General features: G+C 69.3%; 90 protein-coding genes (2 of these 90 only partly in view). 38 read left to right on the forward strand and 52 right to left on the reverse strand.

The features are described from left to right. The 3 genes from C1746_RS04560 to C1746_RS04570 form a co-directional block, all read right to left on the reverse strand. A protein-coding gene (locus C1746_RS04560; RefSeq protein WP_116713489.1) for a cell wall-binding repeat-containing protein crosses the window boundary here: on the reverse strand, positions 1-2,182 show its 5' portion. The gene continues 3,089 nt to the left of window position 1, outside the view; 2,182 of the gene's 5,271 nt are visible here — the first part of the coding sequence; it begins with the start codon at positions 2,180-2,182; its stop codon lies off the left edge, out of view. A 102-nt stretch (positions 2,183-2,284) separates the two neighbouring features. Continuing rightward, on the reverse strand, positions 2,285-3,172 hold the full coding sequence (locus C1746_RS04565) for a LysR family transcriptional regulator (protein WP_116713490.1): 888 nt from the start codon (positions 3,170-3,172) through the stop codon (positions 2,285-2,287). A 3-nt stretch (positions 3,173-3,175) separates the two neighbouring features. Next, the gene (locus C1746_RS04570; RefSeq protein ID WP_162867385.1) at positions 3,176-4,027 is read right to left on the reverse strand and encodes an NAD(P)-dependent oxidoreductase; all 852 of its coding nucleotides are present in this window, start codon (positions 4,025-4,027) and stop codon (positions 3,176-3,178) included. 212 nt (positions 4,028-4,239) lie between these two features. On the opposite strand from C1746_RS04570, the gene C1746_RS04575 reads away from it, so the two are divergent. Next, positions 4,240-4,524 carry a UBP-type zinc finger domain-containing protein gene (locus C1746_RS04575; protein ID WP_116713492.1) on the forward strand — a complete coding sequence of 95 codons (285 nt, stop codon included), beginning with the start codon at positions 4,240-4,242 and terminating at the stop codon, positions 4,522-4,524. 10 nt (positions 4,525-4,534) lie between these two features. Here the strand turns inward: C1746_RS04575 and C1746_RS04580 are convergent, their stop codons facing one another. After that, a complete protein-coding gene (locus tag C1746_RS04580) occupies positions 4,535-5,215 on the reverse strand; it encodes an SDR family NAD(P)-dependent oxidoreductase (RefSeq protein WP_205711713.1) in 681 nt (226 codons plus the stop codon). Positions 5,216-5,289: 74 nt separating this feature from the next. Between C1746_RS04580 and C1746_RS04585 the strand changes: the two genes are divergently transcribed. Then, the gene (locus tag C1746_RS04585; RefSeq protein ID WP_162867386.1) at positions 5,290-6,966 is read left to right on the forward strand and encodes an FAD-dependent oxidoreductase; all 1,677 of its coding nucleotides are present in this window, start codon (positions 5,290-5,292) and stop codon (positions 6,964-6,966) included. Positions 6,967-6,990: 24 nt separating this feature from the next. Here the strand turns inward: C1746_RS04585 and C1746_RS04590 are convergent, their stop codons facing one another. Together C1746_RS04590 and C1746_RS04595 are read right to left on the reverse strand one after the other, a co-directional pair. Beyond that, entirely contained in the window at positions 6,991-8,211 is a 1,221-nt protein-coding gene (locus C1746_RS04590) for an MFS transporter (protein ID WP_162867387.1), read from the reverse strand. 56 nt (positions 8,212-8,267) lie between these two features. Beyond that, complete coding sequence (locus C1746_RS04595; RefSeq protein ID WP_116713496.1) at positions 8,268-9,215, reverse strand: aldo/keto reductase; 948 nt, start codon at positions 9,213-9,215, stop codon at positions 8,268-8,270. Between the two features lie 83 nt (positions 9,216-9,298). Between C1746_RS04595 and C1746_RS04600 the strand changes: the two genes are divergently transcribed. After that, positions 9,299-9,901, forward strand: coding sequence for a TetR/AcrR family transcriptional regulator (locus C1746_RS04600; protein WP_116713497.1), 603 nt, complete (start codon positions 9,299-9,301; stop codon positions 9,899-9,901). Between the two features lie 13 nt (positions 9,902-9,914). Here the strand turns inward: C1746_RS04600 and C1746_RS04605 are convergent, their stop codons facing one another. Next, positions 9,915-10,526 (reverse strand): TetR/AcrR family transcriptional regulator, encoded by a 612-nt coding sequence (locus C1746_RS04605; RefSeq protein WP_116713498.1) that lies wholly within the window; start codon positions 10,524-10,526, stop codon positions 9,915-9,917. An 80-nt stretch (positions 10,527-10,606) separates the two neighbouring features. Between C1746_RS04605 and C1746_RS04610 the strand changes: the two genes are divergently transcribed. The 3 genes from C1746_RS04610 to C1746_RS04620 are packed head-to-tail and all read left to right on the forward strand — an operon-like array spanning position 10,607 to position 11,856. Beyond that, positions 10,607-11,017, forward strand: coding sequence for a DUF6326 family protein (locus C1746_RS04610; RefSeq protein WP_116713499.1), 411 nt, complete (start codon positions 10,607-10,609; stop codon positions 11,015-11,017). A 38-nt stretch (positions 11,018-11,055) separates the two neighbouring features. Continuing rightward, complete coding sequence (locus tag C1746_RS04615; RefSeq protein ID WP_205711714.1) at positions 11,056-11,475, forward strand: YbaN family protein; 420 nt, start codon at positions 11,056-11,058, stop codon at positions 11,473-11,475. Between the two features lie 51 nt (positions 11,476-11,526). Next, entirely contained in the window at positions 11,527-11,856 is a 330-nt protein-coding gene (locus C1746_RS04620) for an MGMT family protein (protein WP_162867388.1), read from the forward strand. Between the two features lie 5 nt (positions 11,857-11,861). Here C1746_RS04620 and C1746_RS04625 read toward each other — a convergent pair whose 3' ends face one another. The 9 genes from C1746_RS04625 to C1746_RS04665 all read right to left on the reverse strand — a co-directional run bounded on the left by C1746_RS04625 (position 11,862) and on the right by C1746_RS04665 (position 19,988). After that, positions 11,862-12,347, reverse strand: a complete 486-nt coding sequence (locus C1746_RS04625; protein ID WP_116715569.1) for a low molecular weight protein-tyrosine-phosphatase — start codon at positions 12,345-12,347, stop codon at positions 11,862-11,864. Positions 12,348-12,414: 67 nt separating this feature from the next. Then, positions 12,415-12,903: a hypothetical protein gene (locus C1746_RS04630; RefSeq protein WP_116713501.1), complete on the reverse strand. Its 489-nt coding sequence runs from the start codon at positions 12,901-12,903 to the stop codon at positions 12,415-12,417. Then, positions 12,900-13,457 carry an RNA polymerase sigma factor gene (locus C1746_RS04635; protein ID WP_116713502.1) on the reverse strand — a complete coding sequence of 186 codons (558 nt, stop codon included), beginning with the start codon at positions 13,455-13,457 and terminating at the stop codon, positions 12,900-12,902. Before C1746_RS04635 ends, C1746_RS04630 begins: the two co-directional genes overlap by 4 nt. Positions 13,458-13,533: 76 nt before the next feature. After that, positions 13,534-15,162 carry a CocE/NonD family hydrolase gene (locus C1746_RS04640; RefSeq protein ID WP_116713503.1) on the reverse strand — a complete coding sequence of 543 codons (1,629 nt, stop codon included), beginning with the start codon at positions 15,160-15,162 and terminating at the stop codon, positions 13,534-13,536. A 7-nt stretch (positions 15,163-15,169) separates the two neighbouring features. After that, a complete protein-coding gene (locus tag C1746_RS04645) occupies positions 15,170-15,964 on the reverse strand; it encodes an endonuclease/exonuclease/phosphatase family protein (protein WP_116713504.1) in 795 nt (264 codons plus the stop codon). Between the two features lie 101 nt (positions 15,965-16,065). After that, positions 16,066-16,893, reverse strand: coding sequence for a Brp/Blh family beta-carotene 15,15'-dioxygenase (locus tag C1746_RS04650; protein WP_162867389.1), 828 nt, complete (start codon positions 16,891-16,893; stop codon positions 16,066-16,068). A gap of 172 nt (positions 16,894-17,065) precedes the next feature. After that, entirely contained in the window at positions 17,066-17,875 is an 810-nt protein-coding gene (locus C1746_RS04655; protein WP_205711715.1) for a bacteriorhodopsin-like, read from the reverse strand. Between the two features lie 215 nt (positions 17,876-18,090). Then, positions 18,091-18,750 carry a response regulator gene (locus C1746_RS04660; RefSeq protein WP_116713506.1) on the reverse strand — a complete coding sequence of 220 codons (660 nt, stop codon included), beginning with the start codon at positions 18,748-18,750 and terminating at the stop codon, positions 18,091-18,093. After that, positions 18,747-19,988, reverse strand: coding sequence for a sensor histidine kinase (locus C1746_RS04665; protein ID WP_116713507.1), 1,242 nt, complete (start codon positions 19,986-19,988; stop codon positions 18,747-18,749). The genes C1746_RS04660 and C1746_RS04665 overlap by 4 nt, the downstream gene beginning before the upstream one ends. Positions 19,989-20,201: 213 nt before the next feature. On the opposite strand from C1746_RS04665, the gene C1746_RS04670 reads away from it, so the two are divergent. Further along, a complete protein-coding gene (locus C1746_RS04670) occupies positions 20,202-22,382 on the forward strand; it encodes an MMPL family transporter (protein ID WP_116713508.1) in 2,181 nt (726 codons plus the stop codon). A gap of 32 nt (positions 22,383-22,414) precedes the next feature. On the opposite strand, the gene C1746_RS04675 is transcribed toward C1746_RS04670, so the two are convergent. The 7 genes from C1746_RS04675 to C1746_RS04705 form a co-directional block, all read right to left on the reverse strand. Beyond that, complete coding sequence (locus C1746_RS04675) at positions 22,415-23,014, reverse strand: NADPH-dependent FMN reductase (protein ID WP_116713509.1); 600 nt, start codon at positions 23,012-23,014, stop codon at positions 22,415-22,417. A gap of 99 nt (positions 23,015-23,113) precedes the next feature. Continuing rightward, on the reverse strand, positions 23,114-23,497 hold the full coding sequence (locus C1746_RS04680; RefSeq protein ID WP_162867390.1) for a hypothetical protein: 384 nt from the start codon (positions 23,495-23,497) through the stop codon (positions 23,114-23,116). Between the two features lie 52 nt (positions 23,498-23,549). Continuing rightward, positions 23,550-24,677, reverse strand: coding sequence for a hypothetical protein (locus tag C1746_RS04685; RefSeq protein ID WP_116713511.1), 1,128 nt, complete (start codon positions 24,675-24,677; stop codon positions 23,550-23,552). 74 nt (positions 24,678-24,751) lie between these two features. Next, entirely contained in the window at positions 24,752-26,665 is a 1,914-nt protein-coding gene (locus tag C1746_RS04690; RefSeq protein WP_116713512.1) for a flavin-containing monooxygenase, read from the reverse strand. After that, entirely contained in the window at positions 26,662-27,285 is a 624-nt protein-coding gene (locus C1746_RS04695; protein ID WP_116713513.1) for a TetR/AcrR family transcriptional regulator, read from the reverse strand. The genes C1746_RS04690 and C1746_RS04695 overlap by 4 nt, the downstream gene beginning before the upstream one ends. Further along, positions 27,278-28,924, reverse strand: coding sequence for a class I adenylate-forming enzyme family protein (locus tag C1746_RS04700; protein WP_116713514.1), 1,647 nt, complete (start codon positions 28,922-28,924; stop codon positions 27,278-27,280). The genes C1746_RS04695 and C1746_RS04700 overlap by 8 nt, the downstream gene beginning before the upstream one ends. 9 nt (positions 28,925-28,933) lie before the next feature. Further along, positions 28,934-29,608: a nitroreductase family protein gene (locus tag C1746_RS04705; RefSeq protein ID WP_116713515.1), complete on the reverse strand. Its 675-nt coding sequence runs from the start codon at positions 29,606-29,608 to the stop codon at positions 28,934-28,936. A gap of 130 nt (positions 29,609-29,738) precedes the next feature. Between C1746_RS04705 and C1746_RS04710 the strand changes: the two genes are divergently transcribed. Then, positions 29,739-32,114 (forward strand): EAL domain-containing protein, encoded by a 2,376-nt coding sequence (locus C1746_RS04710; RefSeq protein ID WP_162867391.1) that lies wholly within the window; start codon positions 29,739-29,741, stop codon positions 32,112-32,114. 15 nt (positions 32,115-32,129) lie between these two features. Here the strand turns inward: C1746_RS04710 and C1746_RS04715 are convergent, their stop codons facing one another. From C1746_RS04715 to C1746_RS04740, 6 genes are all read right to left on the reverse strand, one after another. Then, on the reverse strand, positions 32,130-32,732 hold the full coding sequence (locus C1746_RS04715) for a GTP-binding protein (protein WP_116713517.1): 603 nt from the start codon (positions 32,730-32,732) through the stop codon (positions 32,130-32,132). Then, on the reverse strand, positions 32,713-33,165 hold the full coding sequence (locus tag C1746_RS04720; protein ID WP_116713518.1) for a DUF742 domain-containing protein: 453 nt from the start codon (positions 33,163-33,165) through the stop codon (positions 32,713-32,715). Before C1746_RS04720 ends, C1746_RS04715 begins: the two co-directional genes overlap by 20 nt. Next, positions 33,165-33,614 (reverse strand): roadblock/LC7 domain-containing protein, encoded by a 450-nt coding sequence (locus C1746_RS04725; protein ID WP_116713519.1) that lies wholly within the window; start codon positions 33,612-33,614, stop codon positions 33,165-33,167. Before C1746_RS04725 ends, C1746_RS04720 begins: the two co-directional genes overlap by 1 nt. Beyond that, positions 33,611-36,490: a sensor histidine kinase gene (locus C1746_RS04730; protein WP_116713520.1), complete on the reverse strand. Its 2,880-nt coding sequence runs from the start codon at positions 36,488-36,490 to the stop codon at positions 33,611-33,613. Before C1746_RS04730 ends, C1746_RS04725 begins: the two co-directional genes overlap by 4 nt. A 33-nt stretch (positions 36,491-36,523) precedes the next feature. Next, on the reverse strand, positions 36,524-37,291 hold the full coding sequence (locus C1746_RS04735; protein ID WP_162867392.1) for an MHYT domain-containing protein: 768 nt from the start codon (positions 37,289-37,291) through the stop codon (positions 36,524-36,526). A gap of 147 nt (positions 37,292-37,438) precedes the next feature. Continuing rightward, positions 37,439-37,828: a hypothetical protein gene (locus tag C1746_RS04740; protein ID WP_162867393.1), complete on the reverse strand. Its 390-nt coding sequence runs from the start codon at positions 37,826-37,828 to the stop codon at positions 37,439-37,441. Between the two features lie 135 nt (positions 37,829-37,963). On the opposite strand from C1746_RS04740, the gene C1746_RS04745 reads away from it, so the two are divergent. Further along, positions 37,964-40,318 (forward strand): sensor domain-containing phosphodiesterase, encoded by a 2,355-nt coding sequence (locus tag C1746_RS04745; RefSeq protein ID WP_162867394.1) that lies wholly within the window; start codon positions 37,964-37,966, stop codon positions 40,316-40,318. Between the two features lie 26 nt (positions 40,319-40,344). On the opposite strand, the gene C1746_RS04750 is transcribed toward C1746_RS04745, so the two are convergent. Beyond that, the gene (locus tag C1746_RS04750) at positions 40,345-41,670 is read right to left on the reverse strand and encodes an MFS transporter (RefSeq protein ID WP_162867395.1); all 1,326 of its coding nucleotides are present in this window, start codon (positions 41,668-41,670) and stop codon (positions 40,345-40,347) included. A gap of 166 nt (positions 41,671-41,836) precedes the next feature. Between C1746_RS04750 and C1746_RS04755 the strand changes: the two genes are divergently transcribed. Genes C1746_RS04755 through C1746_RS04775 form a run of 5 tightly spaced genes read left to right on the forward strand, consistent with a single transcriptional unit; the run spans position 41,837 to position 47,573 of the window. Then, positions 41,837-42,562 carry a PIG-L deacetylase family protein gene (locus C1746_RS04755; protein ID WP_116715571.1) on the forward strand — a complete coding sequence of 242 codons (726 nt, stop codon included), beginning with the start codon at positions 41,837-41,839 and terminating at the stop codon, positions 42,560-42,562. After that, positions 42,559-44,202, forward strand: a complete 1,644-nt coding sequence (locus C1746_RS04760) for a Gfo/Idh/MocA family protein (RefSeq protein ID WP_116713525.1) — start codon at positions 42,559-42,561, stop codon at positions 44,200-44,202. The genes C1746_RS04755 and C1746_RS04760 overlap by 4 nt, the downstream gene beginning before the upstream one ends. Positions 44,203-44,252: 50 nt before the next feature. After that, positions 44,253-45,233 carry a Gfo/Idh/MocA family protein gene (locus C1746_RS04765; protein ID WP_116713526.1) on the forward strand — a complete coding sequence of 327 codons (981 nt, stop codon included), beginning with the start codon at positions 44,253-44,255 and terminating at the stop codon, positions 45,231-45,233. 36 nt (positions 45,234-45,269) lie between these two features. After that, positions 45,270-45,935 carry a GNAT family N-acetyltransferase gene (locus tag C1746_RS04770; protein WP_116713527.1) on the forward strand — a complete coding sequence of 222 codons (666 nt, stop codon included), beginning with the start codon at positions 45,270-45,272 and terminating at the stop codon, positions 45,933-45,935. Positions 45,936-45,971: 36 nt separating this feature from the next. Beyond that, a complete protein-coding gene (locus C1746_RS04775; protein ID WP_116713528.1) occupies positions 45,972-47,573 on the forward strand; it encodes an N-6 DNA methylase in 1,602 nt (533 codons plus the stop codon). On the opposite strand, the gene C1746_RS04780 is transcribed toward C1746_RS04775, so the two are convergent. After that, a complete protein-coding gene (locus C1746_RS04780) occupies positions 47,570-49,912 on the reverse strand; it encodes a bifunctional diguanylate cyclase/phosphodiesterase (RefSeq protein WP_162867396.1) in 2,343 nt (780 codons plus the stop codon). The genes C1746_RS04775 and C1746_RS04780 overlap by 4 nt on opposite strands. A 145-nt stretch (positions 49,913-50,057) precedes the next feature. Here C1746_RS04780 and C1746_RS04785 point away from each other — a divergent pair, with 145 nt between their 5' ends. The 7 genes from C1746_RS04785 to C1746_RS22425 all read left to right on the forward strand — a co-directional run bounded on the left by C1746_RS04785 (position 50,058) and on the right by C1746_RS22425 (position 60,129). After that, the gene (locus tag C1746_RS04785) at positions 50,058-51,767 is read left to right on the forward strand and encodes an ATP-binding protein (protein WP_116715572.1); all 1,710 of its coding nucleotides are present in this window, start codon (positions 50,058-50,060) and stop codon (positions 51,765-51,767) included. A gap of 40 nt (positions 51,768-51,807) precedes the next feature. Beyond that, positions 51,808-52,020: a hypervirulence associated TUDOR domain-containing protein gene (locus C1746_RS04790; RefSeq protein WP_116713530.1), complete on the forward strand. Its 213-nt coding sequence runs from the start codon at positions 51,808-51,810 to the stop codon at positions 52,018-52,020. Between the two features lie 82 nt (positions 52,021-52,102). Beyond that, positions 52,103-53,329, forward strand: a complete 1,227-nt coding sequence (locus C1746_RS04795) for an exonuclease SbcCD subunit D (RefSeq protein WP_116713531.1) — start codon at positions 52,103-52,105, stop codon at positions 53,327-53,329. After that, positions 53,316-55,727 carry an AAA family ATPase gene (locus tag C1746_RS04800; protein WP_116713532.1) on the forward strand — a complete coding sequence of 804 codons (2,412 nt, stop codon included), beginning with the start codon at positions 53,316-53,318 and terminating at the stop codon, positions 55,725-55,727. Before C1746_RS04795 ends, C1746_RS04800 begins: the two co-directional genes overlap by 14 nt. Before the next feature lie 2 nt (positions 55,728-55,729). Next, complete coding sequence (locus C1746_RS04805; protein WP_116713533.1) at positions 55,730-56,740, forward strand: hypothetical protein; 1,011 nt, start codon at positions 55,730-55,732, stop codon at positions 56,738-56,740. Positions 56,741-56,776: 36 nt separating this feature from the next. Next, a complete protein-coding gene (locus tag C1746_RS04810; RefSeq protein ID WP_116713534.1) occupies positions 56,777-59,482 on the forward strand; it encodes an ATP-dependent helicase in 2,706 nt (901 codons plus the stop codon). 161 nt (positions 59,483-59,643) lie between these two features. After that, entirely contained in the window at positions 59,644-60,129 is a 486-nt protein-coding gene (locus C1746_RS22425; protein ID WP_205711716.1) for a PspC domain-containing protein, read from the forward strand. Positions 60,130-60,199: 70 nt separating this feature from the next. Here C1746_RS22425 and C1746_RS04820 read toward each other — a convergent pair whose 3' ends face one another. Further along, a complete protein-coding gene (locus C1746_RS04820; protein ID WP_162867397.1) occupies positions 60,200-61,810 on the reverse strand; it encodes a DEAD/DEAH box helicase in 1,611 nt (536 codons plus the stop codon). A 101-nt stretch (positions 61,811-61,911) separates the two neighbouring features. Here C1746_RS04820 and C1746_RS04825 point away from each other — a divergent pair, with 101 nt between their 5' ends. Next, on the forward strand, positions 61,912-63,507 hold the full coding sequence (locus tag C1746_RS04825) for a GGDEF domain-containing protein (protein WP_162867398.1): 1,596 nt from the start codon (positions 61,912-61,914) through the stop codon (positions 63,505-63,507). Here C1746_RS04825 and C1746_RS04830 read toward each other — a convergent pair. Beyond that, entirely contained in the window at positions 63,499-63,927 is a 429-nt protein-coding gene (locus tag C1746_RS04830) for an SRPBCC domain-containing protein (RefSeq protein ID WP_116713537.1), read from the reverse strand. The two genes, C1746_RS04825 and C1746_RS04830, sit on opposite strands and share 9 nt — an antisense overlap. Positions 63,928-63,929: 2 nt before the next feature. Then, positions 63,930-64,349, reverse strand: coding sequence for a DUF6855 family protein (locus tag C1746_RS04835; RefSeq protein WP_116713538.1), 420 nt, complete (start codon positions 64,347-64,349; stop codon positions 63,930-63,932). Between the two features lie 60 nt (positions 64,350-64,409). Between C1746_RS04835 and C1746_RS04840 the strand changes: the two genes are divergently transcribed. Beyond that, a complete protein-coding gene (locus C1746_RS04840; RefSeq protein ID WP_116713539.1) occupies positions 64,410-65,108 on the forward strand; it encodes a helix-turn-helix transcriptional regulator in 699 nt (232 codons plus the stop codon). A 16-nt stretch (positions 65,109-65,124) separates the two neighbouring features. Here C1746_RS04840 and C1746_RS04845 read toward each other — a convergent pair whose 3' ends face one another. After that, positions 65,125-65,772 (reverse strand): DUF4191 domain-containing protein, encoded by a 648-nt coding sequence (locus C1746_RS04845; protein WP_116713540.1) that lies wholly within the window; start codon positions 65,770-65,772, stop codon positions 65,125-65,127. 77 nt (positions 65,773-65,849) lie between these two features. Between C1746_RS04845 and C1746_RS04850 the strand changes: the two genes are divergently transcribed. Together C1746_RS04850 and C1746_RS04860 are read left to right on the forward strand one after the other, a co-directional pair. After that, positions 65,850-66,416 carry a DM13 domain-containing protein gene (locus C1746_RS04850; protein ID WP_116713541.1) on the forward strand — a complete coding sequence of 189 codons (567 nt, stop codon included), beginning with the start codon at positions 65,850-65,852 and terminating at the stop codon, positions 66,414-66,416. Positions 66,417-66,525: 109 nt separating this feature from the next. Next, on the forward strand, positions 66,526-67,815 hold the full coding sequence (locus C1746_RS04860) for a hypothetical protein (protein WP_162867399.1): 1,290 nt from the start codon (positions 66,526-66,528) through the stop codon (positions 67,813-67,815). 20 nt (positions 67,816-67,835) lie between these two features. Here C1746_RS04860 and C1746_RS04865 read toward each other — a convergent pair whose 3' ends face one another. Both C1746_RS04865 and C1746_RS04870 read right to left on the reverse strand, forming a co-directional pair. Beyond that, entirely contained in the window at positions 67,836-69,626 is a 1,791-nt protein-coding gene (locus tag C1746_RS04865; protein WP_116713544.1) for an ABC transporter ATP-binding protein, read from the reverse strand. 76 nt (positions 69,627-69,702) lie between these two features. Beyond that, the gene (locus C1746_RS04870) at positions 69,703-70,461 is read right to left on the reverse strand and encodes a glycerophosphodiester phosphodiesterase (RefSeq protein WP_162867400.1); all 759 of its coding nucleotides are present in this window, start codon (positions 70,459-70,461) and stop codon (positions 69,703-69,705) included. Between the two features lie 107 nt (positions 70,462-70,568). On the opposite strand from C1746_RS04870, the gene C1746_RS04875 reads away from it, so the two are divergent. Together C1746_RS04875 and C1746_RS04880 are read left to right on the forward strand one after the other, a co-directional pair. Then, entirely contained in the window at positions 70,569-72,569 is a 2,001-nt protein-coding gene (locus tag C1746_RS04875) for a cell wall-binding repeat-containing protein (RefSeq protein ID WP_116713546.1), read from the forward strand. 191 nt (positions 72,570-72,760) lie between these two features. Further along, on the forward strand, positions 72,761-75,634 hold the full coding sequence (locus C1746_RS04880; protein WP_116713547.1) for a cell wall-binding repeat-containing protein: 2,874 nt from the start codon (positions 72,761-72,763) through the stop codon (positions 75,632-75,634). A 248-nt stretch (positions 75,635-75,882) separates the two neighbouring features. On the opposite strand, the gene C1746_RS04885 is transcribed toward C1746_RS04880, so the two are convergent. The 5 genes from C1746_RS04885 to C1746_RS04905 form a co-directional block, all read right to left on the reverse strand. Next, positions 75,883-76,383: a MarR family winged helix-turn-helix transcriptional regulator gene (locus C1746_RS04885; protein WP_116713548.1), complete on the reverse strand. Its 501-nt coding sequence runs from the start codon at positions 76,381-76,383 to the stop codon at positions 75,883-75,885. 39 nt (positions 76,384-76,422) lie between these two features. After that, a complete protein-coding gene (locus C1746_RS04890; RefSeq protein WP_162867401.1) occupies positions 76,423-77,799 on the reverse strand; it encodes a DUF2254 domain-containing protein in 1,377 nt (458 codons plus the stop codon). 26 nt (positions 77,800-77,825) lie between these two features. After that, a complete protein-coding gene (locus tag C1746_RS04895) occupies positions 77,826-79,187 on the reverse strand; it encodes a gamma-glutamyltransferase (protein WP_116713550.1) in 1,362 nt (453 codons plus the stop codon). Between the two features lie 3 nt (positions 79,188-79,190). Then, positions 79,191-80,207: an alpha/beta fold hydrolase gene (locus C1746_RS04900; protein ID WP_116713551.1), complete on the reverse strand. Its 1,017-nt coding sequence runs from the start codon at positions 80,205-80,207 to the stop codon at positions 79,191-79,193. 92 nt (positions 80,208-80,299) lie between these two features. Next, complete coding sequence (locus tag C1746_RS04905; protein ID WP_116713552.1) at positions 80,300-80,542, reverse strand: antitoxin; 243 nt, start codon at positions 80,540-80,542, stop codon at positions 80,300-80,302. A 198-nt stretch (positions 80,543-80,740) separates the two neighbouring features. On the opposite strand from C1746_RS04905, the gene C1746_RS04910 reads away from it, so the two are divergent. Further along, positions 80,741-83,197: an ATP-binding protein gene (locus C1746_RS04910; RefSeq protein ID WP_116713553.1), complete on the forward strand. Its 2,457-nt coding sequence runs from the start codon at positions 80,741-80,743 to the stop codon at positions 83,195-83,197. Between the two features lie 89 nt (positions 83,198-83,286). Here C1746_RS04910 and C1746_RS04915 read toward each other — a convergent pair whose 3' ends face one another. Together C1746_RS04915 and C1746_RS04920 are read right to left on the reverse strand one after the other, a co-directional pair. Next, on the reverse strand, positions 83,287-85,848 hold the full coding sequence (locus C1746_RS04915) for an RNA 2'-phosphotransferase (RefSeq protein WP_162867402.1): 2,562 nt from the start codon (positions 85,846-85,848) through the stop codon (positions 83,287-83,289). A 547-nt stretch (positions 85,849-86,395) separates the two neighbouring features. After that, complete coding sequence (locus tag C1746_RS04920) at positions 86,396-87,430, reverse strand: AI-2E family transporter (RefSeq protein WP_162867403.1); 1,035 nt, start codon at positions 87,428-87,430, stop codon at positions 86,396-86,398. Positions 87,431-87,558: 128 nt separating this feature from the next. Between C1746_RS04920 and recC the strand changes: the two genes are divergently transcribed. From recC to C1746_RS04940, 4 genes are read left to right on the forward strand one after another with little or no spacing between them, the layout of a single operon-like run. Next, complete coding sequence (gene recC, locus C1746_RS04925) at positions 87,559-91,032, forward strand: exodeoxyribonuclease V subunit gamma (RefSeq protein ID WP_162867404.1); 3,474 nt, start codon at positions 87,559-87,561, stop codon at positions 91,030-91,032. Beyond that, positions 90,978-94,646 carry a UvrD-helicase domain-containing protein gene (locus C1746_RS04930; RefSeq protein ID WP_116713557.1) on the forward strand — a complete coding sequence of 1,223 codons (3,669 nt, stop codon included), beginning with the start codon at positions 90,978-90,980 and terminating at the stop codon, positions 94,644-94,646. The genes recC and C1746_RS04930 overlap by 55 nt, the downstream gene beginning before the upstream one ends. Further along, positions 94,639-96,576, forward strand: coding sequence for an exodeoxyribonuclease V subunit alpha (recD, locus tag C1746_RS04935; protein WP_162867405.1), 1,938 nt, complete (start codon positions 94,639-94,641; stop codon positions 96,574-96,576). The genes C1746_RS04930 and recD overlap by 8 nt, the downstream gene beginning before the upstream one ends. 14 nt (positions 96,577-96,590) lie before the next feature. Then, positions 96,591-97,181 (forward strand): orotate phosphoribosyltransferase, encoded by a 591-nt coding sequence (locus C1746_RS04940; RefSeq protein WP_205711717.1) that lies wholly within the window; start codon positions 96,591-96,593, stop codon positions 97,179-97,181. Here C1746_RS04940 and C1746_RS04945 read toward each other — a convergent pair. From C1746_RS04945 to C1746_RS04960, 4 genes are read right to left on the reverse strand one after another with little or no spacing between them, the layout of a single operon-like run. Next, the gene (locus C1746_RS04945) at positions 97,168-97,581 is read right to left on the reverse strand and encodes a hypothetical protein (RefSeq protein WP_116713560.1); all 414 of its coding nucleotides are present in this window, start codon (positions 97,579-97,581) and stop codon (positions 97,168-97,170) included. The two genes, C1746_RS04940 and C1746_RS04945, sit on opposite strands and share 14 nt — an antisense overlap. Beyond that, positions 97,578-98,276 carry a uracil-DNA glycosylase gene (locus C1746_RS04950; RefSeq protein WP_240598846.1) on the reverse strand — a complete coding sequence of 233 codons (699 nt, stop codon included), beginning with the start codon at positions 98,274-98,276 and terminating at the stop codon, positions 97,578-97,580. Before C1746_RS04950 ends, C1746_RS04945 begins: the two co-directional genes overlap by 4 nt. Beyond that, positions 98,273-99,034, reverse strand: coding sequence for a M50 family metallopeptidase (locus C1746_RS04955; RefSeq protein WP_116713562.1), 762 nt, complete (start codon positions 99,032-99,034; stop codon positions 98,273-98,275). The genes C1746_RS04950 and C1746_RS04955 overlap by 4 nt, the downstream gene beginning before the upstream one ends. Then, positions 99,027-99,716, reverse strand: a complete 690-nt coding sequence (locus C1746_RS04960) for a protein phosphatase 2C domain-containing protein (protein WP_162867406.1) — start codon at positions 99,714-99,716, stop codon at positions 99,027-99,029. Before C1746_RS04960 ends, C1746_RS04955 begins: the two co-directional genes overlap by 8 nt. A gap of 92 nt (positions 99,717-99,808) precedes the next feature. On the opposite strand from C1746_RS04960, the gene C1746_RS04965 reads away from it, so the two are divergent. Beyond that, complete coding sequence (locus tag C1746_RS04965; protein WP_116713564.1) at positions 99,809-101,911, forward strand: helicase-associated domain-containing protein; 2,103 nt, start codon at positions 99,809-99,811, stop codon at positions 101,909-101,911. Then, the gene (locus C1746_RS04970; RefSeq protein WP_116713565.1) at positions 101,911-103,587 is read left to right on the forward strand and encodes a DNA repair helicase XPB; all 1,677 of its coding nucleotides are present in this window, start codon (positions 101,911-101,913) and stop codon (positions 103,585-103,587) included. Before C1746_RS04965 ends, C1746_RS04970 begins: the two co-directional genes overlap by 1 nt. A gap of 30 nt (positions 103,588-103,617) precedes the next feature. Here C1746_RS04970 and C1746_RS04975 read toward each other — a convergent pair whose 3' ends face one another. From C1746_RS04975 to C1746_RS04985, 3 genes are read right to left on the reverse strand one after another with little or no spacing between them, the layout of a single operon-like run. Continuing rightward, positions 103,618-104,586 (reverse strand): hypothetical protein, encoded by a 969-nt coding sequence (locus C1746_RS04975; protein WP_162867407.1) that lies wholly within the window; start codon positions 104,584-104,586, stop codon positions 103,618-103,620. Positions 104,587-104,608: 22 nt separating this feature from the next. Further along, entirely contained in the window at positions 104,609-105,796 is a 1,188-nt protein-coding gene (locus C1746_RS04980; RefSeq protein WP_162867408.1) for a hypothetical protein, read from the reverse strand. 21 nt (positions 105,797-105,817) lie between these two features. Continuing rightward, positions 105,818-106,033, reverse strand: a complete 216-nt coding sequence (locus C1746_RS04985; protein WP_116713568.1) for a hypothetical protein — start codon at positions 106,031-106,033, stop codon at positions 105,818-105,820. Positions 106,034-106,332: 299 nt separating this feature from the next. Between C1746_RS04985 and C1746_RS23135 the strand changes: the two genes are divergently transcribed. Continuing rightward, positions 106,333-109,035, forward strand: a complete 2,703-nt coding sequence (locus C1746_RS23135; RefSeq protein ID WP_162867409.1) for a choice-of-anchor P family protein — start codon at positions 106,333-106,335, stop codon at positions 109,033-109,035. A gap of 110 nt (positions 109,036-109,145) precedes the next feature. On the opposite strand, the gene C1746_RS22930 is transcribed toward C1746_RS23135, so the two are convergent. Continuing rightward, positions 109,146-110,336: a transglycosylase family protein gene (locus tag C1746_RS22930; RefSeq protein ID WP_116713570.1), complete on the reverse strand. Its 1,191-nt coding sequence runs from the start codon at positions 110,334-110,336 to the stop codon at positions 109,146-109,148. Between the two features lie 43 nt (positions 110,337-110,379). On the opposite strand from C1746_RS22930, the gene C1746_RS05000 reads away from it, so the two are divergent. The 3 genes from C1746_RS05000 to C1746_RS05010 all read left to right on the forward strand — a co-directional run. Then, the gene (locus C1746_RS05000; RefSeq protein ID WP_116713571.1) at positions 110,380-111,630 is read left to right on the forward strand and encodes an MFS transporter; all 1,251 of its coding nucleotides are present in this window, start codon (positions 110,380-110,382) and stop codon (positions 111,628-111,630) included. A gap of 227 nt (positions 111,631-111,857) precedes the next feature. Next, positions 111,858-114,869 (forward strand): beta-propeller domain-containing protein, encoded by a 3,012-nt coding sequence (locus C1746_RS05005; RefSeq protein WP_116713572.1) that lies wholly within the window; start codon positions 111,858-111,860, stop codon positions 114,867-114,869. 273 nt (positions 114,870-115,142) lie between these two features. After that, positions 115,143-115,343, forward strand: the start of a protein-coding gene (locus tag C1746_RS05010; RefSeq protein WP_162867410.1) for an outer membrane protein assembly factor BamB family protein. 1,449 nt of this gene lie beyond the right edge of the window; only the first 201 of its 1,650 coding nucleotides appear in the window; it begins with the start codon at positions 115,143-115,145; its stop codon lies beyond the right edge, outside the window.

The raw sequence follows: 115,343 nt of genomic DNA on the forward strand, positions 1-115,343 counted from the left end.
CGTCCGCCTCAGGACCGAAGGCCACCGCGTCGATCGGGCAGCCGTCCTCCGTGAGCTGCTCCTCGAGATCAGCGACGAAGGGGGGCGTGTTCTCCGCGCCATCGCTCAAGACGGCGTAGGTGCAGACGTGGTCGTCCTCGCCGCGGTCGGCGATCTCCTGGGACGCGGCCAGCAGGCCGGCGCCGATTGAGGTCTCCCCGCCGGCGTTGACGTCCTGGATGTCTCCCTCGAGCTCAGAACGGTGGGCGTCGTCGATCGGGGCGAGTTGGGTCTCGACCGTGGCGACGGAGTCGAAGGAGACGAAGCCGCCCTGATCGCCTGCCACCAGCTCCATGCTCATCAGCATCCCCGCGTTCTGGGCGGCCTCCAACTTGCCGGCGACGTTGTCCATGCTGCCTGAGGTGTCCATCACGACGACCCGGTCCAGGGTGCGCTCCCAGTACGCCACCGACCTCGAGCTCGTGCTGCTGGCCGTCCCCAGTTCAACGGTGAGGTCGTAGAGGGATCCGGTGTTCGCTCCGGCCCCTTCGCCGGGGGCTTGGAGGAGGAGCCAGTAGTCGTCGCCGGTGTAGGCGCCTGTGACGATGTTCACGGGGATGTCCGGACCGCCGTCCGCCAGATTCAGGTGCACGTCGAAGTCGTCCGGCAGAAGACCGCTGATCGGTGCCCCGTCTGCCGTGACCTCGACTCGGGCGATGAAGCGACGGGGGTCACTGGCGAGACCGGCGAAGGCAGTGGCTGTTGTTGTGGGCAGCGTCACCTCCACCTCGGGCTGCGCGCACCCCCAGTTCGTGGCCGCGACGGTTGCCGCGTCATCGGTGGTGATGACCCCGATCACAGCGTCGGCCCCATCGGTGGGGACTGCGCGGGACCACTCGGTGCCGTCGGCACTCCAGCGTTGGTCGAGTTGGCCGGCGCTCACACGCATCACGCTGAAGGTGGAGTCGAAGGCGGTCTCGAAGTCATAGACCGCGTAATCGCAGGCGCCGTTCGGCTGGATCTCCAGGTACCGCGCAGACCGGTCGGCGAGCAGGTCGATCGTCTGCTCGATCGGTGGGACGGGGCCACGCGTGATGTGGCCGTCGAAGGCCGCGGTGTCGCCCACGTACTCCGGGTCCTCGAAGGTCAGGCGCGGGTCGGCCGGTGTGTAGTCGTGGGCCCAGAGCGCCAGCGTGTAGTCGATGAAGTCCTGCCGGAAGTCCCCACCACGATCGGCGATGACCTGTTCCAGGGCGACCCACTGGTCCTGCTCGTCGGCCAACGTCGTGTAGAAGTCGTCAACGGCCTGCCATCCGGTGGCGGGCTGGGCCTCGCCAGGCGCGGTGTAGGTGTCCATGAACCAGGTCCACCAGCTCATCCCGCGGTAGCTGAGCTGGTCGCCTGGTAGGCGGCGGTAGCCCCCGGGGGCATCGTCGTCGTCAATCGCATTGACCAGCAGCCGGTTCGCGTCGGTGATGAAGCCGAAGGAGTTCTGCACGTCAGAGACGGGGTCCCAACGGTCCTGGGTCGCCCGCGCCAGGCCTTCGCTGGTGAACGCGGTGTGGCCACTGATCCCAGCGAAGCGCTGCACCAGGTGCTGCATCTCGTGGAAGGGCACCGCGCGGTTGTAGGAGAAGGAGTTGGAATCGACCAGGTCGTCATCGAAGTTCATCCGCGTGCCGCTCGGCACCCCGCCGCCCAGAGGGTCTTCGGCGATGAACACCTCCATGGTGGTCTCCCCACCCAGGGCGTCGAAGTCGATCGAGGCGTAGAAGTCCAACGCGATGTCGATCTCGTCCACCAGGTTGGTGACCAAGGTGTTGTCGCCGTTGGCATCATCGATGTCGGCGATGGCGTGTTCGCACCGGTCGGGGATGCCGTCGTCGTCCGAGGGGTCGTCTTCGTCACCGTCCGCCGGTTGGTTCAGCTCACCCGCGGCGGAGTCATCGCCCTGCAGGCACCGATCGAGGTTCACCTGGAGGTCGTCCTCCAGGTAGTACATGACCACCTCGATCGTCTCGCCGTCGACGGTGATGTCCTCGGCGTAGCACTGGTCGAAGTCGATGTCGAGGCTGCGCACCCGCTGGGTGTGGGGGAGTGCCTGGCAGGTGGCGGCCTCCGCTGGCTCCGGCAGCGGCACGGTCACCAACCCCAGTGCCAGAGCCAGGACGGACAGGACGGTGATGGTGCGGTGTGTGGCCATGGCGGGAGCCCCTCAGCTCGAGCGTGGGTGATGGCTTTGCTCTGCGGGTGACAGACGGCGATGGCTGATAAATACAAGTTGGTGACAATTGGCCCTGCGTGATCACGCACCAGCCGGCAGGGCCAGCCGCAGGATCGTCGAAACCGCCGGGTTCGTCGAGTCGGGGTCCCAGGCCAGCGCAATGGTCACCCGCAGACCCGTCGCCAGTTCGCGGGTGGCGAACACCGCCGGATCGAGTGTCTCCGCCACCGACTCGACGACGAACGCGATGCCGATCCCGGCACGCACCAGCCCGAGGATCGTCGGCAGCCCCGTCGCCTCCTGCACGACCTGCAACGTCACACCAGCACGGGCGGCCCCATCGACGAAGAGGTCATAGGTGTCTGGTTCCAGGTCCCGTGGGAACAGCACGACGTCATGGCCGGCCAGCTCGCCCCACCCGATCGCCCCCGTCGGGTCGGCCAGCGCGTGGCCGTCGGGCATGACGACGTGGACCGCCTCGTCCTCCAGATCGTGCAGCGCCAAGCCGTCCGGCTCGGTCGGGGGCCGATGCACGAAGCCGATGTCCTGGGTCCCGTCCCGCAGTGTCTCCACCTGTGGAGCGGTCTTGCGTTCGACCAGCTCCAACGTCACGCCCGGGTGAGTCCGACGCATCCGCCCGACGACGACGGGCACCACGCCGTACAGGGTCGATCCGACGTAGCCGATCCGGAGGTGCCCGGCACTGCCGTCAGCAGCACGGCGGGTGGACTCCACCGCCAGGGCGGCATCCTCGAGGAGCGCACGACAGCGTTCGAGGAAGACCACCCCGGCGGCACTGAGCTCAACTCGGCGAGAGGTACGGTGCAGCAGTTCGGTTCCCAAGTCGGCCTCCAGCCGACGGATCTGCTCGCTCAGCGCCGACTGCGAGACGTGGAGCCGGCGGGCGGCCTCGCCGAAGTGCAACTCTTCGGCGACGGCCACGAACGCCTCCAGCTCTCGGAACTCCACGCCTCACCCTTCGATGGTCTGCAGGTAGCCGACCAGGTCACGATCGCCGGCCTGGTCAGCTGCCATCTTCCACGCCTGCGCCAGCGCGTCCAGGTATGGCCGCTGGCCAGCAGCCTCCGCCAGGTATCCGGCGTCCTTGGCCACCAGGCGGATGGGGAACCGCGGCTCGTCATCCCCGGCGGCCATCCGGGTGATCACGCCCTCCAGCACCGGTGAGGTGAGCGGCAGCCCGCTGAGGAACGACGCAGCATCCTCCAGCGCCACGCCGGTCGACCGCAGGTGCCGCAGCAGCTCGGCTGCCAGGGCGGTCTGTCCGGCCAGCCAGCCGTTGACCATCAGCTTCCGATGGGCCGCGTCCTCGGCACGCCCGACGTGCAGGATCCGGGACGCGCTGGTCTCGAGCACGGCACGGACGCGGTCCAGCACGGCCGCGTCGCCGCCAACCAACTGCACGAGCTCTCCTGCGGTCGCCTGCGGCGTCGAGCCGATGACCGGCGCGACCAACATCGGGCGCGAAGCCTCTGTTGCCGCCTGCGCCAAGGCCGAACTCCAGGTCGGCGACAGCGTCGAGGCGTCGATCGCGACCGCGGCAGGCGACAGCGCCCGCAGCACCGCGTGCTCGCCGGTCCACACCGCCCGTGAGGCAGCGTCGTCGCTGACCATGACGATGACGACCTCGGCGCCGCTGGCTGCGTCGGCAGGAGAAGGTATTGCCGTCGCTCCCACCGCCTCGGCCACGTCGGGCAGCCGCTGCTGGTTGCGCGTCCAGACGCGGACATCGTGGCCAGCCGCGGCTGCGTTGCGTGCCATGATCGTGCCCATCGCGCCGAGGCCGATCACCGCCACGGCGCTCACTGGCTGACCTCGTGGTCTGTTCGAAACGACGTCGTTGGCATGGGGTCTCCGTCCTCGTCGAGCGGTACCCGGGCGGCACCACGTCGTGCATCGCATGGTGAGTACCCGCCAGCGCCGGATCATGTGGCATCCCCGATCGATCGATCGGGGTCGGATCAGCGGTTAGGCTCGGACACCCACACGACACGGCACCTCTGGAGGAGCACGATCGCATGCCATGTTCCCACCTGTCGGACCTGACCCCCGTCGAACCCCGGACGCCGGACGGCTGCGAGGAGTGCCTGGACCAGGGCACCCGGTGGGTCCACCTGCGCCTGTGCCTGGGCTGTGGCCATGTGGGCTGCTGTGACTCCTCTCCCGAGCGGCATGCCACCGCCCACAACGGGGCCACCGAGCACCAGGTCGTGCACTCCTTCGAGCCCGGCGAGACCTGGGCCTGGTGCTACGCCGACGAGGACATGATCCCATCGGTCCCGGCGGCCGTCGTGCGACCCTGACGCGCGCTGGTCACCACTCGATCCGACGCCCGTCCCGGAAGAAGCCGCCGGTCGGCCCGTCGTCGGGGAGGGTTGCCGCCCACACCACTCCCGCCGCACCCTCATCCGGGGAGCGGTCGGCTGCCTGGCCGCCCATGTCGGTCCGCACCCAACCCGGACAGACCGCGTTGACCAGGATCCCCTCTCGCCGGAGCTCGGCCGCCGCCGTTGCCGTCAGCGCGTTGAGCGCCGCCTTGGCCGTCGAGTATCCAGGGGTGCCGGCCCCCATCTCGGAGAGCGCGCCGGAACCGGAGGAGACGTTGACGATCCGGCTCTGGCCCGACGTCCGCAGCAGCGGCGCGCAGGCCTGGATCATCCGCCACGCCCCGAACAGGTTGACCTCGAAGGCGCGGTGGACCCGGTCGAGGTCGGCGCCGACCACGGACTGGTCGGTGTCGTAGTCCACACCGGCGTTGTTGACCAGGACGTCCAGCCGGTCGATGCGGGCCACGGCTGCCTGCACCGAGGTGGTGTCTGACACGTCGACGACGACCGACGTCACGTCGCCCTCGAGCGACCGGACCGCGTCCTTCCCCGCGGCGGCATCGCGCGTGCCCAAGAGGACCCGGTGGCCGGCCGCGGCCAACTGTCGGCACACCGCCAGACCGATTCCTCGGTTGCCGCCGGTGACCAGTGCCGTCATTTCATCCATGGCGGCAGCCTGCCCCGACCACGCCGTTTCCTCACTCGGACCACGGGATGGATGAGATTCGTAGCATGGCGGGCGTGACGAACGACGCCGCATCGACCGACCACATCGGGACGACCACCAGGGCCCCCGAACGAGAATCCATGTTGGGACGGCTTGCCTGGCCAGACCTCTCCGCCGAGATCCAGGAGCTGCTGCACCACGAGGGACAGATCGAGGATCTGGCAGCCGGCGAGGTGGTGTTCGAGGTGGGTGAGAGCGACTTCGACTTCGCGGTGGTGCTGGAGGGCAGCATCCGCATCGTCGACCGGGCTGGCGACCGTGAGGTCAGCCGGATCGGCGCCCCGAACTTCATCGGGGAGCTCGGCATGTTGCTCGGCCAGTCCGCCTTCCTCGCCGGGGTCACCGCCGGACCGACCCGCCTGCTGCGGGTTCCTCGTGATCGCTTCCTCCACCTCCTCACCACCGTGCCGGCATTCGCCGACGTGATCGTCCCGGCGCTGGCAGCCCGGCGACGGCTGCTCTACGAGTGGGGTGAGGGCGGACTCACGCTGGTCGGTCGGGTGAACGACCCGGCCACGACCCGTCTGCTGACCTTCGCCAAGCGGAGCCTGCTGCCGCACACCTTCGTCGACCGGGACGACACCGACGCCCTGGCCCGCGTGGCTGAGCAGTGCGACCTCCCCGATGACGGGACGGCCGCTGTGACGGCCGACTGGCGCGTGCTGGCGAACCCCGAACCACGGGACATCGCCTCCGCCCTCGGGATGGATCTGGTCCGGGAGCACCACGAGAGCTACGACGTCATCGTCGTGGGTGCCGGTCCGGCGGGGCTGGCGGCCGCTGTCTACGGCGCCTCCGAGGGTCTGTGCGTCCTGGCCGTCGATGACACCGCCGTGGGTGGGCAGGCCGCCACCTCGTCGCGGATCGAGAACTACCTCGGGTTCGCCACTGGCGTCAGCGGCAGCGAGCTGGCCTTCCGCGGCCTCATCCAAGCCGTCAAGTTCGGCGCACGCCTGGCGATCCCTCGTCGCGCCGTGTCGCTCGAGCCGTGTGGTGACGGTCATGATCTGACCCTCGACGACGGCCACGTCCTGCACACGGCCGCGGTGGTGTTGGCCAACGGCGTGCAGTACCGGCGTCTGCCGCTGGAGGGACTGTCGGACCTGGAGGGCGCGGGGGTCTACTACGCCGCCACCGACCTGGAGGCGCGCCGGTGTCACGGCAGCACCGCCGTCATCGTGGGCGGCGCCAACTCGGCTGGCCAGGCCGCCATGCACCTGGCTGACTCCGCCGACCACGTCCACCTCGTCGTCCGCGGGGGGTCGTTGGCCTCCTCGATGAGTTCCTACCTCTCCGACCGCGTCACCACCCACCCTCGGATCAGCGTCCACTACCAGACCGAGGTGACGGCCGTCCACGGCGAGGGCCGCTTGCAGGAGGTCACGCTGACCAACAATGCCGACGACACCACCCGCCGGGTCGAGGCCGCCGGACTGTTCCTCATGATCGGCGCCGTCCCGTTCACCGAGTGGCTGGAGGGTCTGGTGGCACTCGACGACAAGGGGTTCGTCCGAACCGGCCACGATGGCGATCCGTACGTCGCGTCCCGCCGCGGGATCTGGGCCGTCGGTGATGTCCGGTCGGGATCGGTGAAGCGAGTCGCCTCGGCCGTGGGGGAGGGGTCGGTCGTCATCGCGGCGGTACACCACCATCTGGAGGCGCGGGAGGAGGCAACGGCGACTCCGGCGTGAGGCCGCCGCCGAACCCGCGCGCGCTCACGCCGCGGGGTCTGGCACCCGGCTGATCGAGGGCATCCACACCGCTCCCGCCACCACCGGCACAGCAGCGATCACCGTTGCAATGCCGGGGGTCAGCGCGTCGCCCAGCGCCCCGTCGATCACCGCTGCGAAGGGCCGAGATCCGAGGAACGCCACACCCCACACGGCCATGACGCGGCCACGGAGCTGATCGGGGACCACCTCCTGCACCCAGGTGGTGATCGTCGTGAGTGCGCAGAGGAAGCCGACGCCGGCGACCAGCATCGCTGTCACCCCGACCCACGCGGCGGGCGCCAGGCCGAACGTGGCCACTGAGAGCCCGAACACCACCAGCCCCCCTCGCGCTGTCCGGTCCGCGCCCACCCGCTGTCGGACCTGCGTCACGCGCGTCCCCATCACCGCGGCGCCGAGACCGAAGGCGCCGACGAAGATCCCGACCAACGCGTCGCCCCCGCCGACCCGTTGAGCGATCGCGGGTGAGAGGGTGTTCAGCGGGTCGCTGGTCCACCCGATGGCCGTGACGACCAGCATGATCCCGACCACTCCAGCGGTGTCCCGCAGGTAGGCGAGGCCCTCGCGGATCGAGCCGTCGCCCTCCGCGGCGGGCATTGCTCGAGGGTCGATCACCCACAGCGCGATCAGCAGCGGCAGGAAGGTGAACGCGTTGACCACGAACCCGGCAGTCGCTCCTCCCAGGAACAGGATGCCGGCAGCGGCCACCGGCCCGATGGACCGGCCCAGGGTGTAGGTCACCGAGTTCAAGGCGATCGCGGGCTCGAGGTCGTCCGGGCGGACGAGCGCCGGCACGAGGGCCTGGCTGGCCGGGATGGCCAGGGCCTGCCCGATCCCGATCACCACCGTCACGCCGATGATGGGCCACGGTCCGGGTAGTCCGTCCAACCCGACCACGACCGTCCAGACCGCCAGCACGGCAGCGGCGACCAGCGACAGCGACTGTCCGGCGAACAGCAGGAGCCGACGGTTGATCCGGTCGCTCAGCGCACCGGCGTAGGGCTGCAGCAGCAGCGAGCCGAGCCAGAGCGCCCCGCTGACCACCCCGGTGAGCGTCGCCGACCCAGTCAGGTTGAACACCGCGGTTGCGGCCGCGATGTTCTGGATCCAGTTCCCCGCGTTGGAGATGAGGTTGCCGGCGAAGTAGGGCCCGAACGTCCGGTCGGTCAGCAGGGCGAGGTTGGACGAGGGTTGGGTGCGGGTCACCGGGCGACGATGCCCACCGCAGCACCGTCCCACCCTCGTGGGCTGCGGCAGACCCCTCAGAACATCGGCGCGATGGACTCCTCGGGGCTGAAGGTCCGGTCCAGCTCAGCCAGCAGGTCCGCGGAGAGATCCAGATCCACCGCGGCGACGTTGTTGTCGAGGTTGGCGACCTTGCGGGTGCCGGCGATGGGGACCAGGTTCGGCCGCTGGTGGAGCAGCCAGGCCAGGGCCAACGTCGCCGGATGGACCCCCTCGCGAGCGGCGATGTCGGTGAACGCGTCAGCCACCTGGGCCACCCGGCTTCCGGCGTCACCGGCGAATCGCGGCATCCATGACCGCATGTCCCCGGCCTCCACGCCCGGCTTGGCGCCGGCCAGGATCCCGTTGGCCAGCGGGCTGTAGGCGACCAGGGCGATGCCCAACTCGTCCAGCAGGTCCAGTCGCCCGTCATCCTCTGGCTCTCGCCACAGCAGGGAGTACTGGTCCTGGGACGCGCTGATCGGGTGCATGGCGTGACACCGACGGATGTCCTCCAGTGCCATGTTCGAGACGCCGAGGTGACGCACGGTGCCGTCCTGGACGAACGTCGCCATCGTCCCGTAGGAGGACTCGACGTCGACATCCGGATCGGGCGCGTGGAGGTAGTACAGGTCGATGTGGTCCACGCCCAGTGCGGTGAGGCTGGCCTCCAGGTCGCGGCGCAGTCCCGCCGGGCTGCCGTCCACCTGGATGTCCGGAGGGTTACCGGTCAGGCCGCCCTTGGTCGCAAGGATCACGCCGTCGCGCCGGCCGTCCAGGGCCCGTCCGATCAGGGCCTCGTTGTGCCCGTCGCCATAGAGCCGAGCCGTGTCGATCAGCGTCACGCCACGCTCGATGGCGGCGTGCAGCGTCCTGATCGAATCGTCGTCATCAACCTGCCCGTAGATGTCGGGTGAGAGCACCATGGCGCCGTACCCGATCGCCGACACCGCGGGTCCGTTCGTCCCCAACGTCCGGTGCTCCATCTGGCTCCCTTCCGACCCTGGAGAACGATCTGTCTCCCTGTGCGAGGGGAACTGTAGGAGACAGATCGGTCTACAGTCAAGGGATGAGCCAGCAGACCGAGCAGCGACCGGTGATCGACCGCCTTCTCGAGGCCGCATCGGGGCTCTTCTACGAGCAGGGCTACGCGGCCACCGGCATCGATCAGATCGTGCAGCGCTCCGGCGTCGCCAAGCGAACGCTGTATCGACACTTCCCATCGAAGGACGACCTGATCGTGGCCTACCTCCGGCGGACCGATGCGGCGTTCACCCGGTGGCTCGACGCCGAGGTCGCCCGGGCGGCAGAGCGGGCGGGGACGCTTACTCCAACCGACGAGCTCCGGCTGCTGCTCGAGCTCATCCAGGTGAAGGCCGTCTCACCGAGCTGCGCTGGCTGCACCTTCCAGGGTGCGGCGGCCGAGTTCCCCGACGCCGCTCATCAGGTCCACGCCGTCGCGAAGCAGCACAAGGATGCGCTTCGGGCGCGGCTGACTGGGCTGGCGGAGCGCGCCGGGCTGGCTGAGCCGGCGCGTCTTGCCGATGAGCTCCTCCTGCTGATCGACGGGGCGTGGGCCGCGGCTCGGATGTATCGCGGCGTGACGGGATCCCCGGCCGCGGTTCTTCGTCACGCTGCCGCCGCGGTCATCGCGGCACACCGGACGCGGTGAGGTCGGCGGCGCCTCAGCCAGGATCGATGGCATCGAGGATCACGCGCAGGCCGCGGTCGAACTCCTGGTCCAGGCTGAAGCGGGTCCGCTCCATTGCGTCCCGCAGCCGGGTGAGGTGCGGGAGTTCGTCGGCGCCCACCTGACCATCGTCGTCTGATTGCTGACGGAGACCGACCTCCTGCAGCACGTGGCCGTAGACGAAGCTGTCCAGCAGCCAGAACGCGTGCGCCGCCTCCTCGATCGAGAACCCGGCGGTGAGGAGGACACCCAGCACCGCGTCCAGGTAGCGAAGGCGGACCGGACCGGTGACGCCACGCTCCTCGAGCAGCCCGAGCGCCCAGGAGTGTCGGCCGAGCACGGTCCGGGCGGAGGCGGCACGGCGCTCCATGGCCTCGCGCCAACCCACCCCTTCGGCGGGCACGTCGATCTGGGCGATGACGTGGTCGAGCATGGCCGAGACCATCGCGTCCTTGTCGGGCACGTGCTTGTACAGCGACATGGCTGTGACGCCCAGCTCGCTGCCCAGTCGACGCATGGTGAGCGCGTCCAGGCCGTGCTGGTCAGCGATCTCGAGGGCGGCCCGGATGACGCGGTCGCGGGTGAGCGGCGGGCGGGTCGGGGCCATGGAATTGCAGAGTTTACTTAGTATCCCTAGGGTGTCAGGATTACTAAGTAAACCTCTCTCGCACCGAATCGAGGCCACTCGTGACCGACACCATCACCGCCGACCGTCCGCTGGACCCGCGCCTGCAGATCGCAGGCCTGTGGACCGCGGTCCTCCTCGTCTTCGCCTTCGTGGACCTGTTCAGCCTCTACCGCCCGGACGTGCGGGCAGAGCTGGCCGAGGGAACGCTGGCCGGGTTCGAGATCGGGGAGCCCTTCTTGCTGTCCGCAACCCTGTACGTGGCCATCCCGAGCGTGATGGTGGCGCTGACCCTGCTGCTGCCCCGGCGCATGAACCGAGGGCTGAACATCGCCCTTGGTGTGATCTACGTCGCGACCATCATCGGGGCGGCCATCGGCGAGATGGCGTACTACCTGGTCGGCAGTGTCATCGAGGTCGTCCTGCTCGCCGTGCTGATCGTGATCGCGTGGCGCTGGCCTCGGCCAGCCTGATCGGTGGTCCCACGCGCGGGGCCACCTACCCTGACGGTGTGACCGAGCCGGACCTCCCCTCCCGCCCGATCCGGTGGTTGTGGCTGCTGGGTGGGCTGGTCTGCGTGGGCATCGGCGGGGTCGGTGTGGTCGTGCCGGGCCTGCCGACCACCATCTTCTTCATCCTGGCGGCGGCCGCGTTCACGCGATCCAGCCCTCGGCTGTACCGCTGGGTGCTCGAGCTGCCGGGCATCGGCCGGCACGTCGCGGACTACCGCAGCGGACTCGGGATGCCACGACGGGCCAAGATCGCGGCCATCACCTGCATCGTGGTGTTCGCCGGTGGCGCCGAGCTCTTCGTCCTGACCCACCCGGTGGCGCGGATCCTGGTGGCCGTCGTCGCCCTGGCCGGGATCGCCTACATCCTGCGGATCCCGACCAAGCTCACCGACGAGCTGTCGGAGACGGCAGCCCGCTAGGTGAACGACGTCGAACCGGTTCGGACCAGCAGGGGACTACCCTTGCGCGTGATGGTGCCCAGACCGCCTCGCCCGCCCGGTGCGCACGACTCGAGGCCGCTCGACACCCCGACCCTCTTCCAGACGAGGGTCATCGCCGTCGTGACGAACCTTCCCGCCGGAGAGGTGATGACCTACGCCGAAGTAGCGGTCGAGGCTGGGCACCCGGGCGCCGGTCAGGCGGTCGCCAACGTCCTGCGTCGCGTCGAGGGCCTGCCCTGGTGGCGGGTCATCCCCTCGACCGGTCGGCTGTACCGCACCCACGCGCCGACCCAGGGACCGTTGCTGCAGTCCGAGGGCGTGGACGTCGGCGAGGACCGCTGGGTGAGGCCCGCAGGCTGAGCTCCTCAGATGGGCCCGATCCGGCCCTCGTCGATCTCGTCCAGCAACTGCTCCACCGAGCGCGTGACCATGTCGAGCACCTCCTCGAACCCGTCGGCCCCGCCGTAGTAGGGGTCCGGCACGTCCCGGTCGGTGCCGGCTTCGGCGTCCCACTCGCGCAGCAGCCGGATGGGGGGTGGATCCTCGACTCCTGCGGCAGCCGCCTGCAGGTCGGCCAGGTTCGCCCGGTCCATCGCCAGGACCAGGTCAAGCCGTCCGAAGTCGTCGGGATCGAACTTCCTCGCCCGCCCGTCCAGCGCGATGCCCCGGTCGGCTGCCGCTTCCGTGGCTCGGCGATCGGGCGGGTTGCCCACGTGGTAGGCACCGGTCCCCGCGCTCTCCACCTCGACGTCCATCTGGTCTCGCTCGGCCAGCAGGTGCCGGGCGACGCCCTCAGCCGTCGGGGAGCGACAGATGTTGCCGAGGCACACGAAGCTGATGCGGGTCGTCATGCCCGCAGCGTACTCAGCGGCCTCAACCCCCTCTCCGGCGGCGACGCCCATGGAATGGTCGGCACGCTCAGGATCTGCGGGCGGCATGCTCGCCGGACTGCAACTGCGAGAGCAGCACCCGTGCTCGACGGTGTGCCATTACGCTCCGACGCAGCAGAAGGATCCCTCCGGTGAGCGCGACCGCACCCAGACAACCGATGGTCACCGCGATCCCGGGCTCGTCCCGAGCGATGGCGATCCAGGTTCCACCGATGACCGCCACGGCGGTGAAGAGCGTTGCCATGCCGCTGCTGACCACCCGGTCCCACAGCAGCAGGGGCACGCGTCGGGTCAGCCGCCACCCGGCGAAGAGGGCCCACGCGAAGCCGGCGGTCGCCACCGAGGTCAAGGCCACCGTGGTGCGAAGCGGTAGCGGCTGCGGCTCGGTCAGCAGCAGCGCCGTGACGAGCGTCCCTTGGACCAGGCCCGCGGCTCCCAGGGCCAGCAGGCCGATCAGCCGAGGACGGGAGAGCTGGGTGGTCAGCAGGCGGTCGACATCAAGTGAGTGTGCGGTCATGAGAGCTCCTCGTGGGTGGCGGTCGTGAACATGCGCGTGCGAGCGCGGGCCAGCCGCGACTTGACCGTGCCGGCTGGGATCTCCAGCTCGTCGGCGATGGCGGTCACGCTGCGGTCCTCCAGGTAGAAGAGGCGAACGACTCGTCGCTCGTGGCGGGGGAGGGTGCGGATGAGCCGGTCGACGGTCTCCCGGCTGGCCAGTGCTGTCGGATGGTCGTCCTCGATCGGGACGTCCTCGACGGTGCCGAGGTCCTCACGGCGTCGCTGGCGGCGACGATGACCGTCCGCGACGCCACGACGAGCGATGGTGAACAGCCATGGCACGAAGCGATCCGGCTGCTGCAGATCGGCCAGATTCCTGAGGACCGCAACCCAGACGTCCTGTGCCACGTCATCGGCGATCTGGTCGGTTGGGAGCCGGCGTCGAAGGTAGGTCCAGACGGGCTCCTGCCACCGCTCGATGAGGCACACCAGCGCGGCTCGCTCGCCCAGTTGAGCGCGGAGGACCAGCACCTGATCCTGGGCGGGTCCATCGTTGGTTCGATCGGTTGTCACGCCGGTTCAGTCGTCACGACCCGTCGGTCAGGTTCCACGAACTCGGCCGACGTTGCCGTCACGTCGGGCAACCGGGTCAGGTCGCGAGTGGCAGGGACAACCGGAGACCGTCGGGGAGCACCATCCTGGTCGGGCCGGCGATCGTCGTCTGGCGGGGATCGGCGACGCCGTGACCCAGGTTGCGATCGTGAGCGGGAAAGGAGCCGCCGGCCACGATCAGGCGCAGCCGGGTTCCCCGATCGAACAGGTGGCACACGGGATGCAGCTCAACCGTCGCCGTCGTGACATCGCCGGCGTCGTGGATGCGCGTGAACCCCTCGCAGATGCTGACGCAGCGAGCATCGGGATCCACCTGTGCCAGGACCACCGACAGGTCGGCGAGCCCCGTGTCAGCCGTGACGGGGACGGTCACCGTCGGGGCACCGGCCAGGAGTGTGGGTCGCTCCACCGGCTCGGAGTCGAAGATCAGCAGGTCCGGCCGCGCCAGGCGACCATCGAGCCGGCGTGCGCCCGGCTCCGCGGTCAGCGTCCGGCCGGCCAGCGTCGGGGTCGGGTCGGTGGGGTCGTACACCAGGGTCGCGCCCGCCGCCGGCTCCGACGCCCCGTCGGTCAGCCGCCCGTGGGCCCCGTACCAGGTGCGCGCGGTCGTCGGTGGTGGCCACGCAGCGGGCGACCACCAGCCCTCGGCGCCGCTGACCCAGACGCGGGTCGGCGGCCCGTCGCCGGGGTCGGCCCCGCGGAGGTGGACGTCGGCATGTCGTCGGGCGAGCCGCATCGACGTCGTCTGCTGCCGGGGGTCCATGTGCCCCCAGGGCCCCACGACCAGGCCCGTCGGCCGCACCGTGGCCTGGGCATCGTGGTCGGGGATCTGGTGGTGGACGAACAGATCCCACCAGCCCGTCGAGTGCACCGTCGGCGGGGCGTGATCCCGATGGCCGCTGTGGTCGGCGCCGGCCCAGTACGGATCCTCAGGGTCTGGATGGTCGGCCCACGCTCGCCACACCGGTGACGACCGTCCCAGGAAGAGCCGGTCCAACTCGAGCACGGGCAGCGTTCGGAGCGCCGCAACGAACGCCTGGTCGGCGCGGCGGGCGTCCAGCAGGATGCGGGCGCGCTCCAGACCGCCGAGCTCCTCCGACACCATGGCGTGCAGCGAGCGGATCCAGCGCATCGAGGTCTCGACGTGCAGGATGCCGCGCGGGTCGGGCAGCCCCAGTCGACTGTGGGTCGCTCCCAGGGCCAGGGCGTCGACCTGGCCCGGCGCTCCTGCGGAGGCCGCCCAGGCCGTGGCGCCGACGTAGCTGATCCCCCACGCCATGAGCCCGCCCGCGAACCACGGCTGGTCGCGCACCCACTCCACGGTTCGCGCCCCGTCGGTGCGCTCGTCGATCGCCGGGATGAACTCGCCCTCCGAGCCGAAGCGGCCGCGAACGTCCTGGACGACGACCGCGTAGCCCAGTGCCGCCAGCCACCGTGCTTGCACGACGACGGGGACGCCCGTGATGCCGGTCATGCCGTACGGCGTCCGGATGAGCACCGCGGGCACCCGCTGGGCGTTGCCGGGCCGGTACACGCGCGTGCCGAGGCGCGCCCCGTCGGGCATCTCAACCCGGTGCTCGTCGTAGGTGACTGTGGTTGCGCGGATCGGGGCGGCCAGCGGTGTGGGGAGGTGGTCGGTCAGCGGCATCACGAGGTCATCGATCACGACGTCATCAGATGTCGAGAATCAGTGCACGGTGATCACTGACCTCGGGGTGGTCGAGGACCTGGAACGCCGCGACGGCAGCCGTATCGGATACCAACAGGTAGTTGGCGTGACGGACCTGCTTGGGATAGTGGGAGGTGCGGGTGTCGGCCGTCCCGACCAGATCGGTCAGGCCGATCTCGGCCAGCACGTCGAAGGTCTCGCTGTCCGGCAGCAGGTTGAAGTCGCCTACGACCACGATCAGGTCGTCGGGCTCCTGGGCCCACACGATCAGGTCGCGCAGCGCCTTGGCCTGTGCACGTCGGGCGGCCGTGTCGCCCTTGCCCTCGGCATCTCGCACGCCGTGCAGATGGGCGATGAGGACCCCTCGGTGGGCATCCCGGTCGATGACTCGGACGGTTTGGGCCAGGCGCGGGCGGTGCGACGCTGGCCAGGTGTCGCGGTGGTCGGTGAAGGCCCCGGTGATCGGCGCGGTGGCCTGACCGACGACCGGCAGGCGGTCGGCGATGAACAGGGCCAGACCGAAGTCCTGACGGTGGATGATCCCGTCCCGGTCGACGGGGCCGGCGTCGTGTGCCACGAAGGACGCCTGGTGGTCGGGCAGCAGGCCACGGATGTCGCCGAACAGGTCGGCGCGCTGGGACTGCGCGTGCTCGCCGTCGTCGTAGGCGACCCAGCCGTCCAGTCCGGGACTCCGCGTGACTTCCTGCACACAGAGCACGTCAGCCCCGCAGGTGGGAAGCCAGGCGGCCAGCGGTTCGAAGAGGGTCCCGCACCAGGCGTTGAGCGAGACGATGCGCATGAGAGACACCGTATCGGCGACCGACCTCGTCGTTGCGAGTTATGTCCTCGTGAGCGGGATCGTTGTGGCCTGGTCGAAGCCCGTGCGTCCTGCTGCTCTGCTCAGCGGCCCCCCGCCTGACGGTGATCGAGGTAGGACACGGCGAGGACGTGTGGGAACGTGACGGCTGCCGTGACCTGGAGCGCCAGCGCCGCGAGGTCGACCGGTGACCAGGATGGGGCAACACGTAGCGCCAATCCGAGCGCCCCGACTGCGATCAGCGTCGGAGGGATGGCATCCCGGACGAATCGCCGGAACGAGGCCGCGGCTCCGTGTTCCAGCCACACAATCCGGTACGGGGGCTCCTCGGTCAGCATGCGTGCGATGTGACGGGGCGCGTGCCACAGACCGAAGTAGACGGCGAAGGCCCAGACCGGCGGAGCCACGACGAAGAGTGCGCCGACCAGCAGCAGGTCCACGACGGCGTGGTAGCGCCGCGCCATCGACTCGACGACCACTGCCGCCGCCAGAACGACTGTCGTGCTCCAACCGACCGTCGCCACGACCGGTGGTTGCAGCAGGAAGACTAAATCCGGACTGAGTTCCGCAGCCAGCGGTCGCAGTTCGGAGGCCCCGAAGACCATGAGGCCAGCAATGGGGATCAGACCCGCCGCGGCGCCATGCAGCCGGGACGGGCGTCGTCGGCCCGCAGAGAGAGAGACCCTGTCAGCAGTCCCGAAGTGCCAAGCCGAGATGAGCAGGAAGGCGGGCCAGACGATGCCGGGGAAGAGGCCCGCGGCGACAAAGACCCCGATGGCCAGGAGGGCGTAGCAGAGCGTGCCGACGCCGATGCCCAGCCACCCGCCAATTCTGCGGGCTAGCAGGACGTGGTCGACGGCCCCGTGCGGGAGCCCCGCGATGAGCGCGACTGAGAGAGGTAGGAGGGACATGCCACCAAGCCAGCCAGCAGCGGCAAACACAATGGCAGCGGCCAGGAGCAGCCGGGTCCAGCGCTGCGTCACTGATTCGCCGGTCCAAGGCAAAGCCGGACCTCCCCCTGCCACAGTGGGCTGCAGGGGGGAGGTGGTTTGGGAGCTCGTCCGCACGAGGACCGTGGTGCGCCTAGGGAGCCGTCACACGGACAGACTCTCCGTCGGTCAAGTCGACCTCGCCCGCTTCGATCAACTCGGCGGTCTTGACCAACGCGATCTGCGCGATGAGCACACCGAACAGCGCCTTGGCGAGTATGTCGGCCAGGGCATAGCCGACCTCGCGTCCGACGAGGAGGCTAGCGGATGCCTCGGATGCGAAGACAGGGAGCAGATAGGCGATCGGATAGACGCCCCAGGTGCCGAGCAAGAGCAGGCGGAGGTTGCGGAACTTCACCCTGACCGCGTCGGACTGGCGTGACAGTGCCGAACCCATCTCGGTCCACAACACGTAGAGCATGTACAGGAAGGGAATGGTTGACAGCGTTCCCCACACCAGGCGCGGGCCAGTCGTCTCGGCGATCTCACCCGGGTACCCCAGCGCAATCATGAGGGCAGCGGCGGGCACCAACTTGATCAGCAGTGAGCGCTTCTCGGCCTTGGCGAGCGCCAGTACGGCAATCGTCTCGATGACCAGGAGCGGAACGGTCAAGAACCAGTCGACGTAGCGGTAGGCGTTGTTGAAGGAATCGCCGGTTGGCTCGGCGACGTCGCCGCTGACGGCGAAGGCACCCTGGAAGGAGCCGTAGATGCGCCAGTAGTGGTAACCGGCAATGGCAAGCACAACCGCTGAGACCAGCAGAGCCGGTTGGAAGCGCCGCGCGACCTGGCTTCGCATGCCGAGGAGGTAGATGAACCCGCCGAGGAAGGCGGCGATCGTCATCGAGAACAGGTTGAGGACCAATTCGTACTGGCCCACGGTTAATGTGACATCTTCAAGCACGACAAACACTCCTTCATTCGGTGCACAGCAAACAAGGCCGGCCTTGAGCCGAATCGGCCTCGCTCACCGATGGGATTGTGTCGATAGGTTCGCCAGATCGATGTCCCCCAACCCGCGGATTCGATCCCACTCTGCTCCCGTCGATGCCAATAGGACTGCGTCTGTGCGCGACTCGGCGGCCCGGGAGACAATCTATGGACGGTCGAGCTGTGGATTCACCGTGCCGGCACACGCCCCGTCTCGTAGGCCCACATCGCGATCTCCACCCGATTGCGGGCCCCCAGCTTCGACATCAGGTTCGCCAGGTGGGTCTTGGTGGTGCTCATCGAGATGTGCAGTCGGTCGGCGATCTCGGCATTGGTCAGGCCCTGCGCCACGGTGAGGATGACCTCCTCCTCCCGCTCGGTCAGCGGGTCCAGTGGCTGGCGCGGATCGGCCGGAGTTGATGCGTCGGCGAAGGCCTCCAGCAGTCGCACGGCGACGCTGGGCGCGATCAGCGCATCACCTCGCGCGGCGGCGTGGACGGCCTGCACCAGCAGATCGGGGCCGGCGTCCTTCAGCAGGAATCCCCGGGCCCCGAGGCGCAGCGCATCGTGGACGTGCTGGTCGGTGTCGAACGTGGTGATGACCACGACGGCCATCGGATCGACGACATCGGGTCCTGCCAGGATTCGAGTGGCCTCGAGCCCATCCAGGCGCGGCATCCGGATGTCGAACAAGCACACGTCTGGGCGCAGCCGGCGAGCCTCGGCCACCGCCTCACGCCCGTCGCCGGCCTGACCGACCACCTCGATGTCGGCTTGAGCGTCCAGGATCATCGCAAGGCCGGTCCGGATCAGGTCCTGGTCGTCGGCGATCAGGACTCGAACCGTCACGGCGCCATCCCGCGCCCCAGCGGCAGCGTCGCCCGAACGCGCCAGCCTGAGGGACCCGATCCGGCGTGGAAGGTCCCGCCGAGGACCGAGGCCCGCTCTGCCATCCCGATCAGGCCGTAGCTCAACTCACCCCGACCGGCGCGGTCCGTCGGCCGGCCTGCCAGGACGGGCGCCCGCTGTGCAGCTGCCCGGCCGTCGTCGACCACGTCGATCTGGACCTGCTGCCGTCCGATCCGCACCGCCACATGGATCGATGTGGCGTCCACCGCGTGCCGCCGCGCGTTGGTGATGGACTCCTGGACGATCCGGTAGATCGCGCTGCCGGTCGACTCAGGCACCGGCTCCGTCGGGCCGGTCACCTGGATGATCACGGGCGGGCCGTGGCCCACCGGGCGTCCCAGGCCCTCGAGGTCGGCCAGACCCGGCGTCGGGCTCCGCTGGGCCGGCACCTGCTGCGGCGTCCCCGCTGCAGCAGTCGGGTCCTGGCCACCTCCGAAGGCGTGGGTGTCGTCGGTCCGCAACGATCCGACGAGGCTGCGCATGGCTCCGAGGGTCCGCGACGCCGCCTCCTCGATCCGCTCGAGCGCACCGACGGCCGCCTCCGGATCTGTCGCTGCAACCGTCTTGCCAGCCTGAGCGGTCACCGCGATCGCGGACACGTGATGAGCAACCGTGTCGTGCAACTCACGCGCGATCCGCTCGCGCTCGAGGGATCTGGCCGACGCCAGCGCCGCCCGCCGCGATCGGTCCTGCAGCCGGACGAGCCATCCGGTCTCGACGATGGCGCCGAGGGCGACGATGCCGCCGACCATGTCGCCCACGGACGAGCCCTCGGCGAGCGAACTGACGCCCCACGAGTACAGCAGCACACCCAGACCGACGGCGGCATCCCGGCCCGAAGCCCACCGCGACAGTGCGTAGGCAACCGTGATCAGCGGAAAGGCCGAGTACATCGAGGCCGGCCCGCCGGTCACCAGCGCAACGACCGCCATCACCGTCGTGACCACGCCGAACGCGTACACGACGGCTGCCAATGGTTGGGATCGCCTGACCAGCAGCGGCCAGACCAACGTGAGGGTGACCACCACCGTGAGCGGTCGCAACGAGAGGTCTTGACGAAGCGCGCCTTCCACGAGCGTGCCGAGGACCAGCACCGCGACCAGGACCCAGTCACGCCAGACACGAACGGGCGCGCCGGGTGCCCGAGGCTCGGCCAGCGCGGCAGCAAGGCGGGACATGAACGCAGCGTACGGACTCCGAGGCGGCTGCGGATCAGCCAGAAGGACGATCTGATGACCGTCACTCCGGCCGAGGTGATTGGGGCCGATCGACGGAGGTGATCGGTGCCGCCATGGACCACCGTCGATGACACCCAGCTCGCCGCTTGCGGCCCCGAGTTGGTCAGAACGCGTGGACACCCGGTGCACGCGACACCCGACAGGAGTTTCGTCATGCGTGTGCTCACCCGAATTGGCCGGTTCTCGGCCTCCCGGCCATGGACCGTGATCGGCATCTGGTTGGTGCTCGCCACCGGCGTCGTGGGTGCCTCAGCGACCGTTGGAGCAGAACTCGAGGACACCATCGAGGTGCCCGGCGTGGACTCCCAAGCGGCGCTGGATCTTCTGGAGGAGACCGGTGCGACGCAAGCCGGCGTCACCGCGCAGGTCGTGGTGGCTGCACCGAACGGGTCCACCATCACCGACGCCGCCAGCCAACAGGAGGTGCAGCGGGTCACGACCGCCGTTGAGGACCTGGACCACGTCGTCGGAACCACGGTCACCATCGCCCCGGCGGGAACGGTCGCGCTGGTCGGCGTGCAGTACGACACGATGGACGCACTGGACGTCTCCGACCTCACCGCCCTCGAAGCTCTCGTGGAGGCACAGGACGCGATGGGTCGGGTGCAGGTCGAAGCCGGCGGCGAGCTCTTCTTCGCCTTCGACGAGGGCGAGACCGGCACCGCAGAACTCATCGGTCTCGGTGCCGCCGTGGTCATCCTGCTGCTCGCGTTCGGGTCGGTCATCGCGATGGGGCTGCCGATCGGGATGGCCGTCTTCGGGCTGGCACTCGGCGTCAGCCTCATGTCGCTGCTGGCCCTGGTCATCGACGTGCCCTCCTTCGCCCCGCAGATGGCCACGATGATCGGACTGGGCGTCGGGATCGACTACGCCCTGTTCCTGGTCACCCGACACCGCGAGCACCTGACGGCCGGCATGTCGGTGGTCGAGGCTGCTTCGAGGGCAGTCGGCACCGCCGGGCAGGCCGTGGTCTTCGCGGGCGGAACGGTCGTCATCGCGATCCTCGGGCTGGCGGTGGCCGGGCTGCCATTCATGACGGCGGCGGCGATCGCCACGTCGGTGATCGTCGGGATCATGGTGCTCGCGTCGGTCACGCTGCTCCCGGCCTTCCTCGGTCTGGCGGGCCACCGCATCGATCGGCTCGCCATCCATCGCCGCGGCGCGGCCCCCCGTGGCGCGTCGGCCGGGTGGGAGCGGTGGGGGCGGCACGTCGCCCGACGTCGCTGGACCTACGCGATCGGTGCCAGCGTGCTGCTCGTTGCCATGGCTGCCCCGCTGCTGGGACTGCGGCTGGGCTTCCCGGACGACGGGACCGCCGCCCCGGACTCGACTCGCCGACAGGCCTACGACCTGATCGCCGAGGGCTTCGGCCCGGGCTTCAACGGGCCGCTGCTCGTGGCGATGGACACGGCCGGGGACGACGGCGTGGTGGCGGCCGTGGCAGCTGCCGTCGCGGCTGACCGTGGGGTCTCGGCGGTGGCGCCGGCCACGATGGATGAGGCGTCCGGAGTCGCGGTCCTGACCGCCATACCGAGCACCGCCCCACAGGACGAGGCAACGGTCGAGACCATCCAGCGGCTCCGGGCCGAGGTCTTCCCCGACATCGTGGCGGGGACCGAGGCCACCATCCACCTCGGTGGGTCAACCGCCAGCTTCGTCGACATGGGCAGCCGGGTCGGGGACCGGCTGCCGGCCTTCGTCGCCGCTGTCGTCGGGCTGTCCCTGGTGGTCCTCGTTGCCGTGTTCCGCTCGATCTGGGTGGCGGTCAAGGCTGCGGTGCTGAACCTGCTGAGCATCGGCGCGGCCTATGGCGTCCTGGTGGCCGTGTTCCAGTGGGGCTGGGGCCTGGAGTTGCTGGGCCTCGAGTCCACCGTCCCGATCGTCGCGTTCATCCCGATGTTCATGTTCGCGGTGCTCTTCGGCCTGTCGATGGACTACGAGGTGTTCCTGCTCTCCCGCGTCCGGGAGGAGTACGTGGTGTCCGGGGACAACGACACCGCCGTGATCCGCGGCCTCGCGGGGACCGCGCGGGTGATCACCTCGGCGGCCCTGATCATGGTGGCCGTGTTCGGCGGCTTTGTGCTGGGGAACGACCCCATCATCAAGATGCTCGGCCTGGGCCTGGCCACGGCCATCGCCGTCGACGCAACGATCGTCCGGGTCGTCCTCGTGCCGGCCACGATGAGTCTGATGGGCGACCGGAACTGGTGGCTGCCCGCCTGGCTGGATCGATTGCTCCCGCACATCGACCTGGACGGCGGGTCGACGACGATGCCGGACCTGAGTGAGCCGACGGCCGATGAGGAGGATCCGCAGCCGGCCACGGTGGGCTGAGGCTGCGACCCGACCAGGGGAACCGAGGGGTGCTACATCCCGAAGTCGTACGCCTCGGACTCCGTGACCCCGCTCTCCCGCACTGGCGCCAGGGCCTTGGTGTACTCGAGCAGGATCGGCAGGGCCCACTCGATCCGATCGCGCAGGTAGGCGTCCGCATCGTTGGACTCGTCGACGTCGTCGTTCAGGACGGTCTTGACCTTGCGGATGATGATCTGCTCGGGGACGAAGCAGATCCGAGTGTTCTTGGAGACTGCCGAGCGGATCTCGGCCAGCGGGTAGGAGCCGCCGTAGGTTGCCGAGACGCCAACCAGCATCGCCGCCTTGTGGGCCATCGTCGTGCCGACGTGGAGGAGCATGTTCTTCAGCCCCGGCGAGGCCATGCCGTGCCACTCGGGCGTCACGATCAGGTAGCCCTCCGCGGCGGCCAGCCTGGTCTTGACGTCAGAGACGAGCTCCTGCTGCGCCTCGTCGGACCACACCTCGCCCATCATCGCGGACAGGCCCAGGTCGTGGATGGTCAGCACGTCGACGTCGCAGTCGAGTGCCCGCAGGCGTGCGGTCAGGTACCGCGCAACCTTCTCGGACTGCGAGCCGGGTCGTTGACTGCCGGCAATGACGGTGATCTTCACGGGGGTGGTCCCTTTGGGGTCGAACGGTCGGACCCTGCACTCATACCCAAGCTCCCGTCGCGCGCCACGGGCCGGGTGACGATGACTGCCGTCCGCTGGTTACGAGAACTGTGCAACGAGCACCAGCCCTGCTGGCACTGCGGCGCCGGCAAGCACCACGGCACACGTCCGGATCACATTCGTGCGTCGAGGTCGGGGACGTCCTGAGACCGCGGTGACGATTGCCGGGCCACCCGCGACGAGCAGCGCGACCGCGGCCAGCAGCAGCACGTCGCCGCCGAGGTCTTCGAAGTCCTGGGTACAGCCGAGGACGACCGCTGGATCGCAGACCTGCTTGAACCGGTTGAACCCGTGGAGCACGACCGCGAAGGCCGCTGTGACGAGGCTGAGCGTCAACCCGCCGAGGAACAGCGCGCCGTGCGCGAGTCGCTGTCCAACCGTCAGGTCGGGTGGCCGGGTCGGAGTGGTCGTGTGGGACGTCATGGAGCCACCGTCCGCGAGCACCCTGGTGGGCGCCTCCGGGATGACCCCCGGATCACCCCTGAGCCGGCTCCGGCGACGGATCGACTTCGGTGGCCGTGATGGGCCCGGGCCAGTCCGGCACCACGGCGACGGAGTGGATGGTGCGATCCGCCACCCCCATCACGATCGCAAGGCCTGGCGTGCCTGCGCCGTCGGTGCCGATGGACAGGACCAGGGCGTCCTCCCCGGCCAGCACGTCGGTGCTCCGCAGCTCCGGACCGTGGCCGGCGACGACGCTCGCCAGCAGCGATGCCGCCTCGCCTCGAGTCATCGTCCGGACCGGCGCCCGACCACCACCCGACCGGCCGTCCTTCACGGTCACCTGGGCGTCGAGCAGCGACTCGAGTGCGTCCCACCGACCACGGCGCGCCGCCATGAGCACACGCGAAGCGGTCTGCTTGACACCCAACTCGAAGCTGTCCGACCGTCGCACGTGCATCGCGAAGAGCGGCTCGGACGTCCGCTGGGCTGCGCGCTCGATGCGCATGCCAAGCCCCTCGGAGAACGCCCGCGCCATGTCTGCCAGCGGGCTCTCGGTGCCGGTCATCCGCTCCATGGCGCCCGGCAGATCGTCACCGGTCCAGTGGATGAGGAGCATGTCGGGCAGATCGTCGCGAGCGTGCTGCAGCCACACCCACTCCTCGCGGACATCGGCCAGTTCCAGGAACTCGGCGTGGGACCGCATGAGGTCACCGGAGTCCAACCGGTCCAGCAGTTGGCGCACGGTCGACAGCTTCTCAGGAGGAACGGGCAGCGCGAACATGGTCTGCGTGTCGGCGATCGCCGTCGCCTGGGTGGTCGTCCCCGAGACGACCTCGGTCTGCGGGAACCGGAACGTCGGCAGGGACTGGCCGTGGTAGGTCCCGAGGACGGTGTAGAACAACCAGTCCTCATGCGCGCTACGAGCGGTCTTGGCTGGCGGCCGCGTGGCCACGTCCAGGTCGTCGCAGTCCCACATCACCAGGGTCAGGTCGGGTAGATCACAGGACGTCTGCGCCCACATGCGCTCGCGGAGGATGCCGCGACCCAACATGAATCGCCGGTGATCGGTGTTGTCGGTCTCGGGCAACCGGCGCGCTGCCTCCTTCCACGACGGCCCCTGTCCGGGGGCATGGGGCAGGGCGTAGGCGACGCGAGGCACTGCTCGAACAGTACGGCACCGCCCCGACCGTGTCCGGGCCTGGACGGGTACCGCTGGCCGTGATTCCCGCAGCGCTACCCGGATGCGGAGAGGTGGTAGTCCTCGAGGTCCACCGTCCGGGTCATGTGCCAGTAGTCGACCAGCCGCCACGGCGTGTTGACGATCACCCTGCCCTTGGAGTTCTTGTACCAGTTCCGCATCCCGTCGTGGGCCCACACCATGTTCGACAGGATCTCGTCGATCCGGGTGTTGTAGCGCTCGTAGGCCTCCCGGGTGACCTCCAGCTGTCCGCCGGTCTCGGCCAACTCGGCGATGCACTGCACGGCGTAGTGCACCTGCGCCTCGGTCTGGAAGATCGTCGAGCCGCCGTGCCCCAGACCCGTGTTCGGCCCGAAGATCACGAACAGGTTGGGGAAGTTCGGGACGGTGATGCCGAGATAGGCCCGGGGGTCCTCCTCGCCCCACAGTTCGGCGAGGGTCACGCCATAACGGCCGACGACCTCGATCGGGAAGATCGGCCGGGTCACGTGGAAGCCCGTCCCGTACACCACGACGTCGACCGGGTGATGCGCGCCGGAGGTGTCCACCACGCCATCGGCCGTGAAGGACTCAACCGCCTCGGGGACCAGCGTGACGTCGTCGGCGGTGATCAGGTCCAACCACCCGTTGTCCATCAGCATCCGCTTGCCGTACGGGGGGTAGGTCGGCACGCAGTGCTCCAGCAGCTCCGGATGCCCCTCCAGCTTGGACTCGATGTAGGCGGTCAGGAACTTGCGGTGCCGCTCGTTGGCAGCGTTCATGGACCGCTCGGGGTGCTCCCACTCGGGGTCAGCGTGCAACGACGGGTACAGCCCGTCGCCGAACCGCCAGAACAGCATGAACCGGTACCAGGTCGCGTAGAACGGCACGACGTCCAGCAGGTACTGCTTCTCCGGGGACACCTGTCGGTGGTAGTCGGCGTTCGGCGCCAGCCACTGCGGGGAGCGTTGGAAGATGGTGAGGTGCGCGGCTGAGCGGGCGATCGCGCGGCCCGACTGCACGCCGCTCGCGCCGGTCCCGACCAGCCCGACGTGTTTGCCGGTCAGGTCGACGTCGTGGCGCCACTCGGCGGTGTGGAAGGCAGGCCCCTCGAAGTCCTCCGAGCCGTCGATGTCGGGCACCTTCGGCTTGTTCAGCTGGCCGACGGCGAAGAGGACGACGTCGGCCTCCAGCACCTCGTCCGTACCGGACGTGTTGGTTGTCGTGACCGACCAGGTCCCATCGTCCCAGACGGCCCGGGTGACGGTTGAGTTGAACCGGATGTGGTCGTAGACGCCGGTGTCGCGGGCCGTGTCGATCAGGTACTCGAGGATCTCCTCCTGCTTGGAGAAGTACGACGACCACCGGTGCCGCTGGTTGAAGGAGAAGGAGTAGAAGTGGTTGGGCGTGTCGACCCCGCAGTCCGGATAGGTGTTGTTGAACCACGTCCCGCCCACCTCGGGGTTCTTCTCGAGGATCACGTAGGAGATGCCGGCGCGAGACAGCTGGACCCCGGTGCAGATCCCCGACAGGCCGGCACCGATCACGATGGCGGTCGGCCGCTCGTCCTCCTCGACCCTGCGGATCGCGTCCGTGGCTGAGGTGTCGGGGTCGCGGAACCCCATCTCCTCCATGAAGAGGGGGACGTACTCCTCGCTGACCTCCTCGGCGACGGCCACCGACATCATCCGCGCCAGCGTCGCGGTCGGTAGGTCCACCGGTTCCGCCCCGGACAGCACGGCCTCGAAGACCGCGTCGCGCAGGTCCTGTTGAGCCTGCTCGGTCAGGCCACCGGACTCGTCGGGGAACAGTCGGACGTCGCGGGCCGGCTGGTACGGCTCCTCGATCCACCGGCGGTCGCCGGTCAGGTGGACCATCACCATCGCGAGGACCGGCATGTCGGCCTCCGAGAGCGCCTGACGGAGCTGGTCGGCGTCCAGTGGCGCGAGGGGCTCGGCCGGGTCGATCATGCTGACGGCCTTCCGACGTCTGCGCTCTGCAGCAGACCGTCCAGGGCCATGGTCACGTAGTGATCGGCCAAGCTCTCGAGGTCGATGGGACCGTCGGGTCGAAACCACACGTTGATCCCGTTGACCGCGTCGAGCACGGCGAAGGCGGCGAGTGCCGGGGAGCCCACCTGGAACTCGCCCGCCGCACAGCCGGCGGTGATCGCCGCCGTCACCGCCTGGTGGTACGCGCGTCGTGCGGTCTGGATGTCGTCCAGCACCGCCGGCGGAAGTGAGGCCATGTCACGACGGGTGATCGCCTCCTCCTGCCGGTGATCGTGGAAGTACCGGATGTGGTGGTGGAGGACGGCGGCCAGCCGGTCGCGAGGCGACCCCGGACCCTCCAGCGTTGCCAGCGCATCCGTGGTGAAGCGGGACGTCGCCGCGTGGGCGATCTCGCTGAGCAGTGCCGCCTTGGAGTCGAAGTGGTGGTACAGGCTGGCCGGCTTCACGCCGACCGCGTCGGCGATGGAGCGGATCCCCACCGCGTGATAGCCGTGTTCGGCGAAGAGCTCAGTCGCCGTGCGCAGCACCGTCTCACGTGTCGTCTCGACCCCCTTGGCAGCCACGGCCAGCTCAGGCATCGGCTGGTGCCGACGTCCCTCGGAGTTCCCGCTTCAGCGTCTTCCCCTGGCTGTCCTTGGGCAGGGAGTCCACCACGTTGACGGTCTTCGGGACCTTGAACGGGGCAAGTCGGTCCCGGCACCAGGCCCGGATCTCCTCGCCATCGAAGTCCTCGCCCGGACGCGCGGTCACGAACGCGGTCACGGCCTGCCCCCAGTACTCGTCGTCCAAGCCGACCACGGCGACCTCCATCACGCCGTCGTGGGTGTAGATGGCGCGCTCGACCTCGACCGAGGACACGTTCAGGCCACCGGACTTGATCATGTCCTTGCGGCGGTCCCGGAAGAAGAGGTTCCGGTCGGCGTCGATCTCGACGATGTCGCCGGTGTGCAGCCAGCCGTCGCGAAGCACCTCGGCGGTCTTCTCCGGGTCGTTCAGGTAGCCGCGCATCACACCGGGGCTGCGGCACAGCAGTTCGCCGTGGGTGGCGTCGTTGCCGTCATCGTCCACGACACGGATCTCCAGCGTGCTGGAGGCCTGCCCGATCCACGACGGGTCCTGTCGTGGGATGTCCTCGAGTGAGCTGAAGCGGCCGACCGTCGGGGTCTGGGCCAACTCCGACTGCGACCAGAACGTGACCCACTCCATGTTGGGGGCGACGGCAGCGAAGGACTCGAACATCACGCGGGGCATCGTCCCGCCGTAGGTCACCATGCGGCGGAGCTGGCTGAGCTCAGCCGAGACGAAGTCCTCGAGCTTGATCATCTGCAGGAAGAACGTGGGAGTCTGCGCGCTGCAGGTCACGCTCTCGGCCACCCAGCTGTCCAGCGCCCGCTGCGGGTCGGTCGAGTACGGCAGCACGATGGTGTTGCCCAGGGAGATCAAGGCGATCTGCAGGCCGAGACCGGCGATCGTGTGCATCGGCAGCAGGTAGTACCAGACGTCCTGCTCGACCAGTCCGACGGACGTGACGAAGGCGGGCATCATGCCGACCAGGTAGTTGCGCTGCGGGATCAGCACCGCCTTCGGGAGGGCCTCGGTACCGCTGGTGTAGGGAATCAGGCCGATGGTGTGCTCGGAGACGTCGCCGGACGGCTCCGGCTCTGAGACATCGCTGCTGACCGCGAGCAGCCGGCTCCAGCGCAGCCACTCCTCCCCGGCCTCGTCGGTGTCGGTGTCGAGGGAGATCCGGACCGCAAGGTTGTCCAGCGGGTCGAGCTCCTCGTCCTCTGCGATCGCATCGATCGTCGGCGTCAGCGAGTCCTCGCAGACCAGCACGCTGGCCCCGGAGTGGCTGAGCTGATAGTGGAGCTCGCCGGGCAGGAAGGTGTAGTTGAGCCCGGTCACTGCTGCGCCGAGCTTGGCGCAGGCCCAGAAGGTCGTGATCAGCTCGGGGCTGTTGCGACCCATGATCGCAACCACATCACCCGTCTCGAGGCCATGGTCGGCGAGCGCGTGGGCGATCTGGTTCGCCCGCTCGTCCAGCTGCCGGTAGGTCAGCTCCCGGCGGTCATGTGCCGGACTGTCCAGCGCCACCACCGCCAGCTTGTCGGGGTGCCGCCTCGCGTTGCGCCGCAGCTGATCTCCGAATGTGGCGCGGCGGACCGGCGCGTCGATGTCGGGGTGAATGGTCGCGGACTCGAGTGCCTCGGTCGCCATCGCTCCTCCTCAGACGGTCAGTGGCGTGTCGAAGTTCTCCATGAAGGCGATCTCCTCCACGGGGAGCCGGGTCAGCGTGGAGGGGAAGCCATCTCGCGGGTATCCGGCGAAGAGGTGACAGGCGGTTGCGAGGTGGTCGGGGATGTCCAGCAGCTCCTTCACCTGCTCCTCGAACATCACCAGCAGCGTGGTCCAGGTGGTGGCCACACCCTCGGCTCTGAGCGCCAACGCCAGGTTCTGGACCGTCGGGTAGATCGACGCACCGCCGACGACGCTCAGCCGTCCGAGGTCGGTGTCCGTCGGGTGGGTCTCGGACAGGTCGGCGCAGGCGATGATGATGGCCGGGTGGTTCGGGATGTTCTCGGCGAAGTCGTTGGCCGCGTGCACCGACTTCTGCGACATCATCGCCTTCGTGGCCTTGGTGTCTCCGCTCTCGGCGGTGAGGGCCTCACCGGTGCTCGTGGCCATCTCGTAGTACTGGCTCCACGGCACCATGTACCACTCCGCGAGCTGCTTCTTCTTCTCGGGGTCGGTGACGATCAGGAAGCGCACGGGCTGCCGGTTGCCGCCCTGCGGGCCGAAGCGGGCGTTGTCGATGGCCCGGTAGAGCACCTCGTGGGGGATCGGATCGTCCTTGTAGTACCGCATCGCGGGGCAAGTACGCATTGCTTCGGCTAGTTCCATGGTGGCTCCTTCACCTCAAGTACTCGACCGTCGGACCTACCGAACGATCGTTAGGGACGCTAGGCGACCGTCTCAGAGGTGTCAATGGCGACCGCTCAACCCCGGGTGTCGCCGCCCGATAGAGGGTGTGGTGGCTCCCGCATCCGACCGCGAACCCCTCGTCACGGGTGCTGGGGTGTTCCAACACCTGACGATCCGCTACGTCGTGGCGCTGCTGATCGTCGCCGTCCTCTCCGTCGGCGCACATGTCGCGATCACAGCGGCCGTGCTGACGCAGGACGGCAACGCGACGGACATCAACCGCTCGGGACGCCAGCGGATGCTCTCCCAGCGGATCGCGCTCGGCCTCGCCGGTCTGGACGACGTCGGCGCACGAGCGAACTCCCTGGATGCCGCCACACTCTCCGGGCTGGTTGATCTGATGGAGCGCTCACATGACCAACTGATCCACGGCCACGGTCCTGCAGATCCGCGCGGCGATCGCTCGAGTCAGCTCCCACCCGTGGTCGAGGACGTCTTCTTCGGCCCGGACGACCTCGATGCCAAGGTCCGCAGCTACCTCGCCGACGTCCGTGAGGTCCTGGATCTCAGCACCCGCGGGGAGGACCACGCAGCCGAGACCGAGGCCATCGTCCGGACCGCCGGGGACACCAGTGACGATGGGCTCCTGGCGACGCTCGACCGTGCCGTCAGCGCCTACGAGGAGGACGCGGACGCCGACGTCACGGGAGTGCTGACCGTCGCCCGTGTCGTCCTCGCGGTCACGCTGATCACCCTGCTCCTGGAGGGCATCTTCGTCTTCCGCCCGTTCGTCCGGTCGCTGCGGACCCGAACCGAAGAACTCGACAGCGCCAGGGCGCGCCTGCAGGCGGTCCTCGACAATGCCCTCGTCGGCGTCCTCACCCTGGATGAGGCGGGTCGGATCGCAGACGCGAACCGGACCGCGCAGGTGCTGTTGGAGCGGCACGTCGATGCCTTGGCCGCAATCGACTTGGCCGCGCTGGGGGCAACCTCGGGAGATTCGGCCGCGCTGGTGGAGATGGTCGAGCGGAGCCAGCGCTCGGCGGTTCCACCGACCGAGGTCGAACTTCGCCGTGGGACGGGCTCCTTCCTGGCACACGTGAGCGCCAAGCGTGGCCTGGAGCAGACCGGCGGGTTCGTCAGCGTCGTCATGACGGACGAGACCGAGCGTGCACACGCTGAGAAGCAACTGCGCCACGAAGCCAATCACGACAGTCTCACGGGGCTGCCGAACCGAGCGACGTTCCGGCGCCGGGTCTCTGCGGCGATCGAGCGCGCCGACTCGACGACGAGCACCTTCGCGGTCATATTCATCGACCTCGACGACTTCAAGACCGTGAACGACTCGCTCGGTCACGAGATCGGGGATGCCCTGCTCGTGGAGGTCGCGGCACGGATCGTGCACAGCCTGAGGGGTCACGATCTCGCAGCGCGTCTCGGTGGCGACGAGTTCGCCGTCCTGCTCACGGGACTCGAGGAGGTGGCGATCGCCACGACCGTCGCCGAGCGCATCCTTGCGGCCCTGCAGGCTCCGGTGGTCGTCGCTGACCGGCCCCTCTCCGTTGCAGCCAGCATCGGCATCGTGGCCGGGACCGATGCCTCGGACACCGTGTCGCTGCTGAGTGACGCGGACAGTGCGATGTACGACGCCAAGCGTCGCGGGAAGAACCAGATCGCCGTGTTCAACGACGCCATCCGTGAGCGGGTCACGCAGCGACTCGGCTTCGCCGATGATGTGCGTCGCGCGATCGCCGATGACGAGTTCGCACTGCACTACCAGCCGATCGTGGACCTCGACACCGGAGCGACGCTGGGCCTGGAAGCCCTGATCAGGTGGACCCATCCCGAACGGGGATTCATTCCGCCCGACAGCTTCATCCCGCTGGCCGAAGAGACCGGGCAGATCATCCCCATCGGCTGGTGGGTGCTGCAGCGCAGCATCACGCAGACGTTCGAGCTGCGCACAGATCTTGGTCCGGCGGCACCCGAGTACGTCAGTGTGAACGTCTCGCCGATCCAACTCACCGCGCCGGACTTCGTGTCAGGCGTGGCCGACCTCATGGACGGTCGACTTCCGCCGGAAGCCCTGGTCCTGGAGCTGACCGAGACCGCGTTCATGTCCGATCCGGTGTCCATCCGTCGGGTCCTGGAGGACCTCCGCGCCATGGGCGTGCGTGTCGCGATCGACGACTTCGGGACCGGGTACTCCTCGCTGGCCTACTTGGAATCCCTGCCGATCGACCTGGTCAAGATCGACCGCGAGTTCGTCAGTCAGGTGGACGGCAGTGCCCGTCAGCAGGCACTGGTCGCGGGCATGCTGCAGATGGCCAACTCGTTGCGACTGACTGCCATCACCGAGGGGATCGAGACCGACGGCCAACGGTCGGCGCTCACGGAGATCGGCTATCGGATGGGCCAGGGCTACCACTTCGCGCGGCCGATGCCGTTGGCCGAGTTCCGTCGGACGATCCCAGCTCGGGGGTGACCGGGACCTCTCGACCTAGACGGCGCCGGTCAGCTGCTTGGCCCGGCTGAGGACCTGGTGCAGCAACGCGAGGATGGCGGCCTTGACGGAGTCGCGGTCCCGGGCGTCGACGCTGACGACGGGGACGGAGGGGTCCACGTTCGTCGCCTCCCGGACCTCCTCCAGGGTCATGCCGGTTCGGCCCTCGAACTGGTTCACGGCGACCACGATCGGTAGATCGCGCGACTCGAAGTAGTCCAACGCGGTGTAGCAGTCGGCCAGTCGGCTGGGGTCGACCAACACGAGACCCCCGAGGGCGCCGTCGGCCAAGTCGTTCCACATGAAGCCGAAGCGGTCCTGACCGGGGGTCCCGAACAGGTAGAGCACCAGGCTCTGGTCAATCGTGATCCGCCCGAAGTCCATCGCCACGGTGGTCGTGGTCTTCTGACTGCCATCGCCAGCGAAGTCGATGCCGGTGCTGGCCGTGGTCATGGCCGCCTCGGTGTCGAGGGGCTTGAACTCGCTCAGGGCGTGGACCAGCGTGGTCTTGCCGGCGCCGAAGCCGCCGGAGACCAGGACCTTGACGGGGATCGGCGGCGCCGCGGTCGGAGCCATCGTGTCAGATTGCAGCGAAGCCATGGATCAGCCTTTCGAGGGTGGCGACGTCGTGGGTCACGGGGACGTGGTTGGTGGTGGCACCTGCAGCGGTGGACATGATCAGGGCACCAGCCGCCACCAGGTCGGCGACCAGCACGCGGATCACCCCGAGCGGGAGACCGGTGAGGGAGGACAACTCGGCGACCCCGATGGCGGTGTCCGCGAGTTCGATGATCTGCCGCCGCTCCAATGCGTGGTCCCCGCTGCGGACGCCCGCGGCGGCGACGACGAGGGTCTCGACCGGGATGTGGATGTCGCCCTTCGTCCTGCCTCCCGTCATCAGGTAGGGACGGGCCGCGGCCGTCTGCTCCACGGAAGGGGCCTGGGTGTCCGGCTTGGCGGGCGAGAGAGCGCGCCCCAAGAACGGGCGGGCGAACTGGTCGTCCACCGCCTCGCCGCCGAGTCGGTCGTCCATCACAGCTGCAGGCTCATCTTCAGTTCGGTGATCAACTCGGGCGTGAGGACGGCACCGACCCGCTCGGCCAGCATCGTGATCTCATAGCCGATCAGACCGAGGTCGGCCTCAGCGCCGGTCACGACGCCAAGTCGGGACCCACCACTGATGGCACAGACGACCAGGTAGCCACCACCGAACTCGATGATGACCTGACTGAGCGCACCCTTGTTGAGCTGACCCGACGCGCTGATGGCCAGGCTCGCAAGGCCGGAGACCACCGCAGCGAACTTGTCTGCCTCGTCGCGGGGCATCGTGGCCGCAACAGCCATCAGCAGTCCGTCCGAAGACACACCGATCGCCTGCTCGACACCGTGGGTGTCCCGGACGAAGTTCTCGAGCAGCCAGTTGACGTTGGCGGCACCTTGGCTGAGTTGACGGCCGGCAGGGGCCTGGACAGGGGCGTTCATCGGGTACCTCCGGGGATGGTGTTGGGGTCGGTGTCCTGAGCCTCTCGACGGGCACGGGAAACACTTGACTGGAAGCCGGCAAGCGAGGAGCGCACCTGGTCCGCGGGGCGGTGGGTGGCACTGCCCGCCTGGTCGTCTGGCCCTGTGTCGGGCATCTGCGCACCGCGCACGCGCGGCGCAGGCGCCGCCGTCCCACCCGCTGGATCTGCGGCGGGCGGCTGCTGGACCGTGGAGCTCTTGCGTGCCATCGACACCCCTCGCTGCAGGCCAGCCAGGGAGTTGCGGACGTGCTCGGGCTCACGCTGGGGCAGCTGCTGGGAGGCCACCGGACCGGTGTCGGGCAGCTGCGCTCCCCGGACGCGTCGTCCGACACCGGCGCCGTTCGGCTGTGCGCTGCCGGGGCGGCGCTGCGGGCGCGTGGGCAGCTCGCCCGCCGGTGCGTCCCCTGTCCCTGCTGAGCGGCTGTCGGCCGAGACGCCGCCTGCCGGAGTCGTGGCGGGGGAGTGGCGGTTCGCGGTCGCGACGCTGGCGTCGACGGGCGTGCGGGCCGGCAGGTCGGGCCACCCGTCCGCAGCAGTCGGCTGTGGCGCTTGGTGGGGCTGCCGCTGCGGGAAGGAGCCCCACTCCGACGGGATGTTGCCGTGCTCCTCGCGGAGCGGTGTCACGCGCCGAGGCTGCTCCGGGGCGGTGGTCTCTGGCACCGCAGGGGCCTCCCGGCCGGGCTCGAAGCTCGGCAGCTCGGCCGCCGAGGAGGCCGGCGCGGTCGGCGCAGCCGTCCTGGCCGGTAGCTCCGTTCCGTTCTGGGCCAGGGTCGACCACTCGTCGGCGGACGCGGCTGGGGCAAGCGGAGCAGGGGTCTGTGGCTGGGCCGGGAACGGTGCCGGGGCCGGCGTCTCCGACGCGGGCTGTGGCTGCGCCTGCGCGGCGGCCACCGGCTGCGGGTCGGTCGGCGCGTCGAACACCGGCTGGGGCTGCGCGACGGGCTGCGGCTGCGGTCCCGCCTGGGGGTGCAGTTCCGGCGTTGCGGGCTCGGTCGGCACCAGCAGGTGCTGAGGCAGGCCAACCCGGACGGTCACGCCGCCCATGTCGTTGGCCAGCAACTCCACGCCGATATCACGTCGACCGGCCAGACGACCGACCACGTAGTGCCCCAGGACCTTGCTGTCCGGGCGATCCAGGCCTGCCCGACGGATCCGACGGTTGGCCTCGGCCAGTTCCTGCTCGCCCATGCCGATGCCGCGGTCGGTGATGCTGAGGATGTAGCTGTCCTGCGCCATCCGGCCGACGATCGTGACCCGTTCCTCATCGGACGAGAAGCGGGTGGCGTTCTCCATCAGCTCCGCGAGCAGGTGGGCCACGTCCGCGACGACCGACCCGTTGACCTTGACCTCCTCGACGGTGTGGAGGTCGATGCGCTCGTACTCCTCGATCTCGGAGAGCGAGGAGCGCAGCACGTCGATCATCGCGACGGGCGCGCGCCAGGTGCGGGTCTGCTCGGAGCCTGCGAGGACCAGCATGGACTCGGCGTTCCGACGGATGCGGGTGGCCAGGTGGTCCAGACGGAAGAGCTGTTCGAGCGTCTCGTTGTCCTCCTCGTCGCGCTCGAGCTCCGACAGGTAGGACAGGGTCCGGTTGAGCAGGGCCTGGTTCCGCCGACCCAAGTTGACCAGCATCTCCTGAGCAGCTCGCTCGTTCTGGTTCTGCTCGTAGGCGGCGTCGAGCGCCGAGTCCTGGATCCGGGTGAGCGCCTGGGCCATGGTGCCGAGCTCGTCGGCGGTCCCCGACCGGAATGGCTGCAGCTCGGGGCGGGGGTCGCCCTCCTCGAGCAGACGGATCTGCTCCACCGCCTCGGGCAGGTCCGTCTCCGCAACGCGGCGGGCAGAGAGAGTCAGGTTGCGGACGTTGTCCGACAGGGTGCGGGCCATCAGGAACGACAGACCCATGACGGCCAGGATCACCACGGTGCCGGCCAGCGCGAGGAACAGCGCGGAGATCTGCTGGCTCTGACCTGACTCGTCGGCGTCGGCGACGAGGGACGCACCGATGGCTGCCCGGGCGTTGCCCAGCTCCTCCAACCACGTCGAGCTGCGCTCCACGAAGCCCTGGACGTCGGCATTCTCCTCGCCCGCTTGGAGCGCGTCTCGGATCTGGGCCACCTCAGCAGCCGCCGCCTCCGATGTGGCGGCCGTCAGCGTGGCCTGGGTGGCCTCGTCGACCGATTCGCCGGCTTCGGCGAGGAAGGCGGTCGCGGCACCGCGGGTCCCGACCGCCTGCTCGTACAGGTCGTCGTCGAAGGTGCCCACGATCAGCGCGGCGTTCAGGATGTCGCGCTCTTGGGCCAGCAGGTCGATGCCCCTGGTCAGGGCACCGATGGCCTCAGAGGATTCGCTGTCCACGACCCGTTCGAGGTTCTCGATCACGGCGTCGTTGACCTCGTTCAGGTCCTCCACGACCTCGTCGTAGGAGGCCAGCACGCCGACGACGTCGGCCCCGGCGGCTTCTGCTCGGGCAGCGTCGATCTCGGCGCGCAGGTCCGACGACGTCAGGAGTTCGGCAGACTCCTCGCTGAGGTCCTGTCGGATGAACTCGTAGGCATCGATCCGCTCGTCGGTGTCTGCCTGCGTGGCGGCGACAGCCTCAGCGGTGGTGTCGTCGCCGGACGCCGTGGCCGTCACGACGGCGCTGCGTTCGGCCTGCACCGCTTCGAGCACCGCGGCCGCCTCGGCGGCCACACCAGCCTCGCTGGTGACCTCGAGGACGTTCTGGGCATCACCGATGCTGCGCTGGACGTTGACGGCTGCCAGGGCCAGCAGGGCAACGAGTGGGATCGCGACGATCAGCAGCAACTTGACGCCGATGGGCAGATTCCTGAACATGAGAGGCTCCCGGTGTGGCTGGTTGGTGGCGGTCTAGGCCGCGGCTGGGGCGGTGTCGGCGTCGGGCACGAGTCCCGCGTCCACTCGGAGGTAGTCGATCCCGACGGCGATGGCACCCATGACGAGCACGACGAGCGCGCCTGACGCGACTGCCAGGGTCACGTCGGTCTCGGAGAAGGCGTTCTCGGGGACGTTGATGACCTCGCCGGTCATCGTCATCCGCATGGCGAACATCCCGGTGTAGTGCATGGCGCAGACGGCCAGTCCCATTACGGGGGCGGCGGCCCAGCGCAGGGCGCCGTCGATCTTGACGGCGATGAACAGCGCAGCGGTTCCGGCGGCGATGGCGAGGATGACGGAGAGCCCGACGAGGAGATAGTTGTAGCTCATCTGCCCACCGCTCATGACCATGGCCTCCATGCCCGTGTAGTGCATGCCGACGACACCGGCCGCAATCAGACCTCCGGCGATCACCAGTCGGGAGAGCTTGAACTCCTGCACGACCAGCCAGACGCCGATCGACGTGGCGATGACCGCAGGGATGGCGGACACCACGCTCATGCCGGTGTTGTAGTAGACGTCCATCTGCGGCTGGTAGGCCAACATCCCGACGAAGTGCATCACCCAGACGCCGACGCCGCCGAGCATGACGCCGGCCACGGCCGACCACACCATCCGCTCGCGGCCGTCCTTCTTCGACGCGACCTTCACGGCGGTGAGGGCCAACGCAGAGCCGAGCACCGAGAAGGCGAACGACAGGATGACGAAGGGCATGACGAAGTCACTGAGAGTGACGCTCATGGTGTGCGTCTCGGGCATGGGTACCTCACGATCTGATGGCAGCACGGGCTGCTGGTTGGAGGCCTCGAATGAAGGCTGCCCCGAACTCATCGACCGGCCCGTTGGCGATCTTTAGTCGCTGTCGCCAGGAAGTCGTGGCAGGGTCGATCAGGCGTCGGGGCGCAGCATGGCCGCGATCTCGGCGGCGACGCCACCCGTCTCGCTCCGCGGTGGCGCCGGGCTCGGCGTCTCCGGCTCCGCAGCGGGCGCTGCGCTCGGCCCGGATCGCATCAACTCGATGCCGACCTGATCCCCCTGGTTGCTGACACGGACCCGGAGGTCGGAGTTGCCCACGATCGCCACGTCGGCCGTGAACCCTGGCGCCTTGATGGCGACCGCGGCCAGTGCAGCGACCGCGTCCACGAGGAACCCGTCAGGGTCGACGACGTCCAGGCCGCTTCCGGTGTGCTGTCGAGCCAGCTCGTCCAATCGCGAGGCGCTCGAGCTCACGGCCTGCAGCTTCTGGGCCACCGCATGACGACGGTCGACGTGCTTCATGTATGGCCTCCTCTCCAGCAGGGCGAACGGCGGGATCACTTCTCCCGCCCCGTTATCGACCGAACAACGGCAGAAGTTGAGCAGGTCACTGAGGGTGGCGCTCAAGGAGGGGCCACGGGGCGCCGATGCAGGCTCGTGTCCCAACTGCCGTCGCCGCTGACGCCCGACCCCGGGCCACGTTGGGCTGTGCTCGGATGGGTCATCGGTGAGATGGCCGCGGCGACGTCTCAGGACGACCTGCTGAACACCGTCGCCAGCCACCTGCGCGCCATTGTCCCGTGTGACCGCGGTGCCATCGGTCTGCGCAGCGTCACCGGTGAGTCACGCGAACTCGTGCTGTTCGGGCCGCTCCAGTTGATCGACGGTGGCAGCGAACCGGCGACTGCTGGCACGGTCGATCCGCTGGTCCTCAATGAAGCCGTCCGACGTCGCCGACGCCTGCGTGGACGGGCCGGGTTGGCCCTCTCCCAGGAGGACACCGACCGGTTCGTCCAACTGCCGCTGCGGCAGACCCACTCGACGCCAGTCCGCGACGGCAGACGGCAGTTGGCGACCCTCGAACTCGCCCGCCAGACCGACGATCCCTTCGACAGCGAGGACGTGGCCCTGCTCACCCGCCTGGCGGATCTGCTCGGCCTGGCCATGGGTCGGCTCCTGTCCCGCGGCGAAGCTGCGGCTGCACGCGAGTCCTCGACCGAGGACGCCCGCCGGCTGGGCATCCTCTCCGAGATCGGTGGCGAGTTGGCGTCGATCGTGACCCAGGACGAGGTCTACACGATCGTTGATCGGGCCGCCCGTGCCATCATCCCGAACCACCGCCTCAGCTACGCCGAAGTCGACACCGAGGAGGGGATGTTCCACGTCACCCAGATGTCCGGGAGTGGCCGGGGGTTCCCCGTGGACCAGGCCGTCCCGCTGGATGACACGATCGTCCACCTCACCCTGGAAGATGGTCAGCCGGTGTACAGCCCCGACCTCCGCATGTTGTCCAATCCCGACGCCGAGATGTTGGCCGAGGCGGGTGTCGTCAGCGCGCTGACCCTGCCCGTGCTCGCCGGTGACAGCGCGCTCGGGGTCCTGACGGTCACCGCCGAGAAGCCGGATGCGCTGTCGATGGCGGATCGGGAGCTTCTCGGCTCGATCGCTCGCCTGATGGGGTCGGCGCTGGACCGTGTCCGCAACGCAGAGCGCGTCAGCTACACGCAACGACACGACGATCTGACCGGGCTTCCCAATCGGCAGGAGATCGTACGCCAGATCGGCGGGCACGCCTCGCTCGTCGTGCGCGGACGCGCCACCGGGTCGGTGCTGGTCCTGGATCTCGACCACTTCAAGGCGATCAACGACAGCTTCGGCCACGACGTGGGCGACGCCTACCTGGTCGATCTGGTCGGGCGGGTGCGTGGTGTGCTGGGCGATGAGGGTGTCCTCGCGCGGATCGGCGGCGACCAGTTCGCGGCGCTCCTCCCGGGCGCCGACGCTGCCGCCGCGGCCGAGACGGCCGAGCAGGTGAGAGCCCACGTCGAGGGGACGGTCTTTCGGTGGGAGGGCCGTCGTCTGCCGGTGACGGTCAGCATCGGCGCGGCGGCCATCGACTCGGCCGGAGGCTACGCGGCCCTGCGGGGCGCTGAAGCGGCCTGCAGTCGAGCCAAGCGCGACGGCCGCAACCGGGTCGTGGTCGGGCAGCCGCACGGGGCTGACGGCCGCTTCGACGCCGACGGCGACTGGGTCGCCCGCATCGTCGATGCCCTGGAGAGCGACCGCTTCGAGCTGTTCGCCCAGCCCATCCAGCCACTTGGCTCCCCCCGCAGTCGCTCGGCTCCGATGGAGCCCATCTTCGAGCTGTTGGTGCGCATGGTCGACGGCGATGGCGACTTCATCACCCCGGGCCGCTTCATGCGGGTGGCCGAGGACTACGGCCTCATGAGCCGGATCGACAACTGGGTGATCCGCCAGGGCTTGGCGTGGATGGCGGGACCGGACGCGCCGGCGACCGGACTGTGCTCCATCAACGTGAGCGCCCACTCGCTCGAGAGCGCGTCCTTCCTCGACGACGTCTTGGCGCTGCTCGAGAACGCCTCGGTCGAACCCGAGCGGTTGTTGTTCGAGATCACCGAGACCGCGGCCACGCGCAACGTGGACCGGGCCGTGCAGTTCATCACGACGCTGAAGAGCCTGGGATGCCGGTTCGTCATGGACGACTTCGGCAACGGCTTCGGCTCCGTCGCGGCGCTCAAGCGACTACCCGTCGACGCCATCAAGATCGACGGACAGCTGGTCCGCGACATCCACTCCGACCCGGTCGACCTGGCAGCGGTCTGCGCCGTCAAGACGCTGGCAGACGCCATGGGGATGTGGACGATGGCCGAGCTCGTGGAGTCGGAGGAGGCGCTCATCCGTCTTCGGGAGATCGGCGTCGACTACGCACAGGGGTACCACGTCGGGCGGCCCCAGCCCCTCGCCTTCCTCTCCAACCTGCAGGCTCTCTAGCTCGCCCCGCGGTCCCTCGTGCTGCTCTAGTGAGGTCGGCTGATGCCGGCCGGCGGCGGGTCGACCAGCATCCGAACGGGTGGGCCGTCCGGTGGTGGCCAAGGAGACTCCGCGACCGCCCGCACGGACGGACCCGGCGAGGGTTCGTCCGAGGATCCCCTGGATGTGGCAGCGACCTCCCCCGCGGGAGCGGGGGCGTCGACCTCGGATGGCGCGAGCAGGGCCAGGAGCCCGGCGCTGATCAGCACCAGCACACCGGGAGAGGCGTAGGCCGCCGCCGGTCCGAACAGGTCCGAGATGCCGCCGACGATCACGGAGCCGATGCCCTCGGCCAGCATCACGGTCGTGATGGCGGAGGCGATGACGGCCCCGATCCGGTCCTTCGGTGCCCGACGGGTGATGGCGGTCTGCCCGAGGACCATGACGCTGAACGCCGCGCCGAGCAGGAAGTTGGCACCGGTCAGCGCCCACGGCGCCCAACCGACCACGAGCGCGCCGAGCAGCAGGAGGGCTCCGCTCAGGCCCAGACCCGTGATCAGCACCCGCGCCCGCTCGAGATCCCGGCGATGGCCGATCAGGAGACCACCGGCGGCGGTGCCGAGCGCCTGGCTGGACACGACCGCCGCGAACCAGGCGCTGTCACCGACGATCTCCGGGGCGAGCGTCTCGGGCAGTGCACCGACGGCCGCAATGGCGGCGATGACCAGCATGATGCTCCGCAGCGCCGGGTCGCGAAGCCAGACGGCGTAGCCCCGGAAGGGCGACCGGCGGACGTCCATGGCGCCTCGCCCGCGAGGGAGCGTCAGCACCAACACGCCCGCGGCCAGGAACGTCAGCGAATCCAACCCGAGCGACAACGACGGTCCGATGAAGACCGTCAACAGCCCACCGGTTGCCAGACCGATGGCCGCCGTCACGTCGCCCGTGGCCTTCTGGAGCGCAACCACGGGGCCGAGCAACGCTGAGTCGAGTTCGTTGCCGGCGATGGCGTGCCGGAGCGCAGCGGACGTGGGGCGCAGGATCCCGACCATCGTCGAGGCGGCGATGACGGCCCACAGGCCGCTGAACAGCAGGGGGAGGGTGACGCTGGCGGCACCGATGACGTAGCAGACGGTCAGGGCACGCGCCCGGTCGAAGCGATCGAGCTGCGGTCCGAGGAGCGACGTTGCGGTGATGGCCCCCAACCCCTGGACCAAGAACAGCGCGCCCGGCCCGACGCTGGACCCGGAACGCTCGAATGCGAGCACGACCAACGCCGCCAGACCGACCCAGTCGCCCAGGCCGGACACGGCGGCGGATGTGAAGAGAGCCCGGGCGGTCTTGTCCCGAAAGACCTCTTGGTAGTGGCGCATCAACAAGTGTCCCCAACGAGATGATTCCATGAAAGCACGCTCGTTGCAGGCCGCGATGTGCGTTTCGCCTGGTAGGACGTGCCCGGTCGTACCCGTTCGGACAGGTGCGGCGTGCCGTGACTTGCTCCCGGTGTAGGAGCCAGTCCCGCGGGGCACACCCTGAGGCATGCCCGTCCCGGACGCTGACATCACCCGTGCCCTCGTGGTCGCGGCACATCCCGACGACATCGACTTCGGCTGCGCCGCCACGGTGGCCTCCTGGATCGCTGCCGGGACCACCGTCACCTACCTACTGGTCACAAGGGGGGAGCAGGGTGGCTTCGACGACACCCCCCGCGAGGCGATGCCAGCCCTGCGGGAGGCAGAGCAGCGGGCCGCGGCGGCGGCCGTCGACGTCGCCGATGTGCGGTTCCTGGATGGGTATCGCGACGGTCACGTCGAGCCCACCCCGAATCTGGTCCGGGACATCTCACGAGTCATCCGGGATGTGCGGCCGCAGCGGATGCTGATCCCGTCTCCCGAACGGAACTACGACCGGCTGCCGTCCTCCCACCCCGATCACATGGCGACGGGTGAGGCGTGCGTCCGCGCCATCTACCCGGCTGCTCGCAACCCGTTCGCCTTCCCGGAGTTGATCGAGGAGGAGGGGCTGGCGGACTGGGTTGTCTCCGAGGTGTTCATGATGGCGCACCCCGGGGGCGATCACGCCGTCGATGTGACGGAGTTCTTCGACACCAAGATCAGTGCGTTGCGGCAGCATGTCAGCCAGACCGCACATCGCGCCGACACCCTGGCTGACATGGTCAGGGAGTGGATGGCCGGCGCTGCCGAGAAGGCCGGCTTGCCCGAGGGTCGTCTGGCCGAGACGTACAAGGTCATGCACCTCTCATGAGCCACCGCCAGACCCTGCAGCCCGTCGCGCAGCCGGCGGGGCTGCCCGAGGAGTGCGGCCCGGTCGTGGTGACCCGGCCGGCGGCCTGGGGCCCGACCGAGATCGCCCGCGCTCGACGGTACGCCGAGGCGGGCGGGGCCGTGGTGGTTCCCGTGGCCGATCGACCGTCTTCCGACGAGGCCGGCGTCATGGCCGGCTGGCTCGACCTGCTCGGGGTGACGCGGGGCCCCGATCTGCCCGCCGCGGAGGTCGTCGTGGAGCCCGTGCCCCACACCGTCACGCGGAACATCGTGCCGACCGTCCTCGATCTCGGGTCGGCGCCTCACGATGCCCGCCGATTGCGGACGGCCGCGATGACGACGGTCGAGGCGATCCCGGTCCTGACGACCCCGCTGGGCCTGCAGGACCACACCCTGGTCAGCGAGCGTCCCATGGGGTCGGGCCGTGTTGTCGGCGTCGCGGTGCCGGGATGGCTGGACCTGCCGGCAGTTCATGCGGTCCGCAGGGTCGTCGACCGATTGGCCCGGCAGGCGTATGACTCGGCTGCCACCACCTCGCTTGGCCTGGGGATCGTCGGGTACGGGCAGCACGGTGGGATGGGCTGGCTGCACGGGCGCGCCTGCGGCGAGGTGGAGGGACTGCACCTGGCAGCCATCGCGGAGCTGGACCAGCACCGGCTCAGCGACGCCAGTGAGCGCTTCCCGGAGGCCTCGCCCCACACGCGGATCGAGAGCCTGTTGGCCGACGACTCCGTCGATGTCGTGGTTGTCGCCACCCCTCCCTCCACGCACTACGAGTTGACCTGCCGCGTCATCGAGGCCGGCCGGCATGTGGTGGTCGAGAAGCCGCTCTGCTTCACCGCGGCAGAGGCAGACGACCTGATCGGCCGGGCGGCCTCAGCTGGCGTCACGCTGACGGTGCACCAGAACCGCCGCTGGGATGCCGACTACCGAGCGATCTCCCGCCTGATCCGGTCGGGCCGACTGGGCGAGGTCTTCAACATCGAGACGTTCGTGGGCAGCTTCGAGCATCCCTGCACCCTGTGGCACTCCGACCGGGAGGTGTCCGGGGGGCGGCTCTACGACTGGGGCGCACACCTGATCGACCAGATCCTCCAACTGTTCGGTGGAGCCGCCCCGACCGTGGTGGCGGCCACGGGGCACAAGCGGGTGTGGCACGACGTGACGAACCTGGACCAGGTGCGCGTGAGGATGCGCTTCGCTGACGGCCGCGAGGCCGAGTTCCTCGACTCCGATGTCCTGGCCGTCAGGCGCCCGAAGTACCTCGTCCAGGGGACTCGAGGCACGGTGGTCGGTGAGTACCAACCGGTGGTGGAGGAGCGCGTCACTGCTGATCACGGCTATCAGCTGACCGAGCACCACCACGCCGAGGGCCCGGCACGCCTGCGCTTCGCCGAGCACCACACCGGCTGGGGTCTGCAGGACACCGTCGTGCCCGGCTTGCCGGCCGCCTCCTTCCCGTTCCACCGTGCGCTGGCCGACCACCTGCAACTGGGTGATGCGGTCCCGGTGGATCCCGCGGGTGTCCGCACCGTCATCGCCGTGTTGGAGGCGGCGACCGTCAGCGCACGGGACGGGGGCCGGCCGGTCGAGCTGGTCGAGCCAAGTGGGGATCAGTGACCGCCACATGCTGGGGAACCTGACCTCGTGCTGGGGAACCTGACCTCGTGATGGCTGAACGCGCGCTGCACTTCGGGGTCCTCGGTGCCACGTCGATGGTCTATCGGGCGGTCGTCGCCGACGCCATCCAGGCGACTGCTGGTACCGCGGTCGTCCACGAGGCCAGTTCCTCCGCGGCGTCGCCCTGCGTCACCGGAGCGAGGCTGTCCCGGTCCTACGAGGCCGTGCTCGCCGACCCGGAGGTGGATGTGGTCTACCTCCCGCTCCCCAACCACCTGCACGAGGAGTGGGTCGTGCTGGCCGCCCAGGCGGGAAAGCACGTGCTCTGCGAGAAGCCGTTGGCCATGGACGCCCGCGCTGCCGCCCGGATGGCAGCCGCGTGTGCCGACGCCGGTGTCGTGCTGCTGGAGGCCTACATGTCACCGTTCCACCCTCGGTCGGTGGCGCTCCAGCAGGCGGTCGCACGAGGAGACATCGGCCGCGTCGTCAACGGTGAGGCTCGCATGTCAGGTGTCCTACCGACGGACAACCATCGGTGGCATGTGGCCAACGGGGGCGGGGCCCTGCTGGACGTCGGCATCTACTGCCTCGAGCCGATTCTCGATGCGATCGAGTGGGACGGCTCCCCCGCAGCGTCGGTCGCTGCGTCCTCCGTCATACGAGGCGATGTGGATGAGACCACCGCCGCCCTGCTCACCTTCGCCGACGGTCGCACCGCGTCGCTGTGGGTCAGCTTCGCCGCACCTGATCAGCAGCGGCTGCAGTTGACCGGAACGGCTGGGGCCATCGAGGTGGACGTGCGCCACGCGACACCGGATCGCCGGGACAGCGGCTACCGACGGCGGGCCCTGGACGGCACCGTGGAGGTCGTTCCGACCGGGACGGGGAACTGCTACGAGGGCATGATCGCCCACGTCCGCGATGTCATCAGTGGTGCGCGCGAGCCACTGCGCGGCCCCTCCCGCTCCGTGGCGGTCGCGAGGCTGCTGGACCAGATCGCCGTGGCCGCGGCGCACCCACGGACGTGCTGAACAGGTCGTGACCCCTGCGCCGTCTAGGCTGCACCGATGCCCGATGCGCTGACCCGTCATCTCCGCGAGTGGGTCGGTGCCTGGCCGCCGACGCAGAAGGTCCAGGTGGTCGGCAACCCCGCCCGGGAGGAGCCGGGCTGGGACGGCAGGGTGTTCCCCCTGGTGGGGGTCGGGGATGGCATCAACCACGTGATCGGTGTCTCCCCCTCCTCCGCGGAGGCCGTGAGGCGGGTCATCGGGACGGACCTGACCGACCCGACCTTGGGGGAGCGCCTCTCGCCGATCCTGGGCCGGCGCGGGGCGGTGTTCGGCTCGGCGGTGTTCCGCTGGACCCACCTGGTCAACCCGGTACCCGACGTGGGCGTGTGGATGGACCCGGCCGACCTGCAGATGCCGGCGTGGCTGCGGCCCTTCAACGGACGGCGACTGGTGGCCAGGGACGTCCACGGCCGCTACCTCGCCGGTGTGGGGATCAAGGTGCACGATGACCACGGGCAGGAACTCAGCGTCGTCACCTCCCCGGCTGCGCGCGGGAGGGGACTGGCGACCGGCCTGGTCGCGACAGCCGCCCGCCGGGTCATCTCGGACGGCTCCGTGCCGACCTACCTGCACGAACGGTCGAACATCGGCAGCGCCAAGGTCGCTGCGGCGGTCGGCTTCCCGGATCGGGGCTGGCAGGTCCACGGACTCTGGGGCGGCTGACCTCCGCGCGGGATCGTCCTCCGTACGCTTGAACCGATGGGCACCGCTGCACGCCGGGAGTTCCTGGCAGCCGTGGCGGCGCTCGACCGTCCCGGCGGGGAGGTGATCACCGACCTCGCGGAGGCCCTCGCCGGCCGTCGCGACCACCGGGATGCCGACCTGCCCACGATCCCCGAGGCCATCGCGGACCCCTGGTTGCTCGGCCAGGTGCGTGAGGTCCTGCACGACGATCGGCGGCGGACCGAGCTGGGTGCCTGGTTCACACCCGTCGAGGTCGTCCGGGACCTGGTCCGAACCGTGAGCTTCCCCGATCCGAACCGGATCCTCGACCCGGCGTGTGGCGGCGGAGCGTTCCTGTTGGCCGCACACGAACGGTTCCCGACGGCCACGCTCATGGGCGTCGATGTGGACCCGGTGGCGGTCGAGACGACCCGGCTGGCGCTGGCCGCCGCCGGAGCCGGGGACGTGGACATCCGGGTCGGAGACGGGTTGACGGCCGATCTGCCACCGGCGGACCTCGTGATCGGCAACCCGCCGTTCCTGTCCCAGCTCCGCTCATCCACGGCGCGGGACGCGGCGCGCCGGGTCGCCCTGCACGACCTGCTCGGCCCCGCCGCGTCCGGCTACGTGGACGAGGCCATGCTGTTCCTGCTCCACGCCGTCACCTCCCGTGTCGGGCCGGGCGGAGAGGTGGTGATGGTGATGCCCGAGGCGGCGATGGCAACCACCACCGCCGGACGGGCTCGGGCGGAGATCGAGGCGGCGGCGCTGGTCGACGTGGTGTGGCGTGACCGGGTGCGGGCCTTCCCCGGCACACCGACGTGCGCCGTCCGGCTGCGCCGACGAGCCCGGACCGTCCCGGCCGACGACCACGGAACCTCCGCCTGGTCCCGCCTCCTCCTCCCCGCAGACGACGAGTCGCCGCACGACCGCGTCCTGCAGACGCTTGCCACGGGTGGTCCGACCGTCGCGACGATCGCGACGGCCACGGCGGACTTCCGTCAGGCGTACTACCTGGTGGCGGACCACGTGACAGAAGCCGACTCGACGGCAGCCGGGATCCCGCATCATCCGATCGTGCCCGTCGGTCTGATCGATCCGGCCGATGTCCGCTGGGGTCGCACACCGGTCCGGTTCGCCAAGCGTCGGTGGGAGCGGCCGGTCGCCGCGGGCCTGCCGGACGGGTTCGGACGGGAACGGCTGGGCCCGAAGGTGCTGCTGGCGACGCAGACGCGGGTCCTCGAAGCCGTGGTCGACGACGAGGGGCGGTGGCTGCCGACCACGCCGGTGATCACGCTGCGCTCCGCTCAGCCCTGGCGTCTGGCCGCGGCCCTGACCTCTCCGGTGCTGTCCCGGGTGGCGCTGCTTCGTCACGCCGGGGCGGGTCGTTCCCGCGGCGCCCTCAAGCTGTCGGCCAAGCAGGTGCTGGCGCTCCCCCTTCCGCCGGACACGGCCGACGCCGCCGCGGCGTGGGACCGGGCGGCGACGGCGGTCAGGTCTGCTCACTCGGCGACCAGGCCGGTCGAGCGGCGCGCCCACCTGATCGCGTGCGGCGAACTGATGATGGCCGCCTACGAGGTCGACCACCCCCAGCTGCTCGCTTGGTGGGTCGAGCGGCTGCCCGAGCGGTCGACCTAGGCGGCTGCGTCCGGGGTCAGCAGCACCAGCGGCTGCGGGCGACCCAGGCCATAGCCCTGGCCGTAGGTCACGCCGATCTCGGTCAGGCGGACCCGGGAGGCGTCGTCCTCCACGAACTCGGCGATGGTGACGATGCCGAGTGCATCTGCCAGCGCCTGGATCGCACGCACGGCAGCGTCGTTGACGGCCTCGGTGCAGATGTCGATCACCAGGCTGCCGTCGATCTTGATGAAGTCGACCGGTAGGCGCTTCAGCGTGGCGAAGGAGGAGAAGCCGCTGCCGAAGTCGTCGAGCGCGAAGGTGCAGCCACGATCTGACAGCGCCGAGATGAAGTCGAGGGCACGGTCCACGTAGCGGACGGCGGCCGTCTCGGTGATCTCGAAGCAGATGCGCTTCGCGTCGACGGTGGTGGCGTCCATCTTGTCCAGGACGTTCTGGAGGAAGGTCTTGGACTCGAGCGAGTGGGCGCTGACGTTGATCGTGCACATGCCCATGGGCGGCACGAAGTCGCTGGACAACCACTCCAGTGTGTGCTGCAGGACCCACTCGTCGATGCGGCGGATCAACCCGTAGTGCTCGGCGACGGGGATGAACACGCCCGGCGGGATGAGCACGCCGTCGTCTGAGCGCATCCGGATGAGGACCTCGTAGGCCCACTGCTCCGTCGGGTCGCCGTCGAGGGCGAGTCGCTTGATCGGCTGGGCATACAGCTCGAAGCCGTCGGTCCGGAGCGCGTGGTCGATACGGGTGACCCAGTCACCTTCGTGGTAGCCGACCAGGGCATCGGCGTCGGAGAGGGTCGAGACGACCCGGTTGCGACCGTCTCGCTTGGCCTGGTTGCAGGCGGCGTCGGCGTCCCGCATCGCGGCCAGCGCACCGGCCGCGGTCAGCTCGACGATGCCGATGCTGACCGTGACGGGGAAGCGCCGTCCGCCGGACTCGAAGATCAGGTTCTCGGCCCGCTCGCGCAGCCGTTCGGCGACCCCGTTGGCGTCCTGTGGGTTGTCGGTCTGCAGGAGCACGGCGAACTCGTCCCCGGAGAGCCGCGCGAAGACGTCGGTGTCCTTCACCCCGGCCCGGAGGTGGGTGGCCAGCTCCACGAGGAGGGCATCCCCGGCGGCGTGTCCCATGCTGTCGTTGACGGCGGTGAAGTGGTCGATGTCGATGACCAGGACGCTGGTGGTGCCGAACTGCCCCAGCTCCTGCACGGCCCGCTCCATGAGCGAGTGGAACTCGCGGCGGTTCGGCAGCTCGGTCAGATCGTCGTGGCGGGCTCGATGGTCCAGCAGGGCCGCGCCCTTGACCCGCTCGAGTGTCGAGCTCATGAGCCGGGCGAACATGGTCAGCAGGTCGCGGTCCTGCTTGCTGAACGCGTTCTGCACCTTTGCGCCGAAGTTGAGCGAGCCGGTGATCTTGCCGCCCATGCGGACCGGGATGCAGAAGCCCGTGTTGATCCCGTTCATCGACAGCATGAGGGCGTCCTCGCCACCACGCTGCGTCATGTCGGGCGTGTAGAGCGGTCGACCACGGATGATGGACCGGCCGACGGTCGTCGTCGACATCGGCATGATCGTCGGCTCTGCCTGGGTGAACTCGCCGTCGGTGGTGATCTCGGTGATCTGGAGGTCCATGCCGTTCGGCTCGACGCGCGCGAAGCTCAGCCGGTCGTGCGGGACGATGCGCTCAGCGGCATCGGAGAGGACGCGGTAGACCTTCTCCTCGGTGGTGGCGGAGGCCAGCTCCTGGCTGATGTCGTACAGCGTCTCGAGTCGGCTTGCGTAGGACTCGGCCACGGAGGCGTGCTCGAGGGTGGTCGTCTGCAGGTCGATTCGATCCAGCGCGACCGTCACCAGGTCCCCGACCTGGGCCAGGAGTCGGAGGTCGGACTCCTCGTAGGCGCCGGCCTCCTTCTTGCCCACGTTGATCGTCCCGTAGGCCTCGCGTTGACGCATGAGCGGCACGTTGAGGATCGCCGTGAAGCCCTGCTCGGCCAGGGTCCGGTGGTCGCTGTAGACCGACTCCGGCGTGACGAGCGAGGACCAGGACTCGCCCTCACGGACGACCTTGGTCAAGGCCAGGTCATCGGTCTTGGCGATGATGTCGTCCTCGACCTCGGCGCCTCGGAGCATCACGATCTCGACAGCGTGGCTGTCAGCATCGAAGAAGGCCAGGCTGGCCCTGTCGAGGGGAACGACGTCCGGCAGGAGCGTGCTGACGGCGGCGAAGACATCGGCTCGGGAGCTGGCCCGGGCCAGCTCGTGGATGAGCATGCCCAGTGCGGCGAACGTCCCCGGGTCGGGACCGTTGCTGGGCGCGGCGCCCACAGTTGCGGTACTCACCATGGATGTCTGATCGGTCGGTCGGGCCTCGAACTTGAGGAAAGCCTCCGCCGTCGGGAAACAGCTCGAGGGACCGTCACCAGCGCGGCCTCGGCCTCGTGGGACTTCCGCGGTCATGTCGCACTCACTTCGTATCGTCGTGGGCATGACGGACCACCAGCCAGTTGCCGGGCGGGTCATCGGGACAGAGGCGGCGCGACCGCTCGAGTTCCACGTCCACGTCGCGGCCGACCAGTTCCTCCAACTCGACGACATCGTGGCGGTCAGTCGACCGGTCCCGGGACGCGGGGAGATCGAGCTGTACGGGGTGGTCACGGAGGTCCGCGGGTTCCACGAGGGGCTCGAGCACCACTCCGATGTGGAGCGGGTGATGGCGGGGCAGATGTACGGGCGGGCCTCCGAGGTTGCGACGGTCCTCACGACCCGGATCGAGCCAGAGGTCTTCCTGCCGCCGATTCCGGGCAATCCCGTCCACAAGGTGGCGGGCGCACAGCGCGATCGTGCGATGTTCCTGGACAAGATCGAGCCCTCCCGGCGACTGGCGGCGGGGCTGCACCGGGCCGGTGGGCCCGTGTTCGTCGACGCCGACTTCCTCGATGGCACCAGCGGAGCCCACGTCAACATCTCCGGCGTCTCCGGGGTGGCGACCAAGACGTCCTACGCCACGTTCCTGCTGCACTCGCTGTTCCACCGCGGCTCGACCGTTCTCGGCCGGTCGAAGAAGCACGCGCGTGCGCTGATCTTCAACGTGAAGGGTCAGGATCTGCTCTACCTGGACCAGGCCAACAACAAGCTCACGGTCGAGCAGCGGGCCAAGTGGGCGGAGCTCGGTCTGCCGGCCGAGCCATTCGACTCCGTCGCCATGTGGTCGCCGCCGGTGAAGGGGGCGGTCTCTCCGACACCGGCCAGCGCGCGGAAGGACAAGGTTCGCGGCTACTGGTGGTCGCTGGCCGACTTCTGCGCCGAGGAGATGCTCGGCCTGCTCTTCGCCGACACCGACGACGAGCGACAGCAGTACACGGCCGTGGCCCGCAACGTCGCCGTTGCTCTGGCCCGGTTCGCCACCCCACTGCAGCAGGGCGGGGTCCAGATCGGCGCCCAGCAGGCCACGACCTTCGACGATCTGGTTCGCATCATCCGGGACTACGCCGAGGACGAGGACCCGCAGTGGGTGGGCCGGTTCGCAACCTCCGGCTCCATCGGCGCCTTCATGCGCCGGCTGGACTCGGCCGCCGACCACGTCGGCCATCTCATCCGCGGCGATCAGGACGGCTGGCAGCGGCACCGGGTCAAGGTCATGGACTCCGACGAGCAGGTCAACGTCGTGGACCTCACGCCCCTCAGCGGCCGGGCCCAGCGCTTCGTCGTGGGCGCGCTGCTGCAGCAGGAGTTCACGGCCAAGGAGGCCCGGGGGACCCGCGACCCGCTGCTGTTCGTGGTCCTCGACGAGCTGAACAAGTACGCGCCGCGCCAGGGCAACTCGCCGATCAAGTCCACGCTGACCGAGATCGCCGAACGTGGCCGGTCGCTCGGCATCATCCTGATCGGCGCCCAGCAGACCGCGTCGGCGGTGGCAGAAGCGGTGGTGACCAACGCCGCAGTCAAGGTCGTGGGGCGACTCGACCCGGCTGAGGCGGCCCGCAACGAGTACCGCTGGATGCCCGAGAGCCAGCGCGACCGGGCCATGCTGATCAATCCGGGGACCATGATCCTGAAGCAGCCTCGCGTCCCCGCCCCGCTGGTGGTCAACTTCCCCATGCCGGCCTGGGCCACGCGGGCCGAGGAGGTCGCGATGGACGTGACCTTGGGGGACGACGACGTCTTCGCCAGCGACCCCTTCTTGCGCGGTGGCTGATCGGGTTCACCGGACCACGCATGCGGGGTAGGACGTCTCCATGGCATACCAACATCACATCGGCGACACCGTGGAGTGGCAGTGGGGCGACGGCACCGCCTCCGGTGAGATCACCGAGCGCTTCACCGAGAAGGTCACTCGGACCATCGATGGCAACGAGGTGACGCGGGATGCGTCGGAGGACGAGCCCGCGTACCTGATCGAGCAGGATGACGGCCAGCGGGTGCTCAAGTCGGCGTCCGAGCTGAGCTGACCGCGTCGGGCTGACCCTTCGGCTGACGCCGGCCGGGGACGGCTCCGCGGGCCTGTCGCACCCCCTCGCTACGGTGAGGGAGATGAAGGTTCTGCACACCGCCGACTGGCACGTCGGGCGCACGATACGGGGTCGGTCCCGGGCGGAGGAGCACCGTGCGGCCCTCGCTCAGATCGCCGAGGTGGCCCGGGATCGGGCCGTCGACGTCGCCGTCGTCGCGGGTGACCAGTTCGACGTGCAGGCCCCATCACCCGAGGCGGAGCAGATCGTGTGGTCAGCCCTGCAGGCGCTGGCAGAGGTGGCTCCGGTCGTGGTGGTTGCCGGGAACCACGACAACCCGCGGCGGCTGGACGCGGTCCGCAACCTCCTGACGGCCAACCAGGTCCACGCCGTCGGCCAGGTCCAGCGGCCCCAGGACGGGGGAGTCGTCCGCATCGAGACGGGATCAGAGTCCGTGGCCGTCGCGATGCTGCCGTTCCTCCACCACCGCAGCGCCGTGCGGGCCGCCGACCTGCTCGACCCGCAGCGGGGCGACGCCGAGTACGGGGCGTCCTACAACGACCTGTTCGCCCGCTACTCCCACGGGCTGTGCCGGGATCTCGGCGACGACGAGTTGTCGATCCTGGTGAGCCACGTGACCTGCTTCGGCGGCGCTCGTGGCGGCGGCGAACGCGAGGCCCACTCGATCGAGCGGTACTGCGTCGACCCTCGCGCCTTCCCAGGGCAGCTCGACTATGTGGCCCTGGGGCATCTCCACCTGGCGCAGCAGGTGGGCTCGGCCCCACCGGTCCACTACTCCGGGGCCCCCTTGATGATGGACTTCGGCGAGAGCGACAAACCCTGCTCGGTCAACCTGGTCGAGTTGCGGGCTGGGAGGCCGGCGTCGGTCGAGGTCGTGCCCGTGACGACTGGTCGGCCCCTGCGGACGCTGCGCGGGACGTTGGACGAGGTCATGGAACTGCCGGCACCTGACGACGAGCCGTGGCTGCGGGTGCTGCTGTCCGGTGCCGTTCCGGCCGGCGTGGCGGAGACCGTCCGCGGGCACCTCGGCGAGGGCGTGGTCGACGTCCGCCTCGAGAGCCGGGAAGAGGCGCAGGCCGTCACCGGTGGCGAGCGTCTCGGCACCCCCCCGCAGGAGCTGTTCGGGCGGTTCCTCGCCGAGCAGCAGGTCGCGGACGAGCGGGTGCCGGCCCTCTTCGCGGAGTTGATCGACGAGGAGTTCCAGCAGTCTGGCGAGGATCCGACCGGCTCGGAGACCGACGGCTCGGCTGGAGCGACCGGGGGAGGAGAGGTCCGTGCGTCCGCTTGAGCTGACCATGAGCGGCCTGACGTCGTTCACCGATCGTGTGACGGTGGACTTCGATGGCGCCTCGCTGTTCGCGCTCGTCGGGCCCACGGGTGCGGGGAAGTCCTCGGTCGTGGATGCGATGACCCTGGCCCTGTATGGCCGCATCCCGCGTCTGCACGCCAACGAGGTCGCGCCGGTGATCTCGACCGCGGCGTCGGAGTGCACGGTGGCGCTGACCTTCACCGTCCGGGCGCAGCGCTATCAGGCGGTCCGCACCATTCGGCGGACCAAGACCGGGGCGAGCACCGTCGAAGCCGTCCTGGACCAGTTGACCGATGACGGGCAGGTCGCAACCACCCTCGCCGGGACCGCCGACGACGTCACGACCACCGTCGAGTCGGTGATCGGGCTGTCCTTCGACGAGTTCACGCGAGCCGTGGTGCTGCCCCAGGGGGCCTTCGCCCGCGTCCTCAAGGCCAAGGCGTCAGAACGCCAGAGCCTGCTGGCCCGGCTGCTGGGCACCGGGATCTACGACCGTGTCAAGCAGCGCGCCGGGGTTCACGCCAAGGCCGCACAGACCCGTGCGGAGCAGACCGCCCATCAGATCGCCCAACTCGGCGGCGTGGATGCCGCGCAGATCGAGCCGCTCAAGAACCGGGTGTCCGAGTTGGACCGGCTGGTCGCCTCGCTGGCCGAGGACACGACCACGCTGCTCGACATCCGCGAGCGGTTCCGCACGGCCAAGGACGCGGCCAGCGAAGCCCGTGAGCAGGTGAAACGACTGTCGGCGATCGGCCAGCCGCCCGAGGAGGTCGCTCAGGTCGCCGCACACATCGCCCAGGCCGATGCGGCGCTGGCGCAGGCTCGGACCACACTCGAAGCCGCCGAGCAGCAGGTGGCCGACGCCGAGGATGCTGCCGGCGACCCCGAGACCATCGACCGGCTGACCCGTCTGCAGGCCGCCCACCAACGAACCGGGGAGCTGACCGCCGCGCTGGCACAGGCTGATGCGGCGCTCCCGCCGATCCGTGCGCTGGCCGAGACGCTCGAGGGGGACCAGAGCTCCTCCGCCGACGCGGTCCAGCGTGCGCAGAAGGCGCAGACACAGGTCCATCGCGAGCATGCGGCCGTCCAGGCCGTCGACGGGCTGGGGCCGGGACAGGACTGTCCGGTGTGCGCGACACCGCTTAGCCCGCAGGCCCCGGCGCTGCTGCTCGACCAGGCCGCGGGCCAGGAAGCGGTGTCCTCCGCGGCCCAGGCCGTGACCGCCGCGGTGGCTGCTCACACCGCTCTCACCACCCGGCTGGACCGGGCCAAGGCCGACCTCCGGACGGCCGCGGTCGAGCGGGACCGGGCCAAGGTGGCGCTGGCTGATCATGTCGCGGCGCTGGAGGGCGAGCCCTCCCCGCGTGAGGTCGCGGAGCAACTGGCCGCGGCCCGACAGGTGCAGAGCAAGCTCGGCGAGCTGCGCACGGTCGCTCGACAGGCACGGCAGCACCTCAAGGACACCGAGGCGTCCCGGGAGAAGCTGCTCGCCCAGTCCAGTGGGCTCTCCGCCAAGCTGGACCGGCTTCGGCTTGCCGTGGGTGAGCTGGAGCCACCGGCGACAACCGGCGCGGTAGCCCGCGACTGGGAGCAACTGCACGAGTGGAGCCAGACGCAGCTACCGTCCGCCACCCTCCGCGCGGCCGAGGCTGACGAGGCGGTCGAGGCGGTCGAGGTCGAGGGTCGTCAGCTGCGTGAGGCGATGGAACAGGCGTGCGCCGATGCCGAGGTGCCGGCTGGCGAGGGGGACCCACGTGATCGTGCGGTCCAGGCTCGTGCCGACGCGGCAGCTGAGGCCGCCCGGCTGGAGCAGGTCGCGGCAATGGTGGCGAACCTCAAGCTCGATGAAGCGGATGCGCGTGAGCAGGCCCAGGTCGGCGCGGAACTGGCGCGCCTGCTGCGGGCCGACCAGTTCCAGAAGTGGCTGCTGGACGGGGCGACGAGATCCTTGGTCACGGGTGCCTCCGCGCAGTTGCGGCAGCTCTCCAGCGGCCGCTACGAGCTGAATCTGGATCGTCGCGGTGCCATCGAGGTCGTCGACCTGGCCAGCGCGGGGATGACCCGCAGCGTGCGGACGCTCTCGGGCGGCGAGACCTTCCTGGCGTCGCTGGCACTCGCGCTCAGCCTGGCCGAGCAGATCGCCCTGTCTGCGGCTGGGCCGGTTGCGCTCGAGTCGCTCTTCATCGATGAGGGATTCGGGGCACTGGACCCGGAGACCCTCGACATCGCCGCCGGGGCCATCGAGCAGCTCGGCGCGGGGGACCGGACCGTGGGCGTGATCACCCACGTGGCCGAGATGGCCGACCGGCTGCCCACGCGCTTCGTCGTCGGCCGATCGGCTGGCGGGAGCCACGTGACCAGGATGGACGTGTAGGCGTGGACTTCAGACTCGACAGTTGGCAGTCGGACTACGCCTTCCCCTACGAGGTCGGCGAGCAGGCCGATGAGGGCCCGGACCTCGATCAGGTCGACGTCACCGTCGAGGCGCCAGCCCACGACTGGGCAGCCATTCGACCGTCAGCGGACACGGCGCCGTTCGACGTGGTCCGGTTCGTCGATGGTGTGCAGGCCTCTGATGCGGTCATCTGGATCCATGACGACGGCCGGGCCGAGCCGTTTCCCGGACTTGTGGCGTCCTGGGGTGCGGGTGTCATCACCTCCTATCGCGATCACGTCGAGCTCGAGCGGGTGGTCATCGAACGAGGGGTGTTCTCCGACGCCCGAAGTCTGGGGCCGATCATGGCGGGGAACCTGACCTGGCGGCCCCGCCCACCCGACACCACAGGTGGGGAAGGGTTGTCCGAGCCTGCTGGGGACCCGGGCGCGCTGCGGGAGCGGCTCGGCGCGGCCCGGCGACGCCTGGAGGACGCGGTCGGGCAGGTGACGCCGGGATCCGAGGACGGCCTCACGGTGTACGACGGCCTGTTGCATGCCTCGTCGGCCCCCCTGACCGCAGTCGGACTGGCCAAGCGAGCACACCGGATCTACTTGCCCGTGGCGCTGCGCCCCCTCCAGCGGCACCTGGCCCGGGGCGAACGCACGCCGCTGTTCAGCACCGACCCCCAGCGTCGGAAGCTGTCGTTCTACTTGGCGCTGTCGGATCCGCTCCCACCTGCCGTCGCGGAACCTGGCTCGTGTGTTGCCCGGATGGAGTTGCGCATCGGTCCCGATACGACGGTCGGCGATGCCGCGGCCTTCGCCGACCGCGTGGCGGCAACCATTCCCCGCTACGCTTCAGAGCCTCATGTCGACCCGCGGGCGCCCCAGAACCTGATGCCGATCCGCAGCCTGGAGAACGAACTGCGTCGACGGCTGGGACGCCCAGCCGTGCTCCGCCCGCTCTTGGCGGGCCAGGCGGCCGCCGGTCGAGCGGCTGCCCGAGTCTGAGTGGGGGCTCGGGAGTCCACGGCCAACTCTTCCGCTGTGCGTGTTGCGGGTGGGGACGTCGGCTCCGGATCGGCTGAGGCCCCCAGGCCGTTCGGTCGCGGCGCGATCGTCCAGGAGGGCCAGCAGGCGCCCACGCACCTGGCGACGGCCCAGCGCGTCCGTCTCGACGGCTCGGCGCTGGCCCGGCCGCAGGCCGTGATCGACCGGCTGCACCGGGCGTGGGCCAGCAGGACGCCGGTGGTGGTCGAGTTGGTTGTCGACCCGGCTGAGCTGACCGTGCAGGAGCGGTCGACCGAGCCCGTGCACAGCCATCGCCCGACGATGCTCTTCCCCCGCGAGCGGCTGCGGCATCTGGTGTGGGCCAACAGCCTCGACTGTCGTGGCGGCGCCCCGATCTGGTGGCATGCGGTGAAGGCCGCCCGGGCCAGCGGCGGCCGGGTGGTGGCGGGCGGCCCGGCTGATGCGCTGGTGGTGGCCGCGGACGGCGAGGAGGTCCCGGTGTGGATCGACGGCGGTCCACGCCGGTCATGGGACGTGGAGCACCCGGTTCTGCACCGCGAGGACACGCAACGGGGCACCGTGATCCTCCCCACCGGTGCGGGGAGGGTTGGCGTCGGAGCGGCCCCGACCGGGTTGGCGCCGGATCAGGCCGCCGCTGTCCAGGCCCCCGGCGGGTCCGTGCGCGTGGCGGCACCCGCGGGCTCCGGCAAGACGCGCGTGCTGACGGCCAGACTCCAGGAACTCCTCGGACACCGCCAGGCCCCACCGGGCACCGTCCTGGCGCTGGCCTACAACACCAAGGCAGCCGCTGAGATGCGGGCCCGGAGTCGGGCCGGACGCGGCAGCCGCCGCGCCCAGGTGGCCACAGTTCACTCACACGCGCTGGCGATACTGCGGCGCCATCGGCCAGGGATCACCGTCCTCGACGAGCGCGATGTCAGAGCCCTGCTCGGGCAGCTGATCGAGCCACCTCGGCGCGCCAACGTCGACCCCCTCCAGCCCTACATCGATGCGCTGGAGACCGTCCGGACAGCGCTGAAGGACCCGGCGGAGGTCCAGGAGGACCGCGACGACGTCGAGGACCTCGACCGCATCTTCGGGGCCTATCGGGCCGTCCTGGCCGACCGCAACGCCGTCGACTTCCCGGAGATGGTCTACGCCGCCATCGAACGCCTGCTGGTCGATCCTGCGGCCCGAGCCGCCGAGCAGTCCCACGCCGAGCAGGTCCTGGTGGACGAGTTCCAGGACCTCACCCCCGCCTACCTGCTCCTCATCAGACTGCTGGCCAGCCCGCAGCTGCAGTGCTTCGGGGTTGGCGACGACGACCAGGTCATCTACGGCCACGCGGGCGCCACGCCGCAGTACCTGCTGGACTTCGATCAGCTCTTCCCCGGCTCTGAGGACCACCCCCTCACCGTCAACTATCGCTGCCCCGCCCCGGTGGTCCGCGGTGCCGTGGCCTTGCTGGACAACAACGCCGTGCGGCTGGACAAGCAGATCAATCCAGGCCCCGACGCCGGCCAGAACGAGATCGCAGTGCACCGGGTCCACACCACCGAGCAGGCCAGGACAGCAGGATCGGTCATCGCGGATGCGCTGGATGCCGGCAGAGGTGCAGACGACCTCGCCGTGCTGGCCCGCATCAAGGTTGCGCTGCTCGGCACGCAAGCCGACCTCGCCGGTCGCGGGATCCCCACCCGCAGTCCCATCGGGGAGTGGCTGTTGCAACGTACGACGGTCCGGGCGGCCCTGGCCTACCTCCGACTGGCGACAGACGACCACCTCGGTGGAGAGGACCTGGCAGAGATCCTCCACCGGCCCCTTCGTGCCATCCCCGGTGCCATGCGCGACACGCTTCGCCGCCGCGACTGGACTCCCCAGGGCTTCGGCGACTTCTGTCACAGCACCCCAGGCCGATCTGGACGGGCGCTCCAACGCATGGAACGGGATCTCACAGCCCTCCGCGGCCGAGCCCAGCGGCAACCGACGACGGAGGTGCTGCGGTACGTCGCAGACGTCATTGGCCTTGGAGATGTCGCTGCATCGCTGGACGCCTCCGCGGGAGATCAGATCGCCGCCAGCCACATCGACGACCTCGATGCCCTGCTGCAGGTCGCCGACCACTGCCCCGAGCCGACTGCGTTCGAGCGATTTCTCACCGACGTCGTCCGGCAGCCCGATCCCGGTGGTCCAGCCGTGACCCTGTCCACCATCCACAGCGTGAAGGGGCTGGAGTGGCCACACGTCGTCGTGGTGGGGGCGGGCGAAGGGGTCAACCCGCATCGCCTGGCCACGACGCCACCGCAGATCGAGGAAGAACGACGTGTCTTCCACGTCGCCATGACCCGTGCGGGTGACCAACTGACCGTCATCGCGCCACAGACCGGAACGTCCCGCTTCGTGGACGAGATGCTCGGCAAGACCCCACTGGTGGGGGCCTCGGCTGCGGCTCGCCCAGCCGTGGGACGCGCGACGACGACCCAGCCCAGGGCCACCCGGCCCAAGGTGACCCGGGAGGGGACCGGCAGCCGGCGCACCGCAACCGCCACACCCGCGCGCCCACAGTTCCGGGCAGCACCAGGACTGGCCCTCAAGGCCTCCGGCGGTCTGGAAGGGGTCGTCGAGTCCGTCACCGACGACGGGGCACTGGTCCGCACACCGCGTGGTTCCCTGCTGCGAGTCACCTTCGGCAGCGAGGTCCGCGTCGACGGTGACTTCGGCACCCTGACGCGCCCCACCTAGCACCGCCGCCAGCTCGCTTCGGCGCGCCGGGATACCAGGGGAAACCCTGATGGGGGTCTATCCGGGCAACCCCCAACAGACACCGAAGGTGCAGTTCCGTACCGTCCTTGTTGTCGCCGGATCCACCGCGACACCCACCGACCTCGAAGGACACGATGACCATGTCAACCGCCACCGCCCCTACGACCTCCCGTCGCCTGTACCGCTCCACTCGTGACTCCCGTCTGGGCGGGGTCTGCGGCGGCTTGGCGGAGATGATGGGCTGGGACCCGACGACCGTTCGTCTGGTCGCCGTCCTCTCGCTCCTGCTGCCCGGCCCCCAGGCCATCATCTACCTGGCCGCCTGGGCGATCATCCCCACCGACGCCACGGTGTTCGGCTGGAACGACCGGCCGTCGGGCTACCAACCGAACGGCGCTCCGCCACACCCGCCGGCCCCGTCGATGCCGACCCCGCCGGCGCAGGCGTCTCCCGCTCCGGCTGCTCACGCCGACGCCGTCGTCGACGAGGCGGCTCAGGCACAGGAGGAGGCGCGCGCGGAGGTCGAGGCGGCGGACGTGACCAACCACGTGGGGGCTGACACCGACGCCTCCCACGACGCAGGTGCTGACACCGCAGGCACCGACACCGACGGCCCCACGGCCTAGACCTCCGTCGCGCTCCGGACGCCCACATCTGACGACCCGCCCGATTCGGGCGGGTCGTCGTTGTGCCGCCCTAGAGTCTGGCCAACCACTTCTCCCCGACGGCCAGCCGACGTTCGAGGTCCGCCACGGTGGCGTCGGAGATCCGGGAGATGCCGGACTGCTTGTTCAGTTCGGCGTTCACCGATCGGTGGTTCAGGCCCGCCCTGCGGGCCAGCACCCGGGCGAGGTCGGCGTTGCGCTGTCGCATCTGGGTCTTGGTGAGGTGCCGCGGAGCAGGGCCAGACGCTCCCTCGTCGATGGCGTGCACCACACCTCCTGGCGTCGGTGGCGGGAGCAACTCCAGCGGGACCCCGACCTGGTCGGATTGGGGAAAGGCCGAGGTGTCGAACCACTCCGGTTCCTCGGTGTCAGTGGTCGCCGTCGACGCAACAGCCTGGAAGAGCGAGATCTGCTCACCGTCGGCAACGAGGCCGGCCAGCGGATCCTCGACCTCCTCCGCCTCAGCACCGTCATCCTCTCGGCGGCGCAGCAGGTGACGACGGGCTTCGGCGATGCCCAGCGCGTGCGCACGGAGCCGGGGATCATCCGGCAGGAACATCATCGACCGCTGCCCGCGCGTCTCGGGCGTGACCCGCACCAAGCGACCGACGGCTTGCCGGAAGAACAGTTCGGTGGAGGTGTTGGTCGCGAACACCCCAACCCGCAGCCGGGGGATGTCCACACCCTCGCTCACCATTCTCACGGCGACGATCCACGGGGCCGAGGAGCCGGCGAAGGCCCCGATCTTGGCGGAGGCATCCGGGTCTTCGGAGGTCGTGACGACGGCCTCCACCCCGCACCGCTCGCGGAGGATCCGGGCCACACCGCGGGCATGCTCGGTGTCCATGGTGATGGCAAGCCCACCGGCATCGGCTTGGTGCTGTCGCAGTCGCATGAGGCTCTGGTTGGCCCGGGTCAGCACGGCGGGCAGCCACTCACCGTCCAGCGAGAGGGCGGTTCGGAGCCGCTGGGCCGACAGCGTCCGGTCCAACTCGTCGGCGAACGAGGCGGCGTGATGGGAGCCGTCGGGCGACACCCACTCCATGTCCCCCTCCACGCGAGGGAAGTAGACAGGTCGGACCACGCCGTCGGCCAGGGCATCGGCGTAGCCGTACTCGACATCCGGCATGGCCTCGTCGAGGTCGTAGCGCACGAAGGGGATGGCCTGCGTATCGGACCGGAACGGCGTACCCGACAGCCCGATGCGGCGACGGGTGTCGGCGAAGGCCGTGGCGACCCCGTCCCCCCAGGCTCGGTCATCGCCCGCGTGATGGATCTCGTCGAGGACGACCACGCCGCCAGCGGAGCGCGCGCGCAGCTCGCCGGCCGCGCTGGCCACCTGCTGATAGGTGGTGACGATGCCGTGCATGTCGGCCCCGAACGGTTCGCCGGTCTGCCAGGCCGGATTGAGGTGCAGGCCAAGCCGGGCCGCGGCGTCCGCCCACTGCACCTTCAGATGTGCGGTGGGCGCCACCACCACCGCAGGTGCGGGCCGCTGCAGCAATTCGCGGCTGATTGCGGCGAGGGCGAACGTGGTCTTCCCGGCGCCAGGCGTGGCCACGGCCAGGAAGTCGGGGTGGGGATGTGCCTGCAGGGTGGTGAGCGCACGTTGTTGCCAGGGGCGGAGCATGAGAGCAGGCACGGGTCCGACAGGGTGCCATCCCGACGTGCGCCTCGCCCGGCACCGCCACCCGGCCCCGGTTGGTCAAGTCCGGTCGGCGACGGTCGATACTGATGGTCGGGATGGACGATTCTGCGGTCGAGCCGATGATGACCAGTCCACGAGTGGCCGAGTTGGTCAGCCGCGTGCAGTTCGGCGAGGCGGCGGCCGCCCGCCGGGAGGCGGAGCGCCTGCTCGCCGCTGGCTACGGCACCACCGACGACGCCACGATGTTGCAGGTGGTCATCGCGCTGGGCTGCATGATCGAGGAGGGACCCGAGGCCGCCGTGGCGTTGCTGCAGCGACGTCTGGACGAGTTGGACACGACCGACGCGTCATCGGCGGTGGAGCGGGGGTATCTCATCGGACTCCGAGCCCACATGCTGGTCGTGCAGGACCAGACGCCACTGGCGCTGGAGGACCTCGTCACCGTCGAGACGCTGCTCGGAGCGCTGGACCACACACGGCACGTCGTCCGGATGTTGTCCATGAACGTCGGCGTGACGTACGGCTTCTTGGCCATGTATCCGCTGGCGGAGGAGCACCTGGCGCCGCTGGTCGAACCACATGGGGGCCCGTGGCGACAGGCAGACCAGATGCTGTGCTACCTGAACCTGTTCGACAACAGTCTTCGCTGGGCGCAGGAGCTTGAACGGGCCGGACTGGCAGATGGTCCGGACGACGCAGGCTTCGGCGCGCACCTGGACGACGCCGAGCGCTGGTGCACAGCTGGGCTGGCCCTCCTCGACGATCTGCCCACCGACGACATGGCCGCCTGGGGCCACCTGCTCCGTCGTGGCCACATCCTACTGCTGGCCTACCGGCACCCCAGCGCGGCCATCGGGCCGGCACGAAGTCAGCTGATGGAGGATCTGACCAGCGAGACCCCGGGCCATGCGGCGGCCATGGCGAGTGCGCTGTCGCTGGCCCTGCGCAGGACCGGTCAGACGGCAGAGGGGTACGACGTCGCCTGTCAGGCGGTCCAACTCGCCGCCGATGCCGACCGGGCGGTGGTGCTGCAGGCGACCTACCAACGGCACCTCGCCAGCATGGCCTTGGGCCGATCTGGCAGCGTCGACGCTCACGAGGCCCTGCGGGCGGCCCACCTGACGATCTGGCAGGGCCGCGAACAGGACGTGGAACACGTGCGGCGCCGTCGCGAGCTGTCATCACTGCGAGCCCAGCATCGCGATGCGTTGGCCGAGGCCCGTCGGGACCCACTGACCGGTGTCGGCAACCGCCGGGCCCTTGACGAGTGGCTGCAGTGGCGTCCGATCGGCCCGGCGACGGCGTTCGTGATCGATCTGGACGCGTTCAAGCTGATCAACGACCGGCACGGCCACCACGTCGGGGACCGCGTGCTGCAGCTGGTTGCGACCGCGCTGCGGCAGGCCATCCGGGACGAGGACCTGTTGGTCAGGGCCGGAGGGGATGAGTTCGTGGTGGCCTGTGACGGGCGGGAGCACGATCCGACCGCGATGTCGCTGCGGCTTGCCCGGTCCATCGCCTCCGTTGCCGTCCTGCCGGAGTTGCCGGCCGGGTCGGTGACCGGCTCCGTCGGGTATGCGGTGGCGGAGGTCGGTGAGGAGACCACCAAGCTGTTCAAGGGCGCCGACCGAATGATGTTCGAACGGAAGCAACCGCGGACGGACCGTCGTCGGTCCCGCTCGTCAGCCTGAGGTCTCTGCAGCCTGCTTCAGGCCGTCGGCGAACTGGTTGAAGCTCTCAGTCATGTCGGGAATCGACCTGGTGATGAGCCCCGCGAGGAGGCCGCTGAACTCCTCGGTCATCGAGAACCGGGTGACCCTGTCGGTCTCATCGAGTCGGAAGGTCCGCTCGCCGGTGAACAGACCCAAGGGCAAGCCGTCCGACCACACCAACCGGTTGGGCGCGGACATCTCGGTGACGGTGAGCTTGAACGTCCGCTTCGGGTTGACGATGGACCGCAGCTGGATGGTCCGGCCCAGCTCGATGGGTCCCGTGATGGAGACGACCGCGGGGTTCCAGTCCGGGTAGGAGGTGGCGTCGGTCAACAGGTCCCAGACGGCGCGAGCGGGAGCGTTGATGGTCCGCTCGACGTGGTAGCGCGTCACGGCCATGGCTACAGCGCTCGCATGCGGTTGTTCCGAGCGTTGTGCTCGACCTCGGCCAGGCCAAGCGCTTCGAGCACGGGCGGGACGTAGTTGGCGAACCGCCCACGCAAGCCCTTCTTCAGGCCGTACCAACCCCCGACCGGGTTGTCCGAGGAACGGCCCCAGGCCTCCACGGTTCCCTCGGCCGCGGTCTTCTGCTCGTCGGCGTTGCCCAGTGGGACCCAGTCGCCGTCCTCGACCAGCATGGCGTGCAGGTCCTCGATGCAGGACAGGTGGTAGCGCAGCTGCGTCTTGCCGACCTGCACGACGAGCGCGGCTGGATCTCCCTCGGGTTCGCGCCAGGCCTCGAAGCCGCTCCTGCCGGGTGGGGTGGTCAACTGCCAGGGGTCGTCGACGGTGCCGATGCCCTCGATGTCGTCTCGTGTCATGTGACCACCGTGGCAGCCGATACCTGACATCTACTGTCATGGTCGGCAGGATTGTGTGGGATGCGCGCGGCACGGGCTCTGGACATGCTGCTCTACCTGCAGCGGCAGGGGCAGACGACGGCGGGTCGCCTGGCCGAGGAGCTGGAGGTCTCCGAGCGCACCATCCTGCGCGACGTCGAGGTGCTCAGCGAGGCGGGCATCCCGATCTACACCGTCCAGGGGCCGGCGGGTGGGATCGCACTGCTGGATGGGTTCCAGACGGACCTGACCGGATTGACGACCGACGACGTCCGGACGCTGTTCCTGGTGGGACAGCCGCGGGTCGCGCACCGGCTGGGGCTTGCCGCCGCAGCGCAGACGGTCCGAGCCAAGCTGGTGGCCGCACTGCCGACCGTGATGCGTGCTGAGGCTGACCGGCTCGGCGGGTGGTTCCTGCACGATCCGGACCCGTGGGAGGGGCATCAGATCCCGCACGGGGAGCTCCGCCGGGTCGCTCTCGCGATCACCCGCCGACGAGAGATCGAGTTGACACTGGCGGCGGGCCAGCCGGCGGTCCGGGTGCAGCCGCTCGGGTTGGTGCTGAAGGCCGGGGAGTGGCTCCTCGTCCATCAGTCCATCCAGGCCCCTGCTGTGGCCGTCACCAGCTTGCGGAGTCTGCGGGCAACGCGGCTGACCAGCCGTCCGTTCGTGGTGCCGGAGGGGTTCTCCCTTGACCGGTTCTGGCACGCGCACCTGGCTGAGGTCGGGACGCGCCGCTGATCACGCCGTGGGCGGGCTAGCGGTACTTCTTCGGCGCCCGCCGCATCTGCGGGCCCTTCGGCATCGGAAGGTCGGTGCTCTTCAGCGCCTCCAACTTGCGGTGGAGTGGGCCGACCTCCTTCGACTTGATCTCCCGCTTCAGCTTGGTGAGGTGGACCGTCAGACGCTGCAACTCGACCTGATCGTTGCCGTGGCCGACCAGCACCGGCGTGACCGTCGTGTCTCCGGCGGCCCGCTCGATGCGTCGCCGCTCCTTCGCCATCATCTGCTTCAACCGTGCCGGCGAGTCCCCCTCACCCACGAGCACCACACCGGGTGGGCCCACCGCCAGGTGGATCATGTCCTGCCGTCGGTTGACCGAGATGGCCGGGGTGACCTCCCACGCTCCGCGCATCGACTGCAGCACGGCGGCCGCCGCCCCCGGCTGACCCTCGATCGACGCCAGCTGATAGCTCTGCGCCCGTCGGCCGAGCACGATCGCGGCCACCAAGACCGCCACCAGGATCCCCAGGGGCAGCCACAACCACAGCGGTCCGACGAAGAGCCCCAGGAGGAGGAACACGAGCAGAGCCGCGAGGACGCCCCCGACCATGATCGGGACCATCTTCGGGTCGTTGGCTCGGACGACGTTGAACGTCGCGATGAGTTGCTTGATCTGCTTCATGTGACGAACTCCTTACGGGACCGACAGGCTAGCGGCAGGCGGGATGGAACCGACCGAGCGCCCGGTTCACCCCACGCATGAGCACCACATCCAAGACCGTGATCGCCATCGGTGGCCTCCTCGCCCTCGCCATCGCCTACTGGCTGATCAGCCCGCTGTTCATCGACAACGAGGTCGATGAGGCCTTCCCGCTGTCCGCCCAGGCCGATGTCCCGGACGACATGACGCAGGAGGAGGTGGAGGCCGAGATGGAGGCCGCGGCAGGATCAGACGTCGAAGAGGTCGAGGCCATGCCGGCGGGTGACCCGGTCGCCACCGTGCAGGGCGCCTTCGCCGGCGCCGACGCAGCACACCAAGGCCAGGGCGATGCCACCATCTACGACCTCGGTGATGGCAGCCACGTCCTCCGATTCGAGGACTTCGAGGTCACCAACGGGCCTGACCTGCACGTCTATTTGGCCCCTCTTGATGCAAACGGAGTGCCTAGTCTCGAGAGCGGTGCGGTCGATCTGGGACAGCTCAAGGGCAACATCGGTGACCAGAACTACACGATTCCGGCCGATTTCGACCTCGATCAGCCCCTAGGAGTAGTCATTTATTGCCAGCCTTTCCACGTGACGTTCGCGACCGCTGCGCTCAGCTGATCCCGCACCTGATTCCTACGTCCGTAGTTGGATGAGGCAAACTGGAGCCATAACCCCAACGCCCCCCGTCAACGGCGGGGGGCGTTGCCAATTTGTAGGGTTTGATCCCATGCGGTCAACAACCGCGCTGGCCCTCTTCCTCCTCCTGGTCGGCGCCTGCTCCTCGGGGTCGGAGATCCCTGACTGGGCCCTGGCCCCAGCCCAGCCCACCGCCGACACCGGCACCGGCACGATCGACGAGCTGGCGACGGCGGTTGCGGCACCATCTCCAGCGGTCGAGGGCGTCGTCCTGGGGACCCCCGCCCCCCTCGCAACGCCGACTCCCGCCCCGACACCCACCCCCACGGCGACCCCATCGCCGCCGTCGGAGGTCCGGACGGTCACGTTCGACGACGGCGAGAGGGTGCAGTTCACGACGGAGCAGGGTGACCTCTCCTGGACGCTTGCCGTCGCCTCGTCACGCGCCGCTGGCCAGGTGTCGATCATCCGCGTCCGCGCCCCCGATGGTGAGACCCTGTATCTGGCCGACCCGGACGGTGACCTCGTGCTGGTGGACACGCTGCATCCCTCGCTCCTGTCCGACTCCGGGGCAGTCGGACTGTTCGTGACCGGTGAGGAGGGGCAGTCCCTCCCGATCGGGAGGTGGGAGGTCGACGTCACCGGAGCATCCGGCGGACGCGTCAGTCAGGTCGCGATCACATCAGGCAGCTTCGAGGAGCCACAGGTGATGGACATCGCCGTGTGGGGGACGGTGGCCATCGAGGAGATCCCGGACATCGAGGCGCTCCAGAACGGCTGGCGGATCAGCATGAGCGAGGTGCTCAGCCCACACCGTCTGGGAATCGGCCGCCTGGATCTTGTTCCAGCAGGAGACGCGGGGGCACCGTTCGCCACGCTCGACGTCGGCGACCCGGCTCAGCTGCGGGCGGCCTGCACGGCGGCGTCGGAGACGATCGATCCAGCACCCGGGACGGCTCTGGTGGTCCTGGTGGAGTCCCTGACCGGACTCACCGACGCGGAGGCCGGGGCTCCCTCCGCCATCCCGGGCACGTCATACCTCGGCCCCGCGTCGCACGGCTGTGCCATCGTCCCGGCTGGTGACGTGGCCGCAGAGCAGGGGGTGGTGGCGCTCCACCAGATCCTGCACCAGGCCGGTCTGGCGCAGCACACCACGGCCCGTGACGGTCTGACCTTCGACGACCTGAGCGACACGCCCGAGTGTCCGCTGCGCGAGGCCGACCGCAACGCCGATCTGGAGGTCTCCGCGGAGGAGTGCGCCGCCGGGGGTGGAGCAGAGAACGTGATGTTCTGGGCCGACGGTGCCGAGCTGGAGGGGCCGCGGACGTTGACCCCGGGTCAGGCCGCTCGCGTGCGCGCCCACCCCCTCACCCACTCCTGATCGGGTCCACTCGCCGTGAGCTAGCCCACGTCCCGTCTGCCGGTCTGCACCGCCCACAAGGCCGCGTACCGCCCGCCGATCGCCACCAGCTCCTCGTGGGTCCCCGACTCGACGATCTGACCGTCGGCCATGACGTGGATCCGGTCGGCCGAGACGATGGTCGAGAGGCGGTGGGCGATGACGATCGTCGTCCGCCCCTTCGCGACCTGGGTCAACGAGCGTTGGATGGCGGCCTCGGTCTCGTTGTCGACCGCCGAGGTCGCCTCGTCCAGCAGCAGGACGGTCGGGTCACGCAGGATCGCGCGAGCGATGGCCAGCCGCTGGCGTTGCCCGCCCGAGAGCTTCTGGCCGCGCTCGCCCACGACGGTATCCAGGCCGTCGGGCAGTGCGTCGATGAACTCCGACGCCTCCGCCAGGTCGGCGGCCCGGCGGACGTCGGCGTCGGCGGCGGCCGGGTCCCCGTAGCGGATGTTCTCCGCGACCGTGCCGTGGAAGAGGAAGACGTCCTGGCTGACCAGTCCGAAGTGTTCACGGAGCGACCGAACCGGGACACCGCGCACGTCCACGCCGTCCAGCAGCACCCGCCCGTCGGTCGGGTCGTAGAGCCGCAGGACCATCCGGATGATCGTCGACTTCCCCGCCCCGGTCGCCCCGACCACGGCGTGGAGCTCACCGGCGGGGACGACGAGGTCGACGCCGCGCAGCACGGACTCGCTGCGGTCGTCGTAGGCGAAGCTGACGCCCGCCAGCTCAACGGACCCCTCCACCACCTTTGGCAGCTCCCCGTCACCGTCGACGATGGTCGGTCGGTCGGCCAGCAGGCCCAGGACCCGCCGGGTCGAGGCCATCGCCCGCTGGTACTGGTCGAACACCTCACCCAGATCGGTCAGCGGCCACAGCAGCCGCTGGGTGATGAAGACCAGCGTGGAGTACACGCCGACCTCGAGGTTGCCGTCCAGCGTCTGCAGGCCACCCAGAATGAGGATCGCGGTGAAGCTGAACAGGATGGCCATCCGGATGAGCGGGATGAAGGCGGAGGATGGTCGGATCGCGGTGTCGTTGACGGCGACGTAGTCCGCAGAGGCCTCACGGACCCGGTCCACCTCTCGGTCCTCGGCCGTGAACGCCTTGATCGTGGCCACGCCCCCGAGCGCGCCGGCCAAGGTCGCGTTGAGCTCGCCGACCCGGTCACGAACCGCGGCGTACAGGGGCTCGAGCGTCCGCTGGAACCGGAAGGACCCGAGCAGGATCAGCGGGATCGGCGCCACCGCCCACCAGGCGATGGAGGGTGCGACGAGGAAGAACCCTCCACCGATCACGATCACCGTGACCGCGACCTGGAGGATCTCGTTGGCCCCGCGGTCCAGGAAGCGTTCCAACTGGTTGATGTCGTCGTTCAGGATGGCCATCAGCCCACCGGTCGAGGCATCCGCGAAGCGCGCTTGGTCCTGATCCATCACGTGTGCGAACGCGTCAACGCGCAGGTCGTGCTGGATGCGCTGCGCCAGCCGCCGCCAGCTGACGGCGAAGAGGTACTCGAAGATGCTCTCGAGCAGCCAGACGACGGCCGTCAGGCCGGCGAGCGCGAACACCTGCCCGCGGGCGGTCTCTATGCCGAGCGACCCCATGAAGGAGGCCTCCCGACGGACGACCACGTCGACGGCCACGCCGATGAGGAGCGGGGGAGCGATGTCCATCAGCTTGTTGGCCACGCTCATCGCCGAGGCGTAGATGATCGACCCGCGGTGGTCGGTCGCGTGGTCCCACAGCCGCCGCAGCGGATGGCCGGTCGACCGTCCGTCCTGAGTCATGCTGCGCCAGTCTGCCAGCGCCAACCGGAACAGTTCTCTCGACTGGACCGTGCCCGTCTTCCGGTAGGGGGAGGCCTCAGAGCAGGCCCAGGGGGTTGTCCGTGACCACCGCCACGACCCCGGCTGCGACCAAGCGGCGCGCGAAGAACGCACTGTTGACCGTCCAGGTGCGCACGGTCAGGCCCTGCTCGGTCAGGTGGCGGGTCGATCGGGACCGCAGCAGCGACGTGTGGTGGGGGTGGACCGCCGACATCCCGCGGTCCGCCGCCATCGCCGCGATCTCATCCGTGCCCTGCCCCGGTGCCATGAGCAGCGCACCGTGGTCGGCATGGCGCTGTGACGTCTCGGCGAACACCGACACCGCGTCGTGGTCGAACGAGGACACGGCCACGACCTGGTCGGCGGCCCCGCCGGCCGCTCGCTGGTCCAGCAGCCCCGCCACCACACGGGCAGCCTGCTGGCTCGGGTCGTAGGTCCGCTCACCCGCCCCGTTTTTGATCTCGATGTTGAGGTCGAGGCGTCCGGCGGCGAGGTCGAGCACGTCGGTCAGGAGCGGCACCCGGACACCGGCGTCCAGCGGCACAGCCGTCACCTGCTCGGCGGTCATCCCGGCCACGGGGGTGTCGGGTCCGCCGTAGGCCTTCAGCGTCTCGTCGTGGACGCACACCAGGTGCCCGTCGGCCGTCAGGCGCACGTCGAACTCGACCGAGCGCACCCCGTTCTGGATCGCCCACTCGAAGCCCTCCAGAGAGTTCTCGGGCCGGACGTCCTTCGCGCCCCGATGACCCATGATCCACGGCGGGAGCTTGGTGACGGCTCCGGATGGGGTGTCCACCTCACGCATGGTACGGGGCGCGACTCATCGCGGTCCCGCTAACGGCTCGCTAACAGCGCAACGATTGCCCATTGGCTGTCACCCCCCGCCACCCTACGGTCAGTCACATGAGAGTTCTTCGCAGTTTCGTTGTTCTTGTCCTGCTCGTTTCCCTCGTGGCGGCCCCGGCGGGGGGCCAACCCGACGAGGGCCCATTCGGCGACGATGTCGCCTTCGTCGGTACCGCAGACACTCAGTTCAGCAGCACCGAGGTCAGCCTTGCCCTCTCCGCCGCCACCTTCGAGGACGGCAGCGTCGAGACCGTCCTGATCGGTCGGAACGACCTGTTCGCCGACTCGCTCGCCTCGGGTGTCGCGCAGTCCGGCAGCCCCCTGCTCCTGGTGGCGCCCACGGGGGCGATCAACGTGATCATCACGGATGAGATCGAGCGACTCGGTGCCAGCCGGGCCGTCATCCTCGGGGGCGTCGACGCCATCGCAGAGGACGTCGCCGACCAACTCACCGAGTTGGGCCTGACGGTCAGCCGACTGGAAGGCGCCAGCCGCATCGAGACGGCCATCGCGGTCGCCCAGGAAACGAGCCCGGACGCGACGACGGCTCTGCTCGCGCGATCCACCGCGGCGGAGGGCAACCCGACGTCCGGCTTCGCCGACACCTTGGCGGCTGGCGGCTGGAGCGCCGCGTCCGGCTGGCCGACCCTGTTGACCCAGACCGAGGTCTTGACCGGCTCGACCCGGGACTACCTGGCGTCATCCTCCGTCACCACGGTCATCGTGCTCGGTGGGACCGCGGCGGTGTCCGACGACGTCGTGACGCAACTCGAGACACTGAACATCACCGTGCAACGAGTCGCCGGTCCCGACCGAGCCGCAACTGCGGTGGCCATCGCCGCCGAACGCGGAGCAGAGAGCAGTGCCGACCTCGACGAGGTGATCGTGGTCGAAGGCTTCGGCGAGTTCGCGTGGGCGGCTGGCTTCGCCGCCGCTGCCCGGTCAGCGATCCTCGACTCACCGATCGTGCTGGGCAACGTCGACTCCGTGCCGCCCGCCACGTCGGAGTGGCTGGAGGAGGGACCGGAGGCGTTCACCTGCGGTGTTTCGCTCGAGGTCTGTGAGGCCGCACGTCTGCGCGTCGGGTTGCCACCGTCCATCGCGGTCCCGGTCCCGGTCGGTGCGCTCGCGTACACGGTCGCCGATGACGAGAACTCGGCGATCTACGCCGCCGCCTTCGACGGCGAGGTGCTGGGGCTGGCCTGGGACTGTGAGAGCCCGAACTGCGACCAGATCGACTTCGGAGACGACGGTGAGTACCTGGCGGTCCGAGAACCCGGAGACGGCACCTACGCCCTGTGGCAGGAGACCCTCGAGTTGCGGCAGTACGTCCTTCCCTGGCGTGAGGACACCCTCGGCAACGTCGTGTCACTCGACGCTGGCACCAACCGCGACGCTGAGACGAACGTCGCGACCCTGTCCGCCAACGGAGAGCGCTACACCCAGCGGGTGTCGCAGTTCGGCCAGTTCAGCAGCGGCGGATACAACGCGGAGCGCTTCGCCTCGTTCCAAGCGGTGCGTCTCCACCCGGACGCCACGCTGGAGGGTTCTCCGACGGAGTTGGCGATCAGCGGCGGTCAACTGATCACCAGCGACATCAACGTCGTCCCGCAGTTGCAGGCTCGCGCCGGCGCAGCCATCACGGGCGCAGCCTGGGCCAGCGACTACTCCGGGGACCTGGCGATCGTTGACGAGATCGGTGGCGAGGGTCTGCTGCGCACGGCAGCCCATCCCGACGGGCCAACGGTCGAGGCCGCGGATCTCGACGTCAACTCTGCCCCAGTCTGGTTGGCCGACAACACGGTGGCCGTGCTGGTCGACACCGCCGACGGTGTTGCGGTTGCCATCGTCGATCCGTCCGACGGGAGCTCTGAGATCGTTGTGGAGGACGCGGGCAACGCGTCGGGTGGGCGGATCTCGGGCGACGCCTCCGGCACCTTCATCGCGTGGCGGACCACCGGCGACATCCGGATCCTCGACACGCGCGACGGCTCGGTCGCGATCGTCGAGCCGCCAGCGGGCATGACGATCGCCGGAGGGCCCACCTTCCGCAACTAACCGATGGCAGCTGAGCGCAGTTGTGATCTGACGCACGGTGCCGAGCGGTGAATCCGCTCGGCACCGTCATGTCGGGACTTCTTCACCCCCGGTTCACCCGAACGCTTGTGTTGGCGCGGCTGGGCTGCCTACGGTGTGCCGCGCACGACGCGCCCAAGGGCGCTCACCCTCGATAACAGGATCAACTCCACATGACAGAACGAACACGCCCGGTGGTGATGGTTGCCCTGCTGGCACTCGTCGCCGCCCTCCTGGCCGCAGTCCCACTGGCCAGTCCAGCCGACGCCGAGAGCGGCGCACAAGCAGCACTCCTGCAGGACACCGGTACCGACACGCGCGTCGCGGGAGATGACGCCGTCGGCACCGCAATCGCACTCGCGCTGGCGTCCTACGACACCGGCAGCGACACCCCGGTCGACACGGTGGTGCTCTCGCGAGTGGATGACTACGCCGACGCGCTGACCGGTGCCCCACTGGCAGCCGCCAACGATGCCCCGATGCTCTTCACCGACTCCGACGCCCTCTCCGACGGGGTCCTCGATGCCATTCAGGCACTCGGCGCCTCCAACGTGATCATCCTCGGTGGCGTGGACGCGGTCAGTGCTGCGGTCGAGCAGGAGTTGACCAGCGAGGGGCTGGCGACCACCCGAGTCGGCGGATCCAACCGCTTCGAGACCGCCGCCCTCATCGCCGCCGATCTCACGGGCGGCGCGACCCCGGACACCGTGTTCTTCGTCGAGGGTGAGAACGCCGACGACACGCGCGGATGGCCGGACGCCATCAACATCGCCGCAGCGGCGGCCGCAACCGGTCAGGTCATCATCCCGGTGAATGCCGAGTACGTGCCGCCGGAGAGCCAGGCGCTGTGGGACAGCTACAACGTCGACCCGGAAACCGCTCCGACCGCCTGGGTCATCGGTGGGACCGAGGCCGTGACCGACACGGTCTCCGACACGCTGGCCGGTCCTGACGCGGAAGACCCCCTGCCGCGCCTGGCCGGACTGAACCGCTTCGAGACCTCCGCAGCGACGTACGCCTACTCCGTCAGCGAAGCCCTGATGGACCCGGCCCACCAGCTGATCATCCCCGGCAACAGCTTCGTCGAGGGTCTGGCAGCCGGTGCCATCGGTGGGCAGACCAACATGCCGATGGTGATGGTCGACTCCGTGGACCCGGCCAACTCGCCGTCGACGATCGACTTGCTTGGCTCGGCGCTCGACATCAACGAGTCCTACACCTTGGTCGGCAACACCGACGCGATCAGCGATGACGTCGCCACGGCCATCCTGGCGGCCAAGAACCCCGCCCCCGTCACGGCTGACACCTGCCTGACGCTGTTGCACCACAACGACGGCGAGTCCCAGCTGCTCGGAACCGGGCCCGACAACAACTTCGGTGCCCTCTCCCGACTGGTCACCCTGGCCGGCGAGCAGCAGGATGCCGCGACCAACGCCGGCTGTGCGCCGGTCACGGTCACCTCGGGTGACAACTTCCTGGCCGGTCCCGAGCTGACCGCGTCCGACCCGCTGAACGGGACCGACCGGGTCCTGGACACCATCGGCCTCTCCGAGGTCGGCTACGACGCGTTGGCGATCGGCAACCACGACACCGACTTCGGTCCGGACTTCCTGGCCCGCTTCGTCGGTGACTTCGACCCGGCCGTGCCGTTCCTGTCGGCCAACCTCGACGTGTCGGCCGTGCCGTCACTGCAGGCGCTTGCTGACGACGACCGGATCGCCCCGAGTGTGGTCGTCGATGCCGGTGGCACGGACGTCGCCATCATCGGTCTGACGACGCCGACCCTGCGCTCGATCTCCTCACCCGGGGACATCGTCGTGGAGCAGGAGATCGTCGACATCGTGCAGACCGAGATCGACTCGGCCACCGACTCCGGCGTCGATCACGTCGTCCTCATCTCCCACCTCCAGGGCGTCAACGCCGACGCCGACCTGGTCGGCCAGCTGTCCGGGCTCGACGTCGTGGTCGCCGGTGGTGGAGACGAGGTCCTGTCCGAGCCGGCCGACCCGCTGGTCCCGGGCGACCTGGGTGATGTCTTCGACGCCTACCCGCTGCTGCTGACCGATGCCGACGGCGACACCGTCCCTGCCGTGACGACGGCCGGTGACTACAAGTACCTGGGTCGCCTGACCCTGTACTTCGACGCCGACGGCAACCTCCTGCCAGACACGCCGTTCGAGGACTCGACCTCTCGGATGCTCCGCATCGCCGACGAGTCGCTGCCGGGCGGTGTCGAACGTGACCCGTTCGTCGTCACCGAGGTGGAGGAGCCCGTGGAGGAGTTCGTGGCCGACCTCGACTCCAACGTCATCGCCACCTCCGAGGTCGGTCTGGACGGCTCCCGTCCAGCCATCCGTGACGATGAGACGAACCTCGGGAACCTCGTCGCCGACGCCCACGCCTTCACCGCGGAGGCCCAGGCGGCCGACTTCGGCCTTGATGAGACGGCGACGTTCGTCGGCTTCCAGAACGGGGGTGGCATCCGGAACAACTCGGTGATCGAGGCCGGAGACATCACCGAACTGGACACCTTCGACATCCTGCCGTTCTCCAACTTCATCGGTGTGGTGGAAGACTTCACCGTGGCCGACTTCAAGGACGTGTTGGAGCAGGGCTACTCGGCGGTGGAGTTCGCCTCCGGTGCCTTCATCCACGTGTCGGACAACGTCGAGGTCGAGATCGACCTGGACGCCACGGCTCAGGTGGTCGAGGTCGACGACACCGGTCAGGTCACGATCACCACGCCCGGTGAGCGGGTCCGGACCCTGACGATCGACGGAACCGAGGTGGTCACCGACGGCGTCGTCGTCGATGACACCTTCACGTTCTCCCTCACGACGGCTGACTTCAGCCTCCGCAATGGGGACGCCTACCCGTTCAACCTGGCAGACGACGAGTTCACCATCGTCGGCCAGTCCTACCAGCAATCCCTCGCCGGCTACCTTCAGGCCCCTGCGGCCGACGGCGGTCTCGAGGGCACGATCTCCGCTGCCGACTACCCGGCCGGCGGCGAGGGCCGTCTCACCATCACCGGTGGCGACAGCTAGCCGATCGCACACATGACCGGGCCCCGACTCCAACTGGAGTCGGGGCCCGGCTCTTTGGGGCGCCAACTGCGATCGCCCCAACGATGCAGAGCGGGGACCACCTCCTGCTGGAACTGGGCCCGCGGGCTGCTCTGTGACGTTTAGTTTGTCAACGTCACGGAGAGTCGTCTTCTTGAGTACCGGATTCCGAAATGGTCACAAGTGACTAGGCCTGTGGCCACGATGGACCAGAGGCGACATCAGGTGCGCTAGAACCGGTCGGGAGCCTCGGCCGAGTCGGCATCGACGATCGCCCGCATCGCATCCTCCAGCCCAGCCAACTGCGCGGCTGTGAGGTTGTCGATCACCAGGCGCCGGACGCTGGCGACGTGGCTGGGTGCGGCCGTCTCGATCCGGGCCCGGCCCGCGGGGGTCAAGACGGCGAACGCCCCTCGCGCATCGGTCTCGCACACCTCACGCGTCACCAGGCCTTGCTTCTCGAGGCGCCGGAAGCGGTAGGTCACGTGGGCCTTGGGGACGCGGAGGATGTTGGCGAGCTCGCCGAACCGAAGCCGGTCGTCAGTCGCCTCCGACAGCATCGCGAGGATCCCGTAGTCGTCGACGGACAGGTCATGGGCTGCGAGCAGGTCAGAGTTGAGCTGGCGAGAGATGATCGAGATGCCGGTGACCAGGGCCCGCCAGGCCTGCTGTTCGGCGTCGTTCAGCCACTCGACCTCGGGGGTCGCGCCCTCAGGTGCTCCGTCCGCCACACCGGCAATCGTACGACACGGACGTCACCGCGCCGTCGGTCAGGTGTCGTGGGCGTCCAACTCGTCCTCCACCACCGCCCGCGATCCCGCGTCTGGAAGACCGTCCAGGTTGGCCCGGATCCGGTCGAGTTGGTCGTCGATGCCGCTGGCGTCGATCGCCATCTCACAGCCTGCCTCTGCGCTGGCCAAAGCCTGCCGAAGCGTCCTGATGATCGCTCGGAGCACCACCGGGTCAGACGCGCCGTAGCGCCGGATGGGCTCGATCGCGGCTTCGACGTACTGGGATGTCGACAGGTGCCAGCCGCGTTCGACGCGACGCCGGTCCTGCGTGAGCACACGTTCGCCGATGTCGTGCTGCAGCAGCACGCCGAGGACCCCGCCGGTGCGGGCCACGGACTCGATGGCCGTATTCGGGTCGTTCACCCCTGGGGACAGGGCCCGGACGGCGATGTCGGTCAACTGCAGGAGGCCGAACGGGACGTCCTGTTGCAGGGTGCGGGTGGCCCGGACTTCGATGACATCCTGCAGCTTCGGTCGCAGATCGGGCCAGTCGAGCTCATCGTCGGACCAGACGTAGGCCAGGAGCGCATGGGGGGTCACGTAGTGTCCGACCGGGGTCACGAGTCGGACGACCGCGCCACGCGGCAGCGCCTGGACGAGGCCGTCGATCGAGATCTGGGTCACCCACCCGACCCGATCCGCGCGCAGTTCGTGCGCGACGTTGGGGATGTCATCGGCGGAGCGAGCCTGCGACGTGATGCCGACGGGGGCATCCACGACCAGGGCGCGCTCGCCGTCCTCGTCGAGTCGCTCGAAACGCGATCTGATGGCGCGCACCGTCTCGGCTGCGACCTTGTCGAGCAGCGACCCGACCCGCAACGCCTTGGCCGTGTGATCGATCGACCCGAGGACCGCCAGCAGGGAGGCGACGGCGAGCACCACGGCGAGCAGCACCGACAAGCGGGGCAGATACGCCTGCACGTCGGTGGCGTCTGAGGGGTCTTGGACGACCCGCAGCACCAGCAGCGAGTAGGTGAAGGTGCCGACGACGATCCCGATCACGATCTGCTGGAACCGGTCGCCGAGGAACCCCCGTACCACGCGAGGTGAGAACTGGGACGCGGCCAACTGCACCGCCACGAGCGTCAGCGAGAACACGATCGAGGCGGCGCCGATCGTGCCGCCGGCGATGGTGGACAGGATCGAGCGGGAGTTGTCGACCGTGGTGGAGAAGTAGGCCGGCAGCGCGGTGTCCACCAGCAGCTGGTCGAGCTGGGTCATGACCACGGCCAACGCCACGGCGCTGACCACGAAGATCGCCGGGAGGAAGAACAGGCTCTCCCTGAAGCGCGCGCTGGCCCCGCGAAGTCGGAGGAGGCCGACGCCGCCGTCGTTGTTCGGACTGCTGGAGCTCACGGGCGAGCCGTACCCACCCGTGACCCTCAGCAGTCCCGCTGGGTCCCGCCGCGGCGTGAGTCCCCGGCGGCTCCGTCGTGGCCGGCAGCGCTCACACCACCGAAGAAGTGGTGCCTGGTCGACCAGCGGTTGGGCCGGAAGCCGGCCGCGGCCAGACGGGCCTCGTCTTCCTCGGGCATGGTCGGCTCGATGTGGATGACGCCGCCGGCCCGGTGCAGACGCGGAAGCTCCACGGCCGGCAGCGGTGCCAGACCCTGGCGAACGATGCCGTCGATGACACGCACCATGGCGCTCGGGATGCGGCTCCCGCCCGCGGAGCCGACCGCGGTGAGCTTCCCGCCTGGCGACTGGACGACCGTCGGGGCCATCATGCTGCCCATCCGGGTCCGTGGGCGGAGGGGCCCGGCAAGGAGGTCCCGCTCGCCGAGCATCGAGTTGAGCTGGCAGCCGTGGAACCAGTCGCTGGTGCCGAGGCCGAGGCTCGCGGTGACGGCGCACACGTTGCCGTCCGCGTCGGCGGCGGCGAACGAGGTGGTGCCCGTCACCTTGGTCACGTGCGGCCGTTGGACCTGTGCCAGCGTGACGACGTCGACCTTGGCCTGCGGGTGGCCGGCCAGGTTGTCCAGGTAGTCGAGCAGTGGGGAGAGGCCGACGCGGGTGTGCGCCTGGTGTCCGAAGAGCGAGACCTGCGGGGGTCGATGGGGGATGGCCTGGCAGGCGCGGAGGTCCGCTGCGGTCACCAGCGAACCCTGCTCCGCGCAGAACTCGGCCAGCGCGGCGGCGATCTCGCCGGTGTAGACGGAGGAGGGCCCGTCCTGTGCCAGCACCTCGAGCAGGGGGCCGATGTCCGGCAGGCGGATGGTGTCGCCGCACTGCTTCAGTGACCCGTCCTCGTGACAGAAGACCGACCGGCCGGTGTTCAGCGTCATGACCGGCTCGACCAGCTGGAGCAGGGAGTCGTCCTCGGCGGTCAGCTCCACACCCGTCCGGGCTAGCTCCAGGGCGGGCTCGACCAGCCGCGACCAGGGCATGCGCCCATCCCGCTCGTGGAGCAGGCCACACCCCGCCACCAGTCCGGGCACGCCGAACGTCGCCCCACCCACCGTGTAGGGGATGGCCTCGGTCCCGAAGACCAGCTCGGTCTGGAAGGTCCGTCCACCCTCCGTGGTTCGGGGGACGTCCACGAACCCGTCGACGGCCATGACCGTGCCGTCGGACCTGCCGTGGATGGCGTGCATCCCCGAGAGCAGGGACACGACCATCGGTTCGGCGACCGACGCCGCCAGCGTCATCGCAACGGCCGCGTCGGCGGCAGAGCCACCCTGGGCGAGGATGGCCGCACCAGCGTCAGCCGTGGCCGAGCTGTGTGCGGCGGTCCGACCCTGCACTGGTCAGGCGGTGGGAACGTTCGACGGAGGGGACGGCTCGGCGGCTGCCTGGCCGGGTGGGTGGACTTCCCGCGCCTGAGCGGCGGGAAGTCCACCCACCTCCGACCGAGCAGCCACCGAGCCCCGCCACGACGCGATGATCTCGGCCAGCCGCTCGGGGCACTCGATCTGCGGGACGTGCCCGATGCCGGCCAGCTCGTGATAGGTCATCCCAGGGCTCGTGCTGGCGAGGCGACGGGCCGACTCGACGTTGACCAGCTTGTCCTGGTCGCCGTGGACCAACAGCACGGGCACCGAGGCGGTCTGCAGGGTGGCCAGGTACGAGGCCTTGTGCTTGGTGAGGGTCCGCATCATCGACCGCTCCGCCTGCAGGAAGGCCGCGTCCGACCAAGGCAGGTCCCGTCGGGCCTCCGCGCTGCGAACGAAGAGGTCGAAGAGGTCGGGGTCGACGGCATCCGGGTCGGCGCACACGCCCTCCATGAGGATCTGCACGGCCTGCCGCGGGGTCCACTTCTCACGACGCCACCGCATGAACCGCTCGCCGACGCGCGGGATGTTGTACAGCGCGAAGAAGAGGGTGAGCTTCGGGTCGGCCTCGCGGATGGTGTCCCGGTTGACCGTGGCGGGCAGCGCGGGGTCGACCAGGATCATCCCCTCGAGGAGTTCGGGGTTCCGGGCCAGGACCAGCGTGGAGACCGTTCCGCCCATCGAGTTGCCGGCGATGGTGACAGGTGCGTCCGCGAGGGAGCGGATGAACCGGACCGTGACATCAGCGTTGTCCCGCACCCGGGCCGTGCGGATTCCGGGTTCGGAGAAGCCGAACCCCGGCAGGTCCATCGCGAGGACGCGGTACCGGTCCCGCAGGTGGGGGATCAGTGGGAGCCACGAGAGGTGGGACGATCCCAGCCCGTGCACCAGGACCAGGGTCGGCGCGTCCGCCGAGGGGCCGGCGACGTCGACGTAGCGGACGGGACCGTTGAGGTCCAGGGTCTTCAGCGGGTATCCGGTGTCGAGATCCATCGGGGGCAGGCTACTGGCCGTCGTGGCGGGACTGGCAAAACGCCCCTCCGAGGTGGAGGGGCGTCGCGTTGGGCCGGACTGTGCGGGGCCGGTCAGTTGGGGGCGGACGGCGGGTGCGGCGTGTCCGGCTCACCCTCCAACTGGTCGACCGCGTCCTTGGCCTTCTCGGCGGCGGCGCGGACCTTGTCGTCCACGCTGTCCGGCGTCTTGTCGGTGACGAACTCGGTGGCCTTGTCGATGGCCCCGTCGATCTTGTCGCCGTGCTCCTTGGCCAGGCCCTCTGCCGTCTCCTTGGCGTCGCCCAGCATGTCCTTGGCCTTGTCAGCAAATCCCATTGCGTGTCCTCGTGTTGGTCGAGATCGGGTGAGGGCAACGTACCGAAGTCCCCGCCGCTCAAACAGTGTCCTCCCGTCTCGGCTCAGCAAGGGAAGTCATATGACTCCGTCTGTGGGCGTACTGGGTCTCCGACGTCGATCTCGTCCTGGCTGGGTAGGCTCCGGCCGCCCAATCGTCAAGCAACCGGGGTCACGGCAATGAGCGACATGTACGTAGGGGTCGGCGTCACCGAAGGGGAACGCGCCGATGAGCGCACGATCATCGAGTCGGAGGACCTCACCACCCACGGCGTCATCGTCGGGATGACCGGGTCCGGGAAGACGGGCCTCGGCGTCATCGCCATCGAGGAGGCCCTCCTGGGCGGGATACCGGCCTTGGTGATCGACCCCAAGGGCGACATGGCCAACCTGTGCCTGCGCTTCCCCGACTTCGCCGCCTCGGATTTTGCGCCCTGGGTCGACGAGGGAGAGGCGACGAAGGGCGGACAGTCCATCGAGGAGTTGGCGGCCGCGACCGCCGCCATGTGGCAGGAGGGACTGCGAGGCTCCGGGGTCACCGACGAGCAGGTTCGGACCTACGCCGACGTGCCGATGACGGTGTACACGCCGGGCGCGACGACGGGCGTGGGACTCAACCTGGTCGGGTCGCTCGACGCGCCCGAGGGGGTCGACGCCACCGCCGCCCAGGACGAGATCAGCGATACCGTCAGTGGCCTGCTGGCCCTCGTCGGGATCGAGTCCGACCCGCTGACGGGACGAGAGCACATCCTCCTCACCAACCTGATCACCGATGCGTGGACCAAGGGCCGCTCCTTGGACATGCCGCAGCTGATCCAGGAGGTCCAGACCCCACCCATCCGCAAGCTCGGCGTGATGGACCTGGAGACGTTCTTCCCAGCCGACGACCGGATGGGCCTGGCACTGCGGTTGAACGGCATGCTGGCCTCGCCGACCTTCGCTGCGTGGGCACAGGGCCAGCCGCTCGACATCAGCTCGATGCTCTTCACGCCGGAGGGCGGACCGAGGTGTGCCATCGTGTCCTTGGCGCACCTGTCGGACGAGGAGCGCCAGTTCGTCGTGACCCTCCTGCTCAGCCGGGTGATCACGTGGATGCGACAGCAGGCCGGTACCTCGAGCCTGCGTGCCATGATCTACATGGACGAGGTGTTCGGCTTCGTCCCACCGGTCAAGGCACCGCCGTCCAAGCAGCCCATCCTGACGATCCTCAAGCAGGCCCGAGCGTTCGGGGTCGGGATGGTCCTGTCCACCCAGAACCCCGTGGACATCGACTACAAGGCCATCTCGAACGCCGGGACCTGGATGATCGGGCGGCTGCAGACCGAGCAGGACAAGGACCGGCTCCTCGAGGGGATGCGCGCCTCCTCGGGTGCGGTCGACATCGACGCCATCAGCGACCAGATCTCGGGGCTCGACAAGCGGCAGTTCGTGCTGCACTCGACCCGTGGGTCGGCGCCGTCGGTGTTCGCGACCAGGTGGGCGATCTCCTACCTCAGCGGGCCGATGACCGGACCGCAGATCGCGGAGCTGATGGCTGACCAGAAGGCCGCCGTCGCCGAGGAGGAGGGATCCCCGGCGAAACGGGTCCCTGCAGCCGACGCCGCGGGCGCGACGAGTGCGGTGGCAGCGGCAGCCGGGGCGGAGACCGCCCAGGCCATCCCAGCCGCGCCGCCCGTGGCCGAGCAGGCGCTGGGAGATGACGAGAGCACCGTGGTGCCGACCGTGCCCGACGAGGTGATCCAGCGCTTCCTGGATCCGGCGGCCGGGTGGGCCTCGTCGGTCGGCGCCGTCGCCGGGGGAACGCGACTGGTGCCCTACGTCGCCGTCCGCGTCCGCATGACGTTCGATGAGACCAAGGCCGACCTGGACCACACCGAGGAGTTCGAGGCCGTTCTGCCCGTCACCACCGAGCCGACGGACACCTCCGGCATGGAGGCCGTCGACTACGACGACCGGGACCTGCGGCCATCCGGTCCGGCAAACGCCGTCTACGTCATCCCCGGCGCGAAGATCAACACCAAGACGTGGTGGAACACCGTCGAGCGCACCGTCCGTGACGAGCTGTACCGGACCCGGACGATGACGGTGCTCACCAACGCCGAGCTCAAGCTGTGGTCACGGCCGGGGGAGGACCGGGAGGCCTTCGAGGCGCGGTGTGACGCCGAGTCGGAGAAGCGGGAGGACGAGGAGGCCGAGAAGCTCCGCGCCAAGATGGAGACCAAGGCCGACCGCCTGCGTGACGCCATCGATCGGGCCCAGGACAAGGTCACGCAGTTGGAGGCTGACGTGTCCTCCCGCACGTCGAGTGAGCTGATCAACATCGGGACCTCCATCCTGGGCAGCTTCCTGGGCGGCCGGAAGTCGGCCCGAGGTGTAGCGGCCGACGTCCGCCGCGCCGCACGAGGGCGGGGTCAGACCTCACGCACGAAGCAGCGTCTGGAGACCGCAGAGGGGGAGGTCGTGGAGAAGATGGACGACCTCCGCGAGTTGGAGGACGAGTTGGCCGCCGAGCTGCTCGACATCGACCACCGCTGGATGGAGGCGGCCGACGCCATCACGGAGGTCGAGGTCGGCCTGGAGAAGACCGACGTCCAGGTGACCAACGTCACACTCGTCTGGGTGCCGACCAAGCGCTGAGCCACTGGTGCTTTCACGCTAGACCAGCCGGATCGAGTCAGAGTAACCACGGTCATCCCGCGCCAAAGGTTCGCAGCCCTCAAACAGAGCTAGCTAAGTGGTTCGAGTTCGTCCCAGCGAAGGATCTGGAATTCCCTTCGCCCAACAGAATCGATGCTCCAGACCGCGTCCGCGACGCCTCGGGCGCGTGTGATGGCATCTCCGGTGATCTGGAGCAACACTGGCGCTCCGTGCCTAGATGCGACCGCAAAGGCCTCCCCCTCCTTGCTCGTAAGGTAGACACTGTTTCGCCCTACAGAGATGATGCCCTCATCAACAATGGCATCAAGGGAGCCCCAAGCGGTTCCGTGAAATAATTGGTCTGGTTGGTCACCCATCGGTGAGACTCCGAGGTGCACCCTAAAACTGTGCCCATAGAGAGCACGCACACACATACCGGCCATTTCGAACCGTGGCTCGTCGGGATGCTGAACGATGTCAATGATCTCAGACATGTCAACGTCAAGCACCTCAGCAAGCCAAGTCGTCTTCACAAATCCTTGAGTCGATGGGGACCCCCCGATTCGAGGGGCATCGTGGCGAAGAACCTTTGATATAGCCTTACTTAAGGTCTTTTGCGATCGTGTGAGAGGTGCTGCCACGAGGCCAGACGCGGAGAGTGCACTGGACACTTCAGAAGCAGCGCGGCGGAGACCTTCGGATTCTCCAGAGATGGAGATCCAGTTAGCAAGCCTCCTACCGTATGTGTGACGCTCCTTACTCGTTCGCCCCGAGGTAACTAGCCACATCGCTCGCGAGAGTGCAAACCACTGATAGGCAGACCAAGCTGTAGACTCCTCGACCCCCAGCTGGGAGGTGTGCTTGTACTCATTGACAACCTGCCTGCGGCAGTGGATGTCGCTACTCTTGAACCCGTGCACTTGAAAGTCGTCCAGCAGTTGCGCAATATCCCACCCGAATGGGACGGTGCTCGTGCCTTCTAGGTCTACAGCAACGATTCGTCCAGTGGACTCCAGCAGCCAATTGCTAAGGTGCGCGTCCCTTTTGCGTACACCCGGCAAACCTTGTGGCAGACCTTCTCGGAACCGGGCCATGAACGTGTCGAGTTGATCGCCCCTCCCAAACAGTGTTCTCCCGCTGAGCTTGATGGCCTCCTTCGCAGTCCGCCAACCCTGTCCCTCGACCAGATCGTCATATGACCTGTGGTAGTGCCCCAATAGGCGCGCAGTCTGAAGAAGACTTGCCGCGGCGTCTTCCCTTGAAAGGGAACTGAGCGGCACCCCCTTTCGCCGCTCTATGATGTGGATGGATGAGTCGTCTCCTGTGACGACCGCTATGCTCGTAGGCGTTGCAAAATCCTGCGTGAGTCCGTGCTCTTCGAGGTATGCAGATAGGTGGGTATGGTTTCGAGCCTCCCGGGAGCCGCCCTCGATGGAGGGCAACGGCTTCACGACGATGAGCCTGGACGCGTCTCCACGAACATCACCAATGGCAAAGACCCTGCTTCTCCCTCCTAGGTCTTCTCTGCGGTACTGGTTCGTTCGACGCTCTAGTTCAATAAATTCCTTCCATAAGCGATCGCTGTCGTCGGACTCGAAGGCTTGAGCTAGGCGGGCTGCAGTCAAAGCGGGAAGAGGCCAGCTCGGATGTTCTCTCCTTAGTTGAAGTGTCTTGCCAGCAGCTGCGTTTAGTTGGGACACTTGTCGACTAAAGATGGCTTGAGACGCAAGAGTCTCTACGTATCGCCACTGGTTATGGCGGCTGGCAGTCAGTCTTGCCAACTCATCGGAGACGGCAGCGCAGCTCTTGTGAAGGTCTGGCGAAGCCAAGGCTGGTCGGTCAAGCTGCTCTCGCAAGAGAGACCAGATCACCATCGCAGCTGGAACGTTGACTTGTCTGTGACTCGCCCTTAGTTCGCGTTGCATTCTCCTGAGTGGTGGTAGGAGCACTCCGACGATTGTTTGCAGTTTCGCGTCTGGTAGAAGGGAAAGCTGGTCCAAGAGACCAAAGGGAAGTCGCAGTAACGCCCACGAGAAGCAACGCCTATCTTGCTTTGGCGACGTGATCACAGCAAGGAGCAGTGACTTCTGAAGGTATTCCCAGGCGTTGGCTGGGGCGAACTCTTGCAGATGGGTCTGGCACTCGGCCTCAACTGAGTCCCTAAGAAATGACTCGTCCTCCCCCGAGTGAGCAAGAAGATGGAGGCGACAGGTGACGGAAATAAGGGTTAGATGATGGCGGTCAGCGATGCTAAGCGCTTCTTCGGTTAGGTTGATGTCACGCGTTTGAAAGGCGAGTTCGGTCAAGAGTTCGGCTAAGTACCGGTGTGCTTGGATAGTGTCGTTGCCCAAGTCAATAGAGGTCTTTAGCCTAGAACAGGCCATCTTGAGTCGACTGAGGTCCGACTTGCCCCACCTGACTGTGTTTGCGATAGAGACGGCGTAACGACCCAGGGCATCCTTCCGAGAGTGGAGCGGAAGTCGCTCACTCGCAATCGCGAAATCAAACTCGGAGGCAGCTTCAGAAAAGAGATGGATCGACCGGTCGCTGAGGCCTCGGGACTCCAGTTCTTGGGCTTCCTTCAAGAGCGATCGACCAAGCGCTAACGAGAGTTCGAGGAGGGCAACGGAGAAGGGCGAACGGCCGTGCATCTTCAGGGCTAGTCGAGCCCTGTGCGGATGTCGGCGGGCAAAATCGGCAGCAATGCAAAGAATAGGGGCCGAGAGATCAATGCCACGGGCCCAAGCTTGCACTAGAACATGCCCAGCCTCATCGTTGATCGGGCTGTCATGGAGTCTAGTTGGGAGAAGTGGTTCTGCTTCAACAACTCGCCCATATTCATCCATTGCGGCGAGAAGGGTTAATCGATCTTGCAAGTTTGCCAAGAGGTGCCTTCTGATGGTGTGTCGGTCAGCTTCTGAACCGGGATTGTCGGCCTAATCGGAGCATGTAGTCACTGGCCGGTGGTGACCATCGACCCACGAGCGGGTAGCAACTCGAACTGCGCGGGCCTACGTTGAACGCGGCTGCAAAGTTTGAAGTGGGCGGCATTAGACCACTCATCACGCAATCGCTTTGCGCGGAGGCCTAAAATCGCCATCAATTCTACATTGCGGGGATCCGGCCGGATGACAGCCTCACCTGGGTCTGGGTGCCGACCGAGCGCCGAGCCAGGGACACCCAGCGCTGCGGACCCGGCTACCGGGCCGGCTCGGTCACGAGCATGGCATGCGCCGCTGCGGACAGCGCCGCCGCGAGGGGTACCGCGAACAGGGCACCGACGATGCCGGCCTTCAGTCCGCCGACCGTCAGCACGACCAGCACGACCGCCGGGTGCAGCGGCAGGCGGTTGCCCATGACGAAGGGCTGCAGCAGGTTGCCGTCCACCTGTTGGATGGCCACGTACAGGATGAGCACGATCACCGCCGTGGTGGTGCCGCCGCCAGCGAAGGCCAGGGCCACCGCGAGGCCACCCACGACGAAGGCTCCGACCACCGGGACGAACGCGGCCAGGAACGTCAACACGACGAGGGCTGCGGCCATCGGCACCCCCAGTGCGAAGAGTCCGATGGCGCTCAGCGCCGCGTCGGCCAGGGCCACGATGCACAGGCCCTGGACGTACTGGGAGACGGTGTTCCAGGCGGCTCCCGCGACCGCGTCGACCCGGTCGGACCGGTCGCCGAGCAGTGCCAGCGTCCACTGCCACATGTCCCGCCCGTCGCGGAGCAGGAAGAAGGAGAGGACGATCGCGAGTGCGGCACCCGAGAGGAACTCTCCGACCGCACGAAGACCCCCCGAGGCTCGGCTGGACGCCCACTCCTGCGCGCTGGACAGCAACTCGGACGTGCGCGAGACGTCCACCGGCAGCTGCGGGTACTGCTCGCGCAGACGCTCGAGCGCGGCCGACACCTGATCGATCAGCTCCGGGAGCGTCTCCGCAAAGCGCCACCCGACCAGCGAGAACAGGGCCATCAGCGCCACCAGCCAGCTGACCGTGACCGTCAGCGCGGCGGCGGTACGGGGCCAGCCGCGAGCAGCGAGCCACTCCATCGGTGGGCTGAACGTGGCCGCCAAGAAGAGTGCGAAGGCGATGGCGGCAACGACGACGATCAACTGCGCCAGGAGCCACACCACCAGGCCGACGGCCAAGGCGAGGCCGACGAACTGCCACGACCGACGGCCTATCGCGCTCAGCGGGAGCCGTTCGGGGAGCGGCGCGCGTTCATCGTCCACAACCTCGCGTTTCCCCGATGCGGACGTTCTGAATACCGGCCGCGGGCCGATCCGATGGGACGGTGGGTGTCGCAGGCCCCCGGCATACTGCCTGTGGTGATGTGGCAGCGACGAGGAGGGTGGGCGAGGTGCTTAAGGTAGTCCGCGGCTCCCGTGGCGCCGACCTCGCCGATGCCCTGGCCGAGCGGCTGTCCAACCCGCTGCACGACCCGCTGGCGGCCGAGCAGATCGTCATCCACCGGCCAGGTCTCGAGCGCTGGCTCAGCCAACACCTCTCCGAGCACCTGGGTGCCCACCTCGGGTCCGACGGCATCTGCGCCAACGTGGATTTCCCGCGCCCGCTGGACATCGTGCGCAGTGCCATCAGGGCCGCCGGCGGGGTCGATCCTGCCGTCAGCCGGTGGAGCCCCCAGCGGCTGGTCTGGCCCCTGCTCACGCTGCTGACCTCGTCCGCCGGACCGCCTGCCTGGGCGGGGGTGCGGGCACGGATGAGCAGTGGTCCTGCGCAGCGATACGGGGTGGCTCGCGGGATCGCCGACCTCTTCGACAGCTACGCCACCCACCGTCCAGACATGGTCCTGTCGTGGCTCGAAGGCCACTCGGTCGACGGCCGAGGGACGTCGCTCGATGACACCGACGCGTGGCAGCCCGACCTCTTCCGAGCGCTGCGGGAGCTGGTCGACCAGCCGACGCTGGCCGAGTCCGTGCGTGACGCTGCAGCTCGGATGACCGCACCGGCGGACCTGCCCGACCGCATCAGTCTGTTCGGCTTCACCGCCCTTCCGGCCACGTACCTGACGATGCTGGTCGCACTTGCCCAGCACCTCGACGTCGACCTCTACACCCTTCACCCCTCACCAGGGCTGTGGCAGTCCCGGGCCGACGTGGGTCACGCCGCAAGCGACGCCCCGGGCGGGGCGGTGGGGTCCATCGTGCAGCTGCCGACCCGTGAGGAGGCGGCCCTCCCCCCACCGCAGAACCAGCTGCTCCGGTCATGGGGCACCCACGCAGCCGAGCTCCAACTGGTCGTGAACGCGGTCGCCCAGGATGCCCCCGTCACGGACGTCTCGGGCCCGGTGTCCGGGACCAGCACGTTGGCTCAACTCCAGGCGGGCATCAGCCGTGACACGTCGGTCCGGATCGATGCGGTCGACGACTCCGTCCAGATCCACGCCTGTCACGGGCGCACGCGCCAGGTGCAGGTGCTGCGCGACGAGATCCTCCGGCTGCTGGCCGCCGACCCCACGCTGCAGCCCCGCGACATCGTCGTCATGTGCCCCGACGTGGAGGCCTTCGCGCCGCTGGTCACGGCCCACCTCGCGGTGCCCGACGACGACCCGGAGGGTCGGCCGGACCTCCGGGTTCGGCTGGCAGACCGCTCCATACGCCAGACCAACCCGGTCATGCGGGCGCTGGACGAGGTGCTCAGGCTGGCTGCCGGCCGCGTGACCGCGTCCCGGCTGCTCGATCTGGCGGCCGCCGAACCGGTCAGCCGGCGGTTCGGCTTCACCACCGACGACCTGGCCACGCTCCGCGACTGGGCAGTTGAATCAGGCATGCGCTGGGGGCTGGACCTGGAGGACCGCGCCCGCGTCGGCGTCGGACTCGACGCCGGGACCATCGAGTTCGGCCTCTCGCGGATCCTGCTCGGTGTGGCCATGGCCGATGAGGATCTCCGCACCGTTGGCCAGGTGACCCCGCTGGATGAGGTGGAGGGCAGCGCGGTGGTCCTCGCAGGACGGATGGCTGAGTTCGCCAGCCGCTTGAACCAGGTGCTGCGGTCGCTGCGGACGACCGCGCCGCTGCACCAGTGGATCGACGCACTCCGGCAGGCCGTCAACCTGCTGATGCTGGAGCCCTGGGAGGAGACGTGGCAACGCACCCAGGTGCTCGACGTCCTGGCTGAGATCGGCGACTCGGCCGAGCGAGGACTGGCGCAGTCTCCGACGGTCGATCTCGACCTCTCCGACGTCCGGGCGTTGATGCACGAGCCGCTGCAGGGCCAGCCCACCCGCGCCAACCACCGGACCGGGGACCTGACGGTGTGCACCCTGGTGCCGATGCGGTCGGTGCCATACCGCGTGGTCTGTCTGCTGGGCATGGACGACGAGGTCTTCCCCCGACCGGACCACCAGCGAGGTGACGACCTGGTGGTCAGGGCTCCACGCGTGGGGGATGTGGACCGCCGCGGTGAGGATCGACAACTCCTGCTCGATGCCGTCATGGCGGCATCGGAGACGCTGATCGTGACCTACGACGGCATGGACGTCCGGACGGGACGGCCCCGACCGCCGTGTTCCCCGATCACGGAGTTGGTGACCGTGCTCGGCGGCAAGGATGTGATCACCCGACATCCGTTGGCTCCGCATGATCCGCGGGCCTTCCGCGCCGAGCGGCCGGGCTTCGACCCACAAGCGTTCGCTGCCGCGCAGGCGTTCGCTGCCGCCCAGCACACCCCCAGGCCGGGGAGCCGTAGTGCCTCCGCGGGGAGTCCCGCCGACCCCGTGGGGAGTCGTGCGGGCCGGGCCGAGCAGCTGCCCGACGACCCGGCGCCGCCCGTTCGGGTGGCGGACCTCGCCTCCTTCATGGTCGACCCGGTCGGCTACTTCTACCGCCACACCGCCGGGGCCTACGTGCCCTCGGACCCCGAGCAGGGTGACCAGCAGGTGCCACTCTCACTGCGCGGCCTGGACTACTGGAGGGTCGGTCAGTCGATACTCGATGCGCTGGTGATCGCCGGTGATGAGCCGGTCGAGGAAGCGCAACGAGAGGCGTCCGACAGCGACGCCGGTGATGACGCCGTCAGGGCGATCGTCGAGCACCTCCGCGGGACGGGACTCATGCCCCCACCTGGCATGTCGAACCAGCTGGACGGCATCCGGGACATCGCGGTCTCGATCGCGGACCTGATGACGCTGCGAGATCTACCCGCGAGCCCTGCTGGGCGGGTCGAGGTCGAGCTGCAGATCGACGGGAGGACGCTCTTCGGTCGTGTCGACCGAATCGACGGGAACCTCCGGGTCGTCAGGTCCTTCTCCCGGGTCCAGGCCAAGCAGATCGCGAAGGCGTGGGTCAACCATCTGGTGCTCACGGTGCACGACCCGGCTACCCCGTGGGAGTCCTGGGTCGTCGGCCGCCACGGCGCCGAGGAGAAGAAGAAGCGACCACACGCGGCCGTCTTCGAGCCACTGGGCCGCACCCTGGAGCAGCGACGTCGAACGGCCGAGATGATCCTGCGCGACCTGCTCGAGGTCCATGACGAGGCCCTCCGGCAGCCGCTGATCGTCCCGGCGCAGACGGCAGCCGCGTACGCCAAGGCACGCGTGCTGCAGCACCGGTCAGCCGCCGAGGCCGACGACGAGGCCGCCCTTGCCTGGGACCACGACGACTTCGGATACGGCAAGGATGCTGACCTGCCAGCGCACCTGATGCTCTTCGGTGACCAGGTCGCCTACGAGACCCTGACGGGGGAGCCTGCCCGGCCACAGGACACCCGTCTGGGTCAGGAGCCCGAGCCCCACCGGTTCGGTGGCCTGGCGGTGCGGCTATGGCAGCCGCTGCTGACACACTGCACGGCGGCGGGGCCGGGTGTTCGGCGATGAGCGGCGCCTGGACCAGCGGCCCCCCGGAGCCGACGCGATTCGACCTCGGTGACCCCCTGCCACAGGGCCACGTGACGCTGGAGGCGTCAGCCGGGACCGGCAAGACGCACAGCATCGTGGGGTTGGCCGTCCGATACCTGGCCGAGGGGCACTGCACCGCCGCAGGTCTCCTGGTCGTGACGTTCGCCCGGTCGGCGACGCGCGAGCTGCGAGAGCGGCTGCTGGAGGGCCTCGCCTGGGCTGTGGCCCTGCTAGAGGACCACCTGGACGGTCGCCTGGTCACCGATAGCGACGAGCCGGACGGATTGCGACGTGCCCTCTGCGGCGGCACCGATCAGGCCGTGCTCCACGCACGACATGATCGCCTGGCTCGGGCCCTGGCCGACATCGACCAGGCAACCGTGACGACGATCCACGGCTTCGCCGGTCTGATGCTGCAGCTGATCGGCGACCAGATCGACGCCAGCCGTCTGATCGAGGACGACACCGAACTGCTCCAGCAGATCGCCGGTGACCTGCGGCTGCGGGTCCTGGCGGACTCCCCCGACGACGTGGCCTCCCTGCCGTGGGTGGACAGCGGACCCGAGTTGGCGCAGAAGGGAACCCGATACGGCCCAGACGCCGTCATGCCCCCACCGTCGCTGGGGAGCTGGGAGACGGCGCCGTCATGGATGGCGGTCGAGGCCGGCCGTGAGTACCGCCGGCGGTCGGACCAGATGCTGGTCCACACCCACGACGACGTCCTCCGAACCCTGCGTGATGCGCTGCAGGACACCGCAACCGCCGCCCGATTGGGACAGCGCTTCCGCGTCGCGCTGATCGATGAGTTCCAGGACACCGACCCGGTCCAGTGGGACATCGTCTCCCTGCTCTTCCCACCACCGCCAACCCTGCAGGTGGTCGGAGCCTCACCCCCATCCGGCTCAGCCGGCTCGCCGGCCGTGGTCATGGTGGGGGATCCGAAGCAGGCCATCTACGCCTTCCGCGGCGCGGATGTCCACGCCTACCTCGAGGCCCGTGGTGCCAGGGCTTCCTACACCCTGCCCACCAACCGTCGATCGGACCGGCCGCTGGTCGACGCCGTCCTCGACCTGTTCACCGACCAGAACCTCGGTGCAGGCATCGACGTGCCGCGGGTCGAGGCCCACGTCGACCGCTCGCGGCTAACCGGTACGGCCATGGCCCCGGTCGATGTCCGGCTGGTCCCTGATGACGCCGCCGTGCGTCGCACCAAGGACGGTGGGATGAGCACGAGCAGCTTGCGCGAGTTCGTGGCCCGGGATGTGGCCGTCCAAGCGGCAGCGCTGCTCGGCGCCGGTGTGCAGATCGCCGACGCCCCGACGGAGGAGGACGCGGCCCCGCGGGAGGGGCGGGCACTGGTGCCGCACGACCTCGCCATCCTCGTCCGCACCCGGCGGCAAGCCTCCATCGTGCAGCGACAGCTGACCACCGTGGGTGTGCCCTCGATCCTGAACGGCGTTGGCAACGTGCTGCGCACCCGAGCGGCCAGGGACTGGGCGCACCTGCTGCGCGCCCTGGCCGAGCCGTCCAGGTCCTCACCGGCTCGCCTGGCTGCGCTGACGGACCTCATCGGCTGGACGCCCCACTCGATCAGCCTGGCCACGTCGGCGGAGTGGGACCGGTTGCACATCAACCTGCACGACTGGCGAGCCGTCCTCGAGGGGGACGGGGTCGCCGCGGTCCTGCGCCACGTCGAGGCCGCCACCCAGCTCTCCGTCAGGTTGGTCTCCGAGGCCGATGGGCTGCGGCGGCTGACCGATCTGCGGCACGTCGCCGAGTTGCTGCACCAGGTGGCCAGTGACGAGCTCGTCGGCATCCCTGGCCTGGTCGCCTGGCTGGAGGCAGGGCTCGCGGTGGCCGGGGAGGCCGACTCACCGGTCCCGCCCGAGAGCATCGCCTCACGGCTGGAGCGGGAGGACGGCGCGGTCCAGATCATGACCGTCCACGGCGCGAAGGGACTGGAGTTCGGCGTCGTCTTCGCCCCGTACCTGTGGGACACCGGCGGCCGCGCAACGGCCGCGTTCGACGTCCACGACCCACGACTTGGTCACCGCGTGCTCTACGCCGGCCGCAGCAAGAAGGCACCCGAGTACCAGCACTACAAGGACCTCCACACGCAGCAGGCGGAGGAGGAGGAACGACGGCTGGCCTACGTCGCCGCGACCCGCGCCAAGCACCACCTGCGGGTGTGGTTCGCACCGGGCCGTCGGGTCGCGGACTCGCCGCTCGGAACCCTGCTGTCCCGAGGAGGTGAGAGGGTCACGTCGACCGCGGACGCGGAGGCGTCCCTGCGGCTGCTGCAGGAGGAACGCTCCAGCGCGATCGCGATCAGTCACGTATCGGACGAGGCTCCGGTCCCCGACGTGCATGTGGAGCGGAGATCGCAGGTCGCTCCGGTGCTGGCTCGGTTCGACCGCAGCATCGACGGCCAGTGGCGCCGGACGTCGTACAGCCGCATCTCCGGCCAGGCCAGTGACCCCGCCACGGCTGGGATGGCCGGGCAACAGGACACGAGCGCAGGTGGTCTGGCCGGTCCGGTTGACGGCACGCCACCGGAGGACCGGCCTCCACGAGCACCCGCGCTCCACGAACTCGGTGGGGAACCTGACCTCTCTGCCGGTGGGGAACCTGACCTCTCTGCCGGGGAGTCTGACGGTCCTGGTGGGGAACCTGACCCTGCTCTGGAGGCGCCCGTTCCGCTCCGACGGCTCCGCGGCGGCGCAGACGTCGGGACGGTGATCCACTCGGTGCTCGAGAACCTGGACTTCCGGGACGCCGACGTCCGCGGAGCGTCGCTGGATGCCCGGATCGCGGGCGAACTGTCGCGCCAGATCACCCGCCAGGCGCTCGATCTCGGCGATGCGGAGGAGGTCGACGTCGCGGGCGGTCTCGCGGCGGCACTGCGCACCCCCCTCGGACCCGCAACCGACCCGACCCTCGGCTCGGTCTGCCTCACCGATCTGACCCGAGCCGACCGGCTGGACGAGATGGCCTTCGAGTTGCCCGTCGACAGCCAGCGACGACCGACCAGCCGGCTCGAGGCGGAGCAGGTCCTCGTCGGTGACATCGCCGACCTGATGGAACAGACCCTGCCTGCCAGCGACCCACTGGTCAGCTACCCGGCACAGCTCCGGTCCGAGTTGGCCGACATCCCGATCCGCGGCTATCTGGCTGGCTTCGTCGACCTGGTCGCCCGGATCCCCGGCAGCAACTCCTACCTGGTCGCGGACTACAAGACCAACCGGCTCGGCCCACCGGGGGCCGAGGACCTCACGTTCGCCGACTACACCGGCACGTCGATGGCCCTCGCCATGGCCCACCACCACTACCCGCTGCAGGCACTGCTCTATCAGGTGGCGCTGCACCGCTACCTCCGCTGGCGGCTGCCCGACTACGACCCGGCCCGACACCTGGGTGGCAGCGCCTACCTCTTCCTCCGCGGGATGGGGGGACCGGAGACCCCGGCTGCCGCTGGCATGCGGTGCGGCGTCTTCCTCTGGCAGCCCCCGCCAACGCTGATCGTGGGCGTTGATCGCCTCTTCGGTCAGGGCCGTTCCCGGACCGATCTCGACTCCGGAGGTGACCGTGACTGATCTCGACCCCTTCCACCCCGACCTCGTCATGGCCGACCTGCCGGCACGACTGCAGGCCTTCAACGGCGCGGGTGTCCTCTCCAGCGCGGACATCCACACGGCTCGGCGGTTGGCACGCCTGACAGGCTGCTTGGACGATGATGTGGTCCTCGGCGCGGCGTTCGCCGTCCGCGCGACACGCTTCGGGCACGTCTTCGCTCAACTCGACCAGCTCCGCGACACGGTCACCGACGACGACGGACGCGTGACCGACCTCGACCCGGCCGCCTGGCCGACCGACCTGGAGGCTTGGGTGGGGACCATCGCCGCTTCACCCATGGTCCGCGTCCACCCGCCAGAGCGGCCAGGTGGATCGGGGCGGCCGGATCCGGGACCGCCGAGAGACGAGGCGCCGCCTCGGCGCCAGCCCGCGCGGCCACTCCACCTGGATGGCCGGCGGCTCTACCTGGACCGCTACTGGCGGTACGAGCACCGCGTGGCGGGACACATCCGGGAGCGGCTGAGGGAACGGGACGGCGCGCTGACGCTGGACCAGCAGGGCCGAGCCGTACTGCAGGAGCGCATGGGTGGGGACCCCGCACAACACGCCGCGGCCCTCGCCGCCCTGTCCACCTCCTTCACCGTCATCGCCGGCGGGCCCGGGACCGGGAAGACGTGGGTCATCGCCCAGACCGTATCGGCCGCAGCCAGCCACACCAGCCGAGCCGGCGGTCAGCCACCCCGGATAGCCATCGCCGCACCCACGGGCAAGGCCGCAGCCCGGTTGGGTGAGCAGTTGCGCGATTCCGGACACGCCGCTGCTGACATCAGGCCCACGACGCTCCACCGGCTGCTCGGGTGGCGTCCCAACCGGACCCGTTTTCGGCATGACGCCGACAACCCGCTCCCGTTCGACCTGGTCGTCGTCGACGAGGTCTCCATGGTCTCGCTGGCCATGCTGTCGAGTCTGTTGGAGGCACTGGAGCGGCAGGCCCATCTGGTGCTGGTCGGCGACCCCGACCAACTGGCGGCGGTCGAGGCTGGCACCGTGCTGGGTGACCTGGTCGTCGGCGCCGGCAGCCCCCGCCCCGACGCGGCGAGCGAGCCGACCAGCCAGCCGGGCCCGGTCATCAAACTCGAGCGGGGCTACCGGTTCGACGACCGCATCAAGGCCTTCTCGTGGGCCGTTCGCGACGGCGACGCCGAGACCGCGATCGCGGCGTTGACCGTCGACCCGGAGGACCTGGCTGGCCAGCCCCTCGCCCTCGTCGTACCCGAGCGGCCAGGCGAGTGGCCCGACCGGGACCCCGCGCTGGCCGATCTGCGCCGCGTCATCACGGCGGAGACGACCGATGTGATCCGCCACGCCGTCGCTGGGGACGCGGCCAGCGCCATCACGGCCGCCCTGACGGTCAAGGTCCTCTGTGCGCACCGGCGCGGCCCGGAGGGTGTGGGCGTCTGGAACGCCACCATCGAGGGGTGGATCCACGATCTGCCCAGCTACCGCCGCCCGGAGTGGTATCCCGGCCGGCCGGTGATGATCACCGGCAACGACCACGACCTGGGCGTGTACAACGGCGACCTGGGGGTTGTGGTCGCCGGGCCGAACGGCAGCCGCCAGGTGGTCATCGACGGACGCAGCGGCGGCCCGATCGAGCATCGCCGCCTGGGCGACATCCAGACGGTCCACGCCATGACGGTCCACAAGAGCCAGGGCTCGCAGTTCAACCGGGTCGTGGTCGTGCTGCCCGCCGAACCATCGCCGGTCCTCACCCGCGAACTGCTCTACACCGCCGTCACACGGGCGAAGCAGTCGGTGGTGATCGTGGGCTCGCCCGATGTGCTCGCCGAGGCCATCAACCGCCCGGTGTCCCGCGCGTCGGCTCTCCCGGAGCGGATCGGTGCTCTGGACAGTAGAACGGTCGCACCCGCTGCGTCGACATCCGCATGAACGAAGGCCACGTCGTGACCCCACCAGCTGAGTTCGCCCAAGAACACGACCAACTCCTCGAGGTCGTCAGGGCCAAGGGCTATCAGCGTCGTGACGAAGCCTTCCAGCTGGCCTCGGGTGAGTACAGCCACGACTTCATCGACGCCAAGGCGGCCCTGTCCCACGGCCGCGACCTCACGGTGGCCTGCGACCTCATGCTCAAGTTGGTGGCGGCTGACGGCATCGAGTTCGACGCGGTCGGCGGCCTGACGATGGGTGCGGACCACTTCTCCCACGGCATTGCCCTGCTCGGCCAGAAGCACTGGTTCGTCGTCCGCAAGGCGCCGAAGGGACGGGGAACCAACCAGCTCATCGAGGGCACGGCCATCGGCCAGGGCACGCGGGTGCTACTGGTCGACGACGTGGTGACGACCGGCGGCTCGATCCTCAAGGCCTACGACGCCGTGCAGGCCACCGGAGCACAGATCGTTGCCGCGACCACCCTCGTCGACCGGGGTGACCGGGCCTCACGGGACATGCAGGATCGCGACGTGCCCTACTACCCGGTGATCACCTACTCAGACCTGGGCATCGAACCCGTGGGACAGGGGACTAGCGCGGCGTGAAGCGCACGACCGCCACACCCTGCGCGGCCTGTTCCATCTCCGCCGGTCCGGCTGCGGCGTCGACGCCGAGTGCGGTCCACTCGCCGGGGTACTTCTGCAGATAGCGGAGGATGGACTCGTCCAGCTCCTCCCCCGCGGCCATGGTTGCGGTCATCGGGACCTGGTGTCCCTTGAACCCCACGGTCACCGCCACACCGTCGGCACCGGTCGGGACGCGGCGCCACCATGACGCCTCCGGCTCACCCAGCACGATGTGGGCACCCTCGTGGGTGGCGTACCGCAGGGGGATGGGGTCCTCCAGCGTCGTCCCGTCCAACGAGATCAGCAGCAGGAACCGGCGTGAGATGGTCTGGTGCAGCGGCGAGGCCAGGACCAGGCGCTTGAGAACGGTGCGGATCACGGCTGCGCAGGGTAGGCCAGCTCGAGGGCGGTGCCGAGCGCCCGGTCGAACATGTCCTCGGTCAGCCGGCCGGTGAACGTGTTCTGCTGACTGACGTGGTAGCTGCCGACCAGGGTCAGATCGGGCCTGCCCTGGACCGTCACATCCGCCACGGCACCGTGCCCGAAGACCGGCTTCGGCGACGGCCGTCCCAGGAAGATCAACGCCCCGTCCCACGCGAAGCGGCCCAGGCAGAGGATCACCCGGGGCTCCAAGAGTTCTAGTTCGCGATGGAGGTACGGGGCGCAGGTGTCCCGCTCCGCCGCCGTCGGCTTGTTCTTCGGGGGCGCACACTTCACCGGGGAGGTGATCCAGACCCGGTCGAGCTCCAAGCCGTCGTCACGCGCGACCGACGTGGCCTGGTTCGCCAACCCAGCGCGGTGGAGCGCGGCGTACAGGAAGTCGCCGGACCGATCCCCGGTGAACATGCGCCCGGTGCGATTCGCGCCATGGGCTGCCGGCGCGAGACCCAGGACCAGCAGCTTCGCCTCCGGGTCGCCGAAGCCGGGCACGCCTCGACCCCAGTAGGTCTGGTCCGCGAAGGCCTTCCGCTTGACCGCGGCGACCTCCTCCCGCCAGTCCACGAGGCGGGGACACGCGCGGCAGGTGCTCACCTCGCTGCCGACCTGGGCGAGGCTGTCGGACGACGCACTCACGCCGTGCGATCCCCGATCATGCCGCGCAGGTAGATCCACCCGCCCAGCGCCAACGCTGCGAGGCTGACCAGACCGCAGACGGCCCCCCAGAACCAGTACGGCCCGATCAGTGCCTCCGCGATCGCGGAAGAATCCGAGAGGCCGACACCTGCGCCCGTGACCGCACCCTCGGCGAAGAGGTACTCGCTGCGGCTGAACACCGACAGGGCCATCTGGACCGAGAGGAACACCACCAGCAGCTGGGACCAATGGTCCTGGCGGATGCCGAGCGCGACGGCCAGCGAGACCAGCACCAGACCGAGCGCAACCAGCCAGCCGATCAGCGAACGGACCCAGAGCAGCGACGCCAGCAGGACCCCGGCAGACCCGATGACCAGCACGATGCGGGACAGCCGAGCTCGACGGCCGACCACGAACCCGACGGCGGCTGCCACGGCTGGCCCGACCAGTCCTCCGGCGGAGATCCAGGCGCGCTGAAACCGTCCGCCGTCCGTCGCGGTGCGCGCCACCCCGGATCCGTCGGAGAACACCTCCAGGTCCACGAAGTCGCCACCCGAGACGACGGCGGCCAGGCCGTGGCCCATCTCATGGACGAAGGTTGACAGCAGGATCAACGGATAGGCGATCAGGCTGCCACCGGGGATGACGTAGAGCGCCGCCGTCACCCCGACCGATATCAGCAGCACCCGGCGGGCCTGGGTCGCCTGGACCGACGCGGGGGCTTGGACCCTGCCGCGGCCCGGAAGAGCGTCACCCATCGGCCACCGCCCGGGCCACCACGACCGTGATGTTATCCGGTCCACCCGCCTCACGCGCCGCGGTGATCACGTCATCGACTGCGGTATCCAGCGGCCGTCCGTGGACCAGTCGCTCGATGTGGTCCTCGTCGATGACGCCGTGCACCCCGTCGGACACCAGGACGATCTCATCGCCGATCTGGAGGGCGACCCGCTCGCCCACCTCCGGCTCGACCGTGGGCTCCAGGCCGACCGCCTTGAGGATCACGGACCGCTTGGGATGCACGCGGGCCTCCTCCTCGGTGATGTACCCCGCGTCCACCAGCGCCCCCACGAATGAGTGGTCCGGGGTCAGCCGCCGGAGTTGGTCGGCACCGCGCTTGAGGTAGGCGCGGGTGTCGCCGACCTGGGCCAGCACCAACGTCCGATCGTGCACCAGCGCGGCGGTGACGGTGGAGGCCATGCCCTCCCGCTCGGGCTCGTGGATGGCCCGTTGGTGGATGCGATCATTGGCCTCGACGATCTTGTCGGCCAAGGCCGCCTCGGCCTCGTCGGCTGAGGCGAACCGGAGGACATCCAGGTCGTCCATCAGGGACACGACCATGGACGAGGCAACCTCGCCAGCGTTGTGCCCGCCGACCCCGTCCGCGACGACGAATATGCGCTCGCCCACCAGGGCTCGGTCCTCGTTCTGCTTCCGCACGCGGCCCACATCGGTTCGTCCGTACGCTTCCATCCTCACTGTGGTGCCCATGATGACGTCATTGTCGCACCCCGCTAGGCTTCGGCGGTCGTATGCGGGCCTCAACCGACCGGATTTCGGCCCTCGGCCGGATGCCCGCTCCTGACCTGGCCGCGCTGCTGTCGAGGGTGCCCGACCTGGCCTCGCAGCTCGGGCTGACCGATGTGAGCGGCGGGGCCACCTCGGACGTTGGCCTGACCGATCTCGGCATCCTGCTGGCGTCGCCGCGCGGGATCCTCTCGGTCATCCGATCACTCAACCGCCTCGAACGCCAGTTGCTGATCATGGCCGCACTCCACGACGGAGCGGTCAGCCGAGAGCAGGTCATCGCCGAGGCACCGGACACGCCGGAACTGGATCATGCGGCGTCTGCGCTGGCCCTGCTGACGCTCGCCTACCCGGCCGACAGCGAGGGGGCGTGGCTGGTCCTACGGCCCGGCGTCACGCGTCATGTCCCGCTGCCGGGGATCCGGATCTACTCCGCTCTGGCGAATCTCGCCAGCGCCGACCTCGACATGCTCCTGCAGCGCCTGGGGGCGATCGACATCCCCTATCGCCACGAGGACCGTCGCCGACTGGTCGGACGGCTGCTCCGCCAGCCCGACGTGGCCCGTGACCTGCACGAGTCCCTGGAGCCGGAGGCCGCGCGCATCATCGACCTGCTGGTCGAGCACGGCGACCAGCGCATCGCCGACCTCGGCCTGCCACCCTTCGACCCGTGGGACCGCCGCGGCGGGCCGCTGCACCAGCTGGTCCAGTCAGGAATGGCGGGCGTGGACCTGAACAAGCAGCGGGCATTCAGCTGGCTGGACCTGCGCATCGGCCTTCGTGGGAGCCTCTTCGACGACTGGCCGACCGGCCCGCCAGCCGTGCGGCCCGAGCCGCTGCAGGACACCGGAGCCGCCACGCCGTCGGTGCTGCGCCGCCTGCACCAGTTGCTGGAGTTGTGGGGGAAGGAGCCGGCGGCGGCCCTCGCCTCCGGTGGTATCGGCGTCCGGGTCATGCGCGGCACCGCCAAGGCCTTCGGCATGGACGTCGGCGCGGTCGGGATGCTGGTCAGCCTGGCCATCGACCTGGGTCTGCTGGGCCAGACCGAGGAGGCCGACGCCTGGGGGCCGACGGCCGCTGCCGCAACCCTCGATCAGGAGACCACGGGGACGCAGTGGGCGCAGCTGGTCGCCGCCTGGCAGCACGCCACCACCATCGACGAACGGGCTGGACTGCCGACCCGGTGGAACGGGGACGCCGTCTGGCCCGCCCAGGACGCCAACCGGGCGGCCGTGCTCCGAGTGCTCACCAGCCTGGACCCGGGCGTCGGGGTGCCGCCCGAGGTGCTCGGGGAGCTCTGCGCGTGGCACTACCCGGAGTCCCTGGGCGTCGAGGGCGCCACGGCGATGGTCCAGGCTCTCCGGCTGCTCGGACTCGTGCCGGCCGCCGGTCCCGTCGGGCTGACGACGCTCGGGCGGACCCTGCTCACCAGCGGGCCGACGCAGGTCGACCGACAGCTCGGCATCGCCGCGGAGCACGTGATCGTGCAGGCCGACCACTCCGTCGTCGCCCCGCCCAACCTGGCCCCGGGAATTGCCCGCCAGCTCGCCTCCGTCGCGGTCCTCGAGTCCGAGGCGGGGGCGCAGATCTGGCGAATCACCAGCGAGCGCATCGCCGAGGCCATGGCGGCCGGCCGGTCACGAGACGAACTCGTGACGTTCCTGACCGAGACCAGTCAGGTCCCCGTCCCGCCCAACGTCGTGGTCACCATCGACGACGCTGCGGCCCGGCACGGGCGGCTCCGCGCCGGAGTGGTCGGCTCCTACCTGCGCTGTGAGGACCCGGTGGACATGACCGGTGCGGCCGCTGTCTCCGGCGCCAAGCTGCGGGTGCTCAGCCCGACCGTCGCGGTCAGTCCCCTCAGTCGTGAGAAGCTGATCGGCGCTCTGCGGGCCCGCGGCCTGCTGGCCGTGGCCGAGGACGGCGACGGGTTGACCATCCCGCCACGCCGGGTGGTCACCGAACCGCTGGAGTGGGTCGACCAGCCGGACCTCGACCTGGTCCACACCCCCGACGGCCTGGCGATCGCCGAGCGGCTGCTGGCCTCCTCCTCCTCCACCGCCGCCTCCTCCACAGCGCGGCCCATCTCACCCCCCGACGCCCGCTGATGGCGGACCCGCAGGGCCCCCTCATCGTGCAGGCCGACATGACCGTCCTGCTCGAGACGGCGTCCCCGAAGGCCGGTGATGCCCGGGGCGAGTTGGCCCGGTTCGCCGAGCTGGTGACCGCCCCCGAGCACGTCCACACCTACCGCATCACCCCGCTGTCGCTGTGGAACGCCGCAGCGGCCGGTCTGACCGCCGAGCAGGCCACGGCCGTGCTCCGCGACCTCGCCAAGTTCGACCCACCGCCGGCCGTCCTGGCCGAGGTCGCCGACCAGATGAGCCGCTACGGGGCGGTGCGGTTGGTGCGGGACTTCGACAGCGGCGGGCTGGCGCTGACGACCACCGACCCCGGTCTCCTGGAGCAGCTCGTGGCGGACCCCGAGTTGGCGCAGTGGGTCGGGGACCGGCTGGACGGCAACCGGTTCGCCGTCCGCATCGCCGACCGGGGAGATCTCAAGCGCCGGCTGGTCGCGCTGGGCTGGCCGCCGGCGGATGAGGCCGGGTACGCCGACGGCGCGGCGCTCGACATCGACCTGACCTGCACCCCGCGCGGCTATCAGGGTGATGCCGTGTCGGCGTGGTGGGCGGACGGCTCGGCCGCCGGCGGCAACGGTGTGCTGGTGCTGCCCTGCGGTGCCGGCAAGACCGTCATCGGCCTGGCCGCCATGGTGCAGGCCGGGACGCGAACGCTGGTCGTTGCGACCTCGGTGTCCGCCGCGCGGCAGTGGATCGCCGAGGCGCTGGACAAGACCGACCTGTCGCCGGACGACATCGGTGAGTACTCCGGGCACCACAAGGACACCAAGCCCGTGACCGTCGCGACCTACCAGATCCTGACCTGGAAGCAGCCGGGGGTGGCCGAGGGGGCGGACGAGGAGCTGTCGCACCCGCACCTCTCCCTGCTGGACCGTGAGCCCTGGGGCCTGATCATCTACGACGAGGTCCACCTGCTGCCCGCACCGGTCTTTCGGGCAACCGCCAAGATGCAGGCGATCCGGCGGCTGGGGTTGACCGCCACGCTGGTCCGTGAGGACGAGCGGGAGGAGGACGTGTTCAGTCTGATCGGCCCGAAGCGGTACGACGCGCCGTGGAAGGAACTCGAAGCCCAGGGGTGGATCGCCCCGGCGACCTGCACCGAGGTCCGCGTGGGGCTGGGCGAGGACCTGCGGATGCGGTACGCCGAGGCACCCACCCGCAGCCGCTACCGACTCTCCGCGACGGCGCCGTCCAAGCTCAAGGCGGTGGACCGGATCATGGACCGCCACCGCGGCGACCGGGTGCTGGTCATCGGGCAGTACCTGGACCAGTTGAATCAGGTGGCCCACCACCTGGGCGCACCCGTCATCACCGGCCAGACCTCACAGCTGGCCCGGGAGGAGCGGTTCGCGGCCTTTCGCGACGGCGAGCTCGACGTGCTCGTCGTCTCCAAGATCGCGAACTTCTCGATCGACCTGCCCGAGGCCAACGTGGCGATCCAGCTGTCGGGGGCGTTCGGGTCTCGGCAGGAGGAGGCGCAACGTCTGGGTCGGATCATCCGACCCAAGGCCGACGGCGGACAGGCGCACTTCTACACCGTGGTGGCACGCGAGACGATCGACGCGACGTTCGCCACGAAGCGCCAGCGGTTCCTCACCGAGCAGGGCTACACCTACCGCATCACCGATCTCGCCCTGCTCTGACCCGGGCGATGGTCCACCTGCGCGCCCCGCTCAACGGGGTCGGCAGGGGACACCCGCGGCCATCCCCTCGATGATCTGGAGGGCACGGTCCCGTTCGCCCTCGGGAACGCTCTCCACCAACGTGTCACACGGCACCAGGGGCGGGGCGGGCGCGGACGGCTCACACCCGATCCGATCGAGCAGGGCGGCGAGCACGTCGGCGTCCATCGTGGTGGACACGCTCGTCGTCACATCGCACTGGAACACCCGCTGCCTGGGCCCGTTCTCCTGCGGGATCATCGCCGCACGGCCACCCGCGAGGTCGCTGGTGGTGAAGGCCACCGGCAGCGCGGATCGCGTTCGAGCGCGGGAGTCCAGCCGCCATACCCGCTGTGCTGGGGGCACGCTGGCAAGGGTGTCGGTGGCCAGGGTGATGTCCAGCCAGCGGTCCCGCCTGGCGTCGGTAGGTGCTTCGAAGGCCACGTCGACATCGGCGTCGGCCAGCGCCTGCAGGATCTGCACCCCCCAGACCTCCACCGCACCGCCGCCGAGCACCAGATCGCCGGGGAGTTCGGGACGGCACCCCCGGATCGTGCCGAGTTCCAGCGCGGCGGCGATCAGGGCCTGGAACGGCACGTCGCCGGCGGAGCTCCGCAGCGTCGTCGGTCCACCGTTGCAGGTGAAGTGAACGGGGGGATACGGATCGTCCAAGTCGGTCGCAGGGACGGCGAACCGGGCGCCCTCAACCGTCGCCACGCCGTAGCCGCGATCGGCGGGCACCGGTCCCGCACTGATGGTGATGGTGTTGCCCAGGAACTGCTGTGTCGGCTCCTCGGCCTGCGGGCGAGGGGTCTCGGTGACCACGCTCAGGCCTTCGGGCGCCTCGACCTCGGCTCCGGGAGATGCCGCCAGCGCAGCCCCGGCCGCAATGGCCACCACACCGAGCAGCAGTCCGAGTGTGCGTCGACGTGGCCGTGAGGAGGGCGTCTCCCACTCCGATGCGTGGCCCGCCGCCCTCACCGTGGCGTGGCTTCGAGCGGGGTCACGTTGGCATCGATGCTGGCCGAGCCAGCGTGCACGCGCCGCTGTCGGCAACCGCCCGCAGCGTGGGGATGGCAATCGGCTCGTACTCCGGATCGATGGCCAGGATCAGATCGCCGCACGCGGCCACGGTTCCCCCATCCCGGCGCCGGATGACCTCACCATCTCCCACGGGCACAGGGCGGTCGCCCGCGCGGTCTGCTGTCACGTCGGTCAGGGCCAGCATCCGAACCTCGCCGGCTGGCCCGGAGACGGTGAAGCGGATCGCCGGCCGGTGGGGACTGATGTCGAAGATCTGGACGGCCGTGTCGTCGAGGGCGGTGACCAAGCGATCGGTCGCGTCGCGCAACTCATCCATGGGGTCCCGTGGTCGGGCCGGCGCGGTCGGCACGCAGTCCAGCAGGCCGAGATAGGTCGACAGCAGCTCGGTCTGTCCGGTCACCTGGAGCATGGTCCCCCGGTCGCACTGCAGATATCGCGTGTCTCCGAACAGGAGCACCTCGCCTCCGGCGAAGTCGGCGTACCGCGACCCGACCGTCGGGTGGCCGTCCTGGGCGAACGCCGCCCGCAACGTGACCCGCAGGCTCTCGTCGGTGCTGCTGGTGATGGTCGCGTCCAGCGCCCCCGCCTCGCCGTTGGCCAGGTCGGCGGTCACGGCGCTGTTGTTCAGGCGCATCAGCACCGGCAACGACCACGAGGCCACACCGGTCGAGTCGAGTGGCACGTCGGGAACGTTGGGGGAACAGCCGACCAGACGCGAGTGGATCCCCGCACCGGCGATCACCAGCGCAGTCGGCAGATCGGGCTCCGCGGCGGCCACGCGCACCACGTCCCCGCCGCACACGTAGTAGACGCGGTCAGGGCCCGGCCCATCGCCGGTGCTGGGGACGGCTATGGACCCCCCGCCCCACTGGACGGACACGTACCGGCTGTCCCGCGGCGGTCTCACGTTGTCGATGGACAGGCTGTTGCCCAGGAACGTCACCCGGTCGATGGTCGGCGGCGGAGGTTGCTCGGTCGCCAGCGCAAGCTCGGCGTCGTCCGGCTGCACGATCGTGCTGGGACTGGTCGCCAGCCACGCGACGAGGGCGACACCGGCCAGGAGCCCCAGGATCAGGCGGCCCGAAGCGGCTCGGGAGCGCAGAGGCAGCTCGGCCGGCTCCTGGCTCTCCCAGGCGTCGACGTCCACGTACACCTCCCAGGACGAGGGCTACTCCATGGCCTTGCGTCCGGCCTCGGTGACCTGCAGGTCGTGGGTGATGTAGCCACTGGCGAACAACTCGTTGATGAGGTCGTAGGTGTCCATGTAGGTCAACCGGCCGGCGATGGCTGCCGCGTGAACGGTGACGACCTGCCGGCTGTCAGCCAGCTGCTGCAGCGTGCGAAGCACGGTCACACCGGGGTCGGTCACGTCTGTGGCAGTCATCCGCACCAGGATACGTCCTGATATTCGCCGACGTCTCAGATTGTGGCGAACGTCTCAGGCCGGGGCTCCGCCAGCCGATCAGGTCTTCGCCCACACCGATGGCCACGTCTGCGTGCGGCACAAATGTGTTGACAGGAGCCGACTACCCAGCGTAGTGTCTAGTTACAAAGAGTGAGCAAGCAAGCACGGCGCGTTCTGACTGGCTGATCGGAACCACCGTCTGCAACGCAGATGAGGAGGGGCCGATGGAGGCCAAGGGGACAGGGACCGTACGAACGTGGCGCATCCAAGGGATTGCGGTGTTGCTCGCAGCGCTGGTGATCATGGGGTTGCCGGTGGCGGTGGGCGCCCAACTGGCGACCATCGGCAGCCAGGCCGATGCGCGGGGCATCCTGACCGATGTCGATCTGCTCGGCATCGAGATCGCGCCGATGCAGGGCCTGCCGAACGTCGATGTGTACAGCACCGACGACTCGGCATCGGATACGACCACGACGCTGGCTGTATCGGCGGGCGGCGTGGTCGATGCGTCCGTCATCACCACGACCGCGTCAGTGGATCCTGCGACGCCCAGCGGTTCGGCCCAGGCCACCGTGGAAGATCTGGCCGTGCTCGATCTGGGACTGACGAACCTGCTCGAGATCGGAACGCTGGACACCTCAGTTGCCGTGGACTGCGAGGGTGAGGTGTCGGTCAGCTCGACCCTGACGGACCTGTTGGTCGCGGGGTTGCCGGTCTTGGACGTCGATCTGTCCGGCGAGATCGCACCCAACTCGCACGTGGACCTTGACTACCTCGGCGTGGAGGTCGGAACGGTCGTCCTGAACGAGGTCGTGCTCGACACCGATGCGCGAGGTGTCACTGCACGCGCCGCCCACATCTACCTCGGCGACACACTGCAGGAGTTGGTCGATGTTCTGGACCCGCTGGGCCTGGGAACCTTCGACGGCCTGCTCGAACTGGCGGGGCTCGACATCGTGGTGGGCGAGACGCACGCGTCGGTGGCGTGCGGCGAATTGGTCACGATCGATGAGCTGCCGGTCGAGCCGTTCCAGTTGCCCGTGACCCCGGTGCTGGACTTCTCGACCGGAACGACGGCGGGTGACCTGCTCACCATCCCCCTCAGCATCATCAACCCAGCCGCTGAGCCGATCACCGTGACGGAGCTCACGGCTTCGCTTCCACCGACGGTCGAGCTGGTCGCCTTCGACGGCTTCGCACCCAGCGGCAGCAACCTCGGGTTGACCGACGCACTGGGTCTGAACACCAACAACCCGCGCGAGACGGTGGTGACGCTCAACGCCGACGTTGCCGCCGGTGACACCATCAGCGGCACGATCACCGTTCGCATCGTGGCCGAGGGGCCGATCCACATGGATGCCCGAATCCAGACGACCGCGAGCAACGTGCGTACCGGCCTGACCGGCGACCTGCGCGACGCTGACAACGACGGCATCGGCGACCCGGACGACAACTGTGTGATCACGCCCAATCCGGACCAGGAGGATCTGGATGGGGACGGCATCGGGGACGTGTGTGATCCCGACATCGATGGGGACGGCCTGACCAACGTGGAAGAGGAGACCGTCCACGACACCGATCCGCGGGACCCGGACTCAGACGACGACGGGTTGGATGATGGTCGTGAGGTCACTGACACCAACACCGACCCGGGCGACCCGGACTCCGACGATGATGGGTTGAGTGATGGTGAGGAGGTCTTGACCGTCGGGACCGACCCGGGCGACCCCGACACCGACGATGGCAGTGTGAGCGACGGTGATGAGGTCGCGCAGGGCACCAACCCCCGTGACAACCCCGGCGACGACATCATCGAAGGACCGCGCCCCGGTGATCCGCTGGCAGACCCGCCTCCAGCGCCAGAACCCGGTCAGGACAACCCGGGGCCCGATCCCGGACCGCAGCCGGACGGTGAGCCGCAGGGGGGACTGGAGAGCGAGCCGAGCCAGAGTCCCGAGAGCGAGCCAGCTGAGCAGGCGGACGGTCCGCAGACCGAGGAGCCCGAACCCGACGGCCAGAACCCGGCCATGGGTCCGAATGCGGCGGTGCTGAGCGGCGAACGGCTGAGTGGCGCGGACCGGATCACGACCGCCATCGAGGTGGCGACCGCCACGTTCAACGACGCACCAGCGGTGGTCCTCGCCCGGTCCGACGACTTCGCCGATGCGCTGGCCGCCTCCACCCTGGCGGTCGAGGTCGGCGCACCCATTCTGCTGACGCCTCCCACCGTCCTGGACAGCCGTGTGCTGCTCGAGATCGAGCGACTGGGTGCCGAGACGGTCTACCTCATGGGCGGGACGGCTGCGCTGAGCGAGGACGTTGAGTCCACGCTGCGCAACGCCGAACTGGAGACCATCCGGTTGGCTGGCGCCTCCCGCTTCCACACTGCGGTGTTGATCGCGGAGGAGGTCGTGGAGCTCGGCGGGCCGGTCGACCACGCGATCGTGGCGCGCGCCGACGCCTTCGCCGATGCGCTCGGATCCGCGAACCTGGCAACCGCCGTTCGAGCACCCATCCTGATGACGGCGACGGACGAGTTGACCGGCGTCACCCGAGACGCACTGGACACGCTCCTCGAGGACGGGGATCAGGTCTACGTCGCCGGCGGGGTCGCGGCTCTGCAGACCGACATCGACCGCACGCTGGAAGCCGATGGGCTCGACCCCATGCGGGTGGCGGGTGCCACGAGGTACTCCACAGCCCTGGCCTTCGTCGAGCTGAGCCAGGAGATGACGCAGGAGAACGGAACGCTCTGGCTGGCCTCAGGCGAGGACTTCCCGGATGCGCTCACGGCCGCCGTCGGCGTCCACCGGTTGGGCGGATCGCTGTCGTTGGTGAACCCCGTCGATCTGATGGCAAGCCCAGCGGTGGCCGAGTACGTCACCGGCCGTGGTGACACCCTCGACCGGGTCCTGCTCGTGGGCGGCGACAGCGCTGTCAGTCCAGCCGTTGCTCAGCAGATCATGGAGCTCATGACGTAGGACACGCCTCTCGTGTCGCGAGCGGGCCCCCCTCAAGCCTCGCTCGCGGCCAGGCCGCCCGATCACTGCTCGGGCGGCCTTCCTCCTCTCCCGGTTCGGGCTGACCCCGCTCAGTCGACGATGAGCCCGAGCCGGCGGGCGCACTGCGGCCACGCTTCCCACCCCTGGATCTGCCACAGCAGCGTGCCACGGTAGATCTGCTCCTCCCGGCTGTGCTCGTGGGGCAGCCCCTGGCCACCGACCAGCGCCCAGGACTCGGGGAGGAACTGGATCCCGCCGTAGTACCCGTTGCCGGTGTTGATGTGCCAGTCACCGCTCGACTCGCAGAGTGCCAGGTGGTCCCAGACGTTCTCCGCCGTGAGCCCCTCGGGCGGCACCACCGTGTCGGATCGCGGCGCCCGGGGATCCCGTACCTCCTCGGCCGGGATGCCCTGCTGGCCCAGGGCTCGCACGGCCGCAGCGGAGGACGAGCCCTCCGCCAGTGCAACCAGCACCACGGGACGGCCTTCGTCGGGGAGGGCTCCCTCCACCACGACGGCATCGGCCACCGGTGGGGTGCCGTTGGTGGCGAAGGCACCCACGCGCAGGAGGTGCGGGTCTCCCAGGTCGTCCGCGAGGTCGGTGGCGAGGAGGGCTCCCAGGGGGACCTCGTGGCGCGTTCCGAACTCATGGGTCACCGCGACCTGGCCTTGCGCCAACAGGTGCCACAGCGGCCGATGCTCCGCCGTCGAGGCGGGCGTGAACGGGCGGAAGTCCACAGGGTCGATGTGGCCCAGGGTCGCGGGTACACCACCCAGCACCCGCTCGGCCAGCCACACGGTTGCGGCGTGGCGATACCCCTCCAGGGCCTCGGCGGCTTCGCGGGCCTCGGCCAGCTCGTCGGGGGTGGTCTCGATCCTGACGTGCGGTTGCAACGCGGGCACGGGCGGCAGGTCGGGCAGGGCTGATGGCGGTGTGGGCATCGACGCGATGTTGGTCGTTGCCTGGCTGGGACCGTCGGTCGGCGCTGCCGTCGGCGTGGGGGCTGGCGCGGCCGTCTCCTGCTGCGTCGCGACGGCGTCGTCGGGGGTGACCGCGTCCAGCGGCGACGGGGCCGGCTCGGCTGCGCCGACCAGCGGTGCGGTCAGCGGGGCCGGCGTCACGCTGGCCGGCTGCTCGGGCGAACTCACCGAGGGTGTGGCCGAGGCCGTCTCCTGGGGGGTGTCCGTGATCGCAGCAGCCAACGCGCCCACGGCGGTCAGGCAAGCCACCGCGGCGGCGACGACCGCGGCCCAGAAGGTGGCTCCCCGGCGAGGGCTCACACGATCAGCCTCATGACGAGCCAACGCTATCGTCGGGTCGACGATGAGCCAATCCGTCCCGCTGAAGCGCCTCTTCGGCCAGCCCCTGTTCAGGCGCTGGGCAGTGGCGAACCTGCTCGCGCGGCTGCCCCTGACGATGAACCTGTTGGTTCTGGTGCTGGTCGGCGAAGCACTGACCGGTGAGGTCTCCACCGGCGCCACGCTGGCCGGCGGCGCGACCTTCGCTGCCGGTGCGACGGCCCAGTGGCGCGGGCGACGATTGGACCGTGTCGAGTTGAACCGCGGGCTGCGAACCGATCTGGGGTGGTCGTCAGTGGCCTTGGCGGCCCTTGCGGGTGCTGCCGTGATGGGTGCCCCGGTGCCGGTGATGCTGGGCCTCGCGGTTCTCCTCGGTGTGGCGTTCGCTGCCATCCTCGGTGGCTTCCGGGCGCTTCTGGTCCAGGCCGTTCCGGACGACGACATCGAGGCGGCCAACGCCATGGACGCCGTGTTCGTCGAGGTCGCCTTCGTGGTCGGACCGGCCCTGGCTGCCATCCTGGCGTTGCTGATCCCACCCGCCGGGCTGCTGCTGCTGATGAGCGCCACGTTCCTCCTGGCCGTGCCGATGACCGCCGGGCTGCCCACCCGTGAGCCGGTCGCCGGCGGCGTCGACCCGGTCGGGCCGGCTCCCCTGTTCACGCACGGCGCGACGCCGATCTACCTGCTCGGCCTGGCTGCCGGGCTGGTGCTCGGCTCGTTCGAGTCGTTGATCCCTGCGCGGGTCGAGAGCTTCGGCTTCTCGGCGGAATCTGCCGGGCCGTTCCTGGCACTGACGGCACTCGGCAGCGGGATCGCCGGTGTTGTGGCGGCCAACCAGTCCAACCAGCTGCGTCGAGGTCGGCTGTACGCCGCGGCGCTGCTGGGCCTCCTCAGCCTCTTCTTCCTGCCAGTGGCGTTCGCCGGGCAGCTCTGGGTCCTGGGCATCGGGATGTTCCTGCTGGGTGTGCCGCTGGCGCCGCTGAATGCACTCGGCAGTCTCGCCTTGCAGCGGATCGTGGCCCAGCAGCGGCAGGCCGAGGGGTTCAGCATGTACACGGCGACGATCCTGATCGGGGCGGGGTCAGGCCAGTTCCTGGTGGGCTTCCTGCTGCCGCGCTCGACGCCGGAGGCGCTGCTGGCCTCGCTGGTCGCAGTTGCCGGTGTGATTGCGCTGGCGATCTTGGGTGCGGCGATGCTCCGGCGACGCCGCGGCCTGCCGCCGGGACTGGGGTCGGACCACGACCCGACGGTGACCAAACCCTCCGCCTACGCCTAGTCCGGCCAGTGCTTCTACTAGCTGGGCGAGCGGGTCCGGTTCGGTGAGCTCGCGTGTACGCATGCGTGAGTTGACCCCCTCAGGCCGGGAGAAGTCACGCATGCGTCGGCGCATCCCGAGGCTGAGTCGGTGCTGGGCGTCCGGCGGAGCTTCGACTCGACGGAACATCGGTGTCTTGACCGGCGTCATAGGGTCATCCCAGAGCCGTTGATCCGCGAGGACCTCCGATGTCACCAACCCTCCCCACCACGTCACGGGCACTGGCCGCACCGTCGCTGCTGCTGGTCATGGCCCTGCTGCTCGCCGTGCCCTCACCGGCTGACGCCCAGCCCGCCGGCTTCGACGGCGACCCGGCCACCACGGAGCGCATCGCGGCGGGTGACCCCGTCCAAGCCGCGGTGGCGGTCTCGCAACAGCGCTTCCCCGACGGCGCGCCGTACGCGGTGCTGGCGACCTCGGAGACGTTCGCGGACTCCCTGGCGGGCGCGGCGCTGACAGATGAGGGGCCGTTGCTGCTCACCGCCAGCCAGTCGCTGACGGCCTCGGCAGCCACCGAACTGGACCGCGTGCTGGACGAGGGGGCGACGATCTACGTGCTCGGTGGCGTCGATGCCATCGCGGCGGGTGTGACGGAGGGGCTCGAGTCCGGCGGGTACCGCGTCACCCGGCTGGCCGGCCCGACCCGGATCGAGACCGCGATCGCGGTCGCGGACGAGGTCCGGGCGCGGAATCCGGAGGGGGAGGCGGCCGACACCGTCCTGATCGCCCGGTCTGACGGGACCCAGGACAACCCGACGAGCGCCTGGGCGGACTCGGTGGCGGGTGGCTCGCTGTCGGCGGCGGCGGGGATCCCGATCCTCTTCACGCCCACGGACGGTGTCACCTGTGAGAGCCCGGAGACCCCGTGCCCAGCTGTGTACGTTCCGCTCCACCCAGCCGTGGAAGAGTGGTTGGACGGCGACCGCTCCCAGGTAATCGCCATGCTCGGCGGTGAGGAGGCACTCACCGAAGGTGTCGAAGACGCGCTCGAGGCTCGGACCGATGCCATCATCACCCGGCTCGCCGGCCCCGAGCGGACCGCCACCGCGGCCGCCATCGCCGACTCCGACCTGTGGCCACGCGGCGAGGAGCGCCGGTACGTCGTCCTCGATGGAGCCCGCGACGACGGCTGGGCCTACGGCCTCTCCGCGGCCGGGATCGCGGCGGACACGGGCTCGCCGCCACTCCTCGTCACCTCGATCATCACGCCGGAAACCCGGCGGCTGGTCTCGACCTGCGGGAGCCCCGACGTGGACCTGCTGCTGGCCGGTGACACCTCGGTCATCTCGGCCGACATCGAGGGCCAGCTGACCAACTTCGACGGGCAGGCCTGCGCCAGCGACTTCGCCGCCCTCGCCCCGTTCGCGGACTGCGACGAGACCCTGGCCTACTTCCGCAACCGGGCCCTGGAGGAGGTCACCGCCTACGGCCTGCAGAACCACTACTACCAAGTCGAGGGTCTCGCCATCGATGAGGAGGCCGCGGCTGACGAGGAGGGTCCTGCCCCGATCGCCGTCCCCGCTGCACCTGCCGACGGGGGAACGACCGATGGCGACAGTGCCACGCCAGAGGTCTCCGACACCAACGTCCAGGAGGTCGGCGTGGACGAGCCCGACACCGTCAAGGTGACGGCCGAGGCCGCCTACATCGTCGCCGAGCAGGCTGTCCAGGTCATGGACTTGGCCGCGGAGGTTCCGGCACGGGCCGCCACCCTCGATCTCCCCGAGGATTCCTACCGCCACGAACTCCTGCGCGACGGGGACACCCTGGTGGTGCTCTCCTCCGGCGACGGCTACCGCCCCGTCCCGATCGACGACGGTCCTGGGCCGGTCATCGCAGCCCCGGACTACTACTACCCCGAGCCGACCACCACCCTGACCCGGTACGACGTCACCGACCGGACCGACCCGACCCTGATCGACACCGCGGAGCTCGACGGGGCCTACCGCTCAGCCCGCATGATCGACGGCGTGGCCCACGTCGTGGTCTCGGCCAACCCCACCGGTCTGCCGTTCGTCTTCCCCGCCGACGGCACGCCCGAGTCCCAGGCGGCCTCGCTCGATGCCAACCGCGAAGCCATCACCAACTCGACCATCGAGGACTGGCTGCCCTCGCTCACCGCAGGCGCGGACACCGGCGCACTGGTCCCCTGTGACCAGGTGCTGGCGCCGCCCGTCTTCTCCGGGCTGACGACGGTTGCCGTCGCCTCGATCGACGTGTCCGAGTCGTTGGTCCCGACCTCCAGCGCCGCCGTGGTGGCCCAGGGCGAGACCGTCTACGCGTCGATGGACCGCTTGGTGGTGACCTCGACGCGGTGGGGTAGGTGGAACGACGAACCATCCACACCGGGCGAGGTCACGACCGAGGTCCACAGCTTCGACATCACCGACTCGTCGTCGACGACCTACGTCGCCAGCGGCCAGGTCGAGGGACGGGTGCTGAACAGCTACTCGATCAGCGAGCTGAACGGGTACTACCGGATCGCAACGACCAGGGATCGGTTCATCGACGGCGACGACGGCAACAGCGACAACGGCATCACCGTGCTGACCGAGGGCGGCGGCGAGCTGTTCGAGGTCGGTCGGGTCTTCGGTCTCGGCCTTGGCGAACGGATCTTCGCGGTCCGGTACCTCGGCGACATCGCGGCGGTGGTCACCTTCCGCCAGGTCGACCCGCTGTACCTGGTGGACCTGAGCAACCCGGCGGCGCCGCGGGCCACCGGCGAGCTCAAGATCCCCGGGGTCTCCCGGTACCTCCACCCGGTCAGTGAGGATCTTCTCCTCGGTGTCGGTCAGGACGGCACCGATGACGGTCTCCTCATCGGGCTGCAGGTCAACCTGTTCGACATCAGCGACCGGGCCGAGCCGACGCGGGTGGACTCGATCGAGTACGGGGCCGGAGAGTCGCCGGTCGAGTTCGATGCACGTGCCTTCCTCTACTGGCCAGCACTCGACCGCGCCTTCGTCCCCGCCGATCTCTACGAGGGAGACGTGTTCTCCGGAGGTCTTGCGATCGACGTGGATGCCCCTCGCCGGGCCCTCGAGGACGCCGGCCGCTTCGATCAGGGGACCGACCAGTTCAGCTCGATGGAGCGGATCTTCGTCGTCGGCGATCGCGTCTTCGGAGTCAGCCGGCAGGGTGTCAGCGCTCACGACCTGGAGTCACTGGACACCCTGGGGTTCGAGTCGTTCACGGAGTGATCGCGGCCTCGGATTCAGGAGGTGGGCACCGACGACGAGGCACCGGCCGAGCAGCTCCCCGCGCCACCAGAATCGACCACGCCCGGTGAGGCGGCGCCAGCCGCGGCTCCCCGAGAAGCTGTCCCGGCGCATCTGGAACAAGCTCAGAGGCTGACGACCACGGCGCTGCGGCCGCGGCGCCTCCCCGGGATCAGGCCGAACGCTTCGTAGCGTTCAGCCATCCGACGAAACCGACCCGGCCGTCCTCGGGCCACGCAGGTGCAGCCGTCAACCGTGACGCGGCGACAGCCGGCCACGGTCAGTCGGCGCCTGAACCTGGTCCTGTCCATCGTGGTTGCCGTGCTGGCCGGAGCTGCCGTGGCACCCCAGCTCGGCGGCTGGATCCCCGACGCGACGGCGGCCACGGCGGACGCATCCCCGGTCCCGCGCCCGAGCTCGTCTGCCAGCACGCAGCCGACGTCGGACCCGGCACCC

The sequence above is a fragment of the Euzebya tangerina genome, from assembly GCF_003074135.1.
Taxonomy (GTDB): domain Bacteria; phylum Actinomycetota; class Nitriliruptoria; order Euzebyales; family Euzebyaceae; genus Euzebya; species Euzebya tangerina.

What these genes read in the sequence shown, in the direction of transcription:
- C1746_RS04575 (WP_116713492.1), top strand. Translation starts at nt 4,240, where the DNA reads ATGCCATGTTCCCACCTGTCGGACCTGACCCCCGTCGAACCCCGGACG.
- C1746_RS04580 (WP_205711713.1), bottom strand. Translation starts at nt 5,215, where the DNA reads ATGGATGAAATGACGGCACTGGTCACCGGCGGCAACCGAGGAATCGGT.
- C1746_RS04595 (WP_116713496.1), bottom strand. Translation starts at nt 9,215, where the DNA reads ATGGAGCACCGGACGTTGGGGACGAACGGACCCGCGGTGTCGGCGATC.
- C1746_RS04600 (WP_116713497.1), top strand. Translation starts at nt 9,299, where the DNA reads ATGAGCCAGCAGACCGAGCAGCGACCGGTGATCGACCGCCTTCTCGAG.
- C1746_RS04605 (WP_116713498.1), bottom strand. Translation starts at nt 10,526, where the DNA reads ATGGCCCCGACCCGCCCGCCGCTCACCCGCGACCGCGTCATCCGGGCC.
- C1746_RS04620 (WP_162867388.1), top strand. Translation starts at nt 11,527, where the DNA reads ATGGTGCCCAGACCGCCTCGCCCGCCCGGTGCGCACGACTCGAGGCCG.
- C1746_RS04625 (WP_116715569.1), bottom strand. Translation starts at nt 12,347, where the DNA reads ATGACGACCCGCATCAGCTTCGTGTGCCTCGGCAACATCTGTCGCTCC.
- C1746_RS04630 (WP_116713501.1), bottom strand. Translation starts at nt 12,903, where the DNA reads ATGACCGCACACTCACTTGATGTCGACCGCCTGCTGACCACCCAGCTC.
- C1746_RS04645 (WP_116713504.1), bottom strand. Translation starts at nt 15,964, where the DNA reads ATGCGCATCGTCTCGCTCAACGCCTGGTGCGGGACCCTCTTCGAACCG.
- C1746_RS04650 (WP_162867389.1), bottom strand. Translation starts at nt 16,893, where the DNA reads ATGTCCCTCCTACCTCTCTCAGTCGCGCTCATCGCGGGGCTCCCGCAC.
- C1746_RS04665 (WP_116713507.1), bottom strand. Translation starts at nt 19,988, where the DNA reads ATGTCCCGCCTTGCTGCCGCGCTGGCCGAGCCTCGGGCACCCGGCGCG.
- C1746_RS04670 (WP_116713508.1), top strand. Translation starts at nt 20,202, where the DNA reads ATGCGTGTGCTCACCCGAATTGGCCGGTTCTCGGCCTCCCGGCCATGG.
- C1746_RS04680 (WP_162867390.1), bottom strand. Translation starts at nt 23,497, where the DNA reads ATGACGTCCCACACGACCACTCCGACCCGGCCACCCGACCTGACGGTT.
- C1746_RS04690 (WP_116713512.1), bottom strand. Translation starts at nt 26,665, where the DNA reads ATGATCGACCCGGCCGAGCCCCTCGCGCCACTGGACGCCGACCAGCTC.
- C1746_RS04695 (WP_116713513.1), bottom strand. Translation starts at nt 27,285, where the DNA reads ATGCCTGAGCTGGCCGTGGCTGCCAAGGGGGTCGAGACGACACGTGAG.
- C1746_RS04700 (WP_116713514.1), bottom strand. Translation starts at nt 28,924, where the DNA reads ATGGCGACCGAGGCACTCGAGTCCGCGACCATTCACCCCGACATCGAC.
- C1746_RS04705 (WP_116713515.1), bottom strand. Translation starts at nt 29,608, where the DNA reads ATGGAACTAGCCGAAGCAATGCGTACTTGCCCCGCGATGCGGTACTAC.
- C1746_RS04715 (WP_116713517.1), bottom strand. Translation starts at nt 32,732, where the DNA reads ATGGCTTCGCTGCAATCTGACACGATGGCTCCGACCGCGGCGCCGCCG.
- C1746_RS04720 (WP_116713518.1), bottom strand. Translation starts at nt 33,165, where the DNA reads ATGGACGACCGACTCGGCGGCGAGGCGGTGGACGACCAGTTCGCCCGC.
- C1746_RS04725 (WP_116713519.1), bottom strand. Translation starts at nt 33,614, where the DNA reads ATGAACGCCCCTGTCCAGGCCCCTGCCGGCCGTCAACTCAGCCAAGGT.
- C1746_RS04730 (WP_116713520.1), bottom strand. Translation starts at nt 36,490, where the DNA reads ATGTTCAGGAATCTGCCCATCGGCGTCAAGTTGCTGCTGATCGTCGCG.
- C1746_RS04735 (WP_162867392.1), bottom strand. Translation starts at nt 37,291, where the DNA reads ATGAGCGTCACTCTCAGTGACTTCGTCATGCCCTTCGTCATCCTGTCG.
- C1746_RS04740 (WP_162867393.1), bottom strand. Translation starts at nt 37,828, where the DNA reads ATGAAGCACGTCGACCGTCGTCATGCGGTGGCCCAGAAGCTGCAGGCC.
- C1746_RS04750 (WP_162867395.1), bottom strand. Translation starts at nt 41,670, where the DNA reads ATGCGCCACTACCAAGAGGTCTTTCGGGACAAGACCGCCCGGGCTCTC.
- C1746_RS04755 (WP_116715571.1), top strand. Translation starts at nt 41,837, where the DNA reads ATGCCCGTCCCGGACGCTGACATCACCCGTGCCCTCGTGGTCGCGGCA.
- C1746_RS04760 (WP_116713525.1), top strand. Translation starts at nt 42,559, where the DNA reads ATGAGCCACCGCCAGACCCTGCAGCCCGTCGCGCAGCCGGCGGGGCTG.
- C1746_RS04765 (WP_116713526.1), top strand. Translation starts at nt 44,253, where the DNA reads ATGGCTGAACGCGCGCTGCACTTCGGGGTCCTCGGTGCCACGTCGATG.
- C1746_RS04770 (WP_116713527.1), top strand. Translation starts at nt 45,270, where the DNA reads ATGCCCGATGCGCTGACCCGTCATCTCCGCGAGTGGGTCGGTGCCTGG.
- C1746_RS04775 (WP_116713528.1), top strand. Translation starts at nt 45,972, where the DNA reads ATGGGCACCGCTGCACGCCGGGAGTTCCTGGCAGCCGTGGCGGCGCTC.
- C1746_RS04785 (WP_116715572.1), top strand. Translation starts at nt 50,058, where the DNA reads ATGACGGACCACCAGCCAGTTGCCGGGCGGGTCATCGGGACAGAGGCG.
- C1746_RS04790 (WP_116713530.1), top strand. Translation starts at nt 51,808, where the DNA reads ATGGCATACCAACATCACATCGGCGACACCGTGGAGTGGCAGTGGGGC.
- C1746_RS04795 (WP_116713531.1), top strand. Translation starts at nt 52,103, where the DNA reads ATGAAGGTTCTGCACACCGCCGACTGGCACGTCGGGCGCACGATACGG.
- C1746_RS22425 (WP_205711716.1), top strand. Translation starts at nt 59,644, where the DNA reads ATGTCAACCGCCACCGCCCCTACGACCTCCCGTCGCCTGTACCGCTCC.
- C1746_RS04825 (WP_162867398.1), top strand. Translation starts at nt 61,912, where the DNA reads ATGGACGATTCTGCGGTCGAGCCGATGATGACCAGTCCACGAGTGGCC.
- C1746_RS04830 (WP_116713537.1), bottom strand. Translation starts at nt 63,927, where the DNA reads ATGGCCGTGACGCGCTACCACGTCGAGCGGACCATCAACGCTCCCGCT.
- C1746_RS04835 (WP_116713538.1), bottom strand. Translation starts at nt 64,349, where the DNA reads ATGACACGAGACGACATCGAGGGCATCGGCACCGTCGACGACCCCTGG.
- C1746_RS04840 (WP_116713539.1), top strand. Translation starts at nt 64,410, where the DNA reads ATGCGCGCGGCACGGGCTCTGGACATGCTGCTCTACCTGCAGCGGCAG.
- C1746_RS04845 (WP_116713540.1), bottom strand. Translation starts at nt 65,772, where the DNA reads ATGAAGCAGATCAAGCAACTCATCGCGACGTTCAACGTCGTCCGAGCC.
- C1746_RS04850 (WP_116713541.1), top strand. Translation starts at nt 65,850, where the DNA reads ATGAGCACCACATCCAAGACCGTGATCGCCATCGGTGGCCTCCTCGCC.
- C1746_RS04860 (WP_162867399.1), top strand. Translation starts at nt 66,526, where the DNA reads ATGCGGTCAACAACCGCGCTGGCCCTCTTCCTCCTCCTGGTCGGCGCC.
- C1746_RS04865 (WP_116713544.1), bottom strand. Translation starts at nt 69,626, where the DNA reads ATGACTCAGGACGGACGGTCGACCGGCCATCCGCTGCGGCGGCTGTGG.
- C1746_RS04875 (WP_116713546.1), top strand. Translation starts at nt 70,569, where the DNA reads ATGAGAGTTCTTCGCAGTTTCGTTGTTCTTGTCCTGCTCGTTTCCCTC.
- C1746_RS04880 (WP_116713547.1), top strand. Translation starts at nt 72,761, where the DNA reads ATGACAGAACGAACACGCCCGGTGGTGATGGTTGCCCTGCTGGCACTC.
- C1746_RS04900 (WP_116713551.1), bottom strand. Translation starts at nt 80,207, where the DNA reads ATGGATCTCGACACCGGATACCCGCTGAAGACCCTGGACCTCAACGGT.
- C1746_RS04905 (WP_116713552.1), bottom strand. Translation starts at nt 80,542, where the DNA reads ATGGGATTTGCTGACAAGGCCAAGGACATGCTGGGCGACGCCAAGGAG.
- C1746_RS04910 (WP_116713553.1), top strand. Translation starts at nt 80,741, where the DNA reads ATGAGCGACATGTACGTAGGGGTCGGCGTCACCGAAGGGGAACGCGCC.
- C1746_RS04915 (WP_162867402.1), bottom strand. Translation starts at nt 85,848, where the DNA reads ATGCACGGCCGTTCGCCCTTCTCCGTTGCCCTCCTCGAACTCTCGTTA.
- C1746_RS04930 (WP_116713557.1), top strand. Translation starts at nt 90,978, where the DNA reads ATGGCAGCCGCTGCTGACACACTGCACGGCGGCGGGGCCGGGTGTTCG.
- C1746_RS04955 (WP_116713562.1), bottom strand. Translation starts at nt 99,034, where the DNA reads ATGGGTGACGCTCTTCCGGGCCGCGGCAGGGTCCAAGCCCCCGCGTCG.
- C1746_RS04965 (WP_116713564.1), top strand. Translation starts at nt 99,809, where the DNA reads ATGCGGGCCTCAACCGACCGGATTTCGGCCCTCGGCCGGATGCCCGCT.
- C1746_RS04970 (WP_116713565.1), top strand. Translation starts at nt 101,911, where the DNA reads ATGGCGGACCCGCAGGGCCCCCTCATCGTGCAGGCCGACATGACCGTC.
- C1746_RS04985 (WP_116713568.1), bottom strand. Translation starts at nt 106,033, where the DNA reads ATGACTGCCACAGACGTGACCGACCCCGGTGTGACCGTGCTTCGCACG.
- C1746_RS05000 (WP_116713571.1), top strand. Translation starts at nt 110,380, where the DNA reads ATGAGCCAATCCGTCCCGCTGAAGCGCCTCTTCGGCCAGCCCCTGTTC.
- C1746_RS05005 (WP_116713572.1), top strand. Translation starts at nt 111,858, where the DNA reads ATGTCACCAACCCTCCCCACCACGTCACGGGCACTGGCCGCACCGTCG.